Raw genomic sequence first — 81,145 nt, 5'->3', positions numbered from 1 at the left:
GCTGCTGCAGATCGCCTATGGCGTGCTCAAGACGCAGCGACCTTATCAACCACGACAGGCCCTTTAACAGGCCTGTTGTGATTGGTGGGAGAGATGGTATCTACGACTCCGTCAATCTCCCTGCAAAAAATCCGGCAATTGTTCATTTTATGAACAGTAGTCGACCAAGACTTCCGCTAAGGTCGACCGCATTCGAAGGCCCCGCTCCGGCACCCGGCCGTTTTCCGTAACGAGGATTTCCCATGAGCGCTACCGCCCTGCGTCACGACTGGACTCTCGCCGAGGTCCGCGCCCTGTTCCAGCAGCCCTTCAACGACCTGCTGTTCCAGGCCCAGGGCGTGCATCGCCAACACTTCGATCCCAATCGTGTGCAGGTCTCCACCCTGCTGTCGATCAAGACCGGCGCCTGCCCGGAAGACTGCAAGTACTGCCCCCAGTCCGGTCACTACAACACCGGCCTGGAAAAGGAAAAACTGATGGAGGTGCAGAAGGTGCTGGAGGCGGCCGCCGAGGCCAAGGCCATCGGCTCCACCCGCTTCTGCATGGGCGCCGCCTGGAAGCACCCGTCCGCCAAGGACATGCCCTACGTCCTGCAGATGGTGCAGGGCGTCAAGGCGCTGGGCCTGGAGACCTGCATGACCCTCGGCCGCCTGGACCAGGAGCAGACCCGCGCCCTGGCCGACGCCGGCCTGGACTACTACAACCACAACCTGGACACCTCGCCGGAGTTCTACGGCAACATCATCACCACCCGCACCTACGGCGAGCGCCTGCAGACCCTGGCCTACGTCCGCGAAGCCGGGATGAAGATCTGCTCCGGCGGCATCCTCGGCATGGGCGAGTCGGTGGACGACCGCGCCGGCCTGCTGATCCAGCTGGCCAACCTGCCCGAGCACCCCGAGTCGGTGCCAATCAACATGCTGGTCAAGGTCCAGGGCACCCCGCTGGCCGAGGAAAAGGACGTCGACCCCTTCGACTTCATCCGCACCCTGGCGGTGGCGCGCATCCTCATGCCCAAGTCCCATGTGCGCCTGTCCGCCGGTCGCGAGCAGATGAACGAGCAGATGCAATCCCTGGCCTTCCTGGCCGGTGCCAACTCCATCTTCTACGGCGAGAAGCTGCTGACCACCGGCAACCCCCAGGCCGACAAGGACATGCAGCTGTTCGCCCGCCTCGGCATCCAGCCCGAAGCCCGCGAAGAGCACGCCGACGAGGTGCACCAGGCCGCCATCGAGCAGGCCCTGGTGGAACAGCGCAACAGCGAACTCTTCTACGACGCCGCCACCGCCTGACCCCCACTCCCCGCCCTGCTCTTCCCCCTCTCCCCTGGGAGAGGGCCGGGGTGAGGGAACACCCTGCAGCCAATCCGCGCTCCAGACCACCCCCTCTTCCCTAGGGAGAGGGCTGGGGTGAGGGGCCTTGCAACCTTATCGAGACACTCCATGGCCTTCGACCTCGCCGCCCGCCTGGCCCAGCGTCACGCCGAGCACCTCTATCGGCGCCGACCACTGCTGGAAGCGCCCCAGGGTCCCGAGGTGGTGGTGGATGGCGAAGCCCTGCTGGCCTTCTGCAGCAATGACTACCTGGGCCTGGCCAACCATCCCCAGGTGATCGCCGCCCTGCGCGCCGGCGCCGAGCGCTGGGGCGTCGGTGGCGGCGCCTCGCACCTGGTGATCGGCCACAGCGGCCCGCACCACCAGGTCGAAGAGGCCCTGGCCGAACTTACCGGCCGGCCGCGCGCCCTGCTGTTCTCCACCGGCTACATGGCCAACCTGGCCGCCGTCACCGCCCTGGTCGGACGTGGCGATACGGTGCTGGAAGATCGCCTCAACCACGCCTCCCTGCTCGACGCCGGCCTGCTCAGCGGCGCGCGCTTCGGCCGCTACCTGCACAACGATCCCGCCAGCCTGACCAGCCGCCTGGCCAAGGCCGAGGGCGATACCCTGGTGGTCACCGATGGCGTCTTCAGCATGGATGGCGATCTCGCCGCCCTTCCCGAACTCTGCCAGGTCGCCCAGCGCCACGGCGCCTGGACCCTGGTGGACGATGCCCACGGCATCGGCACCCTGGGCGCCAGCGGTGGCGGCATCGTCGAACACTTCGGCCTGGACCAGAGCCAGGTCCCGGTGCTGGTCGGCACCCTGGGCAAGGCCTGCGGCACCGCCGGGGCCTTCGTCGCCGGCAGCGAGGAGCTGATCGAGACGCTGATCCAGTTCGCCCGCCCCTACATCTACACCACCAGCCAGCCGCCGGCGGTGGCCTGCGCCACCCTCGCCGCCCTGCAGCTCGTCCGCGAGGAAGGCTGGCGCCGTGAGCTCCTGCACACTTTGATCCAGAGATTCCGCACAGGCGCGACGGCCCTCGGCCTGGACCTTATGCTCAGCGCCACGCCGATCCAGCCCATCCTGGTCGGCGACAGCGCGCGCGCCCTCGCACTCTCCGCCGCCCTGCGCCGCCGCGGGATCCTGGTCACCGCCATCCGACCGCCCACCGTGCCGGCCGGCAGTGCCCGCCTGCGGGTGACGCTGACGGCGGCCCATCGCGAAGCGCACGTGGACCTCTTGCTCGACGCTCTGGCCCAGGCCATGGCCGAATTACCGCCCGACGCGGATAAGTGACCGACCAATGCGCGATACCCTGATCTTGCTGCCCGGCTGGGGCCTGGGCAATGCTCCGCTGGAGCCCCTGCGTGACGAACTCGCCGAGCAGGCGCCCTTCCTCGACGTGCTGATCGAGCCGCTGCCAGCGCAGGCCGACACCCAGGAATGGTTCACCGACTTGGAAGCCCGCATCGCCGAGGGCGTCTGGCTGGCCGGCTGGTCGCTGGGCGGCATGCTCGCCAGCGAATTCACCCTGCGTCGCCCGGAAGGCGTGCATGGCCTCGTCACCCTGGCCAGCAACCCCTGCTTCGTCGCCCGTCCCGGCTGGCAGACCGCCATGGCGCGCAGTGTCTTCACCGATTTCTTCGAAGCCTGCTCGCTGGACGCCGACCAGACCCTCAAGCGCTTCACCCTGCTGGTGGCCCAGGGCGCCCGCGACAGCCGTACCCTCGCCCGCCAGTTGCAGGTGACCCTGCCCGAGGTCGATCCCGAGGTGGTCCTGGCCGGCCTGGAATTGCTCGCCCGCCTGGACACCCGCGCCGCCCTGCAGGCCTTCAGCGGTCCCCAGCTGCACCTGTTCGGCGCCCACGACGCCCTGGTCCCGGCCACGGCCGCCCAGGCCCTGCGCGACGAGCTGCCGACCGCCCAGGTCGAGGTCCTGGAGCACGCCAGCCATGGCCTGCCCCTGGAGCGCCCGGACGAGGTGGCTACCCGTATCCGTGAATTCATCTATGCAGGACGCGATGGCTGACGTATTGCCCGACAAGCGCCAGGTGGCGCTGTCCTTTTCCCGCGCCGCCGCGCAGTACGATGGCGCCGCGCTGCTGCAACGCCGGGTCGCCGACGGCCTCCTCGCCCGGCTACACGCTCTAGAGGAGCAAACCTGGCTGGATCCGCAACGCTGGCTGGACCTGGGCAGTGGCACCGGCTATTGCAGCCGGGCCCTGGCCCAGCGTCATCCCCACAGTGAAGGCCTGGCCCTGGACCTGGCGCCCGGCATGCTCCGCCACGCCCGCGCCCAGGGCGCCGGTGCCCGGCACTACCTCACTGCCGACGCCGAACGCCTGCCACTGCGCGACGCCTGCTGCGACCTCGTCGTCTCCAGCCTGGCCCTGCAGTGGTGCGCCGACTTGCCCGCCGTGCTCGCCGAGGCGCGGCGCGTCCTGCGGCCAGGCGGGGTGCTGGCCTTCAGCAGCCTGGTCGAGGGTACCCTCGCCGAGTTGCGCCAGAGCTGGGCCCAGGTGGACGACCAGGTGCACGTCAATCGCTTCCGCCGCCAGGCCACCTATGCCGAAGCGGCAGCCGCCAGCGGCCTGCAGGTACTGGCGCTGGAGGTCGCGCCCGAGCGGCTGCACTTCCCCGATCTGCGCGCCCTGACCCAGCACCTCAAGGCCATCGGCGCCCACAACCTCAACCAGGGGCGACCCCAGGGCCTCACCGGTCGCCAGCGCCTGGCCGCCTTCACCCAGGCCTACGAGAGCCGGCGCGAGCCCGCCGGGCTGCCCGCCACCTACCAGGTGATCCACGTCCTGCTGCGCAAGGAATGACCCCTATGCCTGCCTTCTTCGTCACCGGTACCGATACCGAGATCGGCAAGACCACCGTCGCCGCCGGCCTGCTGCACCGTGCCCGCCAACAGGGTCTCGCCACCGCCGGGGTCAAGCCGGTGGCCTCCGGCTGCGAACGCACCGCCGAGGGCCTGCGCAACGGCGATGCCCTGGCGCTGCTGGGCGAGACCTCGCTGCCGCTCGGCTACGGCGACATCAATCCCGTAGCCCTGGAACCGGCCATCGCCCCGCACCTGGCGGCGCGCGAGGCCGGCATCGACCTCAGCGTCGCCAGCCTGGCCGCGCCGGTGCGGCGGATCCTCGCCCTGGGTGCGGACTTCACCCTGGTGGAAGGCGCCGGCGGCTGGCGCGTGCCCCTGGCCGGTCGCGAGTCGCTGTCGGATCTCGCGCGGGAGCTGCAGCTGCCGGTGATCCTGGTGGTGGGCGTACGCCTGGGCTGCATCAACCACGCCCTGCTCAGCGCCGAGGCCATCCTCGCCGACGGCCTGCCGCTGGCCGGCTGGGTGGCCAACCTGGTGGCCCCGGCCACCCTGCGCCTGGACGACAACCTGGCCACCCTGCACGAGCGCCTGCCGGCGCCCTGCCTGGGCACGGTGCCGTACCTGGCCGCGGCCACCCCGGCCGCCGTCGCCGCGCACCTGCGCCTACCCGGCTGATATCAGTCTTTCGGGCGATGGCCGCTCGGCCAGGGCGGCGGCAGACTGCCCTGGCTGCCGCCCTCGCGCGGCCTCTCCAGCGGATGCCGCCGTGCCTGCCATCAAGCTCTTCACCTGCCTGGGCCTGCTCGGCCTGACCAGCACCGCCTGGGCCCTGGATAACCAGACCCTCGTGGATCAGCGCGGCGAACGCCTGGGCGCCTTCCTGACCCAGGACGCCGACACCCGCCAGGGCAGGCTGGAGGTGGTCCAGACCGGCCGCGCCAGCCAGGCCTATCTCACCCAGAGCGCGTCCCTGGGCGACAGCACCCGCGTCGAGCAGGGCGGCCTCGGCAACTTCGCCAATATCACCCAGGCCACTGGCGGCGCGCGCGAGGTCGCCATCGACCAGCGCGAAGCCAGCCAGAGCCACGCCTATGTCTACCAGGGCCATGGCCAGCGCAACGCGGTGGAGATCCTCCAGCGCGGCCTGCTCGACGAAGCCCTGGTGCGCCAGGGCGGTGACGACCAGCGGCTGCGCATCGAGCAGGAGGGCGCGCGCAACGGGCTGAGTGTGTTCCAGGATGGTCGTGACGGTGCGGCGCGACTCAGGCAGGTAGGCGAGGATCACGTCCAGGACGTGCTGAGCCTGGGCGCGCGCAACCAGGTCGAGCTGCTGCAGGGTGGCGCTGCCAACCGCGCGGTGGTCGAACAGCGCGGCGACGACAACCGGGCTGGCGCTCGCCAGGGCGCACGGCGGCAGGACGTCCAGCTGATCCAGATCGGCAACCGCAACCAGGCGGCGGTGCAGCAGAACGGCCGCGACGCTAGCGCCCAGAGCGTCAGCGCGCGGCAGCTCGGTGACGACAATACCGTTCAGGTAAACGTGACCGGCCAGGGCAACCACCTCGATCTGCAGCAAGCGGGCAGTCGCAACGGCGCCACCGTGCTGATCGGCGGCGACGATTCCCGCCTGACCCTGGCCACCCAGGGCAACGACAACGAGGTGAGCGCGCTGTGGATCGGTGACAACGTCGAACTCGGTGTCGAGCAACTGGGCGACGGCCATGTCTTGCACGCAGGGCTGGGCAGCGAAGCCCGGGTCAGCGCCAGTCAGCAGGGCGGCGGCCAGTATGCCGCCATTAGCCAGACAGGCACGGGCAACAGCGTAAGCCTGCGCCAGAGCGGCCAGGGCAACAGCGCGACGATCCAGCAATAGCTCTGATACAGGCGGTCACATTGCTCGCTGGTTTGTTGGCGTCAAAGCTGCTTCAATAGCCCTTTGACATCACCGTCGAGGACCTCGTCCATGAACGTGACCTCAAGCAGCACCCTCTATGCCGGGGTGCAGGCCTTCCAGAACGGCAGTCGCACGGTGGAGAAGGCCGGTAGCGCCATCGCCTCCCAGACGGCGCGCAACCAGGACGAAGCCCTGAGCGCGACCACCAGCAGCCAGGCCGACCTGGCCAGCCAGCTGGTCAACCTGGACGTCGGCAAATACCAGGCCCTGGCCGGCAGCAAGGTCATGCAGACCGCCCAGGAAACTCTGGGCACCCTGATCGACACCAAGGCCTGAACATCCTTCCGCCAGACCAGGGGCGCCGCGGCGCCCCTTCGTTCGTTCAGCTCAGGCGAAAGCGGGTGGTGTTGGCTGCCAGGGTACGGCTGCCGGCATCCAGGCCGACCGCCGTCGACTGCACGGTGCGGGCGTTGCTCAGCAGGTCGGCTGCGGCACCATCGACCTGCTGGATGTTGCCACTGACCTGATCGGCCGTGACCGCCTGTTGTTCGGCCGCCGTGGCGATCTGTACCAGGGTGTCCGACACCCCCTGCACCGACTCGGCGATCTCTTCCAGCCGCTGCCCCAGCCCGGTGATGGACTGGGCATCGCTGGCCGCCTGGCCGCAGGCCTCCTGCATCAGGGACACGGCCTGGGCCACGGTGCTGCTCAGGCTGCCGACGGTTCCGGCGATCTGCGCCGTGGACGCCTGGGTCCGCTGCGACAGCGAGCGCACCTCGTCGGCCACCACCGCGAAACCTCGTCCCTGGTCGCCCGCCCGCGCGGCTTCGATGGCGGCATTGAGCGCCAGCAGGTTGGTCTGCTCGGCGATGCCGCGGATGACGTCCACCACCTGCTGGATCTGGCCGGCCTGGGTGTTCACCTGGGCCATGGCCGCGGCCGTCTCGTCCAGCCGCTGGTTGAGCCGCTGGATACTGGCGGTGGTCTGCCGGCTATCGCTCTGGCTGGCCTGGGCGATGCCACGCATCTGCGCGGCGCGCCCGGCGGCTTCCTCGCAACTCTGGGCCACGCCCTGGGCGGTAGCGGCCAATTCGGTGGCGGCGGTGGCGATCTGGGTGATCTGCTGCCGCTGGGCCTCCACGGCGCCCAGCGCTGCCTCGGCCTGCTCGCCCAAGGCGCCCGAGGCCGTCCCCACCTGGCGGCTCTCCTGCTCCACCGCCTGCAGGCTGCCGCGCAGCTGTACCACCGCCAGATCCAGCGCCCGCCCGATCTGCGCCAGTTCGTCCTGGCCGGCAACCTCGGCCTTGTGGGTCAGGTCACCATCACGCAGGCCTTCGGCCAGGGTGGTGATGCGCCGCGCACTGCCGCGGATGGCGGTCTGCATGCACAGCAGCAGGTAGCAGGTCACCACCAGCAGCAGCCCGAAGCCGCCGGCGATGAAGGCGAAACTGCGGGTGGCATCGGCGCCGTAGAACTGCAGCCGATGATCGAGGCTCTTGAGAGTCTGCTGGCGGAAGGTCTCTAGGCCGTGCAGAACGCCATCGAGGGTCGCCTCGAACTGCTCCGGCTTGAGGGTGATCTCGCCACCGAACAGCCCTTGGTCGAGGGTCTTGAGGCTGGCGTCCAGCTGGCCGTTCACCTGCTGGTAGTCGTCCTTCCAGCTCGCCAGGTCAGCGGGCAGCTTGCTGCCGAGCAGCGCCGCGACCTTGGCCAGGCTGTCAGTGGAATCGCCGACCCGGGCGCGCAGGTCGCGCAGCTGCAGGCGGCTCTGCAGGCTGAACTGGCCGGAGGCGACGCTGGCCTGGCCGACACTGGCGAGGCGCCCGAGGCGTTCGTACAGCTCGACCGACTGGGTCGTGCTGATCTGCATCATCAGGTAGGTTTCCAGCCAGGGGTCGAGGATCAGGCCGCTGTCGAGGGCGATCTGTTCGCGCAGTGCCTGGACTGCGCCCAGGGCGGCGGTGAATCTGTCATAGCCATCCGGCCACCAGCCCAGGCTGCGCAGATCCTTGATTTCGAGACCGGCGACCGCCTGCTGGAGAGCCTGGAAGCGCTTCTCGACATCGCTGCCGAGGGCCTCGGTGGTGACCTGCTGCTGCAGCGCGGCCAGGCGCTCGCGCCGGCTGTCGCCGCGCTTTTCCAGCGCCGCGATGGCGGCCTCCACCGCCGGCGTCTGCTGCCGACTGGTGTCGACCGCCTTCCAGCGGGCGGTGAGGTTGCGCTGGGCATTGAGCTCGGCTTCCAGGGCATCCAGGCGCTGCAGCAGCCGGACGCCACTGCGCTCGCCACTGACGCTCGCGAGCTTGGCCTGGAAGTCCGCCCCCAGCAACCAGAGGCTGACCACCAGCGGCAGGATGAACAGCACGAGTAGCAGCATGAATTTGCGGGCGAAGCCGAAACGGCCCAGCGCGCGAATGCCTGGTGACAATAAAACGCCCATCTTCGACCGCTCCTCTGACCAACCACCGGCACCTGCCGTCCACCCTTTCCGGGTGCTCATAAGACGACTTGTCGGCAAACTAACGACTTTCTTGAAAGATAGGGCACAATCGCCGCCCTTCCGTATTCCCAGACCCGGTCCTGCCCTCAGGCCCGGGCGTTGCCGTTAAAGGACCGTCCGCGTGGAACGCCTCAAAGCCAAGATTCGCAGCGAAGGCCAGGTACTCTCCGAGCAGGTGCTCAAGGTCGATGCCTTCCTCAACCACCAGATCGATCCGGCGCTGATGCAGGCCATCGGTCAGGAATTCGCCCGCCGCTTCGCCGAAGCCGGCATCACCAAGATCGTGACCATCGAGGCCTCGGGCATCGCCCCGGCGGTGATGACCGGGCTGGAGCTGGGCGTACCGGTGATCTTCGCCCGCAAGCACCAGTCGCTGACGCTGACCGACAATCTACTGGTGGCCAGTGTCTATTCCTTTACCAAGCAGACGGAGAGCACCATAGCCGTCTCGACCATGCACCTTTCGTCCGACGATCGGGTGCTGATCATCGACGACTTCCTCGCCAACGGTAAGGCGGCCAAGGCGCTGATCTCGATCATCGGCCAGGCCGGTGCCGAGGTGGTGGGGCTCGGCATCGTCATCGAGAAGTCGTTCCAGGTCGGTCGCGCCGAACTGGACGCCCAGGGCTACCGCGTTGAATCCCTGGCCCGCGTCGCCTCCCTGGCCGACGGCCAGGTTACCTTCGCCGAGTAAGCCATGGCCCAGATACTGCGCATCCTCGGCGCCGACCTCGACCGCACCGAGACCTGGATCCGTTACGACAAGGCGATGTGCCTGGACTGCGTCTCCAGTTGCTGCACCCTGCCGGTGGAAGCCCGCCTGTCCGACCTGATCCGCATGGGCGTGGTGGACGAATTCGAGAAGGGCGAGCCGCTCAAGGACATCGCCAAGCGGCTGAAGAAGGACGGCGTGGTGGAGCGCCTGAATGCCAAGACCGGGCTGTTCACCCTGGTACGGCTGTCCAACAACGACTGCGTCTACCTGCATCCCAAGACGCGGCTGTGCACCATCTACGACCAGCGCCCGGAAACCTGCCGCAACCACCCGCGGGTCGGCCCGCGGCCGGGCTATTGCGCCTACAAGCCGCAGAAGCTGCGTTAGACGGTAGCCCGTCGTAGGTTGGGTTGAGCACAGCGAAGCCCAACAAGACGTGCCCGGCATGCCTGTATTGTTGGGCTGCGACGCAGCAGCCGTCGCAACCCAACCTACGGGTGCCTGAAGCCCTGTAGCGTGGAAAACCGCGCAGCGTTTTCCACAGGCCCGCTCGCCAATACTCGCTGAATAAGGCTGGCGCCGTCAGCCACCCTACGTACTGGACGCGTAGGTTGGGTTGAGCGCAGCGAAGCCCAACAGGGCTTACCTCGGGTGTCGGCAACGTTAGGCTTCGACGATGGAGCCGTCTCAACCCAACCTACGAGCTAACCCCCTCTCCCTCCGGGAAAGAGCTGGGGTGAGGGTGAACCTCAAGTGCCGTAGGTTGGGTTGAGCGCCAGCGAAGCCCAACAGGGCTTGCCTCGGAGTGCCGGCAACGTTGGGCTTCGACGCTGGAGCCGTCGCAACCCAACCTACGAGCTAACCCCCTCTCCCTCCGGGAAAGAGCTGGGGTGAGGGTTAACCTCAGGTGCCGGAGCTTGAGTCGAGCGCCAGCGAAGCCCGCCGGCGCTCAGAGCTCGCCACTCTCCATCGCCCGCCGCATGTCCGCCCGCTCTTCCAGGCATTCCGGGCCGGCCATGTCGAAGATCCGGCAGACCCAGGGGCGCACCTCGTAGATGCTGCAGTTCATCTGCTGGCGATCCAGGGCCGCGCACCAGCCGTCGTCGAGGCGCTTCATGCGGGTGCCGGTCCAGTCTTCCTCGATGAAGCGCGCCGGGACCCCGAGGTCGTCGAACAGCAGCACTTCCTGGCGGCAGCACCAGGCCTGACAGCTGTCGCAGGTCACGGTAGGGGTGGAAAGATCGTGCAGGGGGATGTCGCTCATCCGCTCAGTGTAACGTCCCTGGGCGCCCAGCGGTTCCCGGCCGATGGCTGGAGCAGTTACCATGCGCGCTCCCGATGATTGTAACCTCTTGTGACCATGCCCAAGCCCCCTCCCCGCGCAGGAGCCGCCATGACGGCCGCACCCCGCTATCGCTTCTATGCCGTGGTCATCGTGCTGGTCCTGCTGACCTGCGTGGTCGCCGGACGCATCACCTACCTCAAGCTGTTCGATGCCGAATTCCTCGGTGACCAGGGCGACCGCCGCTCGGTACGCCACATTCCCATCCCCGTGACCCGCGGCATGATCACCGACCGCAACGGCGCCCCCCTGGCGGTCTCCACCGAGGTGGTGACCATCTGGTGCAACCCGGCCGAGATGCAGGACAGCGCCGACCAGCTGGGTCGCCTAGCCCAGGCCATCCACAAGCCCGAGGCGGAGCTACGTAACCTGATCCTCGGCCACCCGGAAAAGCACTTCCTCTACCTGGCGCGTGCCCTGTCGCCCATCGACGGCGAGAACATCATGGCCCTAGGCGTACCGGGCGTGCGGCAGATCAAGGAATACAAGCGCTACTACCCGAGTTCCGACCTGGTGGCCCAGGTGATCGGCATGGTCAACATCGACGGCCACGGCCAGGAAGGCCTGGAACTGGGCTTCGAAGACTGGCTGGCCGGTCGCGGCGGGGTGCGCGAGGTGCTGATCAACCCGCGCGGCTCGGTGGTCAAGAACCTGCGCGTGGTGCGCCAGCCGCAACCGAGCAAGGACGTGGCCCTGTCCATCGACCTGCGCCTGCAGTTCATCGCCTATCGCGCGCTGCAGACGGCGGTGGAGAAGTTCGGTGCCCAGTCCGGCTCCGCGGTGCTGGTCAATCCCAAGACCGGGCAGATCCTGGCGATGACCAACTTCCCGTCCTACAACCCGAACAACCGCGCCACCCTGCAGATCCCCAACATGAGGAACCGCACCCTGACCGACGCCTTCGAGCCCGGCTCGGTGATCAAGCCGTTCAGCATGTCGGTGGCCCTGGCCTCGGGCAAGTTCAACGAGAACAGCACCGTGGACGTGGCACCCGGCTGGATGACCATCGACGGCCACACCATCCACGACGTGGCCAAGCGCGGCGTGCTGACCATGACCGGGGTGCTGCTCAACTCCTCCAACATCGGCATGAGCAAGGTGGCGCTGCAGATCGGCCCGCTGCCCATCTACGAACAACTCAGCCGGGTCGGCTTCGGCAACCCCATGGCGCTGGGCTTTCCCGGCGAAAACGCCGGCTACCTGCCCGGCCACACCAAGTGGTCGCAGATCGCCACCGCCAGTATGTCCTTCGGCTACAGCCTGGCGGTCAACGTCGCCGAACTGGCCCAGGCCTATTCGGTGATCGCCAACGATGGCCAGCTGACGCCCCTGACCCTGCTCAAGGACCAGAAGCAGCAAAGCGTCCAGGCCATGGACCCGACCATCGCCCGGCGCATCCGCATGATGCTCAACCATGTGGTGGAAGACGACGGCGGCGTGATCCGCGCCCGGGTACCCGGCTATCACGTGGCGGGTAAGTCGGGTACCGCGCGCAAGGCCGGCGCCGGCAGCTACACCGAGCACGCCTATCGTTCGCTGTTCGTCGGCATGGCCCCGGCCGCCGATCCCAAGCTGGTACTGGCGGTGATGCTGGATACCCCGACCAAGGAAGGCTACTTCGGCGGCCTGGTCTCGGCGCCGACCTTCAGCGAGATCATGTCCGGTGCCCTGCGCGCCCTGGCGGTACCACCGGACAACCTGCCCGAGACCAACACCGCCCAGCAGACGAAGGCCGAGCCGCATTCCCACGGTTGAGCGGGGGACGAAAACGAAAAAGGCGACCTCCGGGTCGCCCTTTTTTTGGCCGCGCGAGCCGTCAGCGGTGCAGCACGTACTGGCCGGTAAAGCGCACGCCGTCTTCGCCGTTGTCGGCGAGGATGCGCGACTGCAGGGTGATGCGGGCGCGACCACGACGGCGGAAGGTGGTCTCGAAACGCTCCCAGGCGCGCGCCTCGGCCGGTTCGCCGAAGGCGGTGGCATCGGCGGTGATCGGCCGCGGATAGCTGATCTGGCCTTCCTGGATGAGGATGTGGCCTTCCTCGATGCCCGCCTCGCGTAGGCGCAGGTACAGCCAGCCCCAGCCGGCCAGTACCGCCACGCAATAGAGGCTGCCGCCGAACATGGTGCTGGCGTGATTGATGTTGGCATCCAGCGGGGCATGCAGCTGCAGGCGCTGCTCGCTCCAGTCGCGGACTTCCAGGCCCAGGGCCTTGGTGATGGGAATATCGTGGTGCAACAGGGATTCGAGGTGACGGCAGTCGCGGCTCATGCCGGGGTCCTTACAGACAGAATTTCACTATCAGGAGCAGACGCACCCCATGACCCATGGGTCACGTCCTGGCCCCATTGTGCACCAAGGAAGGCCGCTCGGGGGAAATCGCCGCGGGCAGGCGGAAGCGGAAGCGGGCGCCGCCCAGGCTGGACTCGTCGATGGACAGGCTGCTGCGATAGCCCTCGAGGATGTCCTGTACCACGGCCAGGCCGATGCCCTGCCCGGGATGGCGGCTGTCCATGCGCATGCCGCGGCGCAGCACGCTTTCGCGGCGCTCGGCGGGAATGCCGGGGCCGTCGTCCTCGATGTCGAGGATCCAGTGCTCGGTATGCCGGCGGGCACTGACCCGCACCTGGGTCAGGCAGAGGCGGTAGGCGTTCTCCAGCAGGTTGCCGAACACCTCCAGCATGGCGGCCTCCTCGGCCTGCACCCGCAGGTTGGGCGGCAGGTCCAGCTCGGCCTGGACCCGCTTCTCGGCATAGACCTTGTCCAGGGTGCTGAACAGCGACTCCACCAGGGGCGCCAGTTCCAGCGGCCGGCTGAGCACCGCTCCGCCTTGGCGCGTGGCCCGTTGCAACTGGTACATCACCTGCTGGTTCATCCGCTCGATCTGGGTCTGCAGGGTACCGACCTCCTGGTCCAGCTGCGGCCGCCGGCGCAATTCCTCGGTTACCCCCTGCAACACCGCCAGCGGCGTCTTCAGGCTGTGGGCGAGATCGCCGAGGGTGTCGCGATAGCGTTCGCGCTGCAGGCGCTCGTGGTCGAGCAGGCGGTTGAGCGAGCGGATCAGGCGGCTGATCTCGCTGGGTACGTTCTTCTCGTCGAGCAGGTCGCGCTGATCGGTTTCCACCGCGTCCAGCTGCCGGCTCAGCCGCCGCAGCGGGCGCAGGCTCCACTGCATGACCAGCGCCAGCAGCAGCAACAGGGCGCCGAGCACCCCCACCAGCCAGAGGATCACCTGGTGGACGAAGGTGGCGCGCAGCCGCTCGTATTCCTCGGCCGGTTGCATGGTGACCACGCTGAAGCCCGCCACCGGCGGGTTGCCTAGCAGCACCTCGCGATCGAAGACGAAGAAGCCCTGGCCCTGGTCGTCGGTGGCCTTGACCAGCTTGACCCCGCCGCCGTCGAAGGTCGGCCGGTAGTTGGGCCGCTCCTTGATCGCCGAGCGCGAACGCCAGAGCAGGCGGCCGTTCTGGTCGTAGACATACCCCAGGATGGGCGAGCCGGGACGGTCGAAGACCTCCTCGGCGATCATCTCGGGCATCGCCAGCCGACCATCGATGGCCCGCGCCGCACCGATCAGGGTGTTGGCATTGGCCTCGAGGCGCGCGGCGACGAAGTTTTCCACGGTGCGGTCGAAAGCATTGCGGATCGCCGGCACCATCAGCGCCAGGCAGACGCTCACCAGCAGGGCCGCGCTGAGCAGCAGCCGCACGCGAAAGGAACGGATCACTGGCAGCGCTCGGTGAACAGGTAGCCGCGGCCGCGGACCGTCTCGATGGGCTGCATCTGGCAGCTGGCTTCCAGCTTGCGTCTCAACCGCCCCACCAGCACCTCGATGACGTTGCTGTCGTGCTCGCCATCGTCGTCGTAGAGCTGCTCCATGAGCCGCTCCTTGGTGATCACCTGTTGATGGTTGCGCATCAGGTATTCCAGCAGCCGGTACTCGTAGGCGGTGAGCTGCAGCGGCTGCTCTTCGTTGAAGGCCTGCTGGCGGCCCAGGTCCAGCTTCAGCGAGCCGGCGCGGATGCTGGGCTGGACGAAACCCGCCGAGCGCCGCAGCAGCACGTTCAAGCGCGCCTCCAGCTCTTCGAACTGGAAGGGCTTGACCACGTAGTCGTCCGCCCCGGCGCCGAGCCCCTCCACCTTGTCCTGCCAGCTGCCGCGGGCGGTGAGGATGAGGATCGGCAGGGTGGCGCCCTGGTTGCGCAGCTGGCGGATCAGATCGAGCCCGCTCATGCCGGGCAGGCCCAGATCGATGATGGCGAGGTCGTGATGGAATTCGCGGGCGCTGTAGAGCGCTTCTTCCGCATCGGCCACGGCATTGACGACATGACCGGCTTCACCCAGACGCACCTTGAGGTGGTGGCGCAGCAGGTTTTCGTCTTCGACGACGAGGATCTTCATGCAGACTCCTGAACAGCTAACGAGACTTTCTCCGGCCGCGACTGCCCGTGTCGCGAGCTTCGCGCAGCGGCGTCCTGACGCCGATTATGGCGCCTGTAGCCGGCCGGCGGCGAGAGTGAGGAAGGGATGAATGGCGTCACGGGCGTTCGCGAAAATAAAGTTCCGGGCAAAAAAAACCTCTCCAGTAGGAGAGGTAAGGAGCACTTCATGGGGATCGGAAACTGCCGTTGGGGGACGGCTCCGTCGCGAGACGGTTACAGGGGACCAGAGCTGACTTGGTGACCCTGCAATGGAGTTACAAGGATGAACATCGCCAGGTCGGGTCGAAGTGTCCGGACGATCTGCCGTAGCGGGAGCTGCGCTAGGGTGAACATGTCCGGGCGACCTCGGCGTTGCTGATCTGACAGTTGCAGATTAGGCCAATGGCCCTGAACGCTGCCTGAACTCGTCCTGAACGCCAGCTGAACGATGCTGAGGGTGGGTCGGGGGCGACGGACGGTAGCCTGGCCGCCGCCGTCGCTCCGGGAGACTCAGGGCAGCTTGGCCAGGCAACCGCTCAGGGTATCGGCCACGCCCTGCAGCAGGCCGGCATAGCCCTGGCCGTTGACCGCTACCCGGGCACCGAGCGGGTCCAGTTCCACCAGGGTCACCGGCAGGCCGCTGCTGAGGGTAGTGGCGATCTTCGGCTGCAGCGGCGGCTCGGTGAAGACACAGGTGGGGCCGGCGGCCTTGAGCTCCTCGCGCATGGCGGCCACGTGGCGCGCCCCGGGCTGGACGTCGGCGCCGAGGGCGAAGACGCCGCGGTGCGCCAGGCCGTAGGCCTCTTCGAAATAGTCGAAGGCCTCGTGGAAGACGAAGTAGGGCTTGCCGGCGACCGGCGTCAGTTGGGCACGCAGGGCCTGGTCCTTGGCCGTCAGCTGGGCCTCGAACGCCTCGAGGTTGGCGGCGTAGCGCGCGGCATTGGCCGGATCTGCCTGGCTGAGGTCGGCCGCCAGGCGGGTGGCGATCACCCGGGCGTTGGCCGGCGCCAGCCAGAGATGCGCGTCCAGGCTGCCTGGGCGATGGTCATGGTCGTGGGCGTATTCGGGCTCGCCACCCTGCGCGTGGTCATGCTCGTCGCCGTGGGCCTCGTCGTGGTCGTCGTCGCCGTGCTCGTGCTCTGCGCCGAAGCGGCGCAGGTGCAGGCCGGGCAGGTCCTGGACCGCCACGCTGGGGCCCTGACGTTCCTTGAGCACCGTAGGCAGGAAGGCTTCCAGGCTCGGCCCGATCCAGTAGACCAGGGTGGCGTCGCGCACCTGGCGCAGGTCCGAGGGGCGCAGCGCGTAGTGATGCGGCGAGGCCCCCGGCGGCAGCAGCACGGCGGGCTCGCCGGTACCGTCCTGGATGGCGGCGGCGATCAGCTGCAGGGGTTTGATGCTGGTGAGGACCTTGACCTCGGCCTGGGCCGGCAGGAGGACGCCACTGAGCAGCAGGGAAACGACGAGGGGTAGGATGCGCGGCACGTGAAAATCCCGATTCTTAAGAGAGGTGCAATATAATAACGTCCTAGCTCCTAAGGTATCGTTCCATGTCCGACGCCCCCCTGGCCTTTCGGCCCCACGATCATTCGCGCTGTGTCGCCCATGCCCTGGCCGAGGCCGACGAACTCTGCAGCCGCGCTGGCGTGCGCCTCACCGACCTGCGCAAGCGGGTGCTGGAACTGGTCTGGCAAAGCCACAAGCCGCTCGGCGCCTACGACATCCTGGCCGTGCTCAGCGAGCAGGACGGCCGGCGCGCGGCACCGCCCACCGTCTATCGGGCGCTGGATTTCCTCGTCGAGAACGGCCTGGTGCACCGCATCGCCTCGCTCAACGCCTTCGTCGGCTGCAATCACCCCGGCGAGGCCCACCAGGGCCAGTTCCTCATCTGCCGCAGCTGCCAGGTGAGCATCGAGCTGGAGCAACCCGCGGTGCACCAGGCCATCCTGGAAGGCGCCAAGGCGGTCGGTTTCCAGGTGGAAGGCCAGACCGTGGAAGTGATCGGCCAGTGCGCCGCCTGCCGGAAGCAGGCATGAGCGAGGCGCTGATCCGGCTGCAGGATGTCAGCGTGACCTTCGCCAGTCAGCCGGTGCTCGAACAGGTCAGCCTGACCCTGGATCCCGGGCGCATCGTCACCCTCATCGGCCCCAACGGGGCCGGCAAGACCACCCTGGTGCGCAGCGTGCTCGGCCTGCTCACGCCCGATCGCGGCAGCGTCTGGCGGCGACCCCGGCTGCGCATCGGCTACATGCCGCAGAAGCTGCAGGTGGATGCCACCCTGCCGCTGTCGGTGCTGCGCTTCCTGCGCCTGGTGCCGGGCGTGACCCGCGCCAGTGCCCAGGCCGCCCTGGGCGAAGTGGGCGCCGAGGGAGTGATCGATAGCCCCTTGCAGAGCATCTCCGGCGGCGAACTGCAGCGGGTGCTGCTGGCCCGCGCCCTGCTCCGCCAGCCCGAGTTGCTGGTGCTCGACGAGCCGGTGCAGGGCGTCGACATCAACGGCCAGAGCGAGCTCTACCGCTTGATCGGCCAGTTGCGCGAGCGCCATGGCTGCGGCGTGCTGATGGTGTCCCACGACCTGCACCTGGTGATGGGCGCCACCGACCAGGTGATCTGCCTGAATCGCCACGTCTGCTGCTCCGGCCATCCCGAGCAGGTCAGCGGCGATCCGGCCTACCAGGCGCTGTTCGGCCAGAGCGCACGCAACCTAGCCGTCTACCACCATCGCCACGACCACGCTCACGACCTGCATGGCAGCGTGGTTAAGACCCCGCATGTCCATGGAGCCCACTGCAAGCATGGCTGATTTCCTGCTGTATGCCCTGCTCGCCGGTCTTGCCCTCGCCCTCGTCGCCGGTCCCCTCGGTTCCTTCGTGGTCTGGCGGCGCATGGCCTATTTCGGCGACACCCTGTCCCACGCCGCCCTGCTCGGGGTGGCCCTGGGCTTCCTGCTGGATGTCAGCCCGACCCTGACCGTCACCGTCGGCTGCCTGGCGCTGGCCGTGCTGCTGGTGGTGCTGCAGCGCCGTCGTGGCCTGGCTGCCGATACCCTGCTCGGTATCCTCGCCCACAGCACCCTGTCGCTGGGGCTGGTGGCGCTGTCGTTCATGCACGAGGTGCGCATCGACCTGATGAGCTATCTGTTCGGTGACCTGCTGGCGGTCGGCCCCGGTGACCTGCGCTGGATCCTCGGCGGCAGCGCCCTGGTGCTGGCGGCCCTGGCCTGGCTGTGGCGGCCCTTGCTGGCCATCACCGTACACGAGGAACTGGCCCAGGTCGAAGGCCTGCCGGTGACCTGGATCCGCCTGGCGCTGATGCTGCTGGTGGCCATCGTCATCGCCGTGGCCATGAAGATCGTCGGGGTGCTGCTGATCACCTCGCTGCTGATCATCCCTGCCGCCACCGCCCAGCGCCACGCCCGCAGCCCGGAACAGATGGCCTGTGGCGCCAGCCTGCTGGGCATGGCGGCGGTGTGCCTGGGGCTGACGCTGTCCTGGTACCAGGACACCCCGGCCGGCCCCTCGGTGGTGGTGGCCGCGGCCGGGATGTTCCTGCTGGGCTACCTGTTGCCGCGGCGCGCCTGAGCGCGCTAGTGCGGCGCCTGCCAGACCGCCTGGCTGACGTCGACCTTGCGCGGGATCAGGCCCTGGGCCTGGAAGATGTCGGCGGTCTGCTGCTGGATGGCGATGATCTCGGGCGTCAACGGGGTCACGCCATAGCCGGTACGCGCCTGCCAGGTGGCGGTCACCGCCGCGGGCAGGCCGATCTGCTCGGCCAGGATGCGACTCACCTCCGGCTTGTGGGCATTGGCCCAGGCCCCGGCCTTGGCCAGCTCGGCCAGTAGCAGGCGGATCGCCTCGGGATGGGCATCGGCGAAGCGCCGCGACCCCTCATAGAAGCTGCTGGCGTGCAGCAGGCCCTGGTAGTCCGCCAGGACCCGTACCGACTGGCTCTGCTGAATGGCAGCGAGGTAGGGATCCCAGATTGCCCAGGCATCCACCGAGCCATTGGCGAAGGCGGCGCGGGCATCGGCGGGCGCCAGGTAGACCGGCTGGATGTCCTTGAGCGTGAGGCCGGCCTTGTTCAGCGCGGCGACCAGCAGGAAGTTGGCGCTGGAGCCCTTCTGCACCGCCACCTTCTTGCCCTTGAGTTCGCTGACCGCCTGGAGCGTGGAACCGTTCGGCACCACGATGGCCTCGACCTTCTCGCTGGCCGGTTCGGCCCCCAGGTAGACCAGGTCGATGCCGGCGGCCTGGGCGAAGATCGGCGGTGGTGAACCCGTGTAGCCGACGTCGACGCTACCGGCATTGAGCGCTTCCAGCAGCTGCGGACCGGCCTGGAATTCGCGCCAGCTGACCTGGTAACCCTGGACGCCCAGGGCCTGCTCCAGGGTGCCCTGGGCCTTGAGCACCGCCAGTAGACCGCCGCCTTTCTGGTAGCCGATACGCAGCTGCTGCTCAGCCGCCTGCACCGGCGCCAACACCCCCAGGGTGACCGCCAGCACCACGCAGAGACGCGCGAGACGTCGGAAGGACAAAGCCATGAGGACCTCCTTATATTCCATTAGAGAAGGCAAGGATGGCTTCTTTATAAAAGAATGTTTAATACGTTTCTCTGCTATGGCTATGCCTGAGCGCACCTTTGCCACGCCGACCTTGCGCCGATTGACGCTGCCCCCAGGATCGCGCCACCCTGCGCCAGCGGCGGCCACCGGGGCTGCCGCCCTTTTTCGGAGCCTGCCATGCCTTTTCTGATCGAGACCTTCGACAAGCCGGACAGCCTGGCCCTGCGCCAGCAGCATCGCCCGGCCCACCTGGATTTCCTGCGCGAGAACGCGGCCGCCCTGCTGGCCTGTGGCGCCAAGCTCAGCGACGACGGCGAGACCGCCAGTGGCAGCGTCTACATCGTCGACGTGGAAACCCGTGCCGAAGCGGAAGCCTTCCTGGCGCGCGACCCCTTCAGCAGCGCCGGGTTGCCGGGCGAGGTGCGCATCACCCGTTGGCGCAAGGCGGTGCTCGACGGCAAGGCCTTCATCTGAGCGAAAGGCGGCCTTTCCCGGCCGCCGTACCCCTTGCCACCTTAAGAAAGCCTTAAAACTGGCAGAATGCCACCTGAATCGGCGTCGTTCGCTGATGTTGCAAGTTCACACTTTCAGGAATCGCTTCGCGGAAAAGTGATGCAGCGCAAGAAAAGCCGGGCTTTTTCCGCCGCTATCGCAAGGCGGCTAACGAACTAGCCTAAGCTCAGCGGGCTCAGATGATCGATGCGCCGACATTCGTTCCCCGTCCCCTTCGAGGAATCGCTGTCTCGCCTTAGCTAGTACAGAGGACTCAGCATGACCAAGACCACGCCGGAAAAGGATCTGCGAATAGAGACGATTCGCGGACTGGCGCTGTTTCTGATGGTAGCGGGCCACGTGATCGGCAGTTCGTCCACCCTGGGCATGAAGGTGCCCGACGACTCCGTGCTGCGCTACCTCTACGATTCCCTCGTCTATATCCGGATGCCGCTGTTCACCGCTATCTCCGGCTACGTCTATGCGCTGCGCCCGGTCAACACCGGCAGCGACCTGTCGCGCTTCTACCAGGGCAAATTCAAGCGCATCGGCATCCCCCTGCTGGTGGTCTCGACGCTGTTCTTCGCCTTGCAGATGGCCGTGCCCAACACCAACTACAAGCCACAGCTGACCGACATCTTCAGCATCTACTTCTTCAGCTACGCGCACTTCTGGTTCCTGCAGTCGATCTTCTGCATCTTCGTGGCGATCGCCCTGCTGGAAAAGGCCGGACTGCTGCTGAGCCTGCGCAACTTCGGCCTGGTGTTCGCCGTGGCCCTGGCGGCCTCCTTCGCCTGGGAGAGCTTTCCGGACCTGTTCAGCCTCTACAAGGCGGTGCAGCTGTTCCCCTTCTTCTTGCTGGGCCTGGGCCTCTACCGCTTCGGCGAGCAACTCATCACCCGCCGCAACGTGACGACCATGGCCGTGGCCCTGGCGATCCTGGTGGCCCTCGACCAGGCCTACCTGTTCGAGCTGATCGATCTCGACGAGACCGACATGGCCGTGATCGGCACCGCCCTGGGCCTGGCCGCCATCAGCCTGCTGATCGCCCGCCGCTTCTACTTCAAGCCGTTGGCCTGGCTGGGTTACTTCTCCTTCGAGATCTACCTGTTCCACGTCTTCGGCACCGCCGGCGCCCGCATCGTGCTGAACAAGCTGCAGGTGCACGACGTCTGGGTGGTCTTCACCGTCAGCATGGTGATGGGCCTGTTCCTGCCGGTAGCGCTCAAGCTGATGCTGGAGCGCATCAGCCCGCTGCACTTCCTCAGCGTGGCCTTCTTCGGTGCCAAGACGCGGGTGAACCGCGCCACCCCGCCGCTGCAGAAGAAAGCCACCGCCTAGGCGCCGGCAAGAGCGTCCGGCCCGGACGACCCGCCATGAAAAAACCCACGCCAAGGCGTGGGTTTTTTCATGGCTCAGGAATATATCGTTGCCGGTAAAGACATCGTCAAAATGCTCTCAAGCTAAGTTCTCAGCCCTTGCCAATGAATTTGTGATTCGCCAATCAGGTTGTTTCTGCAAGCTCTGCTAACCTAAAAAGCTTATCAACGCTAGGACAAGGATGAACTAACGATGCCAACCTTTCTCTCGAAAACCTTCGGCGGTCTTAGCCGTAGTTACTATCTGCGCCAGCTCATGTTCGCATTTGTCATGGCTGCCATCTTCATCTGGATGTTGAGCCACGGCAATGGCCCGGCGATAAAGCCAGAGATCTATGCCCTCTTCGTCATCAACACTTTGCTCTACCCTTACTCACGCTTCGTCTACGAAAGCGTTGTCGGTTTCATCGTCGGTAACAATGTGTTCTTTGTAAATGCCATAGCTATGCTGATTGCCAAATTCATGACGATGGTTATGTGCTGGTCGATGGCAATATTTATAGCGCCCCTCGGACTTGCCTATCTCTACTGGTACCACAGCAAGCAAACGATAGACTCTTGACCGGTCTCGTTCACCTCGTCTTGCTTGCAAGGCAAGGTGAACGGGGCCTATCACTCACTCGACGCTCAGCACCACCCGGCCGCGGGTCGGGCACTGCTCCATGCAGCGGTGGGCCTCGACGTACTGGTCGAAGGAAAACACCTGCTTGATCTGCGCCTTGAGCAGCCGATCGCGCGTCAACTGGTCGATGTGCTGCAAGGCTTGGCGCACGGCGGCGCAATCCGCCTCCAGCCCCATCTCCGGCTGGCCGGTGAAATCCTGGACACAGTGGATGTAGAGCTTGAATTTCTTCTTGAAGGCCGCGCAGGCCGGCAGCGGGGTCTGGTTGCCGCCATTGAGGCCGTAGAGCAGCAGCCGACCGCGGGGCGCCATGGCCTCGCCGAGCAGCGCCAGTTGCGGACCGCCCAGGGCATCCAGGGCCACGTGCACGCCAACGCCATCGGTGATGCTGGCGATGCGGCTGACCAGGTCCTCTTCCTCGGCGGCGATGACCTTCTCGGCGCCCAGCTCGCGCAGGTAGTCGCGGTCGGCGGCGTCGTGGGTGGTGGCGATCACCCGGCCGCCCAGGGCCTTGGCCAGCTGGATGGAAACCGGACCGCAGCAGCGGCTGGCATCGGTGATCAGCACCCATTCGCCCGGTTGCAACCGCGCCTGGTGTACCAAGCCGGTGTAGGCGGTGAGCAGCGGGGTGTAGTGCACCGCGGCCTCCACCGGGGTGAGGACGTCCGGATAGCGCGTCAGGGAGGTGGCCGGATAGACCAGCTCATCGCCATAGGCCGGATAGCGGTTGATGTCGTGACCGAGGAAACTGGCCACCCGATCACCCACCGCCAGCTCGCTGACGCCTTCGCCCAGGGCGGTAACTACCCCGGCCAGTTCGCAGCCCAGCCCGGCCGGCGGAATCGCCTGCTCGGGGGCCAGGTTCTGCCGCCAGAGCACGTCGTACCAGCTCACGCCGATGGCCTCCACCCGTACCAGCACCTCGCCGGCCCCGGCCACGGGCGTGGGTCGGTCGATGCAGGTGAGCACCTCCGGCGGGCCGAACTCGGTGAACTGGATCAGGCGGGACATGGGACTACCTCGCGTTGATGCCGACCCCGGAACGGTTGCCGAGGCGGACTGCTTATGGCTAGGACTCTAACGAGCCTTGCCTTAGGATGCCATGCATCCCCATCGATAATGGACATCGCGGGAATCGATCCACTCCCGAAGCCGGGCCCTGAATGAACCGTACCGATCTGCGCCGCGTCGACCTCAATCTGCTCATCGTGTTCGAGACCCTGATGCTCGAGCGCAGCGTCACCCGTGCCGCGGAAAAGCTGTTCCTCGGCCAGCCGGCCATCAGCGCCGCCCTGGCACGGCTACGCACCCTGTTCGATGATCCGCTGTTCGTGCGTACCGGGCGCAGCATGGAGCCCACGCCGCGGGCCCAGGAGATCGCCGCCCTGCTGTCGCCGGCGCTGGACCAGATCTCCAGCGCGGTGAGCCGCACCCAGAGCTTCGAGCCGGCCAGCGCCGACCGGGTATTTCGCGTCGGCCTGTCCGACGATGTCGAATTCGCCCTGCTGCCGCCGCTGCTCCGGCGCATCCGCATCGAGGCCCCGGGCACCACCCTGGTGGTACGGCGGATGAATTACCTGACCGCCGCCGGCATGCTGGCCTCCGGCGAGATCACGGTAGCGGTGGGCTATACCGAGGAATTGCCGGCCAATTCGAAGAGAAGGCCGGTGCGCCGCTTCGGCTTCAAGGTGCTGCGCGCCGACAGCAAGCCCGGTCGCCTGACCCTGGACGAATACTGCGCCCGGCCCCATGCCCTGGTGTCCTATGCCGGCGACCTCACCGGCTACGTCGACGAATTACTCGACAAGCTCGGCCGCCAGCGGCGGGTGGTGCTGGCGGTCCCCCAGTTCAACGGCCTGGGTTCGCTGCTGGCGGAAACCGACCTGCTGGTGATGGTGCCCGACTACACCGCCCGGCTGCTGGCCAGCGCTGGCGGCCTGAGGTACGAGGATCCACCCGAGGAACTGCGCGACGGCGGCCACGAACTGCCCATGGCCTGGAGCGGCGCCCAGGATCACGACCCTGGCGAACGTTGGTTGAGGTCGCGGATCCAGATGTTCATCGGCGATCCGGACAGTCTTTAGCCAGCTCCAGTAGCGGGCATTTTCCCGGCGATGCGCACGCAAGGGCTCTATCCCGCCGTTTCCCTCCGAGCGTCATCACCGCCACCAATACCTACGGCGAAACCATCATCGCCATCGATAAATAAGTTCGAGCCCTTCGATTCGTCGCTGCCCGCGCGTGGCGGCAGACTCGCCTCCCTGACCTCTTTCCACCTCGGGCGGACTCGAACATGGATCTCTTCGCGAAAACCCTCGGCCCGCTGGCCCTGACCTCTACCCTGCTCCTCGCCGCCTGCGGCGATTCCCGGCCCCAGGCCAATGCCGCGCCGCCCGCGCCCAAGGTGAGCGCCGCCGAGGTGCTACGCCAGCCGGTGGTGGAATGGGACGAGGTAACCGGACGCCTGGAGGCGCCGGAATCCGTGGTGGTGCGCCCCCGCGTGTCCGGCTACGTCGACCGCGTGCTGTTCCACGAGGGTGCCCGGGTCAAGCGCGGCGACCTGCTGCTGCAGATCGATCCGCGCCCCTTCCAGGCCGAGGTCAAGCGCCTCGAAGCCGGCCTGCAGCAGGCCCGTGCCAACGCCAGCCGCACCGCCGACGAAGCCGCCCGCGGCGAGCGCCTGCGCAGCAGCAACGCCATCTCCGCGGAGATCGTCGAGGCCCGGCGCAGCGCCGCCCAGGAAGCCAAGGCCAGCGTCGCCGCCGCCCAGGCACAACTCGACGCCGCCCGCCTGGACCTGGGCTTCACCGAGGTCCGCGCCGCCATCGACGGCCGCGTCGGCCGCGCCGAGGTGACCGCCGGCAACCTGGTCAACGCCGGTGATACCCGCCTCACCACCCTGGTCTCCACCGACAAGGTCTATGCCTATTTCGATGCCGACGAGCGGGTCTTCCTCAAGCAGCAGGCGCTCGCCCGCCAGGGTCAGCGCGGCGCGGCCAGCCCGGTCTACATGGCGCTGTCCAACGAAGACGACTTCTCCCACGAAGGCCACATGGACTTCATGGACAACCAGCTCGATCCGCGCACCGGCACCATCCATGGCCGCGCCGTGTTCGACAACGCCGACGGCCGCTTCACCCCGGGGCTCTATGCCCGGTTGCGGCTGGTGGGCAGCGGTACCTACGAAGGCACCCTGATCCAGGACGCCGCCGTGGGTACCGACCTGGGCAAGAAATTCGTGCTGGTGGTGGACGGCCAGAACAAGGCCGCCTATCGCAACGTCGACCTGGGCCCGCGTCTGGAAGGCCTGCGCATCGTGCGCAAGGGGCTGGAAGCTGGCGATCGCATCGTGGTCAACGGCCTGCAGCGGGTGCGCCCGGGCATGACCGTCGACGCCCAGTCGGTACCCATGGCCGATGCCACCACCCTGGCCGCCCTCAAGCGCCAGCGCGACGCGGTCCTCGCCAGCCTGCCGGCGCCCACCCAGCCGCTCAAGGTGGGTAGTCGCTAGACCTCACGTTTCATCCCTGATCTTCACGCTCGTTGGTGACCCTTATCGCGGCCATGGACCGCTCCTACCGTAGGAGCGGCCCATGGCCGCGATGGAGACGCCGGCTGCGCCTCTGCACGCCTTTCGCTCAAGGACCGCTCCGATGAACTTCTCCCAGTTCTTCATCCGCCGGCCGATCTTCGCCGCCGTGCTCTCGCTGATCATCTTGATCGGCGGGGCCATCTCGCTGTTCCAGCTGCCGATCAGCGAATACCCCGAGGTGGTGCCGCCCACCGTGGTGGTGCGCGCCACCTTCCCCGGCGCCAACCCCAAGGTGATCGGCGAGACCGTGGCCGCGCCCCTGGAGCAGGCCATGAACGGCGTGGAGCACATGCTCTACCTGTCGTCCCAGTCCACCGCCGACGGCAAGCTGACGCTGACCATCACCTTCGCCCTGGGCACCAACCTGGATACCGCCCAGGTGCAGGTGCAGAACCGCGTCACCCGCACCCTGCCCAAGCTGCCGGAAGAGGTGCAGCGCCTCGGCGTGACCGCCGACAAGGCCTCGCCGGACCTGGCGATGGTGGTGCACCTGACCTCGCCGGACCAGCGCTACGACATGCTCTATCTGTCCAACTACGCCCTGATCAACGTCAAGGACGAACTGGCGCGACTGGACGGCGTGGGTGACGTCCAGCTGTTCGGCATGGGCGACTATTCCCTGCGCGTCTGGCTCGATCCGGACAAGGTGGCCTCGCGCGGCCTGACCGCCAGCGACGTGGTCACCGCCATCCGCGAGCAGAATCGCCAGGTCGCCGCCGGTGCCCTCGGCGCGCCGCCGGCCCCGGGCAGCACCAGCTTCCAGCTGGCCATCAACACCCAGGGCCGCCTGGTGGACGAGGAAGAATTCGCCAACATCATCGTGCGCGCCGGCAGCGACGGCCAGATCACCCGGCTGCGCGACATCGCCCGCATCGAACTGGGCTCCAACCAGTACGCCCTGAGGTCCCTGCTGAACAACCAGCCGGCGGTGGCCATCCCGATCTTCCAGCGCCCCGGCAGCAACGCCATCGACCTGTCCAACCAGGTACGCGCCAAGATGGCCGAGCTCAAGCAGAGCTTCCCCCAGGGCATGGACTACGAGATCGTCTACGACCCGACCATCTTCGTACGCGGCTCCATCGAGGCCGTGGTGCATACCCTGTTCGAAGCCATCATTCTGGTGGTGCTGGTGGTGATCCTGTTCCTGCAGACCTGGCGCGCCTCCATCATCCCCCTGGCGGCGGTACCGGTATCGCTGATCGGCACCTTCGCGGTGATGCACGCCTTCGGCTTCTCGCTCAATGCGCTGTCCCTGTTCGGCCTGGTGCTGGCCATCGGCATCGTGGTGGACGACGCCATCGTGGTGGTGGAAAACGTCGAGCGGAACATCGGTCTGGGCCTCGACCCGGTGGCGGCCACCCGGCGCGCCATGGGCGAGGTGACCGGCCCGATCATCGCCACCGCCCTGGTACTCTGCGCAGTGTTCGTACCCACCGCCTTCATCTCCGGTCTTACCGGGCAGTTCTATCGCCAGTTCGCCCTGACCATCGCCATCTCCACGGTGATCTCGGCCTTCAACTCCCTGACCCTGTCGCCGGCCCTGGCCGCGGTGCTGCTCAAGGGTCACGACGCGCCCAAGGACCGCTTCTCGCGGCTGCTCGACCGGCTGTTCGGCGGCTGGCTGTTCGCCCCCTTCAACCGCTTCTTCGACAAGGCCAGCCACGGCTACGTCGGCGCCGTGCGCCGCGTGCTGCGCGGCGGTTCCATCGTGCTGGTGCTCTATGTGGTGCTGCTCGGCCTGACCGGCCTGGGTCTGGTGAAGACGCCGACCGGCTTCGTGCCGCCGCAGGACAAGCAGTACCTGGTGGCCTTCGCCCAGTTGCCCGATGCCGCCACCCTGGATCGCAGTGAGGACGTCATCCGCCGCATGTCGGCCATCGCCCTCAAGCACCCCGGCGTGGAAAGCACCGTGGCCTTCCCCGGCCTGTCCATCAACGGCTTCACCAACAGCCCCAACAGCGGCATCGTCTTCGTGACCTTGAAGCCCTTCGAGGAACGCCGCGATCCCTCGCTGTCGGCCGGTGCCATCGCCGCCCAGCTCAATGGTGAATTCGCGTCCATCCAGGAATCCATCATCGCCATCTTCCCGCCGCCGCCGGTACAGGGGCTGGGCAGCATCGGCGGCTTCCGCCTGCAGGTGGAGGACCGCGGCAACCTGGGCTACGAAGAACTCTACACCCAGACCCAGAGCGTGCTGGCCAAGGCGCGGCAGTTGCCGGAGCTGGCGCCGGAGTCGCTGTTCACCAGCTACCAGGTCAACGTGCCGCAGATCGATGCCCACATCGACCGCGAGAAGGCCAAGACCCACGGGGTGCCCATCGACGCCATCTTCGACACCCTGCAGGCCTACCTGGGCTCGGTCTACGCCAACGACTTCAATCGCTTCGGCCGCACCTTCCAGGTCAACGTCCAGGCCGACCAGCGCTTCCGCCTGGAGCCCGAGCAGATCGGCCAGCTGAAGGTGCGCAACGACCGCGGCGAGATGGTGCCCCTGTCCACCTTCGTCAAGATCAGCGATACCGCCGGCCCCGACCGGGTGATGCACTACAACGGCTTCCTCACCGCCGAGATCAACGGCGCGCCGGCCCCGGGCTACAGCTCCGGCCAGGCCCAGGCGGCCATCGAGCGGCTGCTCAAGCAGGAGCTGCCCAACGGCATGACCTTCGAATGGACCGAGCTGACCTACCAGCAGATCCTCTCCGGCAATACCGCCCTGCTGGTGTTCCCGCTCTGCGTACTGCTGGCCTTCCTGGTGCTGGCCGCCCAGTACGAGAGCTGGAGCCTGCCGCTGGCGGTGATCCTGATCGTGCCCATGACCCTGCTCTCGGCCATCACCGGGGTGATCCTGGCCGGCAGCGACAACAACATCTTCACCCAGATCGGCCTGATCGTGCTGGTGGGCCTGGCGTGCAAGAACGCCATCCTCATCGTCGAATTCGCCAAGGACCAGCAGGCCACCGGCAAGGACCGCGTCGCCGCGGTGCTGGAGGCCTGCCGCCTGCGGCTGCGGCCGATCCTGATGACCAGCTTCGCCTTCATCATGGGCGTGGTACCCCTGGTGACCTCCACCGGCGCCGGCGCCGAGATGCGCCACGCCATGGGCGTCGCGGTGTTCTCCGGGATGCTCGGGGTGACCTTCTTCGGCCTGCTGCTCACACCGCTGTTCTATGTGCTGGTGCGCGCCTTCGTGGAGCGTCGCCAGGCCCGTTCCGCCATCGCCCGGGAGGCCCAGGCATGAAGGTCTTCGCTCCCCTGCTGCTGGCGCTGGCGGTCTCCGCCTGCGCCGTCGGCCCGCACTACCAGGCGCCGCAGCCGGCGCCCGCCCAGCTCAAGGCCAGCCAGCAGCCCAGCGTCTATGACCAGGGCCGCTTCGAGGCCCTCTGGTGGCGCCAGTTCGAGGACCCGACCCTCAACGCCCTGGTCGCCAGCAGCCTGGAAGGCAACCGCGAACTGCGCGCCGCCTTCGCCCGGCTGCGCGCCGCCCGTGCCCTGCGCGACGACGATGCCAACGACCTTTATCCGACGGTCACCAGCCGCGCCAGCAGCCAGCTCGGCAAGGCCCAGCAACCCGGCTTCACCGAGGAACGGGTCAACAGCGACCGCTACGACCTGGGCCTGGACATGGCCTGGGAAATCGATCTGTTCGGCCGGGTCCGCCATACCCTGGAAGGCAGCGATGCCCGCGCCGAGGCGGCAGCGTCCGACCTCGCCGCCCTGCAGGTCAGCCTGATCGCCGAGCTGGTGGATGCCTACGGCGACCTGCGCGGCGCCCAGCTGCGCGAACGCATCGCCCGCGACAACCTGGGCAACCAGCGTGAAGCGCGGCGGCTGACTGTGACCCTCAGGGACGAAGGCATGGGCAGCGACCTGGACGTGCAGCGCAGCGAAGCGCGCCTGGCCGCCACCGAAGCCAGCCTGCCGGAGTTCCAGGCCCAGGCCACCCGCGCGCGCAACCGTATCGCCACCCTGCTCGGCCAGCGCCCGGATGCGCTCAGCGTGGACCTCTCACCCAAGGCCCTGCCGGCCATCGCCAAGCGCCTGCCCATCGGCGATCCCGGCGAGCTGCTGCGCCGCCGTCCGGACGTGGCCGCTGCCGAGCGCAGGCTGGCCGCCGCCACCGCCGACGTGGGCGTGGCCACCGCCGACCTCTTCCCGCGGGTCAGCCTCTCCGGCTTTCTCGGCTTCACCGCCGGGCGCGGCTCGCAGATCGGCAGCAGCGCCGCCCGCGCCTGGGGCCTCGGCCCGAGCATCAGCTGGCCGGCCTTCGACCTGGGCAGCGTGCGCGCCCGCTTGCGTGGTGCCCGCGCCGGTTCCGATGAGGCCCTGGCCAACTACGAGCAGCAGGTGCTGACCGCCCTGGAGGAGAGCGCCAACGCCTTCAGCGACTACGGGCGCCGCCAGGAACGCCTGCAGGCCCTGATCCGCCAGTCGGTGGCCAGCCGCGCCGCCGCCGACCAGGCCGAGATCCGCTATCGCGAAGGTGGCACCGACTTCCTGGTGCTGCTCGACGCCCAGCGCGAGCGCCTGGCCGCCGAAGACCAGCAGGCCCAGGGCGAGATCGAGCTCTATCGCGGCATCGTCGCCCTCTACAAGGCCCTGGGTGGCGGCTGGGATGTCCAGCCGGCCCGTCTCGCCCAGGCCACCGCTTCCCCCGCGCCGGCGCTCTGACCGCTGGCGCTTACCCCCGGCACGCGTTTCTTGCTCCTTTGGCGTGTCGGGGCTTTTTCTTCCCTACCCCGGCGCCTCGCTCCTGGCGGGCGCCGGGCGCTTCCTCTCCCGTCGACCTGAGCAAATGCCCGTTCCAGGGGTCTCAAGGATGCCTGGCGCGTGGCTTGCGGCTGCCCGGATCCCGCGCTCGCCGCCGCGCGCCTGTTTCCTAATATTTTGTAAGGGAGATAGGCCTAGAAATTCGTGGTCTGTCTTTTATTATCACTGAAGGTTATTAAACCGTCGGTTCTTGTACGAAACCTTGAGGGTGGTTCGCCTTCCCATCGCCGGCTTGGCGACCTTGCGGGTGGGCAGGCGCATTGCCGCCAGAGGCATCGAGGAAGCCCAGTCGACCACACCGCCGCGAGGCGGCTAGCTACAGGATGCAGGCATGCTATTGGCGCTGATCATCGCGTTGCCTTTCATGGGCACACTCCTTTCGCTGCTGGCCGGGCGCCGGGGCCGATCGGCCTGTGCCCTGGCGACCGCGCTGGCCCCCGCCGTGGCCCTGGCCCTGCTGCTATGGCAACTGCCCGCCGTGCTGGACGGCGCCGTGCTCTTGCACCGCATGGACTGGCTGCCCGCCCTGGGCCTGAATCTCAGCCTGCGCCTGGACGGCCTGGGGCTGATGTTCGCCCTGATGATCCTGGTCATCGGCCTCTTGGTGATCCTCTACGCCGCCTACTACCTGGGCAAGGACGAACCGGTCGGGCGCTTCTTCGCCTACCTGCTGCTGTTCATGGGCGCCATGCTGGGCATGGTGCTGGCGGAAAACCTGCTGCTGCTGATGGTGTTCTGGGAGCTGACCAGCCTGGCCTCCTTCCTGCTGATCGGCTTCTGGAGCCACAGCAAGGAAGCGCGCCAGGGCGCGCGCATGGCGCTGACCGTCACCGGCGGCGGCGGCCTGGCCCTGCTCGCCGGCATCCTGCTGATCGGCCATATCGTCGGCAGCTTCGAGCTGACCGACGTCCTCGCCGCCGGCCCGCTGATCACCGGCCACGCCCTCTATCCGCTGGCGCTGATCCTGGTGCTGCTCGGCGTCTTCACCAAGTCCGCACAGTTTCCCTTCCACTTCTGGCTGCCCCAGGCCATGGCCGCGCCGACGCCAGTGTCGGCCTACCTGCATTCGGCGACCATGGTCAAGGCCGGGGTCTTCCTGCTGGCGCGCCTCTATCCGGCACTGGCCGATTCGGACTGGTGGTTCTACATCGTCACCCTCACCGGCCTCGCCACCCTGGTGGTGGGCGCCGTCCTGGCGCTGTTCCAGCACGACCTGAAAGGGCTGCTGGCCTATTCCACCATCAGCCACCTGGGCCTGATCACCCTGCTGTTCGGCCTCGATACCCAGCTGTCCACCGTGGCGGCGGTGTTCCACATCCTTAACCACGCCACCTTCAAGGCCTCGCTGTTCATGGCCGCCGGGATCATCGACCACGAGACCGGCAGCCGCGACATGCGCCGCCTCGCCGGTCTTTGGCGCTACATGCCGCACACCGCGGTGCTGGCCATGGTCGCCGCCGCGGCCATGGGCGGGGTGCCCCTGCTCAACGGCTTCCTGAGCAAGGAGATGTTCTTCAACGAGACCCTCAACCACGGCCTGTTCGGCAGCTTCAGCTGGATAGTGCCGGCGGTGGCGGTGCTCTACGGGGTCTTCTCGGTGGCCTATTCGCTGCGCTTCATCCACGACGTCTTCTTCAACGGCGAACCGCGCGACCTGCCCCACTATCCACCCCACGAGCCGCCGCGCTACATGAAGATCCCGGTGGAGATCCTGGTGCTGCTCTGCCTGCTGGTGGGCATAGTGCCCGGCTACACCGTGGCGCCGCTGCTGGCCGTGGGCGCCGGCGCCGCCCTGGGTGGCAGCCTGCCCGAGTACAGCCTGGCCATCTGGCACGGCTTCAATACCGCCCTGATGATGAGCATCCTGGCCATGGTCGGCGGCGTGGTGGTCTATGCCTGCCGCCAGCCGCTGTTCCGCTGGCAGGCGGGCCTGCCGGACGTCGACGCCCGGCTGGTCTTCGAGCACGCCCTCAACCGGCTGATCGGCTTCGCCCAACGGCTCACCCGACGCCTGGAAAGCGGCTCGCTGCAGGGCTACATCGCGCTGATGCTCGGTGCCACCCTGCTGTTGCTGATAGCCGCGCTGTCCGGGCTCGATGCCCTCGGCGGCGCGGTCGCGCTGTCGCCCTTCGATCCGCTCACCGCCCTGGGCCTGGGTATCCTCATGCTGACCGCGGTGCTGACGGTGGTCTTCCATCGCAACCGCCTCAAGGCACTGATGACCCTGAGCACCGTGGGCCTGATCGTCTCCCTGCTGTTCGCCCGCTATTCCGCGCCGGACCTGGCGCTGACCCAGCTGTCGGTGGAGGTGGTGACCATCATCCTGCTGGTACTGGCGCTGTTCTTCATGCCCGATCGCACCCCCATCGAATCCAGCAGCCTGCGCGGCCTGCGCGATGTGCTGCTGGCCGGTGGCCTGGGCTTGATGGTGGCGCTGCTGGCCTATGCCGTGCTGACCCGCCCCTATGAGGGCATCGGCGACTTCTTCCTGGCCAACTCGGTGTCCGGTGGCGGTGGCTACAACGTGGTCAACGTCATCCTGGTGGACTTCCGCGGCTTCGACACCCTGGGCGAGATCACCGTGCTGGCCATCGCCGCCGCCGGCGTCTACGGCCTGCTCAAGCACCTGCACCTGCCGCATCCGCTGGTCGATCCCAAGGGCACGCCCTGGTCCCGCGACAGCCACCCGATGATCCTCAACAACGTGGCCCGGGTGCTGCTGCCGCTGGCGCTGCTGGTGTCGGCCTTCATCTTCGTGCGCGGCCACAACCTGCCCGGCGGCGGCTTCATCGCCGGCCTGATCACCGCCATCGCCCTGATCCTGCAGTACGTCGCCCATGGCGTGACCTGGACCCAGCGCCGCCTGCCCGTCAGCTACCACACCCTGGCCGGACTCGGCGTGCTGATCGCCGCCCTCACCGGGCTGGGCTCCCTGGCGTTCGGCCGGCCCTTCCTCACCACCGCCTTCGATTACTTCGCCATCCCGCTGATCGGCAAGACCGAATTGGCCACCGCCCTGATCTTCGACCTGGGCGTCTACCTCGCCGTCGTCGGCGCCACCCTCCTGATCCTCTCCAACCTCGGCCACGTCAGCCGGGACGAGACGGACAAGGACGGTTCCAGCCAGGAGGTGCTCTAGCATGGAAATCCTGTTCTGCACGGCCCTCGGCGTGCTCACCGCCAGCGGCGTCTACCTGCTGCTGCGGGCCCGGCTCTATCCGGTGGTGCTCGGCCTCACCCTACTCTCCTATGCGGTCAACCTCTTCCTGTTCGCCATGGGCCGGCTGCGCACCGGGGTGCCGGCGGTGATCGGCCAGGCCGCCGAGCAGGCCGATCCGGTGCCCCAGGCGCTGGTGCTCACCGCCATCGTCATCGGCTTCGCCATGACCGCCTTCGTGGTCGCCCTGTCGCTGCGCGCCCTGGGCGAGTTGCGCACCGACCACGTGGATGGCGAGGAACCGCGCCGATGAAGCACCTGATCATCCTGCCGATCCTCGTGCCGCTGTTCATGGGCGCCTTCCTGCTGATGCGCCCACGGCTGTCGGCGACCACCGCGCGGCGGCTGTCGCTGCTCGCCACCTGGGCGCTGCTGCCCCTGGCCGTGCTGCTCCTGCAGCGGGCCAGCAGCGGTAGCCTGGAGGTCTACGCCCTGGGCGACTGGCCGGCGCCCTTCGGCATCGTCCTGCTGCTGGATCGCCTGGCCGCCTTGATGCTGTTCACCGTGGCGGTGCTGGCCGGTTGCACGGCGCTCTATGCCTGCCGCGGCGACGACGAGCGCGGCCCGGATTTCCATGCGCTGTTCCAGTTCCAGTTGCTGGGCATCAACGGCGCCTTCCTCACCGGTGACCTGTTCAACCTCTTCGTCTTCTTCGAGATCCTGCTGATCGCCTCCTACGCCCTGCTGGTGCACGGCGCCGGCCCCGCCCGGGTACGCGCCGGCCTGCACTACGTGGTGCTCAACCTGGTGGGCTCGGCGCTGTTCCTGATCGGCATCGGCCTGCTCTACGGCCTGCTCGGCACCCTCAATATGGCGGACCTGGGCCTGCGGGTGGCCAATGCCGATCCGGCGCAGGCACCGCTGCTGGCCGCCGCTGGCTTCCTGCTGCTGGTGGTGTTCGGTCTCAAGGGCGCCATCCTGCCGCTGTACTTCTGGCTGCCCGGCGCCTATTCCGCCGCCAGCGCCCCGGTCGCAGCGCTGTTCGCCATCATGACCAAGGTCGGCCTCTACGCCATCGTCCGCGTCTTCCTGCTGGTGTTCGGCAGCGCCGCCGGCCCCCTGGCGGGCTTCGTGCTGCCCTGGCTCTGGCCACTGGCGGCGCTCACCCTGGCCGCCGGGGTGTTTGGCGCCCTGGCCGCGCGCCAGCTCAAGGCGCTGCTCGGCTACCTGGTGGTGATCTCGGTGGGCATGCTGCTGACCGGCGTGGCCCTGGGCAGCGTCGCGGGGCTGGCCGCTGCACTGTTCTACCTGGTACACAGCACCTGGATCGCCGGCGCCCTGTTCCTGCTGGCGGACCTCTTCGCCCAGCAACGCGGCCCCCAGGGCGATGGCCTGAACAGCGGTCCGCAGCTGGCCAATCCACGCCTGCTCGGCGGGCTGTTCTTCCTCGGCGCGGTGTCCGTCGCCGGCTTGCCACCCTTCCCCGGCTTCCTCGGCAAGGTGATGCTGTTGCAGGCCACCGGTACCGCCTGGCCGGCGTTGATCATCTGGCCGGTGGTCCTGCTCGGTGGGCTGGGCATGCTCATCGCCCTGTCCCGCGCCGGCACCACCCTGTTCTGGCGCAGCAACAGTGCCGCCCTGAGCGTGCGCCTCGACCCGGTCCAGCTCGCCGCCACCCTCGGCCTGCTGGCGGGCAGTCCGCTGCTGGTCGCCGCTGCGGCGCCACTGCACGGCTATGTGCTGGACACCGCCCGGCAACTGCTGGACGTGGCGCCTTACTTCGATATCGTCCGGGGGGTCGGCCCATGAAGCGCTGGCTGCCGCATCCGCTGCTCACCCTGCTGCTGACCCTGACCTGGCTGCTGCTCAACAACAGCCTGAGCCTGGGCCAGCTGCTGCTGGGCCTGCTGCTGGGCTGGGGCATCCCGCTGCTCTGCCAGGACTTCCTGCTCCATGCTCCGCGGCTACGTCGCCCGGGCCTGCTGCTGCGCTACGCACTGATGGTGCTGTACGACATCATCGTCGCCAACCTGCACGTCGCCCGCCTGGTACTGGGGCCTACCCGGGACCTCAAGCCAGCCTTCATCGAAGTGCCCATCGACATCGAGGATGAGTTCCTCCTCACCCTGCTGGCCTGCGTGGTCTCCCTCACCCCCGGTACCGTGTCCTCCGGCCTCAGCGGCGATCGCAAGACCCTGTTGCTGCACGGCCTGGACGTCGACGACAAGGCGCAGGTGATCCGCCAGGTCAAGACTCGCTATGAAGCCCCGCTCAAGGAGATCTTCGAATGCTCACCTACGTGACACTGCTGTGCATGGGCATGATGGGCGTGGCCGCCGTGCTCAACGTCTATCGCCTGGTGAAGGGCCCAGACATCCCGGATCGGGTGCTGGCCCTGGATACCCTCTACATCAACGTCCTGGCGTTGATCGTGCTGTTCGGCATCTGGCTGGCCACCGCCGTCTTCTTCGAAGCGGCGCTGCTCATCGCCGTGACCGGCTTCGTCGGTACCGTGGCGCTGGGCAAGCACATGCTCCACGGCGAAATCATCGACTAACAGGGAGCTATGCTCATGCCCTTCTGGCTCGAACTCCTGATCTGCGCCCTGCTGCTCATCGGCAGCAGCTTCGCCCTCATCGGCGCCATCGGCCTGTACCGGTTGCCGGACTTCTTCATGCGCCTGCACGGCCCGACCAAGGCCACCACCCTGGGCGTGGGCAGCACCATCATCGCCTCCATGCTGTTCTTCAGCGTCCAGGGTGATGGCCTCAGCCTGCACGAGCTGCTGATCGCCCTGTTCCTCTTCATCACCGCGCCGGTGAGCGCCCACATGATGGCCCGCGCCGCCATCCAGCAGAAGGTCAAGCTGGTGGAACGCACCGATGGACGTCCGTGGCAATGAGGCGTCGCCGCCGCGCTCATCGCTGATACTGGCCGGCGGCGTGCGCCTGCTCTAGGGTAGGCCTTTCACCTCTCAAGACCCGTGGATGCCCCCATGCGCACCTTCCTCTCCATCCTGGCCACCCCTGCGCTGCTTGGCGGCCTGCTGCTAACGGCCGGCTGTAGCCGTGACGAACGCCCAGCGTCCAGCTACCAGCTCGCTAATCCGGCGTCCGAATACTGCCTCAGCCAGGGCGGTCGAGTGGACATCCGCCAGGACGCCATCGGCAACCAGTACGGCATCTGTCATTTCGCCGATGGCCATGAGGTCGAGGAGTGGGCGCTGTACCGCCGCGACCACCCCTGAGGAGCTGGGCGGCCTCAGCGGCCGCCACTGACCTGGCTGAAGTCCTGCCGGCCGAAGGGACTGGGCTGGTAGCCCTCAACCCCGGTCTTGGCCAGGACCGTCACCGTCGGATGCGCCAGCGGCAGCCACAGCGCCTGGTCGTGGATGATGCGCTGGGCCTGGTGGTAGACGGTGGCCCGGGCCATCTGGTCGGACAGGGTCTTGCCCTTGGCGATGGCGCCATCCAGGGTCTTGTCGCAATAGCGGGCGAAGTTGAGGCCCGACTGCACCGAGGCGCAGGAGAATTGCGGCGTCAGGTAGTTGTCCGGATCGCCGTTGTCGCCGGCCCAGCCCATGAACAGGAGATCGTGCTCGCCGGTCTTGGCGCGGCGGATCAGCTCACCCCATTCGATCACCTGGATCTGCGCATCGACGCCGATCTTCTTCAGGTCGGCCTGCAGCATCTGGGCGCCCAGTTGCGGATTGGGGTTGAGCAGGCTGCCACTGGGTCGGGTCCAGATAGTGGTCTTGAAGCCGTCCTTGAGGCCCGCCTGGGCCAGCAGGGTCTTGGCCTTGGCCGGGTCATAGGGATAGGCCGGCACGTCCTTGGCGTAGCCCCAGGTGGTCGGCGGATAGACGTTGTCGGCAGCCACCGCGGTGTCTTGGAACACCGCCTTGAGATAGCTCTGCTTGTCGAACGCCAGGTTGATGGCCTGGCGCACCTTGATGTTGTCCAGCGGTGGATGGCTGGTGTTGATGCCGACGAAGGCGGTCATGAAGGCCGGCGTCTGCAGCACCTGCAGGCTCTTGTCCTCCCGGGCGCTCTGCAGGTCCTGCGGCTTGGGCGAGAGGGCGAGCTGGCACTCGCCGCGCTTGAGCCGCTGCAGGCGCACCGCCGAGTCCGGGGTGATGGCGTAGATCAGCCCATCCAGCTTGGGCTTGCCGGCGAAATAGTCCGGGTTGGCCGCATAGCGCACCACGGCGTCCTTCTGGTAGCGCTTGAAGACGAAGGGCCCGGTGCCTATGGGTTCGTCGTTGAGCTGGGCGGTCTTGCCGGCCTTGAGCAGCTGGTCGGCGTATTCGGCGGAATAGATGGAGGCGAAGCCCATGCTCAGGGTCGGCAGGAAGGTGGCATCCGGGGTGTTGAGCACGATGCGCACGCCCAGGTCGCTGGTCTTCTCGACGCTCTTGATCAACTTGGGCCACTGCATCGACTGGGCATGGGGGTAGCCGCTCTTGGCCACCGCGTGCCAGGGATGATCCTTGTCCAGCATGCGCTGGAAGCTGAACACCACGTCGTCGGCGTTCAGGCTGCGGCTGGGGGTGAAGTAGTCGGTGTGGTGAAACTTCACGTCCGGGCGCAGGGTGAAGTCATAGGTCAGGCCGTCGTTGGAGATCGTCCAGCTCTGGGCCAGGCTCGGCACCAGCTTGCCTTCGCTGGCGTCGTAGTCCACCAGGCGATTCATCAGCACGTCGGCCGAGGCGTTGGTGGTGGTCAGGGAGTTGTACTGCACCACGTCGAATCCATCCGGACTGGCTTCGGTGCAGACACTGAGCGTGGCGGCCTGGGCCAGCAGGGGCGCGAAGAGCAGAGGCAAGGCGGCGAAACGCATGGATGATTCCTTGTAGATCCGGGGTGGGCAGACGGTGGAACTGGACAGTGGCAGCGGGCTGACAGACCCTGCCGATGACCGTCTGGCGGATGTGCTGGGGTTTTCTCAGTCGCCTTAAACTAGACCACCCGTCCGTCTGTCACAATGCTTCTGACCGACGAACGGTTGGCATTCCGGAGAGGGCCGCGCAGCGCCCGCTCCGCGGGGATTTCATCGGTCGCCCCACCTTGTTATCGCCGAGCGCTTCTGGTATAAAACAGCGCTCTTTTTTCGGGGTATGGCCGCTTCAGGTCCCCGGCTTTCGCCGGCGCTCCCGTCAAAACAGGAATCAATACAGTTACAAGCGGCCAACCCATGCCGGGTTTGGCATGAGGTTTATGAGGGCTGAGCCATGTCGAGAGTTTGCCAAGTAACCGGTAAGGGTCCGATTACTGGGAACAACGTTTCCCACGCTAACAACAAAACCCGTCGTCGTTTCCTGCCGAACCTGCAGCATCACCGTTTCTGGGTAGAATCCGAGAAGCGCTTCGTGCGTCTGCGCGTTTCTGCCAAGGGCATGCGTATCATCGACAAGCGCGGTATCGAAACCGTCCTGTCCGAGCTGCGTAGCCGCGGCGAAAAATTCTAAGGGGATTCGTCATGCGTGAATTGATCCGTCTGATTTCCAGTGCCGGTACCGGCCACTTCTACACCACTGACAAGAACAAGCGCACCAAGCCCGAAAAGATCGAAATCAAGAAATTCGATCCGGTCGTGCGCAAGCATGTCATGTACAAGGAAGGCAAGATCAAGTAATTGATCGCCCCCTTGACAAAAAACCCGCCTCGGCGGGTTTTTTGTTGCCTGGCGTTCGGCGGATCCGGCCGCAGCCGGTCCGCCGCGCCCAGGAGCTCACTTGAACTGGCCGGTCAGCTCGCGCAGGGCGGCTTCCGCGCCGAGGATCTTCTGCATGCATTCCCGTGCCTTGGCCGGCTCTATGTTGAGCCGCGCATAGAGATCGTCGGGAATGGGCTGGGCCGGGCCATTGCCGATGCCCTCGGCGCGCAGCAGCTGCACGGCGAGGAAGATCAGGTTGGGATAGACCGCCTGCTCGCCCTGATACTCCGGATCGCCCTGGAAGCGCAGCGCCGTGACCACCTCCTCGGGCATTTCCCAGCAGCGCATCAGGGCGGCGCCGATCTGCTCGCGGGTGATGCCCAGCAGGTGATGCTCGACCACCTGGTGATCCAGCTGGCGGTTGGCCTCCAAATGGCGGCAGATCAGCGTGAAGTGCGGCGGGAAGACGTGGGCCAGCACCAGGTAACCGAAGTTGTGCAGCAGGCCGCCGAGATAGGCCAGGCCCATCTCCGGCCGCTCCGCCCGCGGCATGGAGCGCGCCAGGCCCTCGATCAGGGCGGCGGTGTAGATGGCCTGCTTCCAGTAGGGCGTTTCCTGCTGCGCCTGGTCGCTGGGCAAGCTGAGGGTCTTGCCCAGCGCCAGACCGAGGGCCAGGTTGATCACCAGGTCGAAGCCCAGCACCCGCACGATGGCATCTTCCACCGAGCGGATCTTGCCGGGCGCGGCATAGTAGGGCGACGCCGCCCAGCTGATCACCTGGGCGGCCAGGGCCGGATCGGTCTCCACCACGTTGGCCAGGTCGTCCACCGTGGCATCGGGATCGACCCGCAGCTTGATGACCTTTTCCGCGGTCTTGGACAGCGGCGGGATTTCCAGGGTCTCGTCGAGGCGCTGGCGAATGCGGCGTGCGGTGAAGGCGGTCGCGGCATGGAGGATCTCCGCCTGGTCGCGCTCTGGCTGACGTAGATTCGGCTGGATACCCGCTGCCGGAATGCCGAAGCTGCCGGCGGTCGCCTGACTCAACAGACGGCGATAGTCAGACGTTTCCACCTCCAACAGCAGCGAGCGCTCACCCGATTCCAGCAGCAGTCGCGGTGCCTCCAGCAGTCGCTCGTCATACAGGCAGGGGGAATTGGTCAGCGAGGGTAGCCCCGGCAGGACATCCAGTTCGTAGCGCTCCAGGGTGCGCAGCAGCCGCTCCGGCGCCACCACCGCCAGTTGCCGCCCGGTGAACTCCACCAGCCGGCGCAGATCCAGCAACTGGTCCTCGGGCAGCAGCACCAGCAGCATGCCGACGCTGTCGCTGAGGAGCACCGTGTGCACCCGATTCGCCTGCGGCTGGCGGGTCGTCGCCGGTACCGGCCGATAGGCCAGATTCAACTGGGCGAGTAGCTGCTGGATCGAAGGGGGGACTTCAGGGACGGGCGAAGCGAGCGCTACATCGGTCATGGCATTTTCTTCCTCACGTACGCCCTGGAGTATAACCATTCGGCTCCGCAGGTAGCGTCGTCTGTATAAGCTTTGTCACACCTGGCCGTATTGCTGTCCATGGCGCAGCCAACGCTCCAGCAGCGGACCGGCATGGCTCGGCCAGCGCGCCAGCAACTCCTGGGCGGCGTCACGCACCGCCGGCAGCCAGTGGGCGTCGCGCATGAGATCGGCCACCTTGAACTGCAACAGACCCGTCTGGCGCGTGCCGAGCATCTCGCCGGGGCCACGCAATTCCAGGTCCTTCTCGGCGATGATGAAGCCGTCGTTGGTCTCGCGCATGATGGCCAGGCGCTCGCGACCGATCTGCGACAGCGGCGGGTGGAACAGCAGCACGCAATGGCTGACCGCACTGCCCCGTCCGACCCGGCCGCGCAACTGGTGCAACTGGGCCAGGCCCAGGCGTTCGGGATTCTCGATGATCATCAGGCTGGCGTTGGGCACGTCCACCCCCACCTCGATCACCGTGGTGGCCACCAGCAGCTGCAGGTTGCCGGCCTTGAACTCGGCCATCACCGCGGCCTTCTCCGCCGGCTTCATGCGGCCGTGGATCAACCCGACGTGCAATTCGGCCAGGGCCAGCTGCAACTCCTCGTAGGTGGTCTCCGCCGCCTGGCAGGTGAGCTCCTCGGATTCCTCGATCAGGGTGCAGACCCAGTAGGCCTGGCGCCCTTCGTGGCAGGCGGCGCGGACACGCTCCACCACCTCCTCGCGGCGACTGTCGGTGACGCTCACGGTATTGACCGGGGTCCGCCCCGGCGGCAATTCGTCGAGCACCGAGGTATCCAGGTCGGCATAGGCGCTCATGGCCAGGGTGCGCGGGATGGGCGTGGCGGTCATGATCAGCTGGTGCGGCGCCAGGCGCCCGTCGACGCCCTTCTGGCGCAGAGCCAGGCGCTGCTGCACGCCGAAGCGGTGCTGTTCGTCGATCACCACCAGCGCCAGACGGGCGAAGCGGACCTCGTCCTGGAACAGCGCATGGGTGCCCACCACCATGGGCGCCCCGGCGGCGATACGTTCGAGCGAGCTGGCGCGGGCCTTGCCCTTGAGCTTGCCGGCCAGCCAGGCCACCTCGATGTCCAGGGCGGCGAACCAGCGCTGGAAGTTGAGGAAGTGCTGTTCGGCGAGGATCTCGGTGGGCGCCATCAAGGCCACCTGGTAGCCGGCCTCGATGGCCTGCAGCGCAGCCAGGGCGGCCACCACCGTCTTGCCCGCGCCCACGTCGCCCTGCACCAGGCGCAGCATGGGCTCGCCCTGGGCCAGGTCGTAGGCGATCTCGCGGCCGACCCGCTGCTGGGCGCCGGTGGGGGTGAAGCCGAGGTTGTCCAGGTAGCGCTGGGGCAGCCGCCGGGCGGCTGGCAAGGGCACCGCACGCTGCGCCCTCAGGGTCTCGCGCAGCCGCTGCAGGGATAGCTGGTGAGTGAGCAATTCTTCGAAGACCAGCCGTTCCTGGGCCCAGTGGCGACCCTCGGCGAGTTCTTCCAGGTCGGCATCCGGCGGCGGCCGGTGCAGGTAGCGCAGCGCATCGGCCAGCGGGCCCAGGCGATAGTGCGCGGCCATCTCCGGCGGCAGCCAGTCCGGCAGGGAGTCGGGCCCCAGCCGCTCCAGCGTCTGGGCGCTGAGCTGGCGCAGGCGCAGCTGGGTGAGGCCCTCGGTGGTCGGGTAGATGGGGGTCAGCGTCTGCTCGACCGGCGCCGGGGCGTTTTCATCCTGGGCACGGTACTCCGGGTGATAGATCTCCAGCCCCGAGGCGCCGGGACGGACCTCGCCATAGCAGCGCAGCAGGGTGCCGCGCTTGAGGCCGTCCTTCTGCGCCTGGCTGAAGTGGAAGAATCGCAGCGACAGGGTACCGCTGCCGTCCTGCAGCCTGACCAGCAGGCTGCGGCGGCGGCCCATGAGCACCTCGGCGGAGGCGACCATGCCCTCGACCACCGCATCCTGGCCGGGCCGCAGGGCACCGATGGGCACGATGCGGGTCCGGTCCTGGTAGCGCAGCGGCAGGTGGAAGAGCACGTCCTGCAGGGTTTCCAGGCCGACCCGCGCGAGCTTTTCCTGCAGGGCGGCGCCGACCCCCTTGAGGGCGGTGACCGGCGTCGCGGCCAGTTCGCTCATGCCGGCTGCACGACGCCCTTGGCTTCGGGTCGCGCCACCGAACACAGCCGGACCGAATCGGCCAGCACCTCGATGGCCTTGGGCCGCGGGAAGCTGGCGCGCCAGGCGATGGCCACGGTGCGATAGGGCACCGGCCGCTCGAAGGGTCGCACCTCGATGATCCCCGGCGCATAGTGATGGCTCTCCACCGCCGAGAACGGCAGCACCGAGACGCCCAGGCCCGAGGCGACCATGTGGCGGATGGTTTCCAGTGAGGAGGATTCCACCGTGGAGTTCTTGTTCTCCTCGTGCTTGCGTACCGTCGGGCAAGCTTCCAGCACCTGGTCGCGGAAGCAGTGACCTTCGCCGAGCAGCAGCAGGCTCTTGTCGCTGAGCTGGTTCTGCGGAATGGTCTTGAGCTTGGTCCAAGGGTGCCGCGCCGGCATCATCACGTAGAAGGGTTCGTCGTACAGCGGCATGGTCAGGACATCCGGCTCGCTGAACGGCAGGGCCAGGATGACGGCGTCCAATTCACCCGTGCGCAGCTTGTCGCGCAGCAGATGGGTGAAGTTTTCCTCGATGTACAGCGGCATCTCCGGTGCCACCCGGTTGAGCTGCGGGATGAGATGCGGGAAGAGATAGGGCCCGATGGTATAGATGGCGCCGATCTTCAGTGGGGCGCTGAGCTGGTTCTTGCCGGCCTGGGCCAGCTCGCGGATGCCCTGGGCCTGCTCCAGCACCTTCTGCGCCTGGGCGACGATGCCCTCGCCGGTGGGGGTGAGGCGCACGGCACTCTTGCTGCGCTCGAAGATCAGAATGCCCAGCTCGTCCTCGAGCTTCTTGACGCCGACCGACAGCGTCGGCTGGCTGACATGGCAACGCTCGGCGGCTCGGCCAAAGTGCTGTTCCTGGGCGAGCGTGACGATATAGCGCAGTTCAGTCAGGGTCATAGTCAAATTCCATGGGTTGCCGGCCAATCTTAGCGGCTGTCTCTATCAACGGCCAAGCGCGACGGGCAGGCGACCGCCGTAAGCGGTTGGACCTCGGCCACGCAGGGGCTACCCTGGCCGTCTGTCCAGGCCTTTGCAGAAGGAAACACCGATGAGCACCATCCTGATCGCCGGTTGCGGCGATGTCGGCAGCCGTCTCGGCCTGCAACTGGTCGCCCAGGGCCACCGCGTCTTCGGCCTCAGGCGCAATGTCGCCGCCCTGCCCGCCGCGCTGCTCCCGGTCGCCGGGGACCTGGCCGATGCCACGCCACCGGCCGCCTGGCCGCGGGAACCCCTCGACCAGGTGGTCTATGCCACCGCGGCGACGCACCACGACGAAGCCGGCTATCGCGCCGCCTACGTCGAGGGTCTGCGCCACCTGCTGGGCTGGCTGGCCGCCTGCGACCAGCGCCCGAGGCGCCTGCTGTTCGTCTCCAGCAGCGGCGTCTACGCCCAGCAGGACGGCGCCTGGATCGACGAAACCGCGCCGGCCGAATCCACGCGCTTTTCCGGGCGCATCCTGCGCGAGGCGGAAGACCTGGCTCTGGGCAGCGGCCTTCCGGCCAGCGTGGTGCGCCTGACCGGCATCTATGGGCCGGGACGCGAGGCGCTGCTGCGCCAGGTCCGCGAAGGCTCGCGGGTGAGCCGCGAGCCGCCGCTGTATGGCAATCGCATCCATGTCGAGGACGCGGCCGGCCTGCTGGCACTGCTGCTGGAGCGAGATCGCGCCGGGGTCGCCCTGGAGGCGCTCTACCTCGGCGTCGACGACGATCCGGCGCCGCTGGACGAGGTGGTCGACTGGCTGCGGGCCCGCCTGGGCATCGACTTCTGGTCCGCAGAGGCCCAGCTGCGCCGCGCCGGCAGCAAGAGGTGCAGCAACGCCCGCGCCCGGGCCCTGGGCTGGGTGCCCCGCTACCCCAGCTATCGCGAAGGCTACGCGGCAATTCTCGCGGGCTGAAACGACAGAGCCCGGCACGGGGCCGGGCTCTGCATTCGACTTGCAGCTACCTAGTCACGCAGGGCTTCGCCGCGGGTGGCCTGGGGACGCTCCTCGGGCTTGGCGTCGCTCTTGAGGTGCGGCAGCGCGGCCCAGTAGGCGGCGCCCTTCTCGGCGTCGTACAGGCCTTCCCACTTGGCGATGACCAGTGCGGCCAGGGCGTTGCCGATCACGTTCAGCGCGGTGCGCGCCATGTCCATGATGCGGTCCACGCCAGCGATGAAGGCCAGGCCTTCCAGCGGGATGCCGACGCTGCCCAGGGTGGCCAGCAGCACCACGAAGGAGACGCCCGGTACCCCGGCGATGCCCTTGGAGGTGACCATCAGGGTCAGCACCAGCAGCAGTTGCTGGCTCAGCGACAGGTCGATGCCATAGAGCTGGGCGATGAACAGCGCCGCGATGCTCTGGTAGAGGGTGGAACCGTCGAGGTTGAAGGAGTAGCCGGTAGGCACCACGAAGCTGGTGATGGCCTTGGGCGCACCGTAGGCCTCCATCTTCTCGATGATGCGCGGCAGCACGGTTTCCGAGCTGGCGGTGGAATAGGCCAGGATCAGCTCGTCTTTCAGGATGCGGATGATGCGGAAGATCGAGAAGCCGAACAGCTTGGCCACCAGGCCCAGCACGCCGAGGGCGAAGAAGCCGATGGCGACGTAGACCAGCACCACCAGCTTGGCCAGCGGCAGCAGGGAGGCGAAGCCGAAGTTGGCCACGGTCACCGCGATCAGGGCGAAGACGCCGATGGGGGCGTAGTTCATGATCATGTGGGTGACCTTGAACATGGCCTCGGAGATGCCTTGGAACACCCGCACCACCGGTTCGCGGGTGGCTTCCGGCAGGGCGCCCAGGCCCAGGCCGAACATCACGGCGAAGAAGATGATCGGCAGCATCTCACCGCGGGCCACGGCGGCGAAGACGTTGGACGGGATCAGGTTGAGGATGGTCGCGATGAAGGCATGGTCGTGCTGCACCTCCGCCGTGGTCTTCTGGTACTGGGAGATGTCGGTGGTACCCAGGGTGCTCAGGTCGATACCGGCCCCGGGCTGCACGCTGTCGGCGAAGAACAGGCCGACGACGATGGCCAGGGTGGTGACGATCTCGAAATAGAGGATGGTCTTCAGCCCGATGCGGCCCAGCTTCTTGGAGTCGCCGACACCGGCGATGCCGACCACCAGGGTGGCGATGACGATGGGCACCACGATCATCTTGATCAGCCGGATGAAGATGTCACCGGCCGGCTTGAGAACGTTCGAGATCCACCAGGCCTTCTCGGCGCTGAAGTGGTTGAGCAGTGCGCCGACGGCGATCCCCAGCACGAGGCCGATGAGGATCTGCCACGCGAGGCTGAGCTTGGGCTTGGTCATGTACCGACACCTTTGTTCTAGTTGGCTTGAGTTCGGGACGAACGTCACCGTGCCGGTTCGTGATGCGCAAAGCGCATGCGACGCCAGCTGAGGGGTGTTCGTTCAGGCTGCGGAAACGGCGCTCGAAAAGGACGAGGAGCACCAAAGCGCTACACTTTTGCCAGAGCGTAACCAGGCGTGTCTAATGCCGCTGTCGCCTGCCCTATGCCGATCCGGCATGAGGCGCCCCGAAAGGGCCGCGCAGCATACAGGCACTGGCGCCTTGCGCGCCAGGCATACAGAGGCGCCGCTCATCGCGGCGCCTCCGGGTGATCAGCCGTTGAAGGTGGCCGGATCCGGACCCAGACGCTTGTCCTGGTTCAACCCGGCGATCTGGCGCAGGTCCTCGTCATCCAGGGCGAAATCGAAGATCTGCATGTTCTCTTCGATGCGCTTGGGCGTCTTGGACTTGGGGAAGATGATGTTGCCGAGCTGGATGTGCCAGCGCAGCACCACCTGGGCCGGCGTCTTGCCGTGCTTGGCCGCCAGTTGCTGCAGCACCTGGCTGCCGAGCAGTTCGCCGCCCTGGGCCAGGGGGCTCCAGGCTTCGGTGGCGATGCCCTTGTAGGTATTGAAGTCGCGCAGTTCCTGCTGCTGCAACAGCGGATGGCACTCGATCTGGTTGACCACCGGCACCACGCCGGTCTCGGTGAGCAGGGTCTCGATGTCGGCCTGGCGGAAATTGGATACGCCGATGGACTTCACCCGGCCCTGGTTGCGCAATTCGATCAGTGCCTTCCAGCTGTCGAGGAACAGGCCCTTCTCCGGCAGCGGCCAGTGGATCAGGTAGAGGTCAACGTACTCCAGCTTAAGCTTGGCCAGGCTGGCGTCGAAGGCGCGCAGGGCGCTGTCGTAGCCCTGGTCGGCATTCCACAGCTTGGTGGTGATGAACAGCTCGTCGCGCGGCAGGCCGGCCTGGGCGATGGCCTGGCCGACGCCCTCTTCGTTACCGTAGATGGCGGCGGTATCTATGTGTCGATAGCCCAGGTCGAGCGCGGTCTTGACCACCTGGGCGGTCTCCTCGGCGGGGGTCTGCCAGACGCCGAGACCGAATTGCGGGATGTGGTGGCCGTCGTTGAGCTGAAGACGGGTGATGGCGGACATGCGTCGCTCCTCTGGAAGGAAAGGGATCAGAGGTGTGACTGGCGACGGTGGCCTTTTGCTCCCGACTAATCGAGGCGCATGGCCTCGGGCACGTTGTAGCTTTCCACCCAGCCCAGCACGGTACGGCCGTCCTGCTGCAGCTCGACGCGCTTCCAGCGCTGGAAGGAGCGGGTTTCGATCACCCGCACCTGGGTGTCACCCGAGAGGCGCACCAGGGTGTTGCGGGCGCGCTCGCGGCTGCGGTCGTAGACGAAGGGCCACTTGAGCACATCGACCGGACCTTGCAGCAACCAGCCCTGCCCTTCTTCGGCGAAGCGAAAGGACACCCCGCCTTCGGCGCGGGCGGCGGTGCTGCCCAGCAGCAACAGCAGGGCCACGAGCAGCGAGGGGGCGATACGGCGGATGGTGGAAAGGACATTCGGGGTCATGTTGGCCTCGTTTGTGGCACCAGGGAAAAGCAGCGCCCAGGGCGGACGCTGCGGAGGTAGACCCCTTGGTGCGGCAAACGACTGCACGGCTTGCCGAGAAATGCCAATTGGCCAGCATTCCCGGACAAAATCCTTAGCGCAATAGCTAGGCCGCGCTGAACAGCCGGTGCGGGTCGATGACGAATTTCTTCGGCACGCCCGAATCGAATTCGCTGTAGCCGCGCGGCGCTTCGTCCAGGGTGATCACCTGGACGCCGACGATGTCGGCGATCTTGATGCGATCCCACATGATCGCCTGCATCAGCTGGCGGTTGTACTTCATCACCGGGGTCTGGCCGGTGTGGAAGCTGTGGGACTTGGCCCAGCCCAGGCCGAAGCGGATGCTCAGGGCGCCCTGCTTGGCGGCGGCGTCCACCGCACCCGGATCGTCGGTGACATAGAGGCCGGGGATGCCGATCTTGCCGGCTACCCGCACGATGCCCATCAGCGAGTTCAGCACCGTGGCCGGGGCCTCGCTCTTGGCGCCTTCGTGACCATGGCCACGGGCCTCGAAGCCGACGGCGTCGACGGCGCAATCCACTTCCGGGGTGCCCAGCAGGGCCGCGATCTGCTCGTGCAGCGGGGTGTCCTGGGACAGGTCGGCGATCTCGAAGCCCTGGGCCTTGGCGTGGGCCAGGCGTATCGGATTGACGTCGCCGACGATGACCACGGCGGCGCCCAGCAGTCGGGCCGAGGCGGCGGCGGCCAGACCGACCGGACCGGCACCGGCGACGTAGACGCTGGTGCCCGGGCCGACGCCGGCGGTGACGGCGCCGTGGTAGCCGGTGGGCAGGATGTCGGACAGGCAGGTCAGGTCACGGATCTTTTCCATGGCCGCGTCGCGATTGGGCAGCTTGAGCAGGTTGAAGTCGGCATAGGGCACCAGCACGTATTCGGCCTGCCCCCCGACCCAGCCACCCATGTCGACGTAGCCGTAGGCGCCGCCGGCGCGCGAGGGGTTCACCGTCAGGCAGACGCCGGTGTCCTGCTCCTTGCAGGTGCGGCAGCGGCCGCAGGCGACGTTGAAGGGCACCGAGACCAGGTCGCCGACCTTGAGCGTCTCGACGTCGCGGCCCGCTTCGATCACCTCGCCGGTGATCTCGTGGCCGAGCACCAGGCCTTCGGGAGCGGTGGTGCGGCCGCGCACCATGTGCTGGTCGGACCCGCAGATATTGGTGGAGACCACGCGCAGGATCACCCCGTGGTCGATACGCTTGCCTTGCGGGGTTTCCATCTTGGGGTAGGGGATGGTCTGCACCTCGACCTTGCCTGCACCCAGATAGACGACGCCACGATTGCCGGACATGTTGCACCTCGCTGTTATTGTTGGACTGGCGGTTCGAGCCTAGTCCTCGCGAGGCGAGACGTCTGTGGGGATGGCGTTTTTGGCGATGTCGAGGTCGCCCTGGCGGGAACGTCCACGCCGCCATGGCCGGCGGCGTGGACGCCGTTATCAGGCGGTGGCCAGGGTGGCGGCGCGGCGCTCGCGACCGAGCAGGTAGAAGCCGATGCCGACCCCCAGCAGGGCCAGCCCCATGACGTACCAGGCCGGGCCCAGCGGATGCTGCTTGAGCATCAGGGTGACGACCATGGGCGTCAGGCCGCCGAAGATGGCGTAGGCGACGTTGTAGGAGAACGACAGCCCGGAGAAGCGCACCTTGGGCGGGAAGGCCAGCACCATCACCCGCGGCACGCCGCCGATGACGCCGACCGCCCCGCCCGCCAGGGCATAGAGCGGGAACAGCCACTCCGGATGGGTCTTGAGGCCCGCGTACAGGGCCCAGCTGGCCACCGCCAGCAGCAGGCCGCCGACGATGAACACCGGACCGCTGCCGAAGCGATCGGACAGGGCGCCGGAGAGGATGCAGCCGAGGGTCAGGAAGACGATGGCCAGGCTGTTGGCCTTGAGCGCCAGGGCCGCGGAGAAGCCGTACTGGGTCTGCAGCAGGGTCGGGGTCATGAGGATGACCACCACGATGCCGGCGGTGAGCATCCAGGTCAGCAGCATGGACAGCACCACGCTGCCGGAGTGATCGCGCAGCACGGCCTTCAGCGGGATCTCCTCGGCCAGCGACTTGTGGATCGCCAGTTCGGCGAACACCGGCGTCTCGTGCAGCCAGCGCCGCAGATAGACCGAGAACAGGCCGAAGACACCGCCCACCAGGAAGGGCAGGCGCCAGGCGTAGTCGGCCACCTCCAGCGGGGTGAAGACGCTGTTGATCAGGGTCGCCATCAGCGAGCCGAGCAGGATGCCGAAGGTCAGGCCCGCGGTGAGGGTGCCGCAGGCATAGCCGACGTGCTTGCCGGGGACGTGCTCGGAGACGAATACCCAGGCACCGGGGACCTCGCCGCCGATGGCGGCGCCCTGGATGATGCGCAGCACCAGCAGCAGGATGGGCGCGGCGACGCCGATCTGGGCGTAGGTGGGCATCAGGCCCATGCCCAGGGTGGGCAGCGCCATCATGAAGATGCTCAGGGTGAACATCTTCTTGCGCCCGAGCAGGTCACCGAAGTGCGCCATGACGATGCCGCCCAGCGGCCGCGCCAGGTAGCCGGCGGCGAAGATGCCGAAGGTCTGCATCTGCCGCAGCCACTCGGGCATGTCGGCGGGGAAGAACAGCTTCCCCACCACCGCGGCGAAGAAGACGAAGATGACGAAATCGTAGAACTCCAGCGCGCCCCCAAGGGCGGACAGCGACAGGGTCTTGTAGTCGTTGCGGCCCAGCGGGCGCGACGTGAGGGGCGCGGAAGCGGATTGCAGTTTCATCGGAGATCCCGGACGTGAAGAGGAGCGCAAAGGAAATTCGGCCTCTGGCATCCCTCCGGGTGTAGCGGACAAGACGCGGCCCCGAGTGACGTACCGCCTGGGGCGGCTGGGCGAGGATGGGCGGGTCGCCGGATGGGCGCCGGACCTGCACCGCGCCACCGAAGCCCTTGTGGAGCACGGCGGCAACAGGTCTACCGATCATTACCTGATCATCGGACGTGCACGGCCCTCTGGATCGCCTGGCCGTGCGCGGTCTCCACCATAGCAAATCTGCAAGAAATTTCCGCTATTCATTCAGGACTCATTCAGGGCTTATCCGACGAGCTATGACCGCCTCTCGCAGGTGCGAAAGCGGTCGAGCCGCCCTGCCCCAGGCGTTATACTGTAGCCCCCTAACGATCAATCCTGTCGGGATTGGCAGCATTCTTGCGTGTAGATGCTGAACGTTACCTAGCTATCCGGGCTCCCGAGGGCCCTGTCATGATCGAAGAGCTCGAACAAGAAGATCCCATCCCCCAGGGCGACCTGGCCATGCAGATCACCGCCCTGCCCCGCGAGACCAACGGCTTCGGCGACATCTACGGCGGCTGGCTGGTCGCCCAGATGGACCTGGCGGGCAGCGCCATGGCCAGCCGCCTGGCCGCTGGCCGCGTCGCCACCGTGGCCATCGACCGCATGGCCTTCATGACCCCGGTACCCGTGGGCGCACAGCTCTCCTTCTATACCAACACCCTGGAAATCGGCCGCAGCTCCATCCAGATCCTCATCGAGGTCTGGAGCGACGATCCGTTGTCCAGCGAGTGGAGCAAGGTGACCGAAGCGGTGTTCGTCTTCGTGGCCATCGATGGCAGCGGCCGCACCCGACCCTTGCCCGCGCGGCGCTAAGGCGTATCTCGCTCGGCGACTAGGGTGCGCGCACCAGCGGCGTGTCCCGCACCTGGGTCGGGCGGCCATGGCGGATGCCCTCCACCTGGTCCAGGGCCTGACGGACTTCGGCGGCAGTGGCCAGCAGCCGATAGTCGAGGGTGAAGTCGCGCGTGCCGCCCGCCTCGATCCGCGGCACCAGCCCCAGGGCCCGCTGCTGGTTGCGGTTGTAGGAAAAGCTGGTGCCCGGCTCCAGGCCGGTGACATAGCCCTGGGCCTTGGCGTCGGTGTTCTTCCACAGGGTGAAGACCGGTAACTCCCGCACGTTGAAGGCCAGCGCCACCCCCTGGTGGGCACTGCGATCGTGCAGCACCGCCAGGCTGCGCCCCTGATCGTCGCCCCAGGGATAGAGGTTGTAGAGCGTCTCGCCATAGCCCGGCGTGGGCGCACGGTAGGTCTGCCACTCGCCCAGCTCCTCGCGCGCCCGTCCATCGAAGGGTGAGACTTCCCGTACCGGGGCGGCGAAGCGCGCGCCTTCGCCGAGCAGCGGCGGGCCGAAATTGCTGTGATAGAGCACCTGGTACTCGGCGGCGTGCGCGCCCTGGTTGGTCAGGCGATCATGCAGGGTGAAGCCGGTGGCCCCGGCGTGGGTGACCAGCTCGGTGTCGATGCGGAAGTTGGCCTGCTTGAAGGCTTCTTCGTGCAGCACGCCCTTGAGGCTGATGCGGTGCGGGGGCTGCTCGTCGATGGTCAAGACCACCGGGCTCGCCGGCAGGGAGCTGGCCCGCCCGTGCAGGGTGAGCAACTGCCCGCGATCCATTCCCGGCTGGCCGACCCACTCGAAGCCGGCGCGGGCCACCAATTCGTTGAAGCCCTCCAGCCAACCCAGGCCTCCACGGCTCTCCAGATTGACGAAAGCCGGATTGACCACCTCGCGCACCGGCGAATCCCAACCCAGTCTTAGCGTACCGGCCTGGGCCCGGAGGACGTTCATGCCGCGGGTGGCGACCACCGTGAGCTGCAGGGCGCCGGTGTCGATCTCGATCAGCACCGAGCCCTCCTGGCGGCCGCCGCTCAGGCGATGCACCCCGACGGTGAAGGCCAGGCCATCGCGCAGGCCCAGCCGATCACTGCTGATGCTCCAGTTCTGCACCGGCTTGTCGGGGGCGATGAGGGTGTATTCCCAGGCCGGGGCGCTGGTACTGACCGCGAGCAGGAGACAGCCGGACAACAGACGAGCGTGGATCATGGAGTCCCCTTGGCGCGACGATCGCCTTGAGTCTAGACCAGCGTTCGCCGGACTGCAGACCCTGTGCCAGCATCTGCCCAGGAGGCTGAGACCTGGCTTTCCGGTATAGGTTTGTTCAGCGAAATCAAAGGAATGGGTAAAGACAACCTTTACCATTCAAACAGGCGTTTGGTACTTGCCAGGGCAGCGATTTTTACCGAGGATCGGCTCGTCTCTACCACGGAGTGGACTCCATGAAACCTTCAGCCCTGTTCTTGTTGCTAGCCCTGGCGGGCGTTGCCCCGGCCTATGCGGGCAATACCGAAGCCGGACTCGGCGGCGCCGTGGGCGGCGTGCTCGGTACCCTGGTCGGCCAGCAGGTCGGCGGCAGCACCGGTGCGGCCATCGGTGCCGGCGTGGGGGGTGCAGCAGGTGGTGTACTGGGCGCGGACCGCCGCAATCGTACCGAGGCCGCCATCGGCGGTGGCCTGGGCGCCGCGGGCGGCAACGTGATTGGCAATAGAGTCGGTGGCAGCACCGGTGGCCTGGTCGGCGCGGCCCTGGGTGGCGGCGCCGGCGGCGCCCTGGGCAACAGCCTGGGCGACAGCGGCCGTGACGACCGCGACTATCGTGGCTATCGCGACCACCATCCCGGCAAGGGCTGGAAGCACGCCAAGCACCGACACAAGCACTGGGATCGCTGATAAAAAACGCCCGGCAATGCCGGGCGTTTTCTTGTGCGCTCGAGCCTACTGACCGAGGTCGCGCAGGCGCTTGCCCTGCATCAGGTTGCGCTCGATGCGCTCCAGGGTGACGCCCTTGGTTTCCGGCACCAGCAGGAACACCAGGAAGATGAACAGCACGTTCAGCCCGGCATAGATCCAGAAGGTGGTGCCCTGGCCCAGGGTGCCCAGCATGGTCAGGAAGGTGGCGCCGACGATCATGTTGGCGATCCAGTTGGTGAAGGTGGAGCAGCCGATGCCGAAGTCGCGACCCTTGAGCGGCTGGACCTCCGAACACAGGGTCCAGATCAGCGGACCGGCCGACATGGCGAAGCCGACGATGAAGATCAGCAGCATGACAACGGTGAAGGTCTGCTGGCCATGGCTGAGGTTGCCGGCGCCCAGCATGCTGCCGACCACGCCCAGGCCCACGGCCATGACCACGAAACCGGTGTAGAGGATGGGTTTGCGGCCCCACTTGTCGACCAGGAAGATGGCGATGAAGGTGGCCAGCACGTTGGTCAGGCCGACCGCGGCGGTGAACCACATCTGGGCGGCGGTATCGTAGCCCATGCCTTCGAAGATGCGCGGCGCGTAGTACATCACCACGTTCATGCCGGTGAACTGCTGCACCACCTGCAAGAGCACGCCCAGGCCCACCGAGCGGCGGAAATTGGGGTTTTCCTTGAACAGCGACCAGCCCTTCTGCGGCACCTTGAGCTGCTCTTCGATTTCCGCGACTTCCTGCTGGATGACCTTCTCGTCACCGCGCAGCTTGTGCAGGACCTTGATGGCCTCCTCCTTGCGCCCGGCCATGATCAGCCAGCGCGGACTGTCCGGCAGGGCGAAGACGCCGATGAGGAATAGCACCCCGGGAATGGCGATGATGCCGAGCATCCAGCGCCAGGCCTCGTGGTAGCTGAAGGCGGTATTGGAGAGAAAGGCGATCAGGATGCCGGCGGTGATCATCAGCTGATACAGCGAGATCATCGAGCCGCGGATGTTTTCCGGGGCGACCTCGGCCAGGTACAGCGGCGCGGTGAAGGAGGCGATGCCGATGGCCAGGCCGAGCAGGAAGCGGGCGAAGATCAGCATGGTCGGCGAGGTGGCCAGGCCGCACAGCACCGAGCCGACGACGAAGAGCACGGCGCCCAGCATCAGCGACTTCTTGCGGCCCAGCTTGGCCGACAGCGAGCCCGCGCCCAGGGCGCCCAGGGCGGCCCCGGCCATCATGCTGGAGACGATCCACTCGATCACTTGGTCGGAGATCTGGAATTCCTGCTGGATGAATTTGGTGGCGCCGGAGATGACGCCGATGTCGAGGCCGAACATCAGACCGGCCAGGGCGGCCATCAGGCAGGCGAAGATCGCCTTGGGTTGGGCCTTTTCGGTGACGTGACCGTCGGCGGTGGTAGTGGTATTGCTCATGACAGAGGCTCCTCGCTCGCCTTGTGGGCGATCTTGTTGTCGCGGGTCGTTCCGTATCCGATTGTTACAGACCCGTCGAGCGACCCTTTCGTTCGGCTGCCGCGAGCCCCTTACCAGAGGCGCGCGGGTTGGGCGTTCACATAGGTGGCATAGAGCGAACCACCGCCGGTGATGAACAGCCGGTTGCGCTTGAGCCCGCCGAATTCGACATTGGAGACGGTTTCCGGCAGGTGCAGGGTGGCCAGCGGCTGGCCACTCGGATTGAACACCCGCACGCTGTTCTGCTCGGCCGAGCCGGCCCAGCTGCACCAGAGGTTGCCGTCGCTGTCGACGCGGAAGCCGTCGATCACGCCCTGGTCCTTGGCGTCGATCAGCACCTCGCCGCCGCCCAGGGTGCCGTCGTCCTTGAGGGTGAAGGCCCGCACGTGATTGGGCTTGCCGGGATTGCCACCGCCGGCGGTGTCGCTGATGTAGAGCCGCTTGCCGTCGGGGGCGAAGGCCAGGCCGTTGGGCCGGCCGAAGTCACCCACCGCCACCGTGGCCTTGCCCTGGGGATCGATGCGGTAGACGTTGGTGGGCAGCTCGAAGTCGGCCTTGTGGCCCTCGTAGGCGCCGAGGATGCCGTAGCCCGGATCGGTGAACCAGATAGCGCCGTCGGCGCCGACCACCACGTCGTTGGGCGCGTTCAGCGGCTTGCCGTCGAAGCGGTCGAGCAGCACCGTGACACTGCCGTCGAGTTCGCGGCGGGTGACGCGGCGGCTGTCGTGTTCGCAGCTGATCAGCCGGCCCTCGCGATCGCGGGTGTGGCCGTTGGCATTGTGCGACTGGTCGTCGTAGACGCTGACGTGGCCGTCGTCGGCGCTCCAGCGCATCACCCGGGCATTGGGGATGTCGCTGAACAGCAGGCAGCGCCAGTCGGCCATCCACACCGGGCCTTCGGTCCAGAGACCGCCCGACCACAGCCGTTCGACGAAGGCATTGCCCAGGCGACCCTTGAAGGCCTGGTCGTGGATCTCCCAGGCCGGATCGGGCATGACGATGGGCGGCTTGCCCTCCCAGTTGCGGGTGAGACCGAACTTGTCGTCGGCCAGGGCGCGACTGGCGACCAGACCGGCCGAGGCGGCCAGGGAAACACCGAGGAAGGTGCGACGGGCGAGAGGCATGGAGAGACTCCTTTGTTGTCGTTATGAGCACGGCAAGGCCGGTGGCAGAGCGCCGCAGACGGGCGCTCCTTTAGTCGCCCTTATTCGGGCAGACGTTCCACCTTGCCTACCACCAGGCCATAGCACAGCGCGCCGATCAGCGCGGTCACGCCGATGAAGGCGATGGCCGGGGCGAAGCTGCCGTCCTTGACCAGGAAGCCGATGACGATGGGCACGCAGATGGCGGAGAGGTTGCCGATGAAGTTGAACATCCCGCCGGTGAGGCCGATCAGCCGCTCCGGGGCCATGGCCGAGACCATCGACCAGGTGATGGAGGCCAGGCCGTTGCCGAAGAAGGCCAGTGCCAGGCAAGCGATGATCAACGCGGGCGAATCGACGAAGTTGGCGCCGACGATGCTGGTGGAAATCAGCAGGCCACCGATGATCGGCAGCTTGCGCGCCAGGCCCACGGAGGCGCCGCGGCGGATCAGCCAGTCCGACAGCAGGCCCGAGCAGATCACCCCGAGGAAGGCGGCGAGGAACGGCAGCGAGGCCAGGAAGCCGGCCTTGATGAAATCCATGCCGCGGTACTTCACCAGGTAGGTGGGGAACCAGGTCAGGAAGAACCAGAGGGTGGAATTGAGGCAGAACTGGCCGATGTAGATGCCCCACAGCTTGCGCTTGTTGAGCACGCTCCAGAGGTCGCGCCACTGGAAGGCGGCGCGGCGGCGATTCTTCTGCTCCAGGTCGACCAGGCCACCACCCTGCTGGATCAACTCGACCTCGGCGGCATTGGCACCGCGGAAATCCTTGGGCTCGCGATAGACCAGGTACCAGATGGCCGCCCAGAGGATGCCGACGCCGCCGGTGACGACGAAGACCATGTGCCAGCCGAAGGTCTGCTGCAGGTAGATCAGCACCGGGGTGAGAAAGGCCAGGCCGACGAACTGGCCGGAGGTATAGAAGCCGATGGCGGTGGCCCGCTCGCGCTCGGGGAACCAGGTGGTGACCACCCGGTTGTTGATCGGATAGGCCGGCGCTTCCAGGGCGCCCACGGCCAGGCGCAGGACGATCAGGCCGATAAAGCTGCCGACGAAGCCAAGGCCGATGGTGGCCAGCGACCAGAGCGCGATGGCCACCGGATAGAGGATGCGCGGGGCGACCTTGTCCACCAGCCAGCCGCCGGGGATCTGCATGGCGGCGTAGGTCCAGCCGAAGGCCGAGAGGATCAGGCCCATGTGCACCGGCTCGATGCCCAGGTCCTGGGCCAGGTGCGGGGCGGCGATGGAAAGGTTGCTGCGGTCCAGGTAGTTGATCACCACGGTGACGAACAGCAGCACCATGATGAAGAAGCGCGCCCGGCTGGGCTTGGCCAGGGTCGGCGCGGCCGTGGTCGCTGCCGGGGCGGCGTGGGTGGGAGTGGGCATGGCTCGGGTCCTGTAGTTGACGTTGTGGCGAGCGTTGTCGATGTCTGGGGGTCAGGGCGCCGCGGCGGCCCTCACCCTAACCCTCTCCCAAAGGGAGAGGGGATGGTCGGTACGGAGATTGATTCCCGCGCCCCTGCTCTTGCCCCCTCTCCCCTTGGGAGAGGGTTGGGGTGAGGGGTCAGCGGCGGTGGTCCGGCTTTCCCTCACCCTGGCCCTCTCCCAGAGGGAGAGGGGACGGTCCGAACGAGAGCGAAACTCCGCGCTCCTGCTCTTGCCCCCTCTCCCCTCGGGAGAGGGTTGGGGTGAGGGGTCAGCGGCAGTGGTCCGGCTTTCCCTCACCCTGGCCCTCTCCCAAAGGGAGCGGAGATGGTCCGAACGAGAGCGAAACTCCGCGCTCCTGCTCTTGCCACCTCTCCCCACGGGAGAGGGTTGGGGTGAGGGCGTCTCTCACCACTCGGCGAAACTGCCGTCCTTGTGCCGCCACACCGGATTGCGCCAGCGATGGCCGATGGCGGCGCGTTCCTTGACGAACTCCTCGTTGACCTCCACCCCGAGCCCCGGCCCCTGGGGAATCTTCACGTGGCCGTCGCCGTAGTCGAACACCTCGGGATTCTTGATGTAGTCCAGCAGGTCGTTGCCCTGGTTGTAGTGGATGCCCAGGCTCTGCTCCTGGATGAAGGCGTTGTAGCAGTTGGCGTCCAGCTGCAGGTTGACCGCCAGGGCGATGGGGCCGAGCGGGCAATGCAGGGCGATGGCGACGTCGTAGGCCTCGGCCATGTTGGCGATCTTGCGCGTCTCGGTGATGCCGCCGGCATGGGACGGATCAGGCTGCAGGATGTCGACGTAGCCTTCCTGGAGGATGCGCTTGAAGTCCCAGCGCGAGTACAGCCGCTCGCCCAGGGCGATGGGCGTGTTGCTCATCAGGGCGATCTCCTTGAGTGCCTCGTGGTGCTCGCTGAGCACCGGCTCCTCGATGAACATCAGACGGAATTGCTCCAGCTCCTTGACCAGCACCTTGGCCATGGGCTTGTGCACCCGGCCATGGAAGTCCACGCCGATGCCGAAGTGCGGCCCGCAGGCGTCGCGGATGGCGGCGACGTTGGCGATCACCTGGTCGACCTTGTCGTAGGTGTCGACGAACTGCATCTCTTCGCTGGCGTTCATCTTGATCGCGGTGAAACCCTTGGCCTGGCGTTCCAGGGCCTGGGCCGCGGTCTCCGCCGGGCGATCGCCGCCGATCCAGGAATAGACGCGGATGCTCTCGCGCACCTGGCCGCCGAGCAGTTCGTGCACGGGTACGCCCAGGGCCTTGCCCTTGATGTCCCACAGCGCCTGGTCGATGCCGGCCAGGGCGCTCATGTGGATGCCGCCGCCACGATAGAAGCCGCCGCGATAGAGCACCGTCCAGTGGTCTTCGATGTTGCGCGGGTCCTTGCCGATCAGGTAGTCGGCCAATTCGTCGACCGCGGCGGCCACGCTATGGGCGCGGCCTTCCAGCACGGGCTCGCCCCAGCCGTGGATGCCCTCGTCGGTCTCGATCTTGAGAAAGCACCAGCGCGGCGGGACGACGTAGGTGGTGAGTTTGGTGATCTTCATGGTGTGGAGTCTCGACGGTAATTATTGGAATCGAGGGGATTGGGCAAATCGCGGTCGTGGACCGCTCCTACAGGCTCTTGTAGGAGCGGTCGCGACGGCGAACCGCCATGACCGCGATCAGATCAGGAAAGAGCCCGCCACCCCGCCGCGAAGGCCTGGGCATTGGCGCTCACCTGGGCCGCGGTCAGGCCTGGCTTGTACAGCGCCGAGCCGAGGCCGAAGCCGTTGGCGCCGGCCGCCACGTAGGGGCCCATGTTGTCCGGGGTGATGCCACCCACTGGCAGCAGCGCCAGCTCCTTGGGGAAGACCGCGCGCCAGGCCTTGACCACCGCCGGGCCGAGTTGCTCGGCGGGAAACAGCTTGAGGCTGTCAGCACCGGCGTCGAGGGCGGCGAAGCCTTCCGAGGGCGTGGCCACGCCCGGCGCGCTGACCAGGCCGGCGGCCTTGCTGGCGCGGATCACCGCCAGATTGGCGTTGGGCGAGACGATCAGCCGGCCACCGGCGGCGTCCACCTCGGCCACCTGGGCCTCGGTGAGCACGGTGCCGGCGCCGATCAGGCAGCTGTCGCCCAATTCGGCGGTAAGCCGACGGATGCTGTCGAAGGGCTGTGGCGAATTGAGCGGGATCTCGATGACACGAAAGCCGGCGTCGTAGAGGGCGCGGCCGACCGGGACGATCTCGTCCGGGGTGACGCCGCGCAGGATGGCGATCAGCGGCAGGTCCTTGAGATAGGTATCAAGCATGGGAGCCTCCAGAGGTGGGGAGCAGGCGGGCGGCCTGGGCCAGGCGCCAGAGCCCGGCCCGGGTGGCCTGCTCCAGCAGGCGGACCTGGTGGATATCGAACAGCGCCAGGGCGTCGCGATAGCGCTGGCAGAGCGCCGCGTCGCCGATCAGCACCAGGGGTGGGCAAGGGGCGCCCCTGAGGGCAGCGACCTGGCTGCGCAGCTCTTCGCCGATCAGCAGGCCGGACAGGTAGTCGAGGCTGTGGGCCGCGCCCAGCTCGCCGGCCAGCACCCGGCTGCGGGCGGTGAACAGCCGGGCGAACAGGCCCTCGGCCCCGGCGTCGCGCGCCGTGGTGAGGCCCTGGCGGAAGGCCTCGGCACTGGCTTCGGCACCGGCCTCGCTGGCCGGACGACCGAGGATGGAGTGTTCGCGCAGCACGGCGAACAACTCGCCGGTCATGTAGGTGGCGAAATCGGTCAGGCGGCCATCGCGCACCCGCACCCACTTGCTGTGGGTACCGGGCAAGACCAGCAGGGCCTCGGCGGCCAGGTCCGGTTCCAGTTCGAGAGCACCGAACACCTGGGTTTCCTCGCCGCGCAGGACGTTGGGCAGCGCGCCACGCTGCATTACCCCGGGGACCAGGTGCAGCTCGCCGCAGCCCGTGTCCAGCCGCAGCAGGCCGGCGGCCAGGCTGTGGACGTCGGCCGGGCAGTCGGCGTAGGGCACCTCGCGCCAGCCACCGCGGCTGCCGACCATGCCGCAGGCGATGGCCGGCAGGCCGGGATGGGCCGCCCGCCAGTCACCCACCAGGGTGCGATAGGCCGCGGCGAAGTCGCCGTCGGGCACATGCATGATGCCCCAGGGGCGGCTGCGGGTCTCCAGCACGGCGCCCTGGGCGTCGAGCAGCTGGGCGCGCAGGGACGAGGTGCCCCAGTCGAGGCCGATGAGGTGCGGGGTGGCGGTCATGCAGGACTCCAGCCGAGTTCGCGGGAAATGGCCCGGGCACAGGCACTGACCTCGGGCTGCAATTCGTGCAGCCGCGCCTCGGGCATGTAGGGGATGGCACTGGCCACGCTGAGGGCGGCGACGATGGCGCCGTCGGCCCCGCGGATGGGCGCGGCCACGCAGCGGATACCCAGTTCGTTCTCTTCCAGGTCCAGGGCGTAGCCGTCGCTGGCGTACTGGCGCAGCCGCGCGCGGTAGTCCGCCCAGGGCAGGAAGTCCTCGCGCAGGCCGGGTTGCCCGGCGCGGCGCGCCAGGCCTTCGCCGTAGAGGCCCTCCCACTCGCCCTCGGCGAGGTCGAGCATCAGCGCCTTACCGACGCCGGTGAGCGCCAGTGGCATGCGCAGGCCAACGCGGGATCTCATTTCCAGGCCGCGGCTGCCGGGCAGCTTGTCCAGATAGAGCACGTCGCCGCCCTCGCGTACGCCGAGGTGCACGGTGTCGCCGCAGTGCTGGGCCAGGCGTTGCAGATGGGGCCGGGCCACGCCGGTCAGCGGCAGTTGCTCGCGGGCCTGGTAGCCGAGGGCGATGAGGTGGCTGCCGAGGATCAGTCGCCCGCCATCGCTGCGCAGATAGCCGGCCTGGGTCAGGGCGGCGACCAGGCGATGGGTGGTGCTGCGGGTACAGCCGATGACGGCGCCGACCTGGGCCAGACTGTCGGCGCCAGCGGCCACGGCTTCGAGTACCGCCAGGCCGCGAAACAGCGCCTGGGCCCCGCTGGGCGCTTCGCCCTTGTTGGAATTGTTGTCGTTCATGGTGCCTTCACTCTAGGAGCCTCGCCGGAAAATCTCAATATGTGATACGTCATCCCATATTGTGGGATAGAAGTTAGATATGACAGCCTTGTCACATAGCTGCAATATTGGCGCTATCTAATGCACGGCACATTGCAAGGACTCGAGAGGCAGAGCGCTCCATGACGGGTAAATCCATCCTGATCGTCGACGACGAGGCCCCCATTCGCGAGATGATCGCCGTGGCCTTGGAAATGGCTGGCTATGAATGCCTGGAGGCGGACAACAGCAAGGACGCCCACGCCCTGATCGTCGACCGCAAGCCTGATCTCATCCTGCTCGACTGGATGCTGCCGGGCACCTCCGGCCTGGAGCTGGCCCGCCGGCTCAAGCGTGACGAGCTGACCGACGCCATCCCCATCATCATGCTCACGGCCAAGGGCGACGAGGACAACAAGGTGCAGGGCCTGGAGACCGGCGCCGACGACTACATCACCAAGCCCTTCTCGCCCCGCGAGCTGGTGGCGCGCCTCAAGGCCGTGCTGCGCCGCACCGGGCATCTGGAGAACGACGGCCCGCTGGAGGTCAATGGCCTAATCCTCGATCCGATCAGCCACCGGGTGACCATCGACGGCTCGCCCGCCGAGATGGGGCCCACCGAGTACCGCCTGCTGCAGTTCTTCATGACCCACCAGGAGCGCGCCTACACCCGCGGCCAGTTGCTCGACCAGGTCTGGGGCGGCAACGTCTACGTCGAGGAACGCACCGTGGACGTGCATATCCGCCGCCTGCGCAAGGCGCTGGGCGAGACCTACGAGAACCTGGTACAGACGGTGCGCGGCACCGGGTATCGCTTTTCCACCAAACTCTGATCGCGCAGGCCACCGCCGCCGTGAACATCAACTGGCGCTCCCGTCTGGCCACCCAACTGACGACCGTGGTCGCCGGCTGTGCCCTGGCCGGCTGGCCCTTCGGCCATGTCGGCCTGGCGGTGGCCCTGGGATTGGCAGTCTACCTGGCGGTCACCCTGAGGCACCTCTTGCGCCTGCACGCCTGGCTGCTGAACGAGACGCCCGGCGCGCCGCCGGAAGCCGAAGGCCTGTGGGGCGAGGTGCTGGATCGCCTCTATCGCCGGCAGCGCCAGGAACAGCGCCAGCGTGAGGAGCTGCTCGCCGTGATCGGCCGCGCCCAGGCCTCCACCGAGGCCCTGCGCGACGCCATCATCCTGGTGGATCGCCATGGCAACCTGGAGTGGTGGAACCGCGCCGCGGAAACCCTGCTGGGCCTGCGGCAACCCCAGGATCTCGGCCAGCCGATCACCAACCTGGTCCGCCATCCGCGTTTCGCCGACTACTTCGTCGGTGGCGACTACGGCGAGCCGCTGGAACTGGCCTCGCCGCTCAACGACGACCAGTACCTGCACATCCTGGTCACCCGCTTCGGCGAGGGCGATCGCCTGCTGCTGGTGCGCGACGTGACCCGTGTCCACCAGCTGGAACAGATGCGCAAGGATTTCGTCGCCAATGTCTCCCATGAGTTGCGTACGCCGCTGACGGTGATCACCGGCTACCTGGAAACCCTGCTCGATAACGCCGAACACGCCACCCCACGCTGGCGCCGGGCGCTGGGCCAGATGCAGCAGCAGGCCGGACGCATGCAGCACACCATCGACGACCTGCTGCTGCTGGCGCGCCTGGAAGCCACCGACTATCCCGCCGACAACCGCCCGGTGGCCCTGGCGCCGCTGCTCGGCTCCATCCTGCAGGACGGCCGGGCGCTGTCCGGCGCGGTCGGCCATCGCCTGAGCCTCGACTGCGAACCAGGCCTGGCATTGTTGGGCAGCGAGACCGAACTGCGCAGCTGCTTTTCCAACCTGGTGTTCAATGCGGTCAAGTACAGCCCCGAGGGCGGCGAGGTGCGGGTGCGCGCCTGGCAGGACGCCGCAGGCGTCCACGTCGCCGTACAGGACACCGGGCCCGGCATCGACGCCCGCCACCTGCCGCGCCTCACCGAGCGCTTCTATCGCCTCGATGCCAGCCGCGCCTCCAGCACCGGCGGTACCGGGCTGGGCCTGGCCATCGTCAAGCACGTGCTGATCCGCCATCGCGGCGCGCTGGACATCCACAGCGTGGTCGGCGAGGGCAGCTGCTTCACCTGCCACTTCCAGCCCGAGCAGATCGCCCAGGCCACCGCCATCTCGGCCTGAGAGCCCGTTCATAATCTCGCGAGCTAGAGACAAACAAGGCCTAGGCGGCCCCACGAAAATGGCTGAGGAAGCGGATCGGACTCGCGCGCGAGTTTACGAGTGGTGAATGAGCATTGCGACGGGGCCGCCTAGGCGGGCTGGCGACCCAGGCCATTTTCAACGCGGTTTGGCCGACGCGCAGCAGATTCTGAACAGGCTCTGAGGCGTCGGCCAGCGGTCGTGCTATCGTCCGGCCACCCCCGCCTCGGTGCCCCTCGATGCCCCCTGCCCTGCGCCTGCTGCCGGTGCTGTTGCTCGCCCTGCTCGGCGGCCTGCTGGTCAGCGGCCTGGCCTGGCACCGCGCCGAACGCGCGGCCCTGGCCGAGGCCAGCCTGCTCGGCCAGGAACAGCTGCGCCTGCACGCCAGCGGCCTGCAGACCCTGATCGATCGCTTCCGCGCCCTGCCGGCGGTACTGGCCCAGGATCCCGAGCTGATCGCCGCCCTCAGTGCGCCACCCACGGCGGCCGCCACCGAACGACTCAATCTCAAGCTGGAGCGGCTCAATGCCGCCGCCCAGTCCTCGACGCTGGAGGTGCTGGATCGCACCGGCCTGGCGATAGGGGCCAGCAACTGGCGCCTGCCCACCAGCTACGTCGGCCACAACTACGGCTTTCGTCCCTATTTCCGCGAGACGCTGGCGGGCGGCAGCGGACGCTTCTATGCCGTCGGCGTCACCACCGGCATCCCTGGCTACTTCCTCTCTCACGCGGTGCTGGATGGCGCCGGGCGCTTCCTCGGGGCGGTGGTGGTCAAGCTGGAATTCCCCGCCATCGAGGCGCGCTGGGGCGAACACCCCGAGGTGCTGCTGCTCAGCGACGCCCGCGGCGTGGTGTTCGCCGCCAACCGGCCCGACTGGCGCTATCGCCTGCTGCGCGAACTGACCGCCGCCGAACGCACCGAGCTGGCCACCACCCGGCAGTACGACCGGCGCACCCTGCAGCCCCTGACCTACCGCGACCGGGTGCTTCTGGGCGACCGCCGCCAGGTGGCGCGCATCGAGGCGCCGGAAGGTACGGGAGACTACCTCTGGGATAGCCTGCCGCTGCCCAGCGAAGGCTGGACCCTGCACCTGCTCAGGCCCACCGCGGAGTTGCCGGGCGGTAGCCTGGGCGCCGCCCTGGCCGCCGGCTGCGCCTGGTTACTGCTGGTCTGCGCGGCCCTGCTGCTGGTCCAGCGACGGCGCCTGCAGCGCCTGCGCCAGCGCAGTCGACTGGAGCTGGAGCAACTGGTGGAAGCCCGCACCGCGGAACTCCGTACCGCCCAGGACGGCCTGGTCCAGGCCGCCAAGCTGGCCGCCCTGGGGCAGATGTCGGCGGCCCTGGTGCACGAACTCAACCAGCCGCTCACCGCCCAGCGCATGCACCTGGCCAGCCTGCGGCTGCTGCTGGATCACGGACGGCTGGACGAGGCGCGCGCCGCCCTGGAGCGCCTCGATGGCCTGCTGACCCGCATGAGCGGCCTCACCGCGCACCTCAAGACCTATGCGCGCAAGACCCCCGCCGGCCTGCGCGAACGCGTAGACCTGGCGCAGGTGGTGGAACAGGCGCTGGAGCTGCTGGACGCACGGCGCACCGAGCTGGCGGTCGACCTGCCGCGGCCGGCCTGGGTGCTGGGTGATCCCATCCGCCTGGAGCAGGTGCTGGTGAATCTGCTGCGCAATGCGCTGGACGCGGTGGCGGAGCGGCCGACGCCTCGGGTCTGGGTCAGCCTACGGCGCGAGAAGGCGACCTGGCAGCTGGAGGTGGCCGACAACGGCGGCGGCATCGCCGAGGAGCACCTGGCCCAGGTGTTCGATCCCTTCTTCACCACCAAACCGGTCGGCGAGGGCCTCGGCCTGGGGCTGGCGGTGTCCTCGGCCATCGTCCAGGCCCAGGGCGGCAGCCTGGAGGCGGACAATGGCGCGGAGGGCGCGGTGTTCCGGCTCCGGTTGCCTGCCGCACCCGATTGAAGCCTCGACCACCCGGCGCCGTTCGGGCAAGGTGACGGCGCGCAGGCAGCGAGAGGACATCCCCATGCAAGCCCAGGTCTATCTGGTCGACGACGAAGCCAGCATCCGCGAGGCGGTGTGCCAGTGGCTGGAGCTGTCCGGGCACCAGGTGCGGCTGTTCGCCCGCGCCGAGGACTGCCTGGCGGCGGTGACGCCGGACTTCGCCGGGGTGGTGGTCAGCGACGTGCGCATGCCCGGCATGGACGGCCTGGCCCTGCTGGAACGGCTGCAGGCGCTGGATCACGACCTGCCGGTGATCCTGCTCACCGCCCACGGCGACGTCGCCCTGGCGGTGACCGCCATGCGCCAGGGCGCCTATGACTTCCTGGAAAAACCCTTCAGCCCCGAGGCGCTGTTGGGCGATCTCGGAAGGGCCCTGGAGAAGCGCCGGCTGGTCCTGGAAAATCGCCAGCTGCACCGCCGGGTCGACGACCAGAGCGCCCTCGCCCGCCGACTGCTGGGGGTCTCCCCTGGCATCGTCCGACTGCGCCAGCAGATCCTCGACCTGGCGCCGACGCCGGTGAACGTCCTGCTGCGCGGCGAGACCGGCAGCGGCAAGGAGCTGGTCGCCCGCTGCCTGCACGACTTCGGTCCACGCGCCGGCAAGGCCTTCGTCGCCCTCAACTGCGCGGCCATTCCCGAGCAGCTGTTCGAGAGCGAGTTGTTCGGCCACGAGAGCGGTGCCTTCACCGGTGCCCAGGGCAAGCGCATCGGCAAGCTGGAATACGCCAATGGCGGCACCCTGTTCCTCGACGAGATCGAGAGCATGCCCCTGGCCCAGCAGGTCAAGCTGCTGCGGGTGCTGCAGGAACAGCGCCTGGAGCGCCTGGGCTCCAACCAGAGCATCGCCCTGGACCTGCGCATCGTCGCCGCCACCAAGCCGGATCTCCTGGAGGAAGCCCGCGCCGGCCGCTTTCGCGAAGACCTGGCCTATCGCCTCAACGTCGCCGAGTTGCAGCTGCCGCCGATGCGGGCGCGGCGCGAGGACATCCCGCTGCTGTTCGATCACTTCCTCGCCGCCGCCGGCGCGCGCCTGGGGCGTCCGGTCACCCCGCCCGGTGCGGCGCGGCTGGCCCAGCTGCTCGGCCACGGCTGGCCGGGCAACGTCCGGGAACTCGCCAATGCCGCCGAACGCGAGGCGCTCGGCCTGGGCACACCGCCCACCGCCACCGGCAGCTCCCTGGCCGACCAGCTGGAAGCCTTCGAGGCCCAGTGCCTGCGCGCCGCCCTGGCCCGCCATGGCGGCGAGATCAAGGCGGTGATGGACGAGCTGCAACTGCCGCGGCGCACCCTCAACGAAAAGATGCAGCGCCACGGCCTGGTGCGCGCCGACTTTCGTGACGGCCCCGAGAGTGACTGATCGGCACTAGGCGGAAATCCGCTCATCCCTTGCTGGCTTTCGGCGATCTTTCGCCGATGGGCAGGAACGAAATCCAGCCGTGACGCGGCTTCGCGCCTTGGCACGGCCCCTGCAATCGCCCTTGTCGACGCCTCGTGCGCCCCTATAACAACGACAAGAGGAACACCCTGTGGATAGCACCGCTACCCTCGCGGCCGGCCAGACCGCGCCCAAGACCACCTCCCAGCGCATCAAGTCCATCTTCAGCGGTTCGGTCGGCAACCTGGTCGAATGGTACGACTGGTACGTCTACGCCGCCTTCTCGCTGTATTTCGCCAAGGCCTTCTTCCCCAAGGGCGACCAGACCGCCCAGCTGCTCAACGTCGCCGCCATCTTCGCCGTGGGCTTCCTCATGCGTCCTATCGGCGGCTGGCTGATGGGCCTCTATGCCGACAAGGCTGGCCGCAAGGCCGCGCTGATGGTCTCGGTGATCATGATGTGCGCCGGCTCCCTGATCATCGCCCTCACCCCCAGCTACACCACCATCGGCGTCGCCGCGCCCATCATGCTGGTGCTCGCGCGCCTGCTGCAGGGGCTCTCGGTGGGCGGCGAGTACGGCACTTCCGCCACCTACCTGAGCGAGATGGCGACCAAGGAAAGCCGCGGTTTCTATTCCAGCTTCCAGTACGTCACCCTGATCTCCGGCCAGCTCCTGGCCCTGGCGACCCTGATCGTCCTGCAGCAGGCGCTGAGCGTCGAGCAACTGGAAAGCTGGGGCTGGCGCATTCCCTTCGTGATCGGCGCCGCCTGCGCGGTGACCGCGCTCTACCTGCGGCGCGGCATGGAGGAGACCAGCTCCTTCAAGAAGGCCGAAAAGCCCAAGGAATCCCTGATGCGCACCCTGGCGCGGCATCCCAAGGAATTCTTCACCGTGGTCGGCCTGACCATGGGCGGCACCCTGGCCTTCTACACCTACACCACCTACATGCAGAAGTACCTGGTCAACTCGGTGGGCATGAGCAAGACCGACGCCACCTCCATCTCGGCGGCGACGCTGTTCCTCTTCATGCTGCTGCAACCCATCGTCGGCGCGATCTCCGACCGCATCGGCCGGCGCCCGGTGCTGATCGCCTTCGGGGTCCTGGGTACCCTGTTCACCTATCCGATCCTCTCCGAGCTGGGGAGCGTCACCACCTGGTGGGGCGCCTTCTGGCTGATCATGGCGGCACTGGTGATCGTCAGCTTCTACACCTCGATCAACGCCGTGGTGAAGGCCGAGCTGTTCCCCACCGAAATCCGCGCCCTCGGCGTCGGCCTGCCCTATGCCCTGACCGTGTCCATCTTTGGCGGCACCGCCGAGTACCTGGCCCTGTGGTTCAAGAGCATCGGCATGGAGAGCGGCTACTACTGGTACGTGACCGGCTGCATCGCCTGCTCGCTGCTGGTGTACGTCTTCATGAAGGACACCCGCGACCACTCGCGCATCGTGCACGAATAACCACCCGTCCCCCGCTGCGGGCCTCTCGGTCATTAGATTTGGCCGTCCGGCCCGCCCCTCTTTGCCTGGGCTTTTCGGCGCGCCATCGTAGTGTCACCGGCAGCGCTCACAACGGTCATTTCGCTGGCCGCTGTGGCGAGTTCGCCCCCTCCTCTCAAGCCCCGGTTACACACTCATGGAAATCGACTACGGTCCCAGCTACGCCAAACTGGGTATCCAGTTTCAATACCAGTGGAGCACCCTGCTGCGCGATGCCCTGAAGAAGCACGGCATCACCGACGCCCAGGCCAAGGCCATCTGCGGTGACTTCGCCTTCGATCTCTCCAAGCTCATCGACGAAGCCGAAATCAAGGCCGACGGCCTCTCCTATCGCCCGGTGATCGCCTTCACCGAGGACGAGGAAACCCTACTGGTGCAGTCCGCCGAATTCGACTACCACGAAGCGGCCTACGCCACCGCCGCGGCAGCGTTCGAGAAGAAGTAAGCCGCGCTGTTACGTGCGCCCCCTCACCCCAACCCTCTCCCCCTGGGAGAGGGGGCGGTCTGGAGCGGGGCGAATCTCCTCCAGCCATGGGCCTTAGCGGCGTTTCAGTGTTACTGCGATAGCGATTTCCGGCGCCCAGGCCACCTTAGCCGGGTTTGCCTTCGATCCCTCCTAGCTCATCGACGCCGCCGAAATCGGGGCTGACAGCCGGAGCCATCGCCCGGTGTTCGCCATCACCGAGGGCGAGGAAACCCTTTTGGTGCAGTCCGCCGAGCTCGACTACCGCAAGCGGCCTACGGCATCGCTGCGGCGACGTTCGAGAAGAAGTAAGCCGCGCTGTTACGTGCGCGCCCTCACCCCAACCCTCTCCCCCAGGGAGAGGGGGTTGTCTGGAGTGGGAGGCGGGCTTCCCCTTCAACGCCAGGCTTCACAGGTATTTTCAGAGTTACCGCAATAGCGATTTCTGTGATCTGGACAAGTCCAGGTACCAGGCGATACTCAGCAGTCGCCCATCGCACCTTATTGCCCCCTCTCCCTCCGGGAGAGGGCTGGGGTGAGGGTGATCCCAACGTCAGAGCCCATGCAGTCCTTAGCTAGTTCCTCCTCAGCAAGCCAGGACTGAAGCCCGCAAAACCTTCGCGCCAGAACCATCGCCAAGCCCAAAAGCTCAGGCGATACTCCACAGCATCCCGCCCGCTCCGTACCGCCCCCTCTCCCTCCGGGAGAGGGCTGGGGTGAGGGCAAACCCAACACCAAAACCCAAGGGAACGGATTCCCATGCCCCTCATCACCCACGCCCGCGGCCTGCGTCGCAACCAAACCGATGCCGAACGCGCCCTCTGGCAGCACCTGCGTGGCAAGCGTCTGCAAGGATTCAAGTTCCGTCGCCAGCATCCCTATGGCCGCTACATCCTGGACTTCGTCTGCCTGGAAGCGCGGCTGGTGATCGAACTGGATGGCGGCCAGCATCAAGGCAGCGTCAACGACCGCGAGCGCGACGCCTGGCTGCAGGCCCAGGGCTTCCAGATCCTGCGCTTCTGGAACCACGACGTCCTGACCCAGCCCGACACCGTGCTCGACCGCCTGTACGCCGTCCTCAGCCCGGCTTGACCCGCGGCTTGCGCGCCCGCGTCGGAGCGCCACCCGCCTTCGCCGTCGCCTTGGTCTTGCCTCCACCCGTACGCCGTTTCTTCTTCCAGGGTGCGCCCTTGCCCGTGGGTGGTGGGCCGCTGATGGTCAGGGTCAGGCCCAGGCAGCGCTCCACCTGCTTGCCCATCCAGGCCGACTGCTTGGCGACGAACTCCGCCAGGCTCAGCTCGCCCTCCTGTACCCGGTCCAGCGCCTGCTCCCAGAGCGCCGTGGTGCCGGGATCGGCGATGGCCCGCGGTACGGCGTCGATCAGGCCGAAGGCGGCGGGCGTCGCCGCCAGGGCCTTGCCCTGCTTGACCAGGTAGCCGCGATCCAGCAGTCCCTGGATGATCCCGGCACGGGTCGCCTCGGTGCCGATGCCGGTGGTGTCCTTGAGCTTCTGCTTGAGCGCCGGATCCTCCACCAGCTTGGCGACGTTCTTCATCGCCTTGATCAGGTCACCCTCGGTGAAGGGCTTGGGCGGCTGGGTCAGTTGATCCTTGCAACGCACCTCGACCACCGGATAGTGCTCGTCTTCGCGCAACTCGGGCGGGGCCTGGGGCGGCGGCGCCTCGCGGCCCTTGGGCGGGGTCAGGGCTTCGGGCAGGGCGCGGCGCCAGCCCGGCTCCACCAGGCGCTTGCCGGTGGCGCGCAGGCGTTCGCCACCGGCTTCGAAGTCGGCCTGGGTGCGGTCGAATTCGTGCTGCGGCAGGAATTGCGCTAGATAGCGCGCCCGGATCAGGCCATAGACATTGCGTTCCTGCGCACTCAACCGGCCCAGGTCACGCGCGGCCAGGGTCGGGATGATGCCGTGGTGGGCCCCGACCTTGGCGTCGTTCCAGGCCCGCGAGCGGCGACTGGCGTCCAGGTGCTCACGCAGGGTGGCGAGACTGCTGTCGGCGCCCAGCAAGGCGGCCAGCAGCGCCGGCGCCTCGGCGTGCTGGGGCAGCGGCAGGTAGCCGCAATCGCTGCGCGGATAGGTGATCAGCTTGTGGGTCTCGTAGAGCGCCTGGGCGATGTCCAGGGTCTGCTGGGCACCCAGATTCAGGCGCTTGGAGCAGACTTCCTGCAAGGTGCCCAGGTCGAAGGGCAAGGGTGCCGCCTCCCGGACGCGCTCGGTCTTTAGCTTGACCAGGCGCGCCTGCCCTGCCGCCTCGATGGCCCGCGCCGCCGCCTGGGCCACTTCAGGCTTGAGGCAGCGCCCCTGGTCGTCGCAGACGTCCTCCGGTGGCTGCCATTGGGCCTGGAAGCGACCGCCCGCGGCGTCCAGGGTCGCCTCCACGGTCCAGAAGGGCACCGGCACGAAGGCGGCGATGGCGCGGTCGCGATCCACCACCAGGCGCAGGGTCGGGGTCTGCACTCGCCCGACCGAGAGCACGCCCTGGTAGCCGGAACGCCGTCCCAGCAGGGTGAACAGCCGACTCATGTTCATGCCGATCAGCCAGTCGGCGCGCGAGCGTCCCAGGGCGGACTGATAGAGCCCATAGGTCTCGGCGCCCGGCTTGAGCACCGCCAGGGCACGGCGGATGGAGACGTCATCCAGCGCCGACAGCCACAGCCGGCGGATCGGCCCGCGGTAGCGGCAATGCTCCACCAGTTCGCGGGCGATCATCTCGCCCTCGCGGTCGGCGTCGGTGGCGATCACCAGTTCGCTGGCCTCGCCGAGCAGGCGCTTGACCGCCTTGAACTGGCTGCCGGTGGTCTTCTTGACCTGCAGCTTCCACTGCTCGGGGACGATGGGCAGGTCGTCCAGCGACCAGCGCTTGTAGCGACTGTCATAGGCATCCGGCGGCGCCGTCTCCAGCAGGTGGCCGATGCACCAGGTGACGGTCACGCCCTGCCCCTGCAGGCAGCCTTCGCCGCGGCGGGTGGCGCCGAGGATGCGGGCGATGTCCTTGGCCTGGGAGGGTTTTTCGCAGAGATACAGCTGCATGGCGGGCGTCGCGCGAGAGGAATGGCGACAGGATGCAAAGCCTGCGCGAGCCACGCAAGGACTAATCTGTATATCCGTACAGAAACCGGCCTTTGCGCAAATTCGCTCAATGGGCCACAGCGCGCGCAGGACGTGGATCACAGCTTGAATGGCTACTCGAGGACGGGCGGAATCTTGCCGGTAGGGGACAGTCCTTGGGCTACGGCACTTTCGCCGTTTGCAGCCGAGCTCGGGGAGGCGTCAATGAACACTGTAGCTATGGATCGCGCCAAGGCCGAGAGCACCGGCACCGGTAACCATGTCGACACCGCCAGCAGCCAGGCGCTGCGGGCCGCCATCAGCACCATGAGACGCACCACCAGCCAGGTGCAGCGCATCAACGATCAACTCTGGGAAGTCTGGCCGGACGGCCGTCGCAAGCTGCTGCTGCGCTAAGACCTCCCACCCGACGCCCTAGGCGGGCGTCGGCGTATCCAGCGCGGCCAGGTAGGTCGCGACCTCGGCCTGGATCCAGGCGGTAAAGCGTTCCTGCTTTTCCGCCGATTCGGCGCGTTCCGGCCAGACCAGCCAGTAGGCGTACGGATAGGGCGCCACCACGGGGCTGAGCTGGACCAGCCGGCCTTCGTCCAGGGCGTCCTGCACCAGGCTGCGGCGTTCCAGGGCCAGGGTCTGGCCGAGCCGCAAGGCTTCCAAGACCAGGTTCGAGTCGTTCATCGCCAGGGCGCTGTCGGTATGGCGTTCCCCAGCCCCGGCGGCGGGTCCCCAGTGGCGCCAATTCTCCTCGGTGCACAGTAGCGGCTGGGCCAGCGCTTCCGCCAGGGTCCGTGGCAATCGCCCGCCACGGTAGTCCGGCGCCGCCACCAGCAGGACGTCGTCCTGGAACAGCCGCAGCGCCGTCAGGCCATCCCAGTGGCCCTCGCCCATGCGCACCCCGATATCCACCATGCCCTGGCGCAGGTCCTGGAAGTCCAGGCTGGTCTGCAGGCGGATCCGGTATTCCGGATGCAGGGCGCGAAATCGCGGCAGCCGCGGTAGCAACCAATGCGCGGCGAAGGAGGGAAAGGTGGCGAACACCAGTTCGTTGCGCCGCGGACGGGCCTGCAGGCGCCGGGTCGCCTCGCCCAGGTCGGCGAGCAACTGGCGAACCTGTTCGGCATAGACGCGACCGTCACCCGTGACCTCCAGGCCCCGCCCATGACGCTCGAAGAGCACCATGCCCAGCTGATGTTCCAGGCCCTTCACCTGCTGGCTGACCGCGGCGTGGGTGAGGTGCAACTCGGCCGCTGCCCGGGTGACGCTCCCCAGGCGGGACACCGCCTCGAAACAGCGCAGGGCATTCAACGGCGGTATGCGCGACATGTAAGTCTTCCTTACGAATCCAGTCAGATTTTCTCGCTGGTTGCATCTTCGCTGAAGCCTTAATGTCACGTCCAGAGCGGCATCCTTTGTGAAACACACGAAGCCGATGACGTTCCACGTGAAACAGGATTCACTCTTTCTGACAGGACGCCGCCCATGCAACTCATCGGCATGCTCGACTCGCCCTATGTGCGGCGGGTCGCGATCTCCCTTCGCCTGCTGGCCCTACCCTTCGAGCTGCGCCAGCTCTCGGTCTTCCGCGATGTCGAGCGCTTCCGCACCTTCAATCCGGTCGTGAAGGCGCCGACCCTGATCTGCCTGGACGGCCAGCGGCTGATGGATTCCTCGCTGATCCTCGACTACGCCCAGCACCTCGCCTGCGGCAGCCGGCAGTTGCTGCCCCACGGACATGCCGCGCGGGCAACCGCCCTGGGCCGGATCGGCCTGGCGCTGGCGCTGTGCGAGAAGGCGGTGCAGCTGGTGTACGAGCGTGACCTGCGCCCGGCAGAGAAGCGCCACGAACCCTGGCGGCAACGGGTGGAGGGTCAGTTGCGTGCGGCCTGCGGCGCCCTGGACAAGGCCTGGCTGGGCCCGCGTCCGCCGCTGAGCGAGGGCGCCATCGGCCAGGACGCCATCGACCTGACGGTGGCCTGGAGCTTCCTCCACCACGCCCTGCCTGGGCTGATCGACCGGCGTAATTACCCGACGCTGGAGGCCCTGGCCGCCGAGGCGGAAAAGCTGTCGGTGTTTCGGGATTATCCGCTGGTATGAGGCACTATTGGGCTTCGCTGGCGCTCAACCCAACCTACGGGCCAGGCTTTCGTAGGTTGGGTTGAGCAACGCGAAGCCCAACGCTCAGATCAACCGCGGTAATACCGCTGCGGCACGAAGGGCGTCTTGGCGACCTTGACCGGGATCTGCTTGCCGCGCACCACGGCGAACAGCTCGGTATCCAGGGCGGCGAAGGCGCTGTCGACATAACCCATGGCCACCGGCGCGCCCAAGGTCGGGCCGAAGCCGCCGCTGGTGACGCGGCCGATGCTGGCGCCGTTGGCATCCACCAGTTCCGCGCCTTCGCGCACCGGCACCCGCTCCTGCACCAGTAGGCCGACGCGCTTGCGGCTCACACCGTCGCGCTGCTCGGCGAAGATGCGCTCGGCACCGGGGAAACCGCCGGCGCGGCCGTTACCTTCGCGACGCACCTTGGACAGCGCCCAACCGAGGTTGGCCATCACCGGCGTGGTGCCGGCATCCATGTCGTGGCCATAGAGGCAGAGACCGGCTTCCAGGCGCAGGGAGTCACGGGCACCCAGGCCGATGGCCTCGACTTCCGGCTCGACCAGCAGGCGGCGCGCCAGGGCTTCGGCGGCGGCGCTGGGCACCGAGATCTCGTAGCCATCCTCACCGGTGTAGCCGCTGCGACTGACGATGCAGGGCTGGTCCAGCAGCTTGACGCGGCGGACCTGCATGAAGGTCATCTCGGCCACTTCCGGGGCCAGGCGCGACAGCACCGCGGCGGCCGCCGGGCCCTGCAGCGCCAGCAGCGCGCGATCGAATTGCGGCAGCACCTGGCAGCGATCGCCGAGGTGCTTTTCCAGGTGGGCGAGATCGGCCTCCTTGCAGGCGGCGTTGACCACCAGGTAGAGGCAATCGCCCAGGTTGGCGACCATGAGATCGTCGAGGATGCCACCGTTGTCGTCGGTCAGCAGGGCATAGCGCTGCATGCCGCTGGGCAGGTCGATGATGTCGACCGGGACCAGGCTTTCCACGGCTTCGGCGGCCGCGTCGCCTTCGAGCAGCACCTGGCCCATGTGGGAGACGTCGAACAGCCCGGCCTGGGCGCGGGTGTGCTGGTGCTCCTTGAGCACGCCGAGCGGGTACTGCACCGGCATCTCGTAGCCGGCGAAGGGCACCATGCGGGCACCGAGTTCCAGGTGCAGGGCGTGGAGCGAAGTCTTGAGCAGGGACATGGTGGGGCTCCGTGTCGGGTGGCTGTCCTGAGTCCAGGCGCTGTTGCCAAAGGATCAGGAAGACGGTGATGTGGTTTTCCCTCACCCCAACCCTCTCCCAGGGGAGAGGGGGAAGTGCAGGTGTTCGGGATCTGGCCTCTCCTTGCCCTTCCTCAATACGCGTCGAGGGGAAGGGGTCGGGCGGTTCCCTCACCCCGGCCCTCTCCCAAAGGGAGAGGGGGAAGAGCGGTGCTTCACTCGGACGTCCTGTACAACGGGTACAGAGCTATCGGCGTGCAGCGGCTCTGCTCCCCTCTCCCCCTGGGAGAGGGGCCGGGGGTGAGGGTCAGGCCTCGCCGTAGGCTTCGATCGGCGGGCAGGAGCAGACCAGGTTGCGATCGCCGTAGACGTTGTCGATGCGCGCCACCGGCGGCCAGTACTTGCCGTCCACCAGGCTCGGCAGCGGGAACACCGCCTGCTCGCGGCTGTAGGGGTGGGTCCACTCCCCGGCCAGTTCACGCGCGGTATGGGGCGCGTTCTTCAGCGGATTGTCCTGGGGATCCAGGGTGCCATTTTCCAGGGCGCGGATCTCTTCGCGGATGGCGATCATGGCGTCGCAGAATCTATCCAATTCCTGCTTGGACTCGCTCTCGGTGGGCTCGATCATCAGGGTCCCGGCCACCGGGAAGGACATGGTCGGGGCATGGAAGCCGAAGTCGATCAGGCGCTTGGCCACGTCGTCCACGGTCACGCCACTGCTGTCCTTGAGCGGACGCAGGTCGAGGATGCACTCGTGGGCCACCAGGCCGCTGGTGCCGGTGTAGAGCACCGGGTAGTGCTCTTCCAGGCGCCGGGCGATGTAGTTGGCGCTGAGGATGGCCACCTGGGAGGCGCGGGTGAGACCGGCGCTGCCCATCATCTTCAGGTACATCCAGGAGATCGGCAGGATGCTGGCGCTGCCGTAGGGCGCCGCGCAGACCGCGCCTTCCTTGCGCTCCAGGTGGGCATGGCCGGGCAGGAAGGGCGCCAGGTGCGCCTTGACGCCGATGGGGCCGACGCCCGGACCACCGCCGCCGTGGGGGATGCAGAAGGTCTTGTGCAGGTTGAGGTGGGAGACGTCGCCGCCGAACTGACCCGGAGCGCAGAGGCCGACCATGGCGTTCATGTTGGCGCCGTCGATATAGACCTGACCGCCGTGGTCATGGACCACCTGGCAGATCTCGCGGATGGCCTCTTCGAACACCCCGTGGGTGGACGGGTAGGTGATCATCAGCGCGGCCAGGCGCTCGCTGTGCTGCTCGGCCTTGGCGCGCAGGTCCTCGAGGTCGACGTTGCCGCGCTTGTCGCAGGCCACCACCACCACGCGCATGTCGACCATGCTGGCGGTAGCCGGGTTGGTGCCGTGGGCCGAGGCCGGGATCAGGCAGACGTCGCGCTCGCCCTGGCCGCGGCTCGCGTGATAGGCACGGATGGCCAGGAGGCCGGCGTACTCGCCCTGGGAGCCGGCATTGGGCTGCAGGGAGACGGCGTCATAGCCGGTAGCGGCGCAGAGCATGGCCTCCAGCTCGGTGGTGAGCTGGGCATAGCCCTCGGCCTGGTCGGCCGGCGCGAAGGGATGGATGGCGCCGAATTCGGCCCAGGTGACCGGGATCATCTCGCTGGCGGCATTGAGCTTCATGGTGCAGGAGCCCAGCGGGATCATGGTGCGATCCAGCGCCAGGTCCTTGTCCGCCAGCTTGCGCAGATAGCGCATCAGCTCGGTCTCGGACCTATGGCTGGCGAACACCGGGTGGGTCAGGAAGGCCGACTGGCGGCGCAGCGCTTCTGGCACTTCCACGCCGCTGACGTCGCCCAGCTCGACGACCTGGGGTGCGGCCTGGCCGTCGGCCAGGATCTCCAGCAGGGCCTGGACGTCGGCCAGGGTGCTGGTCTCGTCGAGGGACACGCCCAGGGCCTCTTCGCTGACTTCGCGCAGGTTGTAGCCGCGGGCGCGAGCAGCCTCGTGCAGGGTGGCGGTGCGCGCGCCGAACACCAGGGTCAGGGTGTCGAAGGCGGTGTGCTGGGTCTGGTGACCGAGGCGCTGCAGGCCGGCGGCCAGCAGGCCGGTAAGACGCTGCACCCGGGTGGCGATGCGGGTCAGCCCTTCGGGGCCGTGGTAGACCGCGTACATGCTGGCGATGTTGGCCAAGAGCACCTGGGCGGTGCAGATGTTGCTGGTGGCCTTCTCGCGGCGGATGTGCTGCTCGCGGGTCTGCAGGGCCAGGCGATAGGCCGGGTTGCCGTGGCGGTCGATGGACACGCCGACGACCCGCCCAGGCATGTCGCGCTTGTACTTGTCCTGCGTCGCGAAGTAGGCCGCGTGGGGACCGCCGAAGCCGAGCGGCACGCCGAAGCGCTGGGCGGTGCCGATGGCCACGTCCGCGCCCAGTTCGCCGGGCGGGGTGAGCAGGGTCAGGGCCAGCAGGTCGGCGGCCATGGCCACCAGGGCACCGGCGGCCTGGAAGGCCTGGATGCTCTCGCGGTAGTCGCGGATCTCACCAGTGGTCATCGGGTACTGGAACAGCGCGCCGAAGAAGCGGCCGTGGTCCTCGATCTCGGTTTCCACGCCCACCACCACCTCGATGCCCAGGGGTTCGGCGCGGGTGCGCAAGACGTCCAGGGTCTGGGGATGGCAGTGTACGGAGGCGAAGAAGGCACTGGCCTTGTTCTTAGCCAGGCGCTTGCAGAAGGTCATGGCCTCGGCGGCGGCGGTGCCCTCGTCCAGCAGCGAGGCGTTGGCCACCGGCATGCCGGTGAGGTCGCCGATCAGCGTCTGGAAGTTGAGCAGGGCTTCCAGGCGGCCTTGGGAGATCTCCGGCTGGTAGGGGGTGTAGGCGGTGTACCAGGCCGGATTTTCCAGCAGGTTGCGCAGGATCGGCGCCGGGGTATGGGTGTTGTAGTAGCCCTGGCCGATGAGGCTCTTGAGCAGGCGATTCTTGCCGGCGATGGCGCGCAGCTCGGCCAGGGCGTCGGCTTCGGACAGCCCGGCGGGCAGGTCCAGCACGCTGGTGCCCTTGATGCTCTCGGGAATCACCTGGGCGGTCATGGCCTCCAAGGATTCGTAGCCGAGCAGGTCGAGCATGGCGATCTCGTCCAGCTCGCGCGGGCCGATGTGGCGCGGGACGAATTCGTCGGCGGTGCTGAGGGTAGCGTGCAGCGACATGGCGGTCTTACCCCTTGATCAGTTGCTGATAGGCGGCTTCGTCGAGCAGGGCGGCGAAGGCTTCGGTATTGGCGGGCTGGAAGCGGAAGAACCAGCCGGCACCCAGCGGATCGCTGTTGATGGTCTCGGGCGCATCATTGAGCGCCTCGTTGACGGCCAGGACCTCGCCATCCAGCGGCATGGTGATGTTGCTGGCGGCCTTGACCGATTCCAGGACCGCGACTTCATCGCCCCGGGCGTAGCTGCGCAGCTCCGGCAGTTGCACGAAGACCAGGTCGCCGAGCGAATCCTGAGCATAGTCGGTGATGCCGACGGTGATGCTGCCATCGGCTTCCTGACGTAGCCACTCGTGTTCTTCGGTAAAGCGCAGACCCATTGCCAGACTCCTGCGGACGTTTGTCCTGGTGAATAGATGAGTCGAATGCTGCAAGGCCAGTGCCAGGATCAAAAGCCAGTGATTTCAGGGGCTTAAGCTAGGCCACCTAGTAGCCTTGTAGCGAAATCGATACGGAAGTCCGCTAGCCCCTCGCTAGACGTAACGTTTTAGATACACAGTATCGATTTCGTTACGATGTTAGCCTGGCTGTCGGATCGGACAGCCCAGCTATAGGAGTCGGCCTGGCTCCTGGCCTCAATCGAGGATGAAATGCGGCAGGAAGCGCGAGCTGTCCTGGGTAATCAGCGAGCGATCCTCGCGAATGCCCAGGCCGCAGGCGCGGTTACCCACCACCCAACTGCCCAGCACCGGATAGTGGCCGTCGAAACAGGGTAATGGCTGGCAGGCCTGGCGTATGGTCGCCCCGCCATAGGGGCCGGCCACCGCGGCCCGGCGACCGTCACGGGCGTGCAGGCTCACGTTGGCGCCCTCGCGGGAGAACAGCGGCTTGCGCACCCAGCCCGGTGCCAGGGTATCGCTGGGCTGGGCATCGAAATAGGCGGGTAATAGATTGGGATGCCCCGGGTGCTGCTCCCAGAGCAGCGCCAGGATGCCCTTGTTGCTCAGCAACGCCTTCCACGGCGGCTCGACGAAGCGGGTGCCGCTGGCCGGGATGGCCGCGCCGAAGGCGTCTTCCAGCAGGTGCTCCCAGGGGTAGAGCTTGAACAGGCTGAAGATGGAATGGCCCTGGAGATCGACGAAGGTGCCCGAGCGCTCCAGGCCGATGTCCTCGATGGCGAGGAAACGGGCATCCAGCCCGGCCTGGATGGCGCAGTCGCGCAGGTAGTCGACGGTGCCCCGATCCTCCAGGGAGTCGCGCACCGCGGCCAGGTACAGCGGCTGCGGCAACCCCAGGTCGGCCAGGGTTTCGATCAGCCGCTCCTGGATCAGGTTGTACTGGTCGGCCGCAGCGGGCAGCCCGCCGCGTTCACGCTGCTGTTCCAGCCACAGCCACTGGAAATAGGCCGCCTCGTAGAGCGAGGTGGGGGTGTCGTAGTTGAGCTCGAACAGCTTGGCCGGACCCTGGCCGCTGTAGCAGAAGTCCATCCGGCCATAGAGCGAGGGCTCGCGACGGCGCCAGCTGATGCGCAGGTGGTCCCAGAAGAAGCGCGGAATGTGCAGCCGCTCCAGCAGCTCCTCGCGCTCGACGATGAGATCCACCAGCGCCAGGCATAGCTGGTGCAGCTCGGCGGTGGGCGCCTCGATGTCATCCTCGATCTGCCGCAGGCTGAAGCGGTAGGCGGCGGTCTCGTCCCAATAGGGTTCGCCATCGAAGGTATGGAAGGCGAAGCCCAGGGCCTCGGCCTGCTGGCGCCAGTCGGGACGCTCGCTGAAGGAGATGCGCTGCATGGCCTAGCCGCCCTGGGAGCAGAGCGCCGAGGCCTTGAGCCCGAAGCCGCCGCGCTGGACAGCGGGCGCCGGCCTGATCCGGGTCAGGGCGGTGCTGACCAGCAGCGGCCCGGAGCGGCGCCCGACGTATTCGTTGCAGTTGCTGCGCAAATGGTCGTCACCGAGCGCCTGGTAGAGCGGCTCGCTGGGGAAGCGCTGTTCCAGCCAGTCCAGCCGCTGCCCCTGGGAACCGGTGGCCGTGACCGGCACCGTACCCAGCAGGTAGCCGGCGAGCGGCGGCGCATAGGCGCCCGCGACCTGCTCGACCGCCTGGCAGCGCCCGGCGCCGAAGTCGGCCTCGCAATCGGCCTGGGCACGGTAGCGGGGGGCGATCTGCCGGTGCAGGGCCAGCACCCGGGCGTATTCCTGCTCGCACAGCCCGGCCTTGAACACCCCGGCGCTCTGGCACTCGAGCGGGTCCCGATAGAGATAGCCCGTCTCCGGCTTGTCGCTGCAGCCGGTCACGAGCAGCGGCGTGGCGCCCAGCAGTACCAGGCGCAGGCCCTTGCTGCGTTTCATCGCGCCCCCTCAACCGCTGATGGCGGCGGCATTGAGCACGCCCACGGCAAGGGCGAAGCAGGCGGCGAGGATGCCGCTGGCCATCTCGTTGGCTGCCAGCCGTTGCGGCAGCCCCGGCAGGCCCAGGCGCAGGAGCTGGAAGGCCAGTAGCTGGGTGACCAGGGCGATGAGTGCCCAGACCAGGAAATCGACCAGGCTCACCGCCACCCGCATGGCACCAGCCAGGGGCAGCACGAAGCCGAGCA

General features: G+C 67.4%; 74 protein-coding genes (1 of these 74 only partly in view). 41 read left to right on the top strand and 33 right to left on the bottom strand.

Annotated elements, in window-relative coordinates; genetic code table 11:
• Positions 1–242: 242 nt before the first annotated feature.
• The 7 genes from bioB (at position 243) to ACYJP6_RS03460 (ending at position 6,379) form a co-directional block, all read left to right on the top strand.
• The gene (gene bioB / locus ACYJP6_RS03490) at positions 243–1,292 is read left to right on the top strand and encodes a biotin synthase BioB (protein ID WP_007159868.1); all 1,050 of its coding nucleotides are present in this window, start codon (positions 243–245) and stop codon (positions 1,290–1,292) included.
• 150 nt (positions 1,293–1,442) lie between these two features.
• Complete coding sequence (gene bioF / locus ACYJP6_RS03485) at positions 1,443–2,618, top strand: 8-amino-7-oxononanoate synthase (RefSeq protein WP_459473392.1); 1,176 nt, start codon at positions 1,443–1,445, stop codon at positions 2,616–2,618.
• A 7-nt stretch (positions 2,619–2,625) separates the two neighbouring features.
• A complete protein-coding gene (locus ACYJP6_RS03480; protein ID WP_459473390.1) occupies positions 2,626–3,351 on the top strand; it encodes an alpha/beta fold hydrolase in 726 nt (241 codons plus the stop codon).
• Positions 3,332–4,147, top strand: coding sequence for a malonyl-ACP O-methyltransferase BioC (bioC, locus tag ACYJP6_RS03475; RefSeq protein WP_459473388.1), 816 nt, complete (start codon positions 3,332–3,334; stop codon positions 4,145–4,147). Before ACYJP6_RS03480 ends, bioC begins: the two co-directional genes overlap by 20 nt.
• Positions 4,148–4,152: 5 nt before the next feature.
• Complete coding sequence (bioD, locus tag ACYJP6_RS03470; RefSeq protein ID WP_459473386.1) at positions 4,153–4,824, top strand: dethiobiotin synthase; 672 nt, start codon at positions 4,153–4,155, stop codon at positions 4,822–4,824.
• A gap of 91 nt (positions 4,825–4,915) precedes the next feature.
• Positions 4,916–6,022 carry a hypothetical protein gene (locus ACYJP6_RS03465; RefSeq protein WP_459473384.1) on the top strand — a complete coding sequence of 369 codons (1,107 nt, stop codon included), beginning with the start codon at positions 4,916–4,918 and terminating at the stop codon, positions 6,020–6,022.
• Positions 6,023–6,112: 90 nt separating this feature from the next.
• Positions 6,113–6,379 carry a hypothetical protein gene (locus tag ACYJP6_RS03460; RefSeq protein ID WP_459473382.1) on the top strand — a complete coding sequence of 89 codons (267 nt, stop codon included), beginning with the start codon at positions 6,113–6,115 and terminating at the stop codon, positions 6,377–6,379.
• Between the two features lie 46 nt (positions 6,380–6,425).
• Here ACYJP6_RS03460 and ACYJP6_RS03455 read toward each other — a convergent pair whose 3' ends face one another.
• Positions 6,426–8,483, bottom strand: coding sequence for a methyl-accepting chemotaxis protein (locus tag ACYJP6_RS03455; RefSeq protein WP_459473380.1), 2,058 nt, complete (start codon positions 8,481–8,483; stop codon positions 6,426–6,428).
• Positions 8,484–8,664: 181 nt separating this feature from the next.
• Between ACYJP6_RS03455 and ACYJP6_RS03450 the strand changes: the two genes are divergently transcribed.
• Positions 8,665–9,237 carry a xanthine phosphoribosyltransferase gene (locus ACYJP6_RS03450; RefSeq protein WP_459473378.1) on the top strand — a complete coding sequence of 191 codons (573 nt, stop codon included), beginning with the start codon at positions 8,665–8,667 and terminating at the stop codon, positions 9,235–9,237.
• A 3-nt stretch (positions 9,238–9,240) separates the two neighbouring features.
• On the top strand, positions 9,241–9,645 hold the full coding sequence (locus ACYJP6_RS03445; RefSeq protein ID WP_027600650.1) for a YkgJ family cysteine cluster protein: 405 nt from the start codon (positions 9,241–9,243) through the stop codon (positions 9,643–9,645).
• A gap of 562 nt (positions 9,646–10,207) precedes the next feature.
• Here the strand turns inward: ACYJP6_RS03445 and ACYJP6_RS03440 are convergent.
• Positions 10,208–10,522 carry a YkgJ family cysteine cluster protein gene (locus ACYJP6_RS03440; protein ID WP_459473438.1) on the bottom strand — a complete coding sequence of 105 codons (315 nt, stop codon included), beginning with the start codon at positions 10,520–10,522 and terminating at the stop codon, positions 10,208–10,210.
• A gap of 129 nt (positions 10,523–10,651) precedes the next feature.
• Here ACYJP6_RS03440 and ACYJP6_RS03435 point away from each other — a divergent pair, with 129 nt between their 5' ends.
• The gene (locus tag ACYJP6_RS03435) at positions 10,652–12,355 is read left to right on the top strand and encodes a peptidoglycan D,D-transpeptidase FtsI family protein (RefSeq protein ID WP_459473376.1); all 1,704 of its coding nucleotides are present in this window, start codon (positions 10,652–10,654) and stop codon (positions 12,353–12,355) included.
• Between the two features lie 61 nt (positions 12,356–12,416).
• Here the strand turns inward: ACYJP6_RS03435 and ACYJP6_RS03430 are convergent, their stop codons facing one another.
• From ACYJP6_RS03430 to znuA, 4 genes are all read right to left on the bottom strand, one after another.
• Complete coding sequence (locus tag ACYJP6_RS03430) at positions 12,417–12,869, bottom strand: thioesterase domain-containing protein (protein WP_145011384.1); 453 nt, start codon at positions 12,867–12,869, stop codon at positions 12,417–12,419.
• A gap of 61 nt (positions 12,870–12,930) precedes the next feature.
• The gene (locus tag ACYJP6_RS03425; RefSeq protein ID WP_459473373.1) at positions 12,931–14,325 is read right to left on the bottom strand and encodes an ATP-binding protein; all 1,395 of its coding nucleotides are present in this window, start codon (positions 14,323–14,325) and stop codon (positions 12,931–12,933) included.
• Complete coding sequence (locus ACYJP6_RS03420; RefSeq protein ID WP_007159882.1) at positions 14,322–14,999, bottom strand: response regulator transcription factor; 678 nt, start codon at positions 14,997–14,999, stop codon at positions 14,322–14,324. The genes ACYJP6_RS03425 and ACYJP6_RS03420 overlap by 4 nt, the downstream gene beginning before the upstream one ends.
• A 530-nt stretch (positions 15,000–15,529) precedes the next feature.
• On the bottom strand, positions 15,530–16,501 hold the full coding sequence (znuA, locus tag ACYJP6_RS03415) for a zinc ABC transporter substrate-binding protein ZnuA (RefSeq protein WP_459473371.1): 972 nt from the start codon (positions 16,499–16,501) through the stop codon (positions 15,530–15,532).
• 65 nt (positions 16,502–16,566) lie between these two features.
• On the opposite strand from znuA, the gene ACYJP6_RS03410 reads away from it, so the two are divergent.
• The 3 genes from ACYJP6_RS03410 to znuB are packed head-to-tail and all read left to right on the top strand — an operon-like array spanning position 16,567 to position 18,597.
• Positions 16,567–17,052 carry a Fur family transcriptional regulator gene (locus ACYJP6_RS03410; RefSeq protein ID WP_145011382.1) on the top strand — a complete coding sequence of 162 codons (486 nt, stop codon included), beginning with the start codon at positions 16,567–16,569 and terminating at the stop codon, positions 17,050–17,052.
• Positions 17,049–17,819, top strand: coding sequence for a zinc ABC transporter ATP-binding protein ZnuC (gene znuC / locus ACYJP6_RS03405; RefSeq protein ID WP_459473369.1), 771 nt, complete (start codon positions 17,049–17,051; stop codon positions 17,817–17,819). Before ACYJP6_RS03410 ends, znuC begins: the two co-directional genes overlap by 4 nt.
• On the top strand, positions 17,812–18,597 hold the full coding sequence (gene znuB, locus ACYJP6_RS03400) for a zinc ABC transporter permease subunit ZnuB (RefSeq protein WP_459473367.1): 786 nt from the start codon (positions 17,812–17,814) through the stop codon (positions 18,595–18,597). Before znuC ends, znuB begins: the two co-directional genes overlap by 8 nt.
• 5 nt (positions 18,598–18,602) lie before the next feature.
• Here the strand turns inward: znuB and ACYJP6_RS03395 are convergent, their stop codons facing one another.
• Positions 18,603–19,556: an aliphatic sulfonate ABC transporter substrate-binding protein gene (locus ACYJP6_RS03395; protein ID WP_459473365.1), complete on the bottom strand. Its 954-nt coding sequence runs from the start codon at positions 19,554–19,556 to the stop codon at positions 18,603–18,605.
• A 198-nt stretch (positions 19,557–19,754) separates the two neighbouring features.
• On the opposite strand from ACYJP6_RS03395, the gene ACYJP6_RS03390 reads away from it, so the two are divergent.
• The 3 genes from ACYJP6_RS03390 (at position 19,755) to ACYJP6_RS03380 (ending at position 22,010) form a co-directional block, all read left to right on the top strand.
• Entirely contained in the window at positions 19,755–20,051 is a 297-nt protein-coding gene (locus ACYJP6_RS03390; protein ID WP_459473363.1) for a YciI family protein, read from the top strand.
• A gap of 297 nt (positions 20,052–20,348) precedes the next feature.
• A complete protein-coding gene (locus tag ACYJP6_RS03385) occupies positions 20,349–21,410 on the top strand; it encodes an acyltransferase family protein (protein WP_459473361.1) in 1,062 nt (353 codons plus the stop codon).
• A 231-nt stretch (positions 21,411–21,641) separates the two neighbouring features.
• Positions 21,642–22,010, top strand: a complete 369-nt coding sequence (locus ACYJP6_RS03380; protein WP_459473359.1) for a hypothetical protein — start codon at positions 21,642–21,644, stop codon at positions 22,008–22,010.
• A 54-nt stretch (positions 22,011–22,064) separates the two neighbouring features.
• On the opposite strand, the gene ACYJP6_RS03375 is transcribed toward ACYJP6_RS03380, so the two are convergent.
• On the bottom strand, positions 22,065–23,081 hold the full coding sequence (locus tag ACYJP6_RS03375) for a zinc-dependent alcohol dehydrogenase family protein (protein WP_459473357.1): 1,017 nt from the start codon (positions 23,079–23,081) through the stop codon (positions 22,065–22,067).
• Between the two features lie 152 nt (positions 23,082–23,233).
• Here ACYJP6_RS03375 and ACYJP6_RS03370 point away from each other — a divergent pair, with 152 nt between their 5' ends.
• The 11 genes from ACYJP6_RS03370 to ACYJP6_RS03320 all read left to right on the top strand — a co-directional run bounded on the left by ACYJP6_RS03370 (position 23,234) and on the right by ACYJP6_RS03320 (position 36,833).
• Positions 23,234–24,154, top strand: coding sequence for a LysR family transcriptional regulator (locus tag ACYJP6_RS03370; RefSeq protein WP_058761652.1), 921 nt, complete (start codon positions 23,234–23,236; stop codon positions 24,152–24,154).
• 209 nt (positions 24,155–24,363) lie between these two features.
• Positions 24,364–25,581 carry an efflux RND transporter periplasmic adaptor subunit gene (locus ACYJP6_RS03365; RefSeq protein WP_459473354.1) on the top strand — a complete coding sequence of 406 codons (1,218 nt, stop codon included), beginning with the start codon at positions 24,364–24,366 and terminating at the stop codon, positions 25,579–25,581.
• 142 nt (positions 25,582–25,723) lie between these two features.
• Positions 25,724–28,900 carry an efflux RND transporter permease subunit gene (locus ACYJP6_RS03360; RefSeq protein WP_459473352.1) on the top strand — a complete coding sequence of 1,059 codons (3,177 nt, stop codon included), beginning with the start codon at positions 25,724–25,726 and terminating at the stop codon, positions 28,898–28,900.
• On the top strand, positions 28,897–30,330 hold the full coding sequence (locus ACYJP6_RS03355) for an efflux transporter outer membrane subunit (RefSeq protein WP_459473350.1): 1,434 nt from the start codon (positions 28,897–28,899) through the stop codon (positions 30,328–30,330). Before ACYJP6_RS03360 ends, ACYJP6_RS03355 begins: the two co-directional genes overlap by 4 nt.
• Positions 30,331–30,760: 430 nt before the next feature.
• The gene (locus tag ACYJP6_RS03350) at positions 30,761–33,568 is read left to right on the top strand and encodes a monovalent cation/H+ antiporter subunit A (protein ID WP_459473348.1); all 2,808 of its coding nucleotides are present in this window, start codon (positions 30,761–30,763) and stop codon (positions 33,566–33,568) included.
• A 1-nt stretch (position 33,569) separates the two neighbouring features.
• Positions 33,570–33,899 carry a Na+/H+ antiporter subunit C gene (locus ACYJP6_RS03345; protein WP_027597400.1) on the top strand — a complete coding sequence of 110 codons (330 nt, stop codon included), beginning with the start codon at positions 33,570–33,572 and terminating at the stop codon, positions 33,897–33,899.
• The gene (locus ACYJP6_RS03340; RefSeq protein ID WP_459473346.1) at positions 33,896–35,395 is read left to right on the top strand and encodes a monovalent cation/H+ antiporter subunit D; all 1,500 of its coding nucleotides are present in this window, start codon (positions 33,896–33,898) and stop codon (positions 35,393–35,395) included. Before ACYJP6_RS03345 ends, ACYJP6_RS03340 begins: the two co-directional genes overlap by 4 nt.
• A complete protein-coding gene (locus tag ACYJP6_RS03335; protein WP_459473344.1) occupies positions 35,392–35,889 on the top strand; it encodes a Na+/H+ antiporter subunit E in 498 nt (165 codons plus the stop codon). Before ACYJP6_RS03340 ends, ACYJP6_RS03335 begins: the two co-directional genes overlap by 4 nt.
• Entirely contained in the window at positions 35,874–36,143 is a 270-nt protein-coding gene (locus ACYJP6_RS03330; RefSeq protein WP_140219306.1) for a K+/H+ antiporter subunit F, read from the top strand. The genes ACYJP6_RS03335 and ACYJP6_RS03330 overlap by 16 nt, the downstream gene beginning before the upstream one ends.
• A 15-nt stretch (positions 36,144–36,158) precedes the next feature.
• Positions 36,159–36,488: a Na+/H+ antiporter subunit G gene (locus ACYJP6_RS03325; protein WP_459473342.1), complete on the top strand. Its 330-nt coding sequence runs from the start codon at positions 36,159–36,161 to the stop codon at positions 36,486–36,488.
• Positions 36,489–36,581: 93 nt separating this feature from the next.
• On the top strand, positions 36,582–36,833 hold the full coding sequence (locus tag ACYJP6_RS03320) for a putative hemolysin (protein WP_459473340.1): 252 nt from the start codon (positions 36,582–36,584) through the stop codon (positions 36,831–36,833).
• Positions 36,834–36,847: 14 nt separating this feature from the next.
• On the opposite strand, the gene ACYJP6_RS03315 is transcribed toward ACYJP6_RS03320, so the two are convergent.
• Positions 36,848–38,425 (bottom strand): ABC transporter substrate-binding protein, encoded by a 1,578-nt coding sequence (locus tag ACYJP6_RS03315; RefSeq protein ID WP_459473338.1) that lies wholly within the window; start codon positions 38,423–38,425, stop codon positions 36,848–36,850.
• Between the two features lie 391 nt (positions 38,426–38,816).
• Between ACYJP6_RS03315 and rpmB the strand changes: the two genes are divergently transcribed.
• Together rpmB and rpmG are read left to right on the top strand one after the other, a co-directional pair.
• Positions 38,817–39,053: a 50S ribosomal protein L28 gene (gene rpmB, locus ACYJP6_RS03310; protein ID WP_007159903.1), complete on the top strand. Its 237-nt coding sequence runs from the start codon at positions 38,817–38,819 to the stop codon at positions 39,051–39,053.
• Between the two features lie 11 nt (positions 39,054–39,064).
• Entirely contained in the window at positions 39,065–39,220 is a 156-nt protein-coding gene (gene rpmG / locus ACYJP6_RS03305) for a 50S ribosomal protein L33 (RefSeq protein ID WP_007159904.1), read from the top strand.
• Positions 39,221–39,316: 96 nt separating this feature from the next.
• On the opposite strand, the gene ACYJP6_RS03300 is transcribed toward rpmG, so the two are convergent.
• The 3 genes from ACYJP6_RS03300 to ACYJP6_RS03290 form a co-directional block, all read right to left on the bottom strand.
• Positions 39,317–40,711, bottom strand: a complete 1,395-nt coding sequence (locus ACYJP6_RS03300; RefSeq protein WP_459473336.1) for an aminoacyl-tRNA deacylase and HDOD domain-containing protein — start codon at positions 40,709–40,711, stop codon at positions 39,317–39,319.
• A gap of 75 nt (positions 40,712–40,786) precedes the next feature.
• Positions 40,787–42,862: an ATP-dependent DNA helicase RecG gene (recG, locus tag ACYJP6_RS03295; RefSeq protein ID WP_459473334.1), complete on the bottom strand. Its 2,076-nt coding sequence runs from the start codon at positions 42,860–42,862 to the stop codon at positions 40,787–40,789.
• Positions 42,859–43,791: a hydrogen peroxide-inducible genes activator gene (locus tag ACYJP6_RS03290; protein WP_145011326.1), complete on the bottom strand. Its 933-nt coding sequence runs from the start codon at positions 43,789–43,791 to the stop codon at positions 42,859–42,861. Before ACYJP6_RS03290 ends, recG begins: the two co-directional genes overlap by 4 nt.
• Positions 43,792–43,942: 151 nt before the next feature.
• Here ACYJP6_RS03290 and ACYJP6_RS03285 point away from each other — a divergent pair, with 151 nt between their 5' ends.
• Positions 43,943–44,788: an NAD-dependent epimerase/dehydratase family protein gene (locus tag ACYJP6_RS03285; RefSeq protein ID WP_459473333.1), complete on the top strand. Its 846-nt coding sequence runs from the start codon at positions 43,943–43,945 to the stop codon at positions 44,786–44,788.
• A gap of 50 nt (positions 44,789–44,838) precedes the next feature.
• On the opposite strand, the gene gltP is transcribed toward ACYJP6_RS03285, so the two are convergent.
• The 5 genes from gltP to ACYJP6_RS03260 all read right to left on the bottom strand — a co-directional run bounded on the left by gltP (position 44,839) and on the right by ACYJP6_RS03260 (position 50,559).
• Positions 44,839–46,188 carry a glutamate/aspartate:proton symporter GltP gene (gltP, locus tag ACYJP6_RS03280; RefSeq protein ID WP_459473331.1) on the bottom strand — a complete coding sequence of 450 codons (1,350 nt, stop codon included), beginning with the start codon at positions 46,186–46,188 and terminating at the stop codon, positions 44,839–44,841.
• Positions 46,189–46,500: 312 nt separating this feature from the next.
• Positions 46,501–47,331, bottom strand: coding sequence for an aldo/keto reductase (locus ACYJP6_RS03275; protein ID WP_459473329.1), 831 nt, complete (start codon positions 47,329–47,331; stop codon positions 46,501–46,503).
• 65 nt (positions 47,332–47,396) lie between these two features.
• Complete coding sequence (locus ACYJP6_RS03270; protein ID WP_459473328.1) at positions 47,397–47,759, bottom strand: hypothetical protein; 363 nt, start codon at positions 47,757–47,759, stop codon at positions 47,397–47,399.
• Positions 47,760–47,904: 145 nt separating this feature from the next.
• Positions 47,905–49,104: a formaldehyde dehydrogenase, glutathione-independent gene (fdhA, locus tag ACYJP6_RS03265; protein WP_145011316.1), complete on the bottom strand. Its 1,200-nt coding sequence runs from the start codon at positions 49,102–49,104 to the stop codon at positions 47,905–47,907.
• Between the two features lie 147 nt (positions 49,105–49,251).
• The gene (locus ACYJP6_RS03260) at positions 49,252–50,559 is read right to left on the bottom strand and encodes an MFS transporter (RefSeq protein ID WP_459473437.1); all 1,308 of its coding nucleotides are present in this window, start codon (positions 50,557–50,559) and stop codon (positions 49,252–49,254) included.
• Between the two features lie 489 nt (positions 50,560–51,048).
• Between ACYJP6_RS03260 and ACYJP6_RS03255 the strand changes: the two genes are divergently transcribed.
• On the top strand, positions 51,049–51,450 hold the full coding sequence (locus ACYJP6_RS03255) for an acyl-CoA thioesterase (RefSeq protein WP_459473435.1): 402 nt from the start codon (positions 51,049–51,051) through the stop codon (positions 51,448–51,450).
• Positions 51,451–51,469: 19 nt separating this feature from the next.
• Here ACYJP6_RS03255 and ACYJP6_RS03250 read toward each other — a convergent pair whose 3' ends face one another.
• Positions 51,470–52,678 (bottom strand): aldose 1-epimerase family protein, encoded by a 1,209-nt coding sequence (locus ACYJP6_RS03250; protein ID WP_459473326.1) that lies wholly within the window; start codon positions 52,676–52,678, stop codon positions 51,470–51,472.
• A gap of 233 nt (positions 52,679–52,911) precedes the next feature.
• Between ACYJP6_RS03250 and ACYJP6_RS03245 the strand changes: the two genes are divergently transcribed.
• Positions 52,912–53,361, top strand: a complete 450-nt coding sequence (locus tag ACYJP6_RS03245) for a hypothetical protein (RefSeq protein ID WP_459473324.1) — start codon at positions 52,912–52,914, stop codon at positions 53,359–53,361.
• 45 nt (positions 53,362–53,406) lie between these two features.
• On the opposite strand, the gene ACYJP6_RS03240 is transcribed toward ACYJP6_RS03245, so the two are convergent.
• The 7 genes from ACYJP6_RS03240 to ACYJP6_RS03210 form a co-directional block, all read right to left on the bottom strand.
• The gene (locus tag ACYJP6_RS03240) at positions 53,407–54,807 is read right to left on the bottom strand and encodes a sugar porter family MFS transporter (RefSeq protein ID WP_459473323.1); all 1,401 of its coding nucleotides are present in this window, start codon (positions 54,805–54,807) and stop codon (positions 53,407–53,409) included.
• Positions 54,808–54,917: 110 nt separating this feature from the next.
• The gene (locus ACYJP6_RS03235; protein ID WP_459473322.1) at positions 54,918–55,970 is read right to left on the bottom strand and encodes an SMP-30/gluconolactonase/LRE family protein; all 1,053 of its coding nucleotides are present in this window, start codon (positions 55,968–55,970) and stop codon (positions 54,918–54,920) included.
• A gap of 80 nt (positions 55,971–56,050) precedes the next feature.
• Positions 56,051–57,376: an MFS transporter gene (locus ACYJP6_RS03230; protein ID WP_459473320.1), complete on the bottom strand. Its 1,326-nt coding sequence runs from the start codon at positions 57,374–57,376 to the stop codon at positions 56,051–56,053.
• A 447-nt stretch (positions 57,377–57,823) separates the two neighbouring features.
• Complete coding sequence (gene dgoD, locus ACYJP6_RS03225) at positions 57,824–58,972, bottom strand: galactonate dehydratase (RefSeq protein WP_459473318.1); 1,149 nt, start codon at positions 58,970–58,972, stop codon at positions 57,824–57,826.
• A 122-nt stretch (positions 58,973–59,094) separates the two neighbouring features.
• Entirely contained in the window at positions 59,095–59,715 is a 621-nt protein-coding gene (locus ACYJP6_RS03220) for a 2-dehydro-3-deoxy-6-phosphogalactonate aldolase (RefSeq protein ID WP_459473316.1), read from the bottom strand.
• Positions 59,708–60,661 carry a 2-dehydro-3-deoxygalactonokinase gene (locus ACYJP6_RS03215; protein WP_459473314.1) on the bottom strand — a complete coding sequence of 318 codons (954 nt, stop codon included), beginning with the start codon at positions 60,659–60,661 and terminating at the stop codon, positions 59,708–59,710. Before ACYJP6_RS03215 ends, ACYJP6_RS03220 begins: the two co-directional genes overlap by 8 nt.
• Positions 60,658–61,452 carry an IclR family transcriptional regulator gene (locus ACYJP6_RS03210; protein WP_459473312.1) on the bottom strand — a complete coding sequence of 265 codons (795 nt, stop codon included), beginning with the start codon at positions 61,450–61,452 and terminating at the stop codon, positions 60,658–60,660. Before ACYJP6_RS03210 ends, ACYJP6_RS03215 begins: the two co-directional genes overlap by 4 nt.
• Positions 61,453–61,613: 161 nt before the next feature.
• Between ACYJP6_RS03210 and phoB the strand changes: the two genes are divergently transcribed.
• The 7 genes from phoB to ACYJP6_RS03175 all read left to right on the top strand — a co-directional run bounded on the left by phoB (position 61,614) and on the right by ACYJP6_RS03175 (position 70,095).
• A complete protein-coding gene (gene phoB, locus ACYJP6_RS03205) occupies positions 61,614–62,303 on the top strand; it encodes a phosphate regulon transcriptional regulator PhoB (RefSeq protein ID WP_145011294.1) in 690 nt (229 codons plus the stop codon).
• A gap of 20 nt (positions 62,304–62,323) precedes the next feature.
• The gene (phoR, locus tag ACYJP6_RS03200; protein ID WP_459473310.1) at positions 62,324–63,637 is read left to right on the top strand and encodes a phosphate regulon sensor histidine kinase PhoR; all 1,314 of its coding nucleotides are present in this window, start codon (positions 62,324–62,326) and stop codon (positions 63,635–63,637) included.
• Positions 63,638–63,894: 257 nt separating this feature from the next.
• Positions 63,895–65,625: a sensor histidine kinase gene (locus tag ACYJP6_RS03195; RefSeq protein ID WP_459473308.1), complete on the top strand. Its 1,731-nt coding sequence runs from the start codon at positions 63,895–63,897 to the stop codon at positions 65,623–65,625.
• A 64-nt stretch (positions 65,626–65,689) separates the two neighbouring features.
• Positions 65,690–67,024 (top strand): sigma-54-dependent transcriptional regulator, encoded by a 1,335-nt coding sequence (locus ACYJP6_RS03190; RefSeq protein WP_459473306.1) that lies wholly within the window; start codon positions 65,690–65,692, stop codon positions 67,022–67,024.
• Between the two features lie 169 nt (positions 67,025–67,193).
• Positions 67,194–68,501, top strand: a complete 1,308-nt coding sequence (locus tag ACYJP6_RS03185; protein WP_145011280.1) for an MFS transporter — start codon at positions 67,194–67,196, stop codon at positions 68,499–68,501.
• A 175-nt stretch (positions 68,502–68,676) separates the two neighbouring features.
• Positions 68,677–68,985: a hypothetical protein gene (locus ACYJP6_RS03180; RefSeq protein WP_017642364.1), complete on the top strand. Its 309-nt coding sequence runs from the start codon at positions 68,677–68,679 to the stop codon at positions 68,983–68,985.
• A 777-nt stretch (positions 68,986–69,762) separates the two neighbouring features.
• Entirely contained in the window at positions 69,763–70,095 is a 333-nt protein-coding gene (locus ACYJP6_RS03175) for an endonuclease domain-containing protein (RefSeq protein WP_459473303.1), read from the top strand.
• On the opposite strand, the gene ACYJP6_RS03170 is transcribed toward ACYJP6_RS03175, so the two are convergent.
• On the bottom strand, positions 70,082–72,046 hold the full coding sequence (locus ACYJP6_RS03170; protein ID WP_459473302.1) for a DNA topoisomerase III: 1,965 nt from the start codon (positions 72,044–72,046) through the stop codon (positions 70,082–70,084). The genes ACYJP6_RS03175 and ACYJP6_RS03170 overlap by 14 nt on opposite strands.
• A 243-nt stretch (positions 72,047–72,289) precedes the next feature.
• Between ACYJP6_RS03170 and ACYJP6_RS03165 the strand changes: the two genes are divergently transcribed.
• Positions 72,290–72,481, top strand: a complete 192-nt coding sequence (locus ACYJP6_RS03165) for a hypothetical protein (protein ID WP_459473301.1) — start codon at positions 72,290–72,292, stop codon at positions 72,479–72,481.
• Between the two features lie 18 nt (positions 72,482–72,499).
• Here the strand turns inward: ACYJP6_RS03165 and ACYJP6_RS03160 are convergent, their stop codons facing one another.
• Positions 72,500–73,405: a LysR substrate-binding domain-containing protein gene (locus tag ACYJP6_RS03160; RefSeq protein ID WP_459473300.1), complete on the bottom strand. Its 906-nt coding sequence runs from the start codon at positions 73,403–73,405 to the stop codon at positions 72,500–72,502.
• Between the two features lie 156 nt (positions 73,406–73,561).
• Between ACYJP6_RS03160 and ACYJP6_RS03155 the strand changes: the two genes are divergently transcribed.
• Positions 73,562–74,176: a glutathione S-transferase gene (locus tag ACYJP6_RS03155; protein ID WP_459473298.1), complete on the top strand. Its 615-nt coding sequence runs from the start codon at positions 73,562–73,564 to the stop codon at positions 74,174–74,176.
• Positions 74,177–74,265: 89 nt separating this feature from the next.
• On the opposite strand, the gene gcvT is transcribed toward ACYJP6_RS03155, so the two are convergent.
• From gcvT to ACYJP6_RS03125, 6 genes are all read right to left on the bottom strand, one after another.
• The gene (gene gcvT, locus ACYJP6_RS03150) at positions 74,266–75,375 is read right to left on the bottom strand and encodes a glycine cleavage system aminomethyltransferase GcvT (protein ID WP_459473296.1); all 1,110 of its coding nucleotides are present in this window, start codon (positions 75,373–75,375) and stop codon (positions 74,266–74,268) included.
• A 325-nt stretch (positions 75,376–75,700) separates the two neighbouring features.
• On the bottom strand, positions 75,701–78,556 hold the full coding sequence (gene gcvP, locus ACYJP6_RS03145; RefSeq protein ID WP_459473295.1) for an aminomethyl-transferring glycine dehydrogenase: 2,856 nt from the start codon (positions 78,554–78,556) through the stop codon (positions 75,701–75,703).
• Positions 78,557–78,563: 7 nt separating this feature from the next.
• A complete protein-coding gene (gene gcvH / locus ACYJP6_RS03140) occupies positions 78,564–78,932 on the bottom strand; it encodes a glycine cleavage system protein GcvH (protein WP_459473293.1) in 369 nt (122 codons plus the stop codon).
• Between the two features lie 255 nt (positions 78,933–79,187).
• A complete protein-coding gene (locus ACYJP6_RS03135) occupies positions 79,188–80,342 on the bottom strand; it encodes a glutathionylspermidine synthase family protein (protein WP_459473291.1) in 1,155 nt (384 codons plus the stop codon).
• Positions 80,343–80,345: 3 nt separating this feature from the next.
• A complete protein-coding gene (locus ACYJP6_RS03130; RefSeq protein WP_459473289.1) occupies positions 80,346–80,900 on the bottom strand; it encodes a DUF1190 domain-containing protein in 555 nt (184 codons plus the stop codon).
• A gap of 9 nt (positions 80,901–80,909) precedes the next feature.
• A protein-coding gene (locus ACYJP6_RS03125) for a DUF350 domain-containing protein (protein ID WP_459473287.1) crosses the window boundary here: on the bottom strand, positions 80,910–81,145 show its 3' portion. 169 nt of this gene lie beyond the right edge of the window; 236 of the gene's 405 nt are visible here — the last part of the coding sequence; its start codon lies beyond the right edge, outside the window; the stop codon is at positions 80,910–80,912.

Source organism: Pseudomonas sp. No.117, assembly GCF_054558395.1.
Note: the sequence above shows the minus strand (reverse complement) of the source record. Positions and strands in the feature narration are given on the sequence as shown.

Excerpts from the sequence above, each read along its gene's own strand:
- bioB (WP_007159868.1), top strand. The coding sequence starts at position 243 with ATGAGCGCTACCGCCCTGCGTCACGACTGGACTCTCGCCGAGGTCCGC.
- bioF (WP_459473392.1), top strand. The coding sequence starts at position 1,443 with ATGGCCTTCGACCTCGCCGCCCGCCTGGCCCAGCGTCACGCCGAGCAC.
- ACYJP6_RS03480 (WP_459473390.1), top strand. The coding sequence starts at position 2,626 with ATGCGCGATACCCTGATCTTGCTGCCCGGCTGGGGCCTGGGCAATGCT.
- bioC (WP_459473388.1), top strand. The coding sequence starts at position 3,332 with ATGCAGGACGCGATGGCTGACGTATTGCCCGACAAGCGCCAGGTGGCG.
- bioD (WP_459473386.1), top strand. The coding sequence starts at position 4,153 with ATGCCTGCCTTCTTCGTCACCGGTACCGATACCGAGATCGGCAAGACC.
- ACYJP6_RS03460 (WP_459473382.1), top strand. The coding sequence starts at position 6,113 with ATGAACGTGACCTCAAGCAGCACCCTCTATGCCGGGGTGCAGGCCTTC.
- ACYJP6_RS03455 (WP_459473380.1), bottom strand. The coding sequence starts at position 8,483 with ATGGGCGTTTTATTGTCACCAGGCATTCGCGCGCTGGGCCGTTTCGGC.
- ACYJP6_RS03445 (WP_027600650.1), top strand. The coding sequence starts at position 9,241 with ATGGCCCAGATACTGCGCATCCTCGGCGCCGACCTCGACCGCACCGAG.
- ACYJP6_RS03440 (WP_459473438.1), bottom strand. The coding sequence starts at position 10,522 with ATGAGCGACATCCCCCTGCACGATCTTTCCACCCCTACCGTGACCTGC.
- ACYJP6_RS03435 (WP_459473376.1), top strand. The coding sequence starts at position 10,652 with ATGACGGCCGCACCCCGCTATCGCTTCTATGCCGTGGTCATCGTGCTG.
- ACYJP6_RS03430 (WP_145011384.1), bottom strand. The coding sequence starts at position 12,869 with ATGAGCCGCGACTGCCGTCACCTCGAATCCCTGTTGCACCACGATATT.
- ACYJP6_RS03420 (WP_007159882.1), bottom strand. The coding sequence starts at position 14,999 with ATGAAGATCCTCGTCGTCGAAGACGAAAACCTGCTGCGCCACCACCTC.
- ACYJP6_RS03410 (WP_145011382.1), top strand. The coding sequence starts at position 16,567 with ATGTCCGACGCCCCCCTGGCCTTTCGGCCCCACGATCATTCGCGCTGT.
- znuC (WP_459473369.1), top strand. The coding sequence starts at position 17,049 with ATGAGCGAGGCGCTGATCCGGCTGCAGGATGTCAGCGTGACCTTCGCC.
- znuB (WP_459473367.1), top strand. The coding sequence starts at position 17,812 with ATGGCTGATTTCCTGCTGTATGCCCTGCTCGCCGGTCTTGCCCTCGCC.
- ACYJP6_RS03395 (WP_459473365.1), bottom strand. The coding sequence starts at position 19,556 with ATGGCTTTGTCCTTCCGACGTCTCGCGCGTCTCTGCGTGGTGCTGGCG.
- ACYJP6_RS03390 (WP_459473363.1), top strand. The coding sequence starts at position 19,755 with ATGCCTTTTCTGATCGAGACCTTCGACAAGCCGGACAGCCTGGCCCTG.
- ACYJP6_RS03385 (WP_459473361.1), top strand. The coding sequence starts at position 20,349 with ATGACCAAGACCACGCCGGAAAAGGATCTGCGAATAGAGACGATTCGC.
- ACYJP6_RS03380 (WP_459473359.1), top strand. The coding sequence starts at position 21,642 with ATGCCAACCTTTCTCTCGAAAACCTTCGGCGGTCTTAGCCGTAGTTAC.
- ACYJP6_RS03375 (WP_459473357.1), bottom strand. The coding sequence starts at position 23,081 with ATGTCCCGCCTGATCCAGTTCACCGAGTTCGGCCCGCCGGAGGTGCTC.
- ACYJP6_RS03370 (WP_058761652.1), top strand. The coding sequence starts at position 23,234 with ATGAACCGTACCGATCTGCGCCGCGTCGACCTCAATCTGCTCATCGTG.
- ACYJP6_RS03365 (WP_459473354.1), top strand. The coding sequence starts at position 24,364 with ATGGATCTCTTCGCGAAAACCCTCGGCCCGCTGGCCCTGACCTCTACC.
- ACYJP6_RS03360 (WP_459473352.1), top strand. The coding sequence starts at position 25,724 with ATGAACTTCTCCCAGTTCTTCATCCGCCGGCCGATCTTCGCCGCCGTG.
- ACYJP6_RS03355 (WP_459473350.1), top strand. The coding sequence starts at position 28,897 with ATGAAGGTCTTCGCTCCCCTGCTGCTGGCGCTGGCGGTCTCCGCCTGC.
- ACYJP6_RS03350 (WP_459473348.1), top strand. The coding sequence starts at position 30,761 with ATGCTATTGGCGCTGATCATCGCGTTGCCTTTCATGGGCACACTCCTT.
- ACYJP6_RS03345 (WP_027597400.1), top strand. The coding sequence starts at position 33,570 with ATGGAAATCCTGTTCTGCACGGCCCTCGGCGTGCTCACCGCCAGCGGC.
- ACYJP6_RS03340 (WP_459473346.1), top strand. The coding sequence starts at position 33,896 with ATGAAGCACCTGATCATCCTGCCGATCCTCGTGCCGCTGTTCATGGGC.
- ACYJP6_RS03335 (WP_459473344.1), top strand. The coding sequence starts at position 35,392 with ATGAAGCGCTGGCTGCCGCATCCGCTGCTCACCCTGCTGCTGACCCTG.
- ACYJP6_RS03330 (WP_140219306.1), top strand. The coding sequence starts at position 35,874 with ATGCTCACCTACGTGACACTGCTGTGCATGGGCATGATGGGCGTGGCC.
- ACYJP6_RS03325 (WP_459473342.1), top strand. The coding sequence starts at position 36,159 with ATGCCCTTCTGGCTCGAACTCCTGATCTGCGCCCTGCTGCTCATCGGC.
- ACYJP6_RS03320 (WP_459473340.1), top strand. The coding sequence starts at position 36,582 with ATGCGCACCTTCCTCTCCATCCTGGCCACCCCTGCGCTGCTTGGCGGC.
- ACYJP6_RS03315 (WP_459473338.1), bottom strand. The coding sequence starts at position 38,425 with ATGCGTTTCGCCGCCTTGCCTCTGCTCTTCGCGCCCCTGCTGGCCCAG.
- rpmB (WP_007159903.1), top strand. The coding sequence starts at position 38,817 with ATGTCGAGAGTTTGCCAAGTAACCGGTAAGGGTCCGATTACTGGGAAC.
- rpmG (WP_007159904.1), top strand. The coding sequence starts at position 39,065 with ATGCGTGAATTGATCCGTCTGATTTCCAGTGCCGGTACCGGCCACTTC.
- ACYJP6_RS03300 (WP_459473336.1), bottom strand. The coding sequence starts at position 40,711 with ATGACCGATGTAGCGCTCGCTTCGCCCGTCCCTGAAGTCCCCCCTTCG.
- recG (WP_459473334.1), bottom strand. The coding sequence starts at position 42,862 with ATGAGCGAACTGGCCGCGACGCCGGTCACCGCCCTCAAGGGGGTCGGC.
- ACYJP6_RS03290 (WP_145011326.1), bottom strand. The coding sequence starts at position 43,791 with ATGACCCTGACTGAACTGCGCTATATCGTCACGCTCGCCCAGGAACAG.
- ACYJP6_RS03285 (WP_459473333.1), top strand. The coding sequence starts at position 43,943 with ATGAGCACCATCCTGATCGCCGGTTGCGGCGATGTCGGCAGCCGTCTC.
- gltP (WP_459473331.1), bottom strand. The coding sequence starts at position 46,188 with ATGACCAAGCCCAAGCTCAGCCTCGCGTGGCAGATCCTCATCGGCCTC.
- ACYJP6_RS03275 (WP_459473329.1), bottom strand. The coding sequence starts at position 47,331 with ATGTCCGCCATCACCCGTCTTCAGCTCAACGACGGCCACCACATCCCG.
- ACYJP6_RS03270 (WP_459473328.1), bottom strand. The coding sequence starts at position 47,759 with ATGACCCCGAATGTCCTTTCCACCATCCGCCGTATCGCCCCCTCGCTG.
- fdhA (WP_145011316.1), bottom strand. The coding sequence starts at position 49,104 with ATGTCCGGCAATCGTGGCGTCGTCTATCTGGGTGCAGGCAAGGTCGAG.
- ACYJP6_RS03250 (WP_459473326.1), bottom strand. The coding sequence starts at position 52,678 with ATGATCCACGCTCGTCTGTTGTCCGGCTGTCTCCTGCTCGCGGTCAGT.
- ACYJP6_RS03245 (WP_459473324.1), top strand. The coding sequence starts at position 52,912 with ATGAAACCTTCAGCCCTGTTCTTGTTGCTAGCCCTGGCGGGCGTTGCC.
- ACYJP6_RS03240 (WP_459473323.1), bottom strand. The coding sequence starts at position 54,807 with ATGAGCAATACCACTACCACCGCCGACGGTCACGTCACCGAAAAGGCC.
- ACYJP6_RS03235 (WP_459473322.1), bottom strand. The coding sequence starts at position 55,970 with ATGCCTCTCGCCCGTCGCACCTTCCTCGGTGTTTCCCTGGCCGCCTCG.
- ACYJP6_RS03230 (WP_459473320.1), bottom strand. The coding sequence starts at position 57,376 with ATGCCCACTCCCACCCACGCCGCCCCGGCAGCGACCACGGCCGCGCCG.
- dgoD (WP_459473318.1), bottom strand. The coding sequence starts at position 58,972 with ATGAAGATCACCAAACTCACCACCTACGTCGTCCCGCCGCGCTGGTGC.
- ACYJP6_RS03220 (WP_459473316.1), bottom strand. The coding sequence starts at position 59,715 with ATGCTTGATACCTATCTCAAGGACCTGCCGCTGATCGCCATCCTGCGC.
- ACYJP6_RS03215 (WP_459473314.1), bottom strand. The coding sequence starts at position 60,661 with ATGACCGCCACCCCGCACCTCATCGGCCTCGACTGGGGCACCTCGTCC.
- ACYJP6_RS03210 (WP_459473312.1), bottom strand. The coding sequence starts at position 61,452 with ATGAACGACAACAATTCCAACAAGGGCGAAGCGCCCAGCGGGGCCCAG.
- phoB (WP_145011294.1), top strand. The coding sequence starts at position 61,614 with ATGACGGGTAAATCCATCCTGATCGTCGACGACGAGGCCCCCATTCGC.
- ACYJP6_RS03195 (WP_459473308.1), top strand. The coding sequence starts at position 63,895 with ATGCCCCCTGCCCTGCGCCTGCTGCCGGTGCTGTTGCTCGCCCTGCTC.
- ACYJP6_RS03190 (WP_459473306.1), top strand. The coding sequence starts at position 65,690 with ATGCAAGCCCAGGTCTATCTGGTCGACGACGAAGCCAGCATCCGCGAG.
- ACYJP6_RS03180 (WP_017642364.1), top strand. The coding sequence starts at position 68,677 with ATGGAAATCGACTACGGTCCCAGCTACGCCAAACTGGGTATCCAGTTT.
- ACYJP6_RS03175 (WP_459473303.1), top strand. The coding sequence starts at position 69,763 with ATGCCCCTCATCACCCACGCCCGCGGCCTGCGTCGCAACCAAACCGAT.
- ACYJP6_RS03170 (WP_459473302.1), bottom strand. The coding sequence starts at position 72,046 with ATGCAGCTGTATCTCTGCGAAAAACCCTCCCAGGCCAAGGACATCGCC.
- ACYJP6_RS03165 (WP_459473301.1), top strand. The coding sequence starts at position 72,290 with ATGAACACTGTAGCTATGGATCGCGCCAAGGCCGAGAGCACCGGCACC.
- ACYJP6_RS03160 (WP_459473300.1), bottom strand. The coding sequence starts at position 73,405 with ATGTCGCGCATACCGCCGTTGAATGCCCTGCGCTGTTTCGAGGCGGTG.
- ACYJP6_RS03155 (WP_459473298.1), top strand. The coding sequence starts at position 73,562 with ATGCAACTCATCGGCATGCTCGACTCGCCCTATGTGCGGCGGGTCGCG.
- gcvT (WP_459473296.1), bottom strand. The coding sequence starts at position 75,375 with ATGTCCCTGCTCAAGACTTCGCTCCACGCCCTGCACCTGGAACTCGGT.
- gcvP (WP_459473295.1), bottom strand. The coding sequence starts at position 78,556 with ATGTCGCTGCACGCTACCCTCAGCACCGCCGACGAATTCGTCCCGCGC.
- gcvH (WP_459473293.1), bottom strand. The coding sequence starts at position 78,932 with ATGGGTCTGCGCTTTACCGAAGAACACGAGTGGCTACGTCAGGAAGCC.
- ACYJP6_RS03135 (WP_459473291.1), bottom strand. The coding sequence starts at position 80,342 with ATGCAGCGCATCTCCTTCAGCGAGCGTCCCGACTGGCGCCAGCAGGCC.
- ACYJP6_RS03130 (WP_459473289.1), bottom strand. The coding sequence starts at position 80,900 with ATGAAACGCAGCAAGGGCCTGCGCCTGGTACTGCTGGGCGCCACGCCG.